The organism is Methylobacterium sp. Leaf456, assembly GCF_001425465.1.
In the GTDB taxonomy this organism is placed as follows: Bacteria; Pseudomonadota; Alphaproteobacteria; order Rhizobiales; family Beijerinckiaceae; genus Methylobacterium.
The window spans coordinates 1-112,611 of sequence record NZ_LMQV01000003.1; the positions used below are offsets into that span (position 1 = coordinate 1).

Here is a 112,611-nt window from a genome sequence, read left to right on the forward strand (position 1 = left end):
TGTGAGAGTTCAAGCTTCGCAACTCGAACCCTACTCGAAGACCGGCGATGGCCACCTCAGCGGTGGGCCGCTCCTACACCACACACTGGGACACGACCTCACGCTCGGGCTTGTCGAAGGGCGTGGAGGGTGGACATCCGCCGCTGCCCCATCCCCCGGCACCCCTGATGCCTTTCAGAAGGGGCGGGGTCGCCGGCTGCAGAGCGAAGGCGTAGGTCTGCAGTCCGTACATTCCGCCGCCGAGCACGCAGGCGGTCGCGATGCCAATCTTCCACCATGCCATTGGATCGCATTCTCCGCTGCGGTGTGGGCCGCCCGGAATCGATCCGCTTCCCGGCCGCGAGCCCGGCATCTTGGCGCATCGGATGCGGACGAGTCACCCGCCGCCTGCCTGTCGGAGCGAGGGACGCCCGCTCCGCGATGGCCTGCCAAGACAAGTTGCTTGATCATCGCCGCTTGAGCCTCTAAGCGGGCGGCGCCTTTGCGTCCGGCATCTCGGCCGGCGTGTCCGCGATAGGAATGCACGATGGGCAAGGAAAAGTTCTCCCGCACGAAGCCGCACTGCAACATCGGCACGATCGGTCACGTCGATCACGGCAAGACGTCGCTGACCGCAGCGATCACCAAGGTGCTGGCGGAGTCGGGCGGGGCGACCTTCACAGCCTACGACCAGATCGACAAGGCCCCCGAGGAGAAGGCGCGCGGCATCACGATCTCGACCGCCCACGTCGAGTACGAGACCACCAACCGCCACTACGCNAGCCTACGACCAGATCGACAAGGCCCCCGAGGAGAAGGCGCGCGGCATCACGATCTCGACCGCCCACGTCGAGTACGAGACCACCAACCGCCACTACGCCCACGTCGATTGCCCCGGCCACGCCGACTACGTGAAGAACATGATCACCGGTGCTGCCCAGATGGACGGCGCGATCCTGGTCGTGTCGGCCGCCGACGGCCCGATGCCGCAGACCCGTGAGCACATCCTGCTCGCCCGTCAGGTCGGCGTGCCGGCGCTCGTCGTGTTCCTCAACAAGGTCGACATGGTCGATGACGAGGAGCTGCTCGAACTCGTCGAGCTGGAAGTGCGCGAGCTCCTGTCGAAGTACGACTTCCCCGGCGATGACATCCCGATCACCAAGGGCTCGGCCCTGATGGCGCTCGAGGACAAGGAACCGAAGATCGGCAAGGAAGCCGTCCTGAAGCTGATGGAGACGGTCGACGCCTACATCCCGCAGCCGGAGCGTCCGATCGACATGCCGTTCCTGATGCCGATCGAGGACGTGTTCTCGATCTCAGGGAGAGGCACGGTGGTGACCGGTCGCGTCGAGCGCGGCATCGTCAAGGTCGGCGAGTCGGTGGAGATCGTCGGCATCCGCGCGACCACCACGACGACGGTGACCGGCGTCGAGATGTTCCGCAAGCTGCTCGACCAGGGCCAGGCGGGCGACAACGTCGGCGTGCTGCTGCGCGGCACCAAGCGCGAGGACGTGGAGCGCGGCCAGGTCGTGTGCAAGCCGGGTTCGGTGAAGCCGCACGCCAAGTTCAAGGCCGAAGCCTACATCCTGACGAAGGAGGAGGGCGGGCGCCACACGCCGTTCTTCACCAACTACCGCCCGCAGTTCTACTTCCGCACCACGGACGTGACCGGCATCTGCACGCTGCCCGAGGGCACCGAGATGGTGGTAGCTCGGCTTCGTCAGGCGCCCGTCCGCACCGAACGCGGCCCCGCCGCCGAGCACCGTCNCGCCACACGCCGTTCTTCACCAACTACCGCCCGCAGTTCTACTTCCGCACCACGGACGTGACCGGCATCTGCACGCTGCCCGAGGGCACCGAGATGGTGATGCCGGGCGACAACGTGACGATGGACGTGGTCCTGATCGTGCCGGTGGCCATGGAAGAGAAGCTGCGCTTCGCCATCCGCGAGGGCGGCCGCACTGTCGGCGCCGGCGTCGTCGCCGCCATCAACGACTAGTTTTTTCCGATTGGGCGCACTGCTTCACGAGTGCGCCTTTCCGTCGAGACTTGGGGAGGGCCGGCGAAAGCCGGCCCTTTTCTTTTGGCGGCGGCTGCCATTCTCTCATGCGCTTGAGTCCGCCCTCCCCGCGGGCTTTTCAGGATCGTGCGGCGTGATCGACAAGCTGGAATTCCTGCTGGCGCTCGCCCGCGAGCAGCATTTCGGGCGCGCGGCCGAGACCTGCGGCGTCACCCAGCAGACGCTGTCGGCGGGGGTGAAGAGCCTGGAGGATCGCTTCGGCGTGCGCCTCGTCCAGCGGGGCTCGCGCTTCCAGGGTTTCACCCCCGAGGGCGACCGGGTGCTGGCCTGGGGCCGGCGCATCGTCGGCGACGCCCGCGCCATGCAGGACGACGTCGCCGCGCTCCGCCGCGGCCTGTCGGGCCATCTGCGCATCGCCGCGGTGCCCACCGCCCTGCCGATGGTGGCGGCGCTGACCACGCCCTACCGGGCCCGCTACCCCAACGTCCGCTTCAGCGTGTTCTCGACCACCTCGGAGGACATCTTCTCGCTGATCGACAACCTCGAGGCCGATGCCGGGCTCACCTACATCGACAACGAGCCGCTCGGCCGCGTCACCACCGTGCCGCTCTACACCGAGCATTATCAGCTGCTCACCGCGGCGGGCGGTCCCTATGCCGAGCGCGCTACCGTCACCTGGGCGGAACTCGCAAAAATTCCGCTCTGCCTGCTGACGCCTAACATGCAGAACCGCCGGATCATCGACGAGCAGCTGCGCAAGGCCGGCGGCGAGCCCGCGCCGACGCTCGAATCGAACTCGATGGTGGTGCTGATGACCCATGTGCGCACCCTGCAATGGGCGAGCGTGATGCCGGCGATCCTCGCCGACGCGCTGGGGCCGACCGAAGGCCTGCGGGCGATCCCCATCGTCGAGCCGGACCTGCGCCACGCCATCGGCCTCGTCGCCCCCCGCCGCGACCCGGCCACCCCGATGGTGACGGCCCTCCTCACCGTCGCCCGCACGGTGGCGCGCACGCTGGACGGGGGGGATCCGGCGCCGGCGGTGCTGCACGGGGGTGGATAGGGGGCGCTACCGCCGCAGCGACACCGGCTCGTTCCAGCAATGGCGGCGGAAGGCGGTGATCGCGTCGAGGCCGGCCTGGAGCGTGAACTCGGTCGCGTAGACCGTGCCGACGGACAGCGCCAGCGCGCCGGTCTTCTCGAAGGCGTCCATCGCGGCCGCGTCCTCTGCCAGCGTGAAGTGGAACTCCCAGCCACCGAGTTCCCCGAACGTGATCCGCTCGATCAGGGCAGAAGACGTGTCGCCGGGAGCGCCGCGAAACTTCACCGCGGGATAGACGTCGTCCGCGATGATCCGGGCGAAGGCCTTCTCCTCCGTGCTGTCGACCGTGACGCCGACTTCGATCTTGCCCTCGCCCTGCTGGCAGCGGAAGGAGAGCGCGCCGGTAAAATCCGTCGCCGCGTCCTCGGCGGCGAAAAGATGCGCCTTCACCCCCTTGACGGAGAGGCGCCAGCGATACGGATCCTCGCCCGGTGGTGCGGCGAGGGCCGCCGTCGGGAGCAGGAGCAGCGCGGCGAGGCCGGCGCGGAGCCTCACGCCACCCGCCCCACCCGCGGTCCGCCCAGCGCCTCCACCGTCTCGACGATGGTGCGGGCGCGGTGCGCGAAGGTGTGGGCGGCGAGCACGATGTCTCGGGCGCGCAGCGCCCGGGCGCGGGCGGCCTGCGGGTCGGCGAGCATGGCTTGCGCCGCGGCGGCCAGGTCCTCGGCGCTCGCCACCGTCGGGATCGTATCGCCGAACACCTCGGCGAGGCCCGCCACCGGATCGGTGAGGATGGGGGCGCCCGCCGCACTCCCGTCGAACAGGCGGTTCGACAGGAAGCCGTTCGCGCGCATCGAGTCCCAGTGGTCGTTCAGCAGCACGCCTGCGCCCGCATAGGCCGCGGCGAGGCGCTCGTTGGGGAGGTGGGGGCCGCGGACCATTTTGGGCGGCACGATGCCCTCCCACATCGCCCCCCAGATCGCCAGCGGCAGCCGCCGCTCGATGCACCAGCGCACCATTGTGCGGTACTCGCGCTGGGAATTGCCGACGAACAGCAGCGGCGTGTCGATCCCCGCCGCCGCGCCGGGCGCGAACAGGACCGGATCGGTCGCCTGATGCAGGGTCGAGCAGGGCACGCCGTATCGGTGGCGGAAGGTCGGCAGGTAGACGTCGGAGGCGATGAAGACGTGGTCGAACGCCGCCGGCTCGTCCGCCTCGATCAGGTTCGGATGGCTGATGAGCCACATCAGGTTGAGCCGGTCGGGCTCGCACCGGTAGCGCCCGAGGCCGCGCAGCACGAGATCGACGTCCACGGCCTCGCCGCCGTACCACGCATCGACCGGATCGATCCGCACGATCCAGCCGAGCGGCTCCAGGGCCGCCTTGAGCCCCTTGGCGAAGTGGGTGTCGCCCCATTGCGGGGCCATGCGCAGGTCGGGTGCGGCGATCTTGATCGCCATGCGCAGGGCCTGCGCGGCGCGGCGGCGGCGCGGCGCGGAGGGCGCCGCTTGCGTGCCGACGCGGACCGGGCCGCCCTCGAACGGGCCGGAGCCGCCCGCCAGCGCCAGATGCACGAAGGCGGGCCGCCCCTCGGTGACGGCGACCGGCAGCAGCAGCACGAAGGACAGGTTTGGCGTTGCCCCGGCCCGGCGGGCGATGGCGTGAGCCACGACCTCGCCCTCGACGAAGGCCAGGACTGTCGCTGCGTCCTCGCCCTCCACCGTGCCGAACACGAAGCGGCCGGCGACCCGCTCGATGCGCCCGCGCCTGTCCGGCGGCTGCAGGGTGACGGGGCTGCCCGCGAGGTCGGCCCCCGCGGCGGGATCGACCGCCCGCAGCACGGCGCCGGGAGCGAAGGCCGGGGCCGGCACGAAATGGCACCGCTCGCGCAAGGCGCCCGTCGGCGCGATCCGGGCGAAGACCGTGCCGTCGAGCAGGAGGTCGGCCCCGCGCGCGCCGGGGAGCCGGACGGTCAGCAGGCCGCCGCGCAGCACCGGCAGGAGCGATCCCCGACCGTTCTCGCCCTCGCCCATCAGCGATCCCCCTCGAAGCAGCGCCGGTACAGGTAGAAGCGCAGCCGCTCCGCGGTCAGCTCGGCGTGGAAGGCGAGCCCGTGGGTGCGCCCGCCGCCCGCCGCGCTCGGGTGGGCGGCGGCGGACGGCTCCGCGCCGAGGCCGGCGACGGCGCCCACCGCGATCAGCGGGTCGGCGAAGGCGGAGGGCGCGAGCGTCACGGGCAGGCCGCGCCGCATCGCCTCGGTGACGAGGCAGAGACCCAGCACGCCGATATCCTCGACCGGTGCGAGGCTCGCCAGCGCATCCGCCTCAGCCAAGGCGCGGGCGAGCGCCGCGGGGCCGCGCTCGGTCCAGGGCTCGGTGCCCGTCGGCCCGATCCGCCGCCAGGGCCCGGATGCGAGGTCGGCGGGGGCGAGGATCGCGTCGCCTTGCGCCGGGAGTGAATCTTCCGCACCGCCGAGCCGGAGCAGGGCCGGGCGGTCCGGCGGCGCCGGCGGCTCGGCCGGGGACGGCAGCGGCAGGGTGCCGAGATGGAACGGCCGGGCAAGGCCGGGGGCGGTGATGCCGAGCCCGTCGGCGTCGAAGACCAGCCCGTCGACCGGGCGCCCGAGGCGGCGGGACAGGTCCGCGATCACGCCATCCGGCAGGCCGAGGGCGAGGACGGCGCCCTCGCGGGGCAGGAACGGTGCGAGGGCCGCCGCCAGCGTCTCGGGCGAGGCGAAGGCGTCCGGCCCCAGCGGCAGGTCGGCGACCGGGTCGGCGGGGTGGAGCGGGCGCGGCGCGGGCGCGCGGCCGGCATGGGCCAGGGTGATCTCGGCGCCGTCGGTACCCAAGTGGATCAGCAGTTCGGCCAGCAGGGCGGCCTCGGGCTCGGGGCCGAGGATCACGGTCAGCCGTGGGTCGGCGGGCCAGTCGATGTCGAGCCGCAGATGGCCGTCGTCGAGCCGCGCCGCGGTCTTGCGGGTGACGACGGCGTTGGTGTCCTCGACCGGGGCCGCCGCCGTCACCTGCCCCCAGGCGATGTTGCGCCGGTAGAACGCCAGCAGTTCGGGCACGTGGAGCGGGCGGAAGATCGAGAAGTAGCGCAGCGCCAGATCCCAGTCCTGCACCCGCGGCAGTGTCTCGTCGAAGCCGCCGAGCCAGTCGTAGAGATGGCGGTGGTGGCAGATGGTGTTGAGGTCGATGAAGTTGGCCTCCGCCAGCCGGACGGAATCGAACGGCGCGACGGCGAGCGCCTGCAGCGCCACCCGCGTGCCGACGATCTCGGTATCGAGATAGCCGGCGTAGGCGCAGGGGCGACTCGGCGCGGCGAGCAGCGCGCGGAGCATCGCGTCGAGGAGCGACGGGTGCCAGAGGTTGTCGGAATCGAGATAGGCGATGTAGTCGCCGCGGGCGAGCGCGAGGCCCCGGTTGCGGGCGACGGCGCCGTTGGCCCGCTCGAAGGCGAGGTAGCGGATGCGCGGATCGGCCATCTGGGCCACGACCTGCGCGGTGCGGTCGGTGCTGCCGTCGTCACAGACCAAGAGTTCCCAGTTCGGATAGCTCTGCTCCAGCACGCTGCCGATCGCCTCGGCGATGGTGTGGGCCCGATTGAAGGTCGGCATGATCACCGAGACCAGGGGCATGGCCGGCAGCGGCGCCGCGAGGCGCGCGCGGATCGCCCGGTCGCTCGCCTCGATCGCCTCCGCGGTCCCGGCTTCCGCCTGCCGCAGGAGCCGGGCGATCCAGTCGCCGTAGAGGCCGGGCGACGGGTCGGGCGGCTCGGGCAGCGACGGTTCGGGGGCGGCCGGTTCCGCCGTCGGCGGGCCGCTGGGGGTTCGGTGCAGAGAGGCGTCGAGCGAGGCGTCCGCCGCCCCGGATCGCACTGCCTCGGCGAGCACCGGCTCGGCCGCGAGGGCGTCGAGGCCCGGCACCGGATCGAAGCCGGCCCCCGCTCCGACGGCGAGGTAATGGGCGAAGCCGCAAGGGATGAGCCCGGCCGCGATCGCCCGGCCGACGCTCGGCCAGCGGCGGCGGTACCACGCCTCGTCGAACAGGGGCGAGGGCGAGCGGCCCTCGCTGTGGCCGCGCCCCCGGTAATCATTGAGCGCCGCCGCGCCCGCATCGCCGTTCGCTGCGTGGAAAACATCGGGATAGGCCGAGCGATACCAAGCGGCGTCGAAGCGCGCCCCGGGGGCTTCGAGGAAGGCCGCGAAGGCGGACCGGATCGCCGCGACGAGGGCGGGGTCGGAAAAGCGCGCCTCGTCCTGCGGCGCGGTCCCGTCGGCCTCCATCGGCCGGGCCTCGTCGCTGCCGACCGAGAAGCTGGCGAACGGCGTCTCCGGCGTGTGCGCGAGGGCGAAGTCGAGCCGGCGCGCGGCGCGGGGCAGGCCGAAGGCGAAGCCTTGGGCCGGGCGGCCGGGGGCGTCGGCGCGCACGCCGTCGGCCACGACCTCGCCGAGGGCCACGCCGTCGGCGAAGACGGCGAGCCGCACCGGGTCGTCGGGCCGGAGGGCGTCCGCGGCCCAGCCCTCGACCAACCGCCCCGACGAGCGGGTCAACCCCAGCCGCACCGGCGGCGTGCGCAACTGAAACTCGAACGGGCTGCCCGACAGCTCGTCGTCGCTGTCGGCGAAGCGCACGGAAGCCGCGTGCCACGCCCCGTCGAGGCAGGCGGGCGGGACCGGGCTGCGGAAGCCGCAGGCGGCCATCGCCGTGGATTCGTTGCCGAAGCCGGGGACGAGCCGGCGCGCCTCGACCCTGACCGGAGGGCCGCCGTCGTAGCGGATCTCCAGGTCCGACCCTTGCGTCGCCCAGCCGGCGATGCAAGCCGCCGGACGGTCGAGATAGGCCACGCCGGAGCGGGGCTGCCGCAGGAGCGCGGGCTCGCCCGGCAGCCGGATGTCCGTGCCGGCGATCCTGACGTGCACCGTGTGCGGCCGGTCGTCGTAGACCCGGGTCGGGAGCCGGCCGGCGAAGCCGTGGAAGCCGTCGCCGTAGCCCGCCGCGGCGACGTCGAGGCGCGAGGCGTCGGCGCGGAAGCGTCCGGCCGGGGCGCCGTCGATGACGAGTTCGAGGTCGAGCCGCGCCAGCGGGGCGTCCGGATCGAAGGCCCAGCCGATGGCGGCGCCGTCGAGCACGCCCTCGAAGCGGCCGAGGATGCGCGTCTCCCCCTCGCCGAGAACCTCGGGCGCCGAGGCGTCGGCGCGGTAGAGACGGGGGCCGCCCGGCAGCGGCGCCTCGCTCGAACCGGCGACCACGCTGACCTCGTGCTCGGCCCCGTTCGCGAAGGCGTCCGGGATGCGCAGCGAGAACCCGCCGTGCCCCCGGCCGAAGCCCGCGGCCTGCACGTCCGGCCGCGGGCGGTCGGCGAGGGCCTGCGCCACGATCCGCCCGTCGATCCGGAGCGACACGGTGACGAGGCGGTCCGGCTCCTGCCGGTCGGTCGTCCAACCCTGCGCTTCGCCGCCGCTGATCTTCTCGAAGTTTCCGGGAAAGCGCTCCGGGGTTCCGGACAAGCGCTCCGGCTCGGGGCTCGGACGCCGACGGGAGCCGAGGAGGCGCCGGAGGAGGGGCATGGAGCGAAAACTTCCGTCTTCGGGACGGCGGGACGCGCCGGGTTTTCTCCCGCCCCCTCCCCGGCGTCAAGGCAGCGCCGAAACCTCACGCTGCGCGCGAACTTGCCTGTCTAAGGCGTTGGCAAACCGCAAAAAAGTCAGGAGCGGTCGGCGCGCTCGATCACGGCGCAGAGGGTGAGCGGGCCCTTGTCGTTCTTCATGGTCGAGCAGGTGACGAGCGCCCCGCCCGCCTCGACGTTGCTGTGGCGCATCCGCCCGGCGGCGTCGCGGGCGCGCTTGGCGGCCTCGCGCAGGGTATCGGCGCCGATGCCGGTGACGGCGCGGCCGGCCTTGGCGAACAGCTCGTAATAGGCCTCCGGCGGGCTCTCGCTCCGGTGCTGCGCCCCGACCGAGGACGGGTGGACGCCGCCGCAGGACAGGGTCAGCGAGGAATTCTCCCCGGCCTCGAACCGGGCGAAGTCGGCGCTGCGCTCGGCCACCGTCGCCCCGGTCGCCGCGGTGATCCGATCGATCAGGTCGGTGCAGGACGGTTCGGCGCGGGCAGCGCTCGCGCAGAGCAGGAGGGCGGGGAGGAGCAGGAGCGGGCGCATGAGGTCCAAGGTAGCGCCTGCCCGATGCCTTGGGGCGGGCCGGCGCTGAGGCCTAACGCCGCTGTGCTTCTTGCTTTGCCGCATCGGCTTTTCCCGACAAGCCGGCGGCCACCTTGTCGGGGCGATGCTCTACGGCTGCCAGGGCGCTGCCGGCTCCGCGGTCTCGGCTTCCGCCGCGGCGCCCGCGTCGAGCTGGGTCTGGATCGCCCGCAGCGCCTCCTGCACGCCCTCCCCCGAGGCCGCCGAGAGCACCATGGCGGTGCGGCCCGCCGCCCGCTTCAGCCGGGCGAGCTGCTGCTTGCGGGTTTCCGGGTCCAGCGCGTCGGCCTTGGAGAGCGCGACGATCTCGGGCTTGTCGTCAAGGCCGCCGCCATAGGCCTCCAGCTCGCGCCGGACCAGCTTGTACGCCTTGCCGGCATGCTCGCTCGTGCCCTCCACGAGATGGAGCAGCACCCGGCAGCGCTCGACATGGGCGAGGAAGCGGTCGCCGAGGCCGACGCCCTCGTGCGCGCCCTCGATCAGGCCGGGGATGTCGGCGAGCACGAACTCGCGCTCGTCCGAGCGCACCACGCCGAGGCCCGGATGGAGCGTGGTGAAGGGATAGTCGGCGATCTTGGGCTTGGCCGCGGTGACGGTGGCCAGGAAGGTCGATTTCCCCGCGTTCGGCAGGCCGACGAGGCCGGCATCGGCGATCAGCTTGAGGCGCAGGATCACCCACATCTCCTGGCCTTCGAGGCCGGGATTGGCGTGGCGCGGGGCGCGGTTGGTCGAGGTGGTGAAGTAGGCGTTGCCGAAACCGCCGTTGCCGCCCTTGGCGAGCCGCATCCGCTGGCCGACCTCCGTCATGTCGGCGATCAGCGTCTCGCCGTCCTCGGAGAGCACCTGCGTGCCGGCCGGCACCTGCAGCACCGCGTCGTCGCCCTTGGCGCCGTGGCAGTTCGAGCCCATGCCGTGCTCGCCCTTGCGGGCCTTGAAGTGCTGGCGGTAGCGGTAGTCGATCAGGGTGTTGAGGCCCTGCACGCACTCGATCCAGACATCGCCGCCGCGCCCGCCGTCGCCGCCGTTCGGCCCGCCGAACTCGATGAACTTTTCCCGCCGGAACGAGACGCAGCCCGGGCCGCCGTCGCCCGAGCGCACGTAGACCTTGGCCTCATCCAGGAACTTCACGGCTAAACGTCTTTCGGTTCTGGAGCATCGTCCCGGATCCGGGATCCGGGACGATGCTCCGCGTTGTTATGCTGCATCGGCTTGTTCCGAAAGCCGGTTTTCACCTTTCGGGCCGATGCTCTGGTCAGGTCGCCGTGCGGCGGCACTGGCCTTCGAGGTTGAGGTACCGGACGCTGCGCAGGCCCGCCTCGAACCAGCCGCCGGAGGCGGCGGAGGCCGGGCGGGTCGCGCCCTTCGCGTCCCCGTACAGGTTGATCGTGATCGCCCCGTCGGGTGAATTCAGGGTCGGCTGTTCGCCGTCCCTGACGTAGGTCCAGGCCGGCCGCGGATCGAAGATGGTCTGCTCCCCGTCCGCCTCCTTCTGGAAGATCTGGGCGTATTCGCCGCCCCCGGTCGGTGCGGTGAAGTAGAACCCGACCTTCGGGGTGCGGCTCGCGAAATTGTAGAACTCGCAGTAGAGCCGCGGGTCCGCCGGCGCTGCCGGCAGCGACGCCTCCGGGACCGGCCGCGGCGGTGGCACCGGGTTGCGGTCGATCGAGGCGAGGAACACCGCGAGCGCCGCCGCCGTGAGCCCGGCGGCGATCCCGGCGACGGTCCTCGTCCTCATGCCGACCTCCCGCGCCGGTCGAGCCAGCCCGCCCGGTCGAGCCGGAACGCGTCGGCCGCCACCGTCTCGCCGCGGGCCACCGAGAAGAACCCGCCCGGCCCGGCCGGCACGAAGCCGCAACGCTCCAGAATGCGCCGCGAGGCCGGGTTGTCCAGCATCACCGCGGAGGCCAGCGCCCGCCCGTTCGCATAGGCGAAATAGGCCTCGATCATCGCCTCGGCGGCCTCCGCCATCAGCCCCTCGCCCCAGGACGGGCGCCCGAGCCAGTAGCCGAGATGCGGCGCGTCCGATTCCGGCTTCGGCTCGATCCCGACGATGCCGACGGCTTGCCCCGGGCTCGACCGGCGGCAGAGCGCCATGATCAGCCAATCCCCCGCGGCGTTGCCGGCACGCGCCCGAAGCACGAACTTTTCCGCCTCGTGCAGCGGCAGCGGCGAGGGGATCGGTGCCGTCATCCGGGCCACCGCCGGATCGCCCGCGAGGCGGGAGACGGCCTCGGCGTCGCGGGCGGTGGGCCAGCGCAGCCACAGCCGCCGCGTCTCGATGCGGAAGACGTCGTCTCGGGTCAGGTCGGGGAACATCCGCGTCCGCTCTTCAAACTGGCGCCGGGCGCCGGTGCGGGACGACGAAGGGGGAGGATGGCGGCCCATCCTCCCCCGTGTTCCGATCCGTAAGCCTCCTGACGAAGCTCGCGAGACCGTCCGCCGGTTCGGTGTGGGACACCGGCGGGACGCTCGCTTCGTCGCGGTGAAGCGTCCGCCGTTACTCTGCGGCCTGGGCGACCGGCACCACCGCGACGAACGCGCGGCCGCGACGGGTCTCGAACTGCACCTTGCCCTCGACGAGCGCGAACAGGGTGTGGTCCTTGCCCATGCCGACGTTGGTGCCGGGATGCCATTTCGTGCCGCGCTGGCGCACGATGATGTTGCCCGGGATGACGGCCTCCGAGCCGAACTTCTTCACGCCGAGGCGCTGGCCGGCGGAGTCGCGGCCGTTGCGGGACGAGCCGCCTGCTTTTTTGTGTGCCATGGGATTGCTCCGGAATTCTTTTGGGTGTCGGCGTTCGGACGATCAGTCGATCACTCGGCGGCGGCCGGGGCGGGCTCGGCCTCGGCCTTGCGGGCCTTGCGTGGCTCGGCCTTCGAGGACTTGCCGCCGGCGCTGATCTCGGTGATGCGCACGACCGTGAAGTCCTGGCGGTGACCGCGGCGGCGGCGCGAGTTCTGGCGGCGGCGCTTCTTGAAGGCGATGACCTTGCGGGTGCGGCCGTGCTGGACGATCTCGCCGGTCACGCCGATGCCCGACAGGAGCGGGGTGCCGACCTGGGTGGCCTCGCCGTCCGTGAAGAGGAGCACGTCGCCGAAGGTGACGGAGGCGCCGGCCTCGCCCTCGAGGGTCGCGATGGTGATGACATCGTTGGCGGCAACGCGATACTGCTTGCCGCCGGTCTTGATGACTGCGAACATCGTTGGTCTTTCGTGTTCTCTGCCGACCTCCGGCGCTGGCGAGCGCCTGGGTCGTCTTCTTGTTCAGGTCATCCGCGCGAAGCTCGGCCATGGCCGTGCGCGCGAACGCGAAACGCGCGGACTTCGTCGAGGAAGCCGCGCGTTGTGAGGCGGATAGTCGAAGACGTGCGCCGCTGTCAATGGAGACCCGTCAGGCGGGTGTCCGTTCTGGCTTGCCGGCATCGATCATCACCGCCTCCACCAGCGCCGGGTCGCGGTCGATGATCGCCAGCAGCACCCGCGTCGCCGGGTCCGGGGCATGGCGGCCCTGATCCCAGTTCTGGACCGTGTCGAGTTCGAAGCCGAAGCGCACGGCGAAATCGGCCTGCGACAGGCCAAGCCGGGCGCGAATCGCCCGCGTATCCACCTTCGGGATCGTCAACGGCGACGCCTCGACACCGAGCGCGCGGAATTGGCTGGGCACGTCGTTCGGCGCCTCGCTCCAGAGCCTGACCGCCACCGCCTCGTCAGCAGTGATGCGATTGAGGGTGGCGTGGGCGCGCTTCAGCGAAAGGCCGTGGCGGGTGAGCAGGCGGGCCAGATCGACCGGTCGGGCGATCTCACCCGCCCGCTTCAGGCGCAGGCGGATGGGGGAACCGGAACGGACGCTGTCGGCGGCCGGGATTGCGTCCCGTCGTGCGAGTGCTTCCTTCAACGACAAGGCCTCGGACATCGGCTTCCACCATCATCTTCCGGGCGATCGCGTTGAGGCCCCGCCGCCCGATGGCGCCCGGATGCAGGCCCTGGATATGCGCCTCCTCAACGATCAGGATGCCCGCCCGGATGCTCACGGCTCCGAGGAGTTCGAAGCGTCCGGCCGGCGTCGAGACGGTGACGAGCATCACGTCACGGTCGACCGAGCCGATCTCGATCGCGATCTCGTCAGGCTCCTACATATACGCGCGGCGCGTAGGGTTCGACAGGGGCGCCGGCTACTTCTTCGTCAGCCCGCCCAGCACATTCCGCAGAATCGCGTTCCCCACCTCGGTCCCGACCTTCCGCGCCATGGAGCGCGCGGCGTTGCCCAACACCTGCTCGACCAGGCTCGGCGGGGGGCGGCGCCCCCGGCCCTTGCCCTTGGGGGCCTCCTCGCCGCTCCCCAGCACGGAGCCGAGCCAGCCGCCCAGCATGCCCCCGAGGCCTCCCTCCGTCTGCGCCGCGGCCTCCGCCGGGGCGCTGTCGAGGTCCTTGCGCTTGGCCAGCATCTCGTAGGCGCTCTCGTTGTCGATCGCCTCGTCGTACTTTCCGCGATAGGGGCTTGCCTGGATGAGGGCTGCGCGCTCCTGCGGCGTCAGCGGGCCCACCCTCCCCTGCGGCGGGGCGATGAGCGCTCGCTCGACGATCGACGGCGTGCCCTTGGCTTCCAGAAAACTCACCAAGGCCTCGCCGACGGCGAGTTCGGTGATGGCCTTGCCGACATCGAAGCCGGGGTTCTGGCGGAACGTCTCGGCCGCGGCGCGCACGGCGCGCTGGTCGCGCGGCGTGAAGGCACGCAGCGCGTGCTGCACCCGGTTGCCGAGCTGGCCCAGCACGGTCTCCGGCACGTCGAGGGGGTTCTGGGTCACGAAATAGACGCCGACGCCCTTGGAGCGGATCAGGCGCACCACTTGCTCGACCGCATCGAGGAGGGCCTTGGGCGCATCGTTGAACAGCAGGTGCGCCTCGTCGAAGAAGAACACCAGCTTGGGCTTGTCGAGATCGCCGACCTCGGGAAGCTGCTCGAACAGCTCGGAGAGCATCCACAACAGGAACGAGGCGTAGAGGCGGGGCCGCTGCATCAGCTTGTCGGCGGCGAGAATATTGACGAAGCCCCGGCCGTCCCGGTCGGTGCGCATGAAGTCCGACAGGTTCAGCGCCGGCTCGCCGAGGAACTGGGCGGCGCCCTGGTTCTCCAGCACCAGCAGCGCCCGCTGGATCGCGCCGATCGAGGCGCTCGCGACGTTGCCGTAGGTCGCCGACAATTCCTTGGCGTTCTCCGACAGGAAGGTGAGGAGCGCGCGCAGGTCCTTCAGGTCGATCAGCGGCCACTGGTTCTCGTCGGCCACGCGAAAGGCGATGTTGAGCACGCCTTCTTGTGTGTCGTTGAGTTCGAGAAGGCGGGCCAGCAGCAGCGGGCCCATCTCGGTGATGGTGCAGCGGATCGGGTGGCCCTGCTCGCCGAACAGGTCCCAGAACACGGTCGGGAAGCGGTCGGGCTCGTAGGCGATGCCGAGTTCCTCGGCCCGCTTGACGAAGTGGGGCTTGGCCTCGCCGGCCGCGGCGAGCCCGGACAGGTCGCCCTTGATGTCGGCGGCGAAGACCGGGACGCCCGCGTTGGAAAACCCTTCCGCGAGCAGCTGCAACGTCACGGTCTTGCCGGTGCCGGTGGCGCCCGCCACGAGGCCGTGGCGGTTGGCGAGCCGCAGGGTCAGCACCTCGGGCTTCGGGGTCGGGCCCGTGCTCCGGCCGACCAGGATGGTGCCCGTATCCGCGCTCATATGTCCCCCCGACCGAACCGCGATGTCCCCGGACGGCCGAGGTTAAGGCTGCAAGGCGTCATGATCCAGGGCCGGGCGCCCCGGCAACCCTTGATTTCGGCGTGCACGCATCCGACAGACGTTCCGCACCGAGGAGGACGAGGTTCATGGAAGAGCTGATTGCCCGCGTCACCAACCGCACCGGGATCGACGCGGCGACCGCCAGCACCGCGATCGGCCACATCCTGGCCTTCCTGCAGAAGGAGGGGCCGGCGACCGAGGTGAGCAAGATGCTCGCCGCACTCCCCGGCTCCGAGACCGCCATCGCCCAGGCGAACGCCCAGGACAGCGGCGGCGGTGGGCTGATGGGCATGCTCGGCGGCATGATGGGCGGGGGCGGCGTGATGGCGCTCGGCCAGAAGCTGATCTCGGCCGGCGTGCCGATGAACCAGATGCAGCCGCTCGGCCAGGAGCTGTTCGCCTATGGCCGCGAGACGGTGGGCGAGGACACGATGGGCCCGATCGTCGCGTCGATCCCCGGCCTGAACCAGTTCGTCTGAGCGTCTCGCCAAGCTCTTGAAATCGTTAGCCGGTTTCGTTCGCCGGCTATCGCCTGACGCTTGCGCGGGCTCACCCCGCGGCACCGCGCAAGCCCCTGTCCGGCCAACGGTTTCTTCGTCATAAAAGCGTGCGGCCTTCGTGGTGTTGTCGCCCCGCGTCGACAAGGGCCGCGCAGGGGCGCGCCTCGACGCGACGGGTCGGATGGACATGCTGCCGAATTTTTCCCCGCGCGAGGCCGGTGCGGCGTGGAAGGCCGGCTGGGAGTCGAAGGTGCAGGCCCCCTTCGCCCGCTTCCGCCAGACGTTCGAGGGCGGCGACATCGCGCTCCCCGGCGGCACGCCGATCCTCCTGAAGCCCCGCCGCAAGGTATGGCTGACCGAGCCGGGGCTCGACCCCTGCCTCGGCCGCATCGGCACGCTGGAAGTGCGGCTCGCCACCACCAAGGCCGAGATCCGCCGGGCGCAGCGCCTGCGCTTTCGCGTGTTCTACGAGGAGATGTCGGCGGTGCCGACGGGACTCGTCGCGCTCAAGCGCCGCGACGTCGATGCCTACGACGCGGTCTGCGACCATCTCCTCGTCATCGACCACGCGGCGACCGAGGCGAAACCCTTCCGCAAGGCGCGGCCGAAGGTGGTCGGCACCTACCGCCTGCTGCGCCAGGACCGGGCGGAGGCGCATTTCGGCTTCTACTCGGCGGGCGAGTACGACCTCGCGCCGCTGATCGAGCGCCACCCCGAAAAGCGCTTCCTCGAACTCGGCCGCTCCTGTGTGCTCAAGCCCTACCGCACCAAGCGGACTGTGGAGCTGCTGTGGCACGGCATCTGGGCCTACGTGCTGCACCACCGCATCGACGCGATGCTCGGCTGCGCCAGCCTGGAGGGCACCGACCCGGATCGCCTCGCCCTGCCCTTGAGCTTCCTCCACCACCACGCCCGTGCCCCCGAGGCGTGGCGGGCGCGCGCCCTGTCCGAGCGCTACGTCGCGATGGACCGGCTCGCCCGCGAGGCGGTCGATCCCAAGGCCGCGCTCGCGGGCCTGCCGCCGCTGATGAAGGGCTATCTGCGGGTCGGCGCCACCTTCGGCGACGGCGCGGTGATCGACCGCCAGTTCGGCACCACCGACGTGCTCGTGGTGCTCCCGGTCGCGGCCATCGCGGCGCGCTACATCGGCCATTTCGGCGCGGGTGCGGATCGGCACGCGGCCTGAAGCCATCGGGTTGCGGGCGGGCGCCCAACCCGCCCATACCGTCTCCCGATTACTCGATCCGGTTCAGCCGCATGTCCCCTCTCCCCGCATGCGGGGAGAGGCCTGTCTGCACCTCGTCGTGCAGACAGGAAGCGCAGGCGAAGCCGGAGCGGCGGTGAGGGGGCGCCTCCGGGTGAGGCTTCATCCTGAGCCGCCCCCTTACCTTCGGCTGCCGCCTCGCTTTGCCGACAACGAGGTCGGCAAAGCCCTCTCCCCGCACGGCGGGGAGAGGGGATGCGTAGGTAGCCGAGACAACAATTCTGAGATCGGATGGCGCCTGCGCCCGTCCGCTGCGTACGAAAAAGATGCTCGCCCCCACCCTCCCTTCCGACCGCCTCGGCGCGATGGCCGCGGCCATCGCCTGCGTCGCGGTGGTCGGCATCGGGCTCGGGCTGTCGATCCCGCTGCTGTCGCTAGAGATGGAGCGGATGGGGGCGTCGAGCGTCGTCATCGGCCTCAACACCGCCGTGGCGGGGCTGGCCGCGATCCTCACCGTGCCGTTCGTGCCGCGGCTCGCCGCCGCCCTCGGCGTGGTGCGCCTGCTGGCCTCGGCGATCGCGCTGGGCGGCCTGTGCCTCGTCGCCTTCAAGCTCCTGCCGCACCTCGCCCTGTGGTTCCCGCTCCGCTTCGTCTTCTCGACGACGCTCGGCGTCCTGTTCGTGCTCTCCGAGTTCTGGATCAACGACGCGGCGCCGCCGGATCGCCGTGGCCTCGTCATGGGCATCTACGCCACGGTCCTGGCGCTCGGCTTCGCCATCGGCCCGGCGCTGCTGACGGGGCTGGGCACGGAAGGGTTCGCCCCCTACCTCGCGGGCGCCGGGCTGTTCTTCCTCGGGCTCCTGCCGCTCGGGCTCGCCCGCAACCTCTCGCCCGCACTCGGCCACGGCGAGGGCGGCGGGCTCGCGCGCTACCTGCGACTCGCCCCCGTGGCGGTGCTCGCCGCCGCGCTCTACGGCGCCGTCGAGGCCGGCGCCTTCGCGATCCTGCCGCTCTACGGCCTGCGCATCGGCCTCGATGCCACCAGCGCCGCTGCCCTCGTGAGCGCGGCGGCGCTCGGCAACGTGCTGTTCCAGATCCCCGTCGGGCTTTTGGCCGACCGGATCGACCGCCGCGCGGTGATGCTCGGCGCCAGCCTTCTCGGGGCGCTCGGCGCCGCGCTGATCCCGTCGGTCTCGGACTCGCTCAAGGGGCTCGCCGCGCTGATCTTCGTCTGGGGCGGCATCGCCGGCACGCTCTACACCGTCGGCCTCGCCCATCTCGGCGCCTCCCTGCGGGGGCCGGATCTGGCGGGCGCCAACGCCGCCTTCGTGATGCTCTACAATGTCGGGCTGATGCTCGGGCCGCCCCTCGTCGGCGGCGGCATGGACCTCGCCCCGCCGCACGGCTTCGCCTTCGCGCTGGGCCTCCTGTTCCTGGCGTTCGTGGTGCCGGTGGCGGCGAGCCTGTGGCGCAGCCCCGCCTGACGGAACGCCCCCGCGGGATGGACCGTTAACGGGCATAAGCTGCACCGTTCCCTCTCGCCCGCGGAGCCCGCTATGAGCCTGATCGGCCGCCTCGTCACCAAGATCCTCGGCACCGAGGACCGCCCGGTCGTCCGCGACGACCGCAACGCCGGATCGAGCTCCCCGATCGGCCGGCTGGTGACCAAAATCCTTCGGAAGTAACCCCGCCTCGCCGCTTGCGATGGCGGTTCGGGAAACCCCGCGCCGTCATTGTGAGGCGGAGCCGAAGCGATCCAGGGCGCGACCTTTTCGGAGGGAGCGAGATCGCGCCGACGAAACGGTCCAGTAAGCGACTTTTCTGGACGATGCGGAGCGCTGGATCGTTTCGGCTCCGCCTCGCGATGACGGGTTTGGATCGGATGGCGAGCGGCCGTCCGTCGGACCGACAGTTCTCCGCCCTGTCCTGATGACGTCCTCACACGGCGGGCTGTTTCCCCCCGCTCGAATCCTCACGCCCCCGCGCTCGGATTCCCGTCGCGGTCCGCATCCCCGACCGCGCCGACCCCTGTGGCGGCGTGCAGTTCCCCGGTTCGCATCATCGTTGACCGAAAGCCGGCATCCACCTTGAGGGATGCTGCGTCAGCGCCCGGCCACCGCCTCCTGCACCACGTCCTTCACCAGCGGGCCGGCCGGCACGTCCCGGTGCCAGAACCGGCCGGTGCGGCCGGTCTCGTAGCCGGACTGGTAGAGGCTGCGCATGTAGCCGGTGTCGAAGCCGCGCGACGTGGAGGTCTGGGGCGCGCGCTCGTCGATATAGGTGAGGTTGAAGCCGATGCCGTTGCGACGGGCGAAGGCGTCGGTGGCCACCAGCGTCGCCCGCGAGCGCGCCCGGCTCGCGGTGGTGAACGACTTCTCGACGATCGACAGGGTGTTGTTGTTCGTCACGTCGAATTCGGGTTCCAGCCGCCCGTTGATGACGACGAAGATGTCGGCCTTGCCCGCGCTCTTGATGCGTCCGTCGCGCACGAGGAAGGACTGCGGCAGGGTGAAGACCGGCGTCACCACCGAGCCGTCGACATGCATCTCCTGGAACGCGCGGCCCTCCGCCTGCACGTCGAGGAGTTGGGGCGGGAAAACCGCCGGGATGCTGGCCGACGCCGTCAGCACGTCGGTGAACAGCGCCACCGCGTTCGGCGCCCCGCTCGCCGCGATGGCGCCCATGTTCCAGATCACCGCGCGCTGGCTGTCGAGGTTGGTCGTCACCACGAGCAGGCGCCTTCCCCTGGCGTGCTCCTCGGCGACCGCCCGCAACAGGTCGGGGGTGACGTAGCGGGCGATCAGGTCGCGCAGGCGCCCGTCGCCGAACAGCCCCGAGCCGAACAGCACGTTGGCGAGACTCGCCCCCTGCACCAGCGAGCCCGCGACGCCGCTGGTGTAGATCTCGGTGAGGTAGGAATCGTAAGCCGGTCCGAGGAAGGCGAAGGGCGCGATCAGCGCGCCGGTCGAGACGCCGGACACTATGGTGAATTCCGGTCGCGTGCCGGACGCCGTCCAGCCGTTGAGCACGCCCGCGCCGTAGGCGCCGTCGCCGCCGCCGCCCGACAGGGCGAGATAGCTGAAGGCCTGCCGCTTGCGCTCGGGCGCCGCCGTCATCGTGACGAACTCTGCCGCGGTGGCGTCGGCATAAGCGCGCACGCCCACCATCCCCGGCACGGTGGCGGCCTCGGCCTCGGCCTTGGTGTAGGCGGTGCGCGGCAGCGAGGAGCAGGCGGCGGCCTGGCCCGCGACGAGGACGACCGCGAGCAGGCGAGACCAGCGGGAGCGAGGAGACATCGGTCGGTAATCCAATGAGCCCGTGCGAACGGCTCAGCTTATACCAGAGAACGAGCTTGGCCGTATCGCGTTCCCGCATGCGGCGCGCGACGGGGCCGGCATGGTGCGGTGCGGCCACAGCGGCCTCGAGCCGAGAACCCGGCGGGTTGCGCGCAAGCGGCCTGTGCACAGGCCGCTTTTCTCAATTCCTCTCATATGTTCGCCGAACGGTAAGGCCCTAAGATCGTTCTGAGAGCGTGACGCGGCGGGTCGCGCCGGTTCCGCGCCGGGTTCGAGCGCCCGGAACGTCTCTGGGGGAGGGCTCGAATGCTCAGCGGCTCGGCGATCCTGCGCGTCCTGCTCGTGCTGGTGGCGGCGGCGGGCATCGCCGGCATCGTCCAGTTCGTCTGGATGCGCGGCACCCCCACGAACACCGAGCCCTCCGCCGCGACCCGGTCGGAGCCGAGTCGGCCCGCCCCGCCGCCGGAACCTGTCCCGCCGGAGCCCGCCCCTCCCCCGGCGGCCGAAGCGCCGCCCTCCGCGCCGCTGTCCCTGCCCCGCCGCGAGCCGACCCCGCCGCCCGCGCCGGCCCCCGCCCCGCCTTCGGCCGCGCCCGATCCGACCGAGGCGGCGGCGGAGAACGCGCCCCCGGCCGCGGTCGCGCTGGTCGATCTCAACACCGCCACGCTCGCCGAGCTGAACGGGCTCAAGGGCGGCGGCGCGATCGGCCGGACGATCATCGGGCATCGGCCCTACACGTCGGTCGATCAGCTCCTGTCGAAGCGCGTGCTCAACCGCGCCACCTACCAGCGGATCAAGGATCAGGTGACGGTGAGGTAGTTTTTTGTCTGGCCTCAAGCGTCGGACGCCCGCTGTCACGCGAATGGGCGCGCCCGTCTGGTGCCCCGCCGCCGCAGGCCTTAAGACGGAGAGGTCGAGACACCCGACGCGAGGCGATCCATGCACACGACATCCGGCGCACCGATCCTCCGCCAGGATCTGGGCGTCGAGGAGACGACCGAATCCGACAACATCGTGCGCTGGGACGGCGAGCGCCTCTACGTCGAGCAGGACATCTACCACAACGGGCAGTTGGTCCACCGCAAGTACCGGCGCACCGTCACCGAGCCGGTGGCCCGCGCCCTGCAGGCGATCATCAACCGCTCGCACCAATGAGGCGGGCGCTCGGGGCGCTCGCTCTCCTGGCCGCGCTGGCCGCCCCGCTGCCGGCGCTGGCGCAAGGGCAGGTCAACGTCCGTTTCGTCGCACCCGAGCGCCATACCGATGCCGAGAGCCGCTTCGGCTCCGGGCCTTCCCTACGGGTGACGCTAGCCGAGATGCGCCGCCTGTTCGAGACCCTGGGCGGCCGGGTGCTGGCGCCGGGCCAGAGCCTCGACATCGACGTGCTCGACATCGATCTGGCCGGCTTCGACCAGCCGGGGGCCGGCGTCCCGTTCGGCCTGCGCGTCGTCAACGACGTCACCCCGCCGCGCTTCCGCCTGCGCTACGTTCTGCGGGAAGGCCGGCGCACCGTGCTGTCGGCGGAGGAGGCGGTCTCCGACCTCAATTTTCTGATGCGCTACGCCCGTTCCTCCTCCGGGCAGACCTTCTATTACGAGCGGGAGCTGCTGCGGGACTGGTTCCAGGCGCGCATCGCCGAGCGGCGCCCGCCGCGGGCTTGAAATACCCTCCGCCGTCGTTCCGGGGCCGCGCAGCGGAACCCGGAATCTACCCGTGATGCGCGGTCTCACGAGGCGTCGCGGCCAGTCGTGGATTCCGGGTTCGCTTCGCGCCCCGGAATGACGGCGCGGGTAGGCCCGCCTCCGCATCCGTGGGTTTCAGCCTGCGTCGAAGCCCGTCATCGGGCCGACAGCCGCCTCTGCCATGCCCGGGCGTCGCACCCGCCCGGACCCCCTCCCCCATGCGCATCGTCCTCGTCGCCAACGCCGCGTCGGGCTCCTTTCGGGACGGCCTCACGCCCGGCGCGATCCGCGAACGGCTCGCCGCCGCCGGGTTCGACCTCGCGCCCGAGCCCGATCCCGACCTGCCGCTGCCCGAGCGCCTGGAGCGCGCCGCTCGTAGCGAGGGCGCCGCCGCGGTCGCGGTGGCGGGCGGCGACGGCACGCTCAACTGCGCCGCCGGCATCCTCGCCGGCACCGGCGTGGCGCTGGCGGTGCTGCCCTTCGGCACCATGAACCTGCTGGCCAAGGACCTCGGCATCCCGCTCGATCTCGACGCGGCCATCGCCGCCTTGCGGACGGGAAAATCCCGCGCCGTCGATCTCGGCGAGGTCAACGGCCACGTCTTCCTCATCAACTCGGTGATCGGCATGCCGGCCCGCGTGGCGCGCCATCGCGAACGCATGCGCGGGCGGCGCCTCGGCCCGTTGGGGCTCGCGCGGTTGGCCCTCGCCACCTTGCGCCATCTCGGCCCCTATCCGCGGCTGCGCGCCACGGTGAGCGTCGGGGGCGCACGCGAGCGGCTGGCCTTGCGCCTGCTCTGCGTCGTCAACAACGACTACGCCGAGGGTTTCGGGAAAATCCTGGAGCGCGACCGGGTCGATGGCGGGGGGCTGGCGCTCTACATCGCCCGCCGGCTGCCGCCGTGGCGGCTCGCGCGGCTGGCGCTCGGCTTCGCCGCGGGGCACTGGCGCGGCGTGAGTGGCCTCGAACGACATGAGGGGACGGGGCTCGCGATCTCGGCGGGCCGCCGCGCGTTGAGGGTGATGAACGATGGGGAAATCCGCTTGATCGCTTCGCCCTTGCGCTACCGCCTCCGACCCCGCGCGCTCACCGTCATCGTACCTTCGGAGGACCGGCCGTGAAGCGGATCGCGCATATCTCCGACCTGCATTTCGGCCGCACCGACCCGGCCGTGGTCGAGGGGCTGGTGGACGAGATCAACCGCGCGCCGCCCGACCTGATCATCGCGTCCGGCGACTTCACCATGCGGGCGCGCCGCCGCGAATATGCCGAGGCGCGCGCCTTCCTGTCCCGGCTCAGTGCGCCCTGGGTCGCGGTGCCGGGCAATCACGACATCGCCCATTTCAAGCTGTTCTCGCGCTTCTTCCATCCGTTCCGCCGTTACCGGAACTACATCCACCCCGAGACCGAGCCGACCTTCCTCGACGACGAGATCGCGGTGATCTGCCTCAACACCGTGCGCACCTGGGCGCCGGAGACCGACTGGTCTCAAGGAAAGATCACCCGCTCGCAGATCGCCCGCACCGAGGCGCGGCTCGCCGCCCTGCCGAAGGGCGTGTTTCGCATCGTGGTCGGCCACCATCCGTTCATGCCGCCGCCCTGGGACGAGGAGGCCCGTCTCGTCGGCCGGGCCGACGAGGCCCTCGACGCCTTCCGCCGCCACGGCGTCGGCCTGACGCTGGCGGGCCATCTCCACCGCCACTACGCCCGCTTCGTCGCGGCGCCCGAGACCGGCGCCGCGCCCGATGCGGAAACGGTCGATCACGGCACGGCCGAGGCGCCGGGCACGCGCCTGCTCGCGGTCCAGGCGGGCTCGGCCACCTCGACGCGCCTGCGCGGCAACGAGCCCAACGCCTACAACCGCATCCGCATCGAGGACGGGCGGGCGAGCGTGACGGTGCGGGTGTGGACCGGGCGCGGATGGGCGGATGCCGAGGGGGTGCCGGAATCGTCCTGAGCGGCGTTCTTTTTTCCCATCCATCCCCCTCATCCTGAGGTGCCCCGCGAAGCGGAGCCTCGAAGGAGGGCTCCAGGGATCGCTGAGACTTCTGGAGCCCTCCTTTGAGGCCGCTTACGCGGCACCTCAGGATGAGGGTGTGGGTGGGATGGACGGGATTTCTACCTAATCCTCGTCGTCGTCCTCGAAGGCGCCGCCCAATCCGAACGGATACGCCGCCTCGACCAGATACGGGCCGCCCCCGCGGGAGGTGCGGGCCGAATACAGCGCCGCGCGCTCCGCCGTGAAAGTCAGGTGCGGAAAAACGCCCGCCTCGCTCAAATACCGCGCCACCGCGCCCGCATCCGCCTCGCGGTTGAGGCGGGCGAGCGTCACGTGCGGGGTGAAGCGGCGGCGCTCCGGCTCGGCGCCGGCCCGGCGGGCGATGCGCTCGTGCTCCTCCTGCAGGTCGGCGAGGTCCGGCGTCAGCGCCACCGAGGCGTAGACCGCCCGCGGTCGGTCGCCGCCGAAGCTCGCCAGCCCGTCGAGCGTCACCGTGAAGGGCGCGCGGGCGCGGGCCTCGGCCAGCCCCGCGTCGAGGTCGGCCGCCAAGGCGCCATCGACCTCGCCGAGGAAGCGGAGCGTCACGTGGTAGTCCGACGGCTCGATCCAGCGCGCGCCGGGCAAGCCGCCGCGGAACAGCGTCAGGCGCTGCGCGATCTCGGACGGGATTTCGAGACCGGTGAACAGCCGCGCCATCGCCTCAACGCCCCCGTTTCAGCGTGTCCAGAAACGTCTCGACGGTGGGCAGGATGCTGGCCGCCACCGTCTCGACGCCCTTGGCGTTCGGATGCAGCCCATCCTCCAGGGTGTGGGCGCGGTTGCCCGTCACCCCTTCGAGGAAGAACGGGTAGAGCACGAGGCCGTGCGCCTTGGCGAGATCGGGATAGATCGCGTCGAACCGGGCGCGGTAATCGGCGCCGAGGTTCGGTGCGGCCAGCATCCCGGCGAGCAGCACCGGGATGCCGCGCTCCTTCAGGCGTACGACGATGGTCTCCAACGCCTTGCGGGCGGCCGCCGGGTCGGTGCCGCGCAGCATGTCGTTGGCGCCGAGTTCGAGGATGACGCCGTCGGTCCCGTCCGGCACCGACCAGTCGAGCCGGTCGAGCCCGCCCGTGGTGGTGTCGCCGGACACGCCCGCATTGGTGATCTCGACGCTGCGCCCCTTGGCCTTCAGCGCCCGTTCGAGCACAGCCGGGAAGGCCGCGTCGGAGGGCAGGCGGTAGCCCGCGGTGAGGCTGTCGCCGAGCGCGACGAGCTTGAGCGGACCCTCGGCGGCGCGGGCCATGGTACCCCCGAGCGCGGCGGCGGCAAGCACGGCCATCAGGAAGACCCTTCGTAAGCCCCGCAGAGCACCCATATCGAGACCGCGCCGCGTGTCGCGCGCCCGGCCTGTCCGTGAGACAAGCCCGATAGCAAAAAAGTCCCGGATGGGCCGGGACGGGGAGCCCCTGTCTGCTGCGTCCGCCATGTCGTTCGCGCTGCGCAAGGCCGCCGTCCTCCGTTCGGTCCCGTCCATCCTGGCTGCAAGATCGGTCCCTCCGCGATGTCGAACAAGGCCGTCTCCCTGTCGCAGATCGAGCTGAGCCTCGGCCGCGGCCCCGCCCGGGTTCACGTGTTGCGCGGCATCTCGCTCGATGTCGAGCGGGGCGAGGCGGTGGGGCTCGTCGGGCCCTCGGGCTCGGGCAAGTCGACGCTGCTGACCGTCATGGCCGGGCTGGAACGGCCGGATTCCGGCCGCGTCACCATCGCGGACACCGACCTCTCCGGCCTCGACGAGGACGGCTTGGCGCGCTTTCGCGGCCGCAACATCGGCATCGTGTTCCAGGCCTTCCACCTCGTGCCGACGATGACGGCGCTCGAGAACGTGGCGCTTCCGCTGGAACTGGCCAACGCCCCCGACCCGCACGGGCGGGCGGCGGCGGAACTGGAGGCGGTGGGCCTCGGTCATCGCCTGCGGCACTATCCGGCGCAGCTCTCGGGCGGCGAGCAGCAGCGCGTCGCCATCGCCCGCGCGCTCGCCCCCGATCCGGCAATTCTCGTCGCCGACGAGCCCACCGGCAACCTCGACGAGGCCACCGGCCGCCAGATCGTGGACCTGCTGTTCGGGCTCAAGCGCGACCGCGGCGCGACGCTGGTCCTCGTCACCCACGACACCGGCCTCGCCCGGCTCTGCGACCGCACCGTGGCGCTCCGCGCCGGCCGCATCGAGCAGCCGGCGGTGGCGTGAAGATCAGTACCGTCAATACTTCCGCGCCCGACATCACCCCATCGGTAGTCTTCGCCGTGCGTTCGGACCGGATCGATCGAGTTCGATCCAGCGTGAAGATTGACGGTTCGCGTGCGATGATCGACGGAGATTGAGCACAGTCGTTTCAAAACCGGGGGTGGTGGCGATGTCGAAGCGTGGGCGCGCCCGCTCTGCCGATCTCGGCCTCGCCTGCGCGCTCGCGCTTCTGCTGGCGGCGGGGCCGGCGCGGGCGCAGATCCGCATCCCCGACGCGCCCGACCCGCTGATGGCAGGACTCGCGATCCCGGCCTCGGCCCCGGAGCGGGGGATGTGGTCGGCGGTCCATGCCTGGCCGCTCATCGCCATGCACGCGGCGCTGACGCCCTCGGGCTCGGTGCTGACCTTCGGCGCCCCGCCCGGCGCGCAGCGGCAGGACGGGCGCGTGTTCGACATCTGGGACCCCGACCGCGGCCTCGGCAGCGCCGCCCACACCCTCCTGCCGAACGCGGAGGCCGTGGACAGCTTCTGCGCCAGCGCCATCACCCTGCCGAGCGGGGCGATGCTGATCTCCGGTGGCGCCGGCTACGATTCCGGCCTGACCTCGAAGGAGAGCGCCGCCTTCGATCCGGGCCGCCGCACGGCGAGCGCGGTCGTCTCGCAGCTCCGCTTCCCCCGCTGGTACGGCACGCTCATCACGCTCACCGACGGGCGCGCCCTGATGGCGGGCGGCGGCAAGCCCTACGCGCCGGGCGTCTACGACGTCGCCGGCAGCCTGAAGCGGGGCGAGGTCTCGATGACCCCCGAAATCTACCTGCCGGGTTCGGGCTGGCGACTCCTGAGCCGCGCGGGCAGCCGCGAGGCGTTCGGTCCCGATCTCAATCGTTGGTGGTATCCGCGGATGTGGGTCGGGCCCCGCGGCGGCGTGTTCGGCATCTCTTCGGACCGGACCTGGGTGCTCGACCCGACCGGCGCGGGCGCGATCGTCACGTTCCCGTTCAAGACCCCGGCCAACGCCGACACCCGCCCGAACATCGGCCCGACCTCGACGGCGGTGATGTACGACACTGGCCGCATCCTGCAGGTCGGCGGCAACGGCTACAGCAACGGCTATCCGATGCCGTCGAGCAACCGGGCGACGGTGTTCGACCTGAACGGCACGCGGCTGACCACCGCCGACGTCGCGCCGATGACCCATCCGCGGCAATGGGCCAACGCGACGGTGCTGCCCGACGGGCGCGTCCTCGTCACCGGCGGCTCGCGCTACGCCGACAACGACGGCGCCGACGCGGTCCATGAGGCCGAGATCTGGAACCCCGCCACCCGCGCCTGGACGCTGGGCGCCAGCGCCGGCACGTATCGCGGCTACCACTCCTCCGCGATCCTCCTGCCCAACGGCACGGTGCTGACGGCGGGCGGCGGCGTGAAGGGGCCGGTCGCCAACCTCAACACCGAGATCTACTATCCGCCCGCCCTGTTCACCCGCGTGAACGGCCGGGCCGTGCTGGCCCCGCGCCCGCGGCTCGCCAGCCTCAGCGCGAGCCAGTTCGATTACGGCGGGCGCGCCACGCTGACCCTCGCCGCCGACGCCTCGGTCGCCCGCGTGGCGCTGATCGGCCTCGCCTCGGCCACCCACAGCTTCGATTCCGGCCAGCGCTACCAGCGCCTGAGCTTCACCCAGGACGGGCGCTCCCTACGCATCGCGATGCCGGCCCATGCCGGCCTCGCGCCGCCGGGCTATTACCAGCTCGTCGTGCTCGACCGGGCCGGCGTGCCGTCGCGCGGCGTCATCGTCGCCATGGCGGCGGCCCCGCCCCAGCCGCGCGGCACCGTGCGCTTCTCGACCCTGCGCCCGGTGGCGATGCCCGATCTGCGGATGCGCCTATCCGGCACGCTCGCGGGCCTCCATCCCGCGGACGCGGCGGCCGACCGGCTCGACGGCGCCTTCCTCGTGCGGGCGGGCCTCGCCGACCCGGCCTGCGTCTCGTTCGAATCGCGTCGCTACGGCGGGCGCTTCCTGCGCCAGTCGAGCCGGCGGCTGCGGCTGAGCCCGTTCGAGCGCAGCACCGCCTACCGCGAGGACGCCACCTTCTGCCCGCAGCCGGGGCTGTCCGGGCGCGGCACCTCCTACGAACTGAAGGCGAGGCCCGGCACGTACCTCCGCGCCCGCGGCACGCAGCTCTGGCTCGATCCGTCGGTCGCGGACGAGGCCTACGCCGCCTCGGCGAGCTTCGAGACGGTGGACGCTCCGCCGTAACGCGCGCGACCCTCGCAGGTGTGCGGGGCCGTTCCCACATCCGTATCCGGCCGCCCGCACGAGGGTGCAGGGCGCGAAGATGGGAGGGGACGATGGGTCTACTCGACGGGCTTCTCGGGCACGGCAGCGATCTCGCCGCCGGCGAGGTCGATCAGCAGCTCGCGGGCGTGCTGGTGCCGGGCGAGAGCGTGCGCGTCGCCTTCAAGGTGATCCGCGACCTGATGGTCTTCACCGACCGCCGCCTGATCCTGGTCGATCGCCAGGGCATGACCGGCCGCAAGGTCGAGTATCTCACCGTCCCCTACCGTGCGATCACGTCGTTCTCGGTCGAGACCGCGGGCAGCTTCGACATGGATTCCGAGCTGAGGATCTGGGTGTCGGGCCGGCCCGACCCGATCCAGCGCACGCTCAAGCGCGGCGCCGACATCTTGGGGATTCAGCAGGCCATCGCCAGCTCGCTGAAATAGGCCTCGATCCCGGTCCGCGGGCTCCGTGCCCCCCCCGCCTTGCATCAGGCGGGATCGTCGGCAGGTGCGGTTTACTGCGGCGCAGGTGTCGCTGGCGCGGGCGCGGGGTTCGTCGGCTGCGGCGCGGCCTGGGCTTCCTGCTCGGCGAGCCGCTTGTCCATCCACGCGACAAAGGCGTCCGTGCTCATCTCGAGGTAGTTGCCGAATTTCGTCCGGAACTTCGCCTCCGTCTCCAGCGTGTCCGGGCAGCTCGGCTTGTCCGCGGCGACGTGCGTCCGGATCTCCTCGGCTGCGGTGGCGGGCTGCGGGTCGAAGGCCGCGACCTTGGCGTCCAGCGCCGACCGCTGCCGGGCGGTGGTCGCGAAATCGCAATCCTTGATCGTGCGCTGGAACATCAGCCCGGCGAAGTAGGCCTTGAGCTGCGCCGGCGACGACGGCGTGGGCGCGGGTATCGAGGCGAAGGGGAGCGAGCCCGTCGCGGTCCGGCCGTCGAGCTTGTCGTGCAGCGTGTAGGCCAGGGTGTAGGCGCCGGGCTCCAGCCCGGTCAGGTTGAGGCCGACATTGAGATACATCGTCGGTACCGGCGGCGCCTGCGCATCCAGGGTGAAGTCCTGATCGAACACCCCCTTCTGGCCGGCGAGTACGCGGTCGCCGGCCAGAACCTCGTAATCGAGGCGCAGGCCGAACTTTCGCTGCCCGGACGCCGCGGGCCGGATCGTCTGGCCCTTGACTTCGAGATAGGTGCGCATCTTCTCGCCCGCCGGGAACGCGTTGGAGCCGCGGGCCGCGATGTCGCCGAACTCGTCCGCCGGCCGCGTGACGAATTGCAGCTTGGCGATCGCCAGCGGCTGCGCGGCGGGGGCCGCGGGGTGGGACTCGGGGCCGGGCTTCGGGCCTTCCGCGACTTGAGGCGCGTTGCTCTGGGCTTGGGGAGCGGTGCTCGGGGGCGGCGCGGCGTTGCAGCGCCGCAGCGACTCGTAGGCCGGCGCGAAGTCGGGGATGTCGAACTCGGCCGCGGCATCCTTGATGCGGACCTCGATCGTCTTGGACGCCATCAGCTGCGGGACGATGGTGGCCGGGAAGCTGCTGTGCATCATCTCGCCCTCGCCGACCCAGGTCGACTTGGCGTTGATCACCTTCTTGCCGATGGCGAACGGCGCCCGGATCTTCTGGTCCTTGTCCCAAGCCCAGTGCTCGTAGCCCAGCACGATGACCGCGTTGGCGCCGTCGAGCGTGAACACGACCGCGTTGGCGGCGTCGTCGTCGTCCTTGTCGACGTAGCTGTAGGTCATCAAGCACGGGTTGGCGCTGGTGTCGCCGACCGTTCGCTCGACCTTCCAGCCCTTGACCGTCTCGAACATCGTTCGCTCGTCCGAGCGGGCGGGGGCGACGGCCAGCGCCGACAGCAGGGTGAGGGCCAGGACCCAGGAGCGTGAGGGCGACATCGGGACTCGCGAGGGACGGGAAGGCGTTCGTCGGGACCAAATCAGTCCCACGGCGACGGTCCGCGGCAAAGCGCGAACTCTTGCACTAGCGTCCCAAATGCAGCGCGTTGGGATGGCAGATCCGGGGATCGCTCGAAGGGCCGGATGGCGGGCTTGGCCCGCGCCCGCTCTTGCCCTCCCCCGAAAAACCCTCTAAGCGCACCGCCTTCGTATCCGCTCCGGCCGGGGGCTGAACGGACGGTGCCGCTCGCGGCATAGGTTCCTTCAAAAGAACCGTCGTCCGGTGTCTCCGCCTTCGATCAACCGCTCGGGCCATCAAACGGCTCGAAGGGCTTGGCGCCGAGAGGATGCGAGTTGAGCCGGCCCGACTCCGCTTGAATCCGCGGTGCGGGCCTCCTTTGTCGTTGGATAAGGCCCGAAAATGCCTCTCTACGAGCACGTCTTCCTGGCGCGCCAGGACGTGACGTCCCAGCAGGTCGAGACCATGGTCGAGACCTACAAGGGTGTCATCGAGGCGGGTGGCGGCACGATCGAGAAGATCGAGTCCTGGGGCGTCAAGTCCCTCGCCTACCGCATCAAGAAGAACCGCAAGGCGCATTTCACGCTCCTCAACATCTCGGCTCCCCCGGCGGCTCTCGCCGAGATGGAGCGCCAGATGCAGATCTCCGAGGACGTGCTGCGCTTCATGACCGTCCGCGTCGAGCAGCTGGAGGCCGAGCCTTCCGCGATGATGCAGAAGCGCGACCGCGACGACCGCAAGGATCGTGACCGCGGCGACCGTCCGCGTCGTCGCGACGACGATTTCGGCGGCGGCTTCGGCGGTGACCGCGACCGCGGTGATCGTGGCGACCGTGGGGACCGCGGCGAGCGGCCCGAGCGCAGCTTCGGCGGGGAGAACTGATCATGGCATTCGGTGCTGGTGGTGGTGGCGGCGGTGGTGGCCGTCGTCCGTTCTTCCGTCGTCGCAAGACCTGCCCGTTCTCCGGCGCGAACGCTCCGAAGATCGACTACAAGGACGTGAAGCTGCTCTCCCGCTACGTGTCGGAGCGCGGCAAGATCGTCCCGTCCCGCATCACCGCGGTCTCGGCCAAGAAGCAGCGCGAGCTCGCCCAGGCGATCAAGCGCTCCCGCTTCCTCGGCCTGCTGCCCTACGTCATCAAGTAAGGCCCGAATGGCGACGCGTTCCTCGCGTCGCCATTCGCCCCCGCGACTGCGGGGCGGCGGTCGTCCGCCGGGCGCCTCGATTCGACCGAAGGTCGGCATCGAGGCAACTCGATAAAGACTATCGTCGGCCCGCTCGGGCCGGCGAATTTCGTGAGGGCGACCCGGCTGGCGGGCCGCCCGATCGTTGGGGCGTCACGCGACGCCTCTAACCCTGCGCACGCAGCGGGACAGCGGATTTTTCGTGAGAATGGGCAAGGACATCGGAATCGGCGTCGGCGCCGGCCTCGTGGCCGCGCTGCTGTTCGGCGTGCTGCTCAAGGCCAGCGCGCTCGCCATCCTGCTCTACCTGCTCGCCCCGCTGCCGATCCTGATCGTCGGCCTGGGCTGGAGCCACAGGGCCGGGCTCGCCGCGGTGGCGAGCGGCACCCTCGCGCTGGCGCTCGTCGTCTCGCCCTATCTCGGGCTGGCCTTTGCCGCCTATCTCGCGCTCCCCGCATGGTGGCTCGCCTATCTGGCGATGCTCGGCCGGCCGGGGCCGGACGGCACCCTCGAATGGTATCCCACCGGCCGCCTGCTGGCTTGGGTCGCGGGCACCGCGGCGCTGGCGTTCGTCGCCATCGCGGTCATCGCCTCGCCCGATTACGACACCTTCCGCACCCAGATCAGCGAGATGAGCCGCCGGGTCGTGCAGATGCAGGTCCAGCGCGGCCGCCTCCCCGCGCCCGCACCGGGCAACGCCGAGACCGATGCGGCGAAGGACGACGCCCCGAAGACGGACGCGCCCGCCGCCTCCGACGACCTCGCCGGCGAAGTCGCCGACGCGCTGGCGACGCTGGCCCCGGCGCTCGCCGCGCAAGGCTTCGCGGTGCTCCTCACCTTCTACCTCTGGGCCGCCGCCCGCATCGTCCAGATCTCCGGGCGCCTGCCCCGCCCCTGGCCGGACATCCCGGCGACCGCGATGCCGCGCAGCGTGCTCCTCGTCCTCGTCGGTGCCTTCGCGCTGTCGCTGGTGCCGGGTTTCGTCGGCGTGCTCGGCATCGCGCTGATGGGCGCGCTCTCGGCCGCCTTCGCCATGCAGGGGCTCGCCGCCTTCCACGATCGCAGCCGCGGCCGGCCCGGCCGGCTCGGCCTGCTGGTCGGCCTCTACGTCGTGCTGTTCCTCACCCAGGGCATCGCCATGCTGGCCCTGGTCCTGTTCGGCATCGCCGACACCGCCCTCGACCGGCGCCGTCCCCAAGCCCGCGGCAACGCATAAAACCACCGCGCGGCAGCGCCTGAGACCCAAGCTTCCGCACACTCAAGGAGAAGTCAGATGGAAGTCATCCTGCTCGAACGCGTCGCCAAGCTCGGCCAGATGGGCGAGACCGTGAACGTGCGTCCCGGCTACGCCCGCAACTTCCTGCTCGCCCGCGGCAAGGCCCTGCGCGCCACCGAGAACAACAAGAAGCACTTCGAGACCCAGCGCGCCCAGCTCGAGGCCCGCAACCTCGAGCGCCGCAACGAGGCCCAGACGGTCGCCGAGAAGCTCGACGGCCAGAGCTTCGTGCTGATCCGCCAGTCCGGCGAGACCGGCGTGCTCTATGGTTCGGTCTCGACCCGTGATCTGGCCGAAGTCGTCACCAAGGACGGCTTCTCGGTCGAGCGCGGCCAGTTCGTGCTCAACCAGCCGATCAAGACGCTGGGCCTGCACACCGTGCCGGTCACGCTCCACCCCGAGGTCGAGGTGAACGTCACCGTCAACATCGCCCGCTCGCCGGAAGAGGCCGAGCGTCAGGCCCGCGGCGAGTCGGTCACCGAGCGCGAGCAGTTCAACCTCGACGACCTCGGCCTCGAAGTCGGTCAGGCGCTGGCCGATGCCGGCGAGGGCGCCGACGACCGCGGCTGATGCGGCCGGCCGCCCCGCAAGCGGGGCGGCTCGGGCTCATACGACGACGCCGGTCCCGGTCACGCACCGGGGCCGGCTTTTTATTTCCAAGACGTTTTATTCCAAAACGTTTTCCCCGAGAGGCGGGGGCCGTTCCTCGAAGGCGGCGGCGGGAAGACGCCTGCAAGGCCGGGCCCGTCCGGCCGCGGGCCGTCCCGTCCGGGGCGAGGGATCGAACGTCTTCGTCACGAAAATAATTCCTCGAAACCCCCGTTCGGCTCGGATGATCAACGCCGCGTGATCCGTTCGCGGATCATGATCGTACGGTCGCGCACCGACTGGCGCGCGCCGACTGGACGATCGTAGAAAAATCTCGAATTGTGCCGATCCCGTCGGCATTGCCTGTTCCGTGACAGCACGCGTTCCTTGGAGGGGCGCCTACCCTTCTTCAACAACAGTCAATGCCCCGATCGGCGTCGAGACTGAATGACTTGGCGGCGCGTCTCCGACAAAAATCGCAGGACCGGAAGTTGTGACCCGGCAAGGATGCAGTATAGAATGAGCGCCGTTGCGGATGGTGATCCGAGTGTCAGGCTGATCGACCGGGCCAGCGCCGAGACACTGCAGTCCGTCGAGATCGCGGCCGGACTGAACCACGTCCTGCTGGCGGCAGCGCGCGCCGACTGGGCGGCTTGGTCGAACAACCTGTCGGTTCGGCTCCGGTTCGACTGGTCGGAGGCCCTCGCCGGCACCCGGGCGCGGGTCGTGCTGACCTACAAGACGCAGCACATGGCGGCCTACCCGCTCAACAGCTACGGGCCGACCCTCTTCGCGTTCGACGTGCGCGAGCCCGAGTCGCATTACGACCTGAAGATCCAGGTCGAGATCGAGGAATTCGCAACCTCGGCCGGGATCGGCGGGCTCCCGCGGGCCCTGCCCCTGGGGCGGTTGACCGTCGCCGCCACCGAGATCGGGCCGGCCTACGGCGTCGGCTACGCGGAGATCGTCAAATACGCCATCTCCTCGGCCCACGCACTCGGGCTCTGCGAGGTCTACATGACGGGCGGCAGGCTCAAGCGCTTCGAGGACTGCATCCTCGACAGCCTGAGCCGGGGCATTCCCTACAGCGTCGTCCGCCTCGGCGACGGCGAGGGCCGCGTGCTGGGCTACCCGGCCTATTTCGACCAGAACCGCCTCCTGTCCGAGGTGCTGTACTACCAGTTCGGTCCGCAATCGATCCGCAACGAGGTCGATGGCAGCGGTCGCTGGCTTCACGACCTGATCACCGAACTGGGCGACCTCCTCCGCCTCGGCATCGACACGGCCGACCGCATCGGCCTGCCGGTCGCCGAGTTCTTCGAGGGGCATGAGCAGAGCGTGACGCCCGGCATGGCGGCCTACGGTTGCGCGACGCACTTCGCGTTCGGGCGTTTTCCCCGGATGGGGCGGCAGGAGGCCGTCGGCACCAACGTCTTCCAGCAATTGGCGCAGGTGCCCTGGTTCTTCCCCGGCATCGCCAAGGCGGCGCGATCGGTCACGACCATCGCGCCGTGGGACCTGTCGCATGAACTGCGGGCCGCACTCGGCATCGAGCGGCTCGCGCACATCGCCGTGCCCGGCCACTACACCTGGGGATCGGACAAGGGGCTGGGGCAGTTCCCGGTGCTGTACAAGCAGGTCCGCGCCGCCATCCTGGCGCGGGGCGACCTGCGCGGGCAGCTTTTTCTGGTCGGCGCCGGCCTGCTCGGGAAATATTACTGCGCCCTGATCAAGCGGCAGGGCGGCGTCGCGCTCGATATCGGTTCGGTCTTCGACTCCTGGGCGCGCAAGGGCCTGCCCTACGCCGTCGAGAACGGCGAGAGCATCAAGCTGTCGCGCCTCGACGCGGCGGCGGTGCGGCCCGTGGCGCGCGGCTAGACAGCCATCCGCAGCGGTGGACAACGGGGAGAGGTTGGGCCCCGGCGTTGACTTGTTCTCAATTCGTTCCAGCATGGCGCCCGTGATTCCCAAGGCTGAGCGCCGCGGGCGTCGTGCGTTTCCGGAACCGTGGCGCGCAGGCCCATGAGCGGCGGCTTCGAGCATCGGTCTGACAAGGTGGCCGCCGGCTTTCGAAAAAAAGCCGATGCGGCACAAGAACCTGGAGAGGCGTCTTGGATCAGGGATCTAGGACGCCTCTCCAGAAAAAATTCACCATCCCGGCGCAAGGTCCGGCGGGCATGGAAACGGGCGGCCGGGATCGGCCGCGGCAACGGAGCGTGAGACGCCATGGCCCTGCCCAACGCCCTCGCGGCCAAGCTCGAAGCGGTCCAGGCCGAGTACCGGGTGCCGCCGCACAACATCGACGCGGAGCAGGCGCTGCTCGGCGCGATCATGGTCAACAACGACGCCTATTACCGCGTCTCGGATTTCCTGCTGCCCGAGCACTTCATGGAGGCGGTCCACCGCCAGATCTTCGAGGTCGCGGTCTCGCTGATCAAGGCCGGCAAGCTCGCGACCCCGATCACGCTCAAGACCTATCTCGGGGACATCGATCTCGGCGGCATCACGCCGATGCAGTACCTCGCGCGGCTGGCGGCCGAGGCCACCACCGTCATCAACGCGGGCGAGTACGGCCGCACCATCTACGACCTCGCCATCCGCCGCCGCCTCATCACCATCGGCGAGGACATGGTCAACGGCGCCTACGAGGCGCCGGTCGAGTCCAGGCCCCGCGACCAGATCGAGGCGACCGAGCGCCGGCTCTACGAACTCGCCGAATCCGGCAAGTACGACGGCGGCTTCCAGAAATTCTCCGACGCGCTGACCGCGGCCATCGATATGGCGGCCAAGGCCTACCAGCGCGACGGCAAGCTCTCGGGCATCTCCACGGGCCTCACCGACCTCGACGCCAAGATGGGCGGGTTGCAACCCTCCGATCTGATCATCCTCGCGGGGCGCCCGGCCATGGGCAAGACCTCGCTCGTGACCAACATCGCCTTCAACATCGCCAAGGCCTATCGCGGCGAGAAGCAGCCCGACGGCACCATGCAGACCGTCAACGGCGGCATCGTCGGCTTCTTCTCGCTGGAAATGTCGGCCGAACAGCTCGCCACCCGCATCATCGCCGAGCAATCCGGCGTGGCCTCCTACAAGATCCGCCGCGGCGACATCCGGCCGGAGGACTTCTACAAGATCACCGACGCGGCCCGCGACATGCAGACGATCCCGTTCTACATCGACCAGACCGGCGGCATCTCCATCGCCCAGTTGGCCGCCCGGGCGCGACGCCTCAAGCGCCAGAAGGGCCTCGACCTCCTCATCATCGACTATCTCCAGCTGCTCTCGGGCTCCGGCAAGAAGAGCGACAACCGCGTGCAGGAGATGACCGAGATCACCACCGGCATGAAGGCGCTGGCCAAGGAGCTGGCGGTGCCGATCATCGGCCTGTCGCAGCTCTCGCGTCAGGTCGAGAATCGCGACGACAAGCGCCCGCAGCTCTCGGACCTGCGCGAATCCGGCTCGATCGAGCAGGACGCCGACGTGGTGATGTTCGTGTTCCGCGAGGAATACTACGTCGGCAACAAGAAGCCGCGCGAGGGCACGGAAGAGTTCTTCGCCTGGGAACAGGAGATGCAGCGCGTCCACGGCAAGGCCGAGGTCATCCTCGGCAAGCAGCGCCACGGCCCGACCGGCACGGTGGAGCTGCAATTCGACGCCAACATCACCCGGTTCTCGAACCTCGCGCAGAGCGATCGGATGCCCGAGCAGATGTGATAGGATCGCGCGGTCCTGATCGATCGGAGCAGCCCGTGGCTCTCGCAACGCAGGCGCGCCCGCCCGCGCCGCCGACGCTCAACGAGGTGTTCGAGGCCGAGCAGGGTCTCGTCGGCCTCATCCTGGCCGAGCCGGCCGTCTACGGCCGGATCGCCGCGCTCCTGCGCGACGCGGATTGGACCCAGAACCTGCATCGCGGCGTGTTCGAGGTCGTGGGACGCTTCCTCGCGGAGGGGCGGCCGGTGTCGCTCGATACGGTGCTGCCGCGAGTCAGCGACGTGGCGCCCGATGGCGCACCCGCGGACCTCTATCTCGCCGCGCTCGCGGCGCGGGCGCCGGCATCCGCGCGGGCCGAGTCCCTCGCCCGCCTCCTCGCCGAGGCGGCCGACGCGCGCACCGGCCCCGATCATCTCGACCGGGACCTCTATGCCTGGGCCTACGAGCAGGCTCTCGCTCTCCGGCGCGGGCAGTTCCCCGCCCTCGACGCGCTCAATCTGGCCGAGGAGATCGAGGATTTGGGCGGCGTGATCTACAACCGGATGGAGAGCGCGCTGCGGATCACGCTGATGCATCTCCTCAAGTGGGATCATCAGCCGGAGAAACGGACGCGGAGTTGGCATCTGTCGATCCGCAACGGCCGCCTCGACGTCGAAGACGTGTTGGAGCGCCATCCGAGCCTCAACCGCCGGGTGCCCGGTGCCGTGGCCAAGGCCTATCGCCGGGCCCGCATCGACGCGTCCGGCGAGACCGGCCTCGACGAAAGTGTGTTTCCCGCCGAGTGTCCCTACGACCGCGAAAGCATCATGACCCGGCCGGTGCCCTGGCCGCCCGCGAGCGGGGAGTCCTGATCATCGCCGCCGATGCTTGTCCCGGCCACGGCGCCCGCCTGACGGTCGATCTCGCGGCGCTGGTGGCGAACTGGCGCGCGCTCGGGGCCCACGCACCGCAGGCCGAATGCGGCGCCGTGGTGAAGGCCGACGCCTATGGCTGTGGCCTCTCGGCGGTGGCGCCGGCGCTCGCGCGGGTCGGCTGCCGCACCTTCTTCGTCGCCCACCTGTCGGAAGGTGTCAGTGCGCGAAAGCTGCTGCCGGAGGCGGCGGTCTACGTGCTCAACGGGCTGCCGCCCGGCGCGAGCGCGGCCTTCGCCGAACATGGGCTGCGCCCCGTCCTAGGGGATCGGGACGAAGTCGCCGAATGGGCCGCCCTCTCGGAGGGGCGCTGGCCGGCGGCGCTCCACGTCGATACCGGCATGAACCGGCTCGGCCTGTCCGTGGCGCAAGCGCTGGCGCTCGCGGGCGATCCGGTGATCGCGCGGGCCGGGATCGACCTCGTGATGAGCCATCTCGTCAGCGCCGAACGTCCCGCCGACCCGCTCAACGCCCGTCAGGCCGCCGATTTTTTCGGGCTTCGCGCGGCATTCCCGCGGGCGCGCGCCTCCCTCGCCAACTCGTCGGGTACTTGTCTAGCAGACGACACGCGCCACGACCTGTTGCGGCCGGGCTATTCCCTGTTCGGCGGCAACCCCGAGCCGGACCGACCGAACCCGATGCGGCCGGTGGTGCGGCTGGAGGCGACGATCCTTCAAGTTCGCGATGTCGAGGCCGGCGCGACCTGCGGCTACAACGCCCGCTGGACCGCCCCCTCCCCCCGCCGCCTCGCCACCCTGTCGCTCGGCTACGCCGACGGCTATCCCCGTGCGGCGAGCGGACGGGGCCATGCCCTCGTCGGCGGCGTCCCCTGCCCGATCCTCGGGCTGATCTCGATGGACCTCATCATCCTCGACGTCACCGAGGCATCTGACGCCCGCCGCGGCGCCACCGCGACGCTGATCGGCGACGGCCTCGACATCGACACCGTGGGCGCGGCCGCGGGCACGATCGGCTACGAGATCCTGACCGGCTTGGGTTCTCGTTATGTTCGAAATTATGTAGAGTGACGCCTCACCCACCCACCCCCTCATCCTGAGGTGCCGCAGCGAAGCGAAGCCCTCCTTCGAGGCCGCTGACGCGGCACCTCAGGATGAGGGGCGCGGGTGGGGTGTTCGAAGAGTCCGCTCCCACATGGCCAAGATCCAACAGACCTTCGTCTGCCAGTCCTGCGGGGCGGTCTACAATCGCTGGCGCGGGCGCTGCGAGGCCTGCAACGGCTGGAACACGATCCAGGAGGAGGCCGCCGCCGCCGGCCCGCAATCGGGCCCCGCCGCGACGCGTCCCTCGCGGGCGCGGGGCCGGGTGTTTCCCCTCGAAGGGCTGACCGGCGAGGCCAAGGAGGCGCCGCGCACGCCCGCGGGCATCAACGAGTTGGATCGCGTCACCGGCGGCGGCTTCGTGCGCGGCTCGGTGATCCTGCTCGGGGGCGATCCCGGCATCGGCAAGTCGACCCTGCTGATGCAGGCCTCCGCCGCCATGGCGAAAAGCGGCGAACGTGTCGCCTACATCTCCGGCGAGGAGGCGGTGGGGCAGGTGCGGCTGCGCGCCGAGCGACTGGGCCTCGCCCAATACCCGGTGGAGCTCGCAGCGCAGACCAACGTCGAGGACATCGTCGAGACGCTGTCGCAGGGGCACCCGCCCGCGCTCGTCATCATCGACTCGATCCAGACCATGTGGACCGAGACGGTGGAATCGGCCCCCGGCACGGTCACGCAGGTGCGAAGCTCGGCCCAGGCCCTGATCCGCTTCGCCAAGACCACCGGCACGGCGGTGATTCTCGTCGGCCACGTCACCAAGGACGGGCAGATCGCGGGGCCCCGCGTGGTCGAGCACATGGTCGATGCGGTGGCCTCGTTCGAAGGCGACCAGGGCCACCATTTTCGGATTCTGCGCGCCGTAAAAAACCGCTTCGGGCCGACCGACGAGATCGGCGTGTTCGAGATGACGGATGCGGGGCTCGCCGAAGTGCCCAACCCCTCCGCCCTGTTCCTGGCCGGCCGCGATCACGCCGCGCCGGGCACCGCCGTCTTCGCCGGGATGGAGGGCACGCGCCCGCTCCTCGTGGAAATCCAGGCGCTGGTCGCCCCCTCCTCGCTCGGCATGCCGCGCCGTGCCGTGGTCGGCTGGGACCCCAACCGCCTGTCGATGGTGCTCGCCGTGCTGGAGGCCCATGGCGGCATCCGGCTCGGCGGCCACGACGTCTATCTCAACGTCGCCGGGGGCCTGCGCATCTCCGAGCCCGCGGCCGATCTGGCGGTCGCCGCCGCCCTCGTCTCCTCGCTGTCGGGGTCGGCGCTGCCGTCCGACTCGGTGTTCTTCGGCGAACTCGGCCTTTCGGGAGCCGTGCGCCCGGTCTCGCAGGCGCCGGCCCGGCTGAAGGAGGCGCTGAAACTGGGGTTCGGCAAGGCGGTGACGCCGCAGGGCCGCGGCGAGGTCGGAGATCGGGCGCTGCCGACGGATGCGCTCCGCCACATCGCCGACCTCGTGGCCGGCATCGCCTCGGGGGCGCCGCGCCGCGGCGGCGGCCGTCCGAAGGCCGTGCGCTACGAGGAGGAGATGTAAGCGTCGGACGCCGCCGTCAGAGCGGATGCGTGCGGCACCACTCGACGATGCAGGCCAGCAATTCGGGGACCGGAAGCTGCTCGATGTCGCGGTCCGAGAAGCCACGTTCCTTCAGGCTTGCGTAGTTGTCGGACATGAAGTCGAAGAAGCGGCTCCAGATCCGGGCCGGCCCCGGCGACCGCAGCCCGGCCTCCGCCGCAAGCCAGTTCCTGACCTGGGTCAAAACCTCCGTCGGCTGGTTGCCGTGGACGGCGATGTCGGAGTTCGAGAGGTCGGATAGCGCCGCCTGATAACGGTACCGCTCCGCTTCGAGAATCAGGCAGCGCTTTCCCTCGAAGGCCGCGCCGCCGAAGGTCTGACAGCCGACATCGAGACCGAGTTCGAACGGCATGTTGAGGCGGTAGAACTCGCCTTCCCGCTCTGCCTTCAGGCGCGAGAGATCGTGGATGCCGTATTTCGAGTCGCGGATGAGCCCGATGATCTTCTCGATCCGGGGACGGCCCGAGTTCAACCGCTCCAGGGCGATCCGCGGCGCGAATCCGAGGTCCGTCACGCAGAACAGCAACGGCCGGAGCAGTGGCAGGTAGTCCTCGTCGAACGGGCAGTTCACGAAGATGGAGGTCTCGAAGGACACCGTCGGCCGTCCGAAGGCGCGTCAGCGGGCGGGGCCGTCGCCGTAGCTGTTGCGTCCCTGGATCGTCCCATCGGCCCGATGGATGTAGAGGTCGGCCTGCTCCGCGCGCGCCTTGCCGCGGGCATAGTCGATCGCGGCGTCCTGGGTCGGGAAGGTCTTCGAGGCACGCACGGCGCCGGTCCGCCGGACGGCCCATCCGCCCCCGAGCGCGGGCATGACATGCTGACCCTTCTTGGCCATCGCCGTCCTTCCGAACCAATCTTGGAGATCGTAACACGCCGATCGGTCGTCAGCTACGCTCCAGTTGCATCACCGCGGCGGTGCGATGGGTCCGGTCGGTGCCTCACCCCCTCAGGCTGAACGGGTTGAAGTCCGTCCCGCGGTCGTCGGCATCCACGCCTTCCGCGCGCTTCAGCCACGCGATCAGCGGCAGGCTGAGGGGCAGCGCCAGCACCTCCCAGGCGACCTTCAGCAGCCAGACCGAGAGGCCGAGCCGCACCAGTTCGGACGCAGGCAGCGTGCCGGCGAAGGCGAGCGTCAGGAACAGGGCGGAATCGACCGCCTGCCCCACCACCGTCGAGGCGATGAGGCGAAAACCCACGAACCGCCCGCCGAGCGCCAGCTTAAGCCGGGCCAGCACGTAGGCGTTCAGGAACTCGCCGACGAGGTAGGCGCTCATGCCCGCCACCGCGATGCGCGGCGTCGCGCCGAGCACCGTCTCAAAGGCCTGCTGGTGCGCCCAGAACGGGGCCGGCGGCAGCGCAGCGGCGACCCAGTAGCTGACGATCCACACCACCTGCACGGCGAAGCCCGCCCAGACCACCTTGCGGGCGCTGGCATAGCCGTAGACCTCGGTCAGCACGTCGCCGAACAGGTAGGAGAGCGGGAAGACGATCACGGCGGCCGTGAAGGTGACGCCGCCGACCTCGGCGATCTTGCCCGACAGGATCAGCGAGACGATCAGCACCCCGCTGAACAGTCCGGCGATCGGTACGAGATAGCGGGGGGCGGGAGCGGGTGCGACCACGCCTCAGAGGCTCCGCCAGCCCGAAGGTGACGGCCGAGTTCGGCCGGGGTATATCGGTGGAAACGACTGAGGGCGCGCGGTCCGGGGGAGCCGCCGCGGCCGCACTTGCGTCTCCCGCCCCGGACCAGCGTAACCAGCGATGCCGTTTTCCGTCCTCGACCTCGTGGTGCTCGGCATCGTGCTCGTGTCCGCGTTGCTGGCCGCCGTGCGCGGCGTGACCCGCGAGGTGCTTGCCATCATCGCCTGGGTGGCGGCGGCCGCGCTCGCGTGGTCATTGCATCCGATGCTGCTGCCCACCGTCAAGCAGCACGTCTCCAGCGATACCGTGGCGCTGGTCGCCTCGATCGGAGCGATCTTCCTCGCCACCCTGATCGTCGTCTCGCTCATCACCGTGAAGGTGTCCGACCTCGTGCTCGACTCGCGCATCGGCGCGGTCGACCGCTCGCTGGGCTTCGTGTTCGGGGCCGGCCGCGGCTTCCTGATCTGTGTGATCGGCTGGGTGTTCCTGGCGTGGCTCGTCCAGGGCAAGGTGCCGGATTGGGCCGCTCAGGCGAAGAGCAAGCCGCTGCTCGAAAGCTCCGGCGAGGCGCTGGTGGCGCAACTGCCCGACAACCCGGAAGGCTTCCTGAAGCAGTTGCGCAAGCCCAAGGACGGGCCGGCCGAGGAGCCCCCGCCGGAGACCGACCTGCCGGCCCAGCGCCGCAGCGATGCCGCTCCGACGGCGCCTGCGCCGAAACGCTGATATGCTGGAATCGCTCTTGGTTGCGGTGCGATCCCCGCCTAGGTAACGGTTTCACGACGGTCCCGGACCCGAACGGTTCCGACCGTTTACGCCGTGCCGGACGCGGGAGCGCGGTTCCGCCCGCGCCGCCAGGATTCGAGAGCGACATGTCAGCTGCCAGCGCGAGCGTCGAGTCCCATGACTGGGACATCGACGGCGATACGCTTCGCGAGGAATGCGGCGTCTTCGGCATCTACGGGCACGACGACGCCTCGGCAATTACGGCGCTCGGGCTCCACGCCCTGCAGCACCGCGGCCAGGAGGCCGCCGGCATCGTCTCCTACGACGACGGCGTCTTCCATTCCGAGCGCCGCCAGGGCCTCGTCGGCGACAATTTTTCCGACCGCGGCACCATCGAGCGCTTGGCCGGCCGCTCGGCCATCGGCCACGTGCGCTACTCGACCACCGGCGGCACGATCCTGCGCAACGTCCAGCCGCTGTTTGCCGAACTCGCCGGCGGCGGGCTGGCGGTGGCGCATAACGGCAACCTGACCAACGCGCTGTCGATCCGTCGGGAGCTGGTGCAGGACGGCGCGATCACGCAATCGACCTCGGACACCGAGGTGATTCTTCACTTGGCCGCCCGGTCGCGAAAGCCCCGCATCGTCGAGCGCTTCATCGACGCGCTTCAGCGGATCGAGGGCGCCTACGCCATCGTCGCGCTGACCAACAAGAAGCTGATCGGCGCCCGTGACCCGATGGGCATCCGCCCGCTGGTGCTCGGCGAACTCGACGGGCGCTACATCCTCACCTCAGAGACCTGCGCGCTGGACATCATCGGCGCCCGCTTCATCCGCGATGTCGAGAACGGCGAGATCGTCGTGATCTCGGAAGAGGGCGTCGAATCGATCCGCTTCGCCGAGAAGCGGCCGATGCGCCCGTGCATCTTCGAATACATCTACTTCGCCCGCCCCGACTCGGTGGTGAACGGCAAGAGCGTCTACGCCGTGCGAAAAAGCATCGGCCGCGAACTCGCCCGCGAGGCGGCGGCGGACGCCGACATCGTCGTGCCGGTGCCGGATTCCGGCGTGCCGGCCGCGCTGGGCTTTGCCCAGGAGGCGGGCCTGCCGTTCGAGATGGGCATCATCCGCAACCACTATGTCGGGCGCACCTTCATCCAGCCGACCCAGACCGTGCGCGAACTCGGCGTGCGGATGAAGCACTCGGCCAACCGCGCGGCGATCGAGGGCAAGCGCATCGTGCTGGTGGACGACAGCCTCGTGCGTGGCACCACCTCGGTGAAGATCGTGAAGATGATGCGCGATGCCGGCGCCCGCGAGGTGCATTTCCGCATCGCCTCGCCGCCGATCACCTATCCGGATTTCTACGGGATCGACACGCCGGAGCGCGAGAAGCTCTTGGCCGCCACCCACGATCTGGAGGGGATGCGGAAGTACATCGGCGCGGATTCGCTCGCCTTCCTGTCGATCCCCGGCCTGTACCGGGCGATGGGCGAGGAGGCCCGCGACGAGGCCTGCCCGCAATACACCGACCACTGTTTCACCGGGCAGTACCCGACCGCACTGACCGACCTCGCCATCGCCGGGCCGAAGCGGCTGGCGATGCTGGCCGAGGCGGATTGATCCATGGCGGATAAGACCCTCGACGGCCGCATCGCCGTCGTCACCGGCGCCTCGCGCGGCATCGGCCGGGCGGCGGCCCTGGCTCTGGCGGAGGCCGGCGCGCATGTCGTGGCGGTCGCCCGCACGCAGGGGGCGCTGGAGGACCTCGACGACGCGATCCGGGCGGTCGGCTCCTCCGCGACGCTGGTGCCGCTGAACCTCACCGATTGGGACGCGATCGACCGACTCGGCGCGGCGCTCAACGAACGCTTCGGTCGGCTCGATATCCTGATCGGCAATGCGGGCGTGCTCGGCGCGCTGATGCCGCTCGCCCACATCACCCCGAAGGTGTGGCAGCAGACGCTCGACGTGAACGTGACGGCCAACTGGCGCCTGCTCCGTTCGCTCGACCCGCTGCTGCGCCGCTCGGATGCCGGCCGGGCCGTGTTCGTGAGTTCTGGCGCGGCGCACAAGGCGCGGGCCTACTGGGGACCCTACGCGGTCACCAAGGCGGCCCTGGAGGCGATGGTGCGCACCTACGCCTCCGAGACCGAGACGAGCCCGATCCGGGCGATGCTGCTCAATCCCGGCCCGCTGCGCACGGCGATGCGCCGCTCGGCCATGCCGGGCGAGGACCCGGAGACCCTGCGCACGCCGGAGGAACTGGCGCCGCACTTCGTGCGCCTCTCGTCGCCTTCATGGAACGAGACCGGCCGCCTCTACGATTTCCCAAGCGACCGGACCTTAAGTTTCCGCGCCCCCGAGTAACGGGGTCCGGGGCCAAGGCCCCGGCTGGATTCGGGCAGAGCCCGTTCTTTCTTCTAGGGTTCATCGATGATCGACGTCCGCTGCATCTGCGCCATCGGCCAGCGGGGCCAGCTCGGCCTCGACGGGCAATTGCCCTGGGAGGGCAACACCGATCCGCTGTTCGTGGAGGACGTGACGCGGTTCTTCGCGCTGACCATGGGCCACGTGCTGATCGCCGGCCCCAAGACGGTGGCGTCCGTACCCGCGTTCGCGTTCAAGGACCGCACCATCGACGTGATCCGCTCGCACGAGGACCCGGAAGAGGTGCTGAAGCGCTATCCGGGCCGCCGCATCTTCGTCGGCGGCGGGATCGCGGTGTGGAACGTCTACGCCCCATACATCCAGCACTGGGACGTGACGCGGCTGCCCTATGACGGCGAGGCGGACCGCTGGTTCGATCCGGCTTGGCTGGTGGGTGGAGCGTTGCGGCAGGGGTAATCCAGTCGCTCAGAACATCCCGTTCGGGTTGGCGGAATCTTCCGGCAGGATCTGCAGCACGTCCCAGTGCTCGACGATGCGGCCGTCCGCGTCGAGGCGGAAGATGTCGATGGCCGCGTAGTCCTGGTCGCCAGGCCAGTGCTGGCGGCAATGCAGCACGACGAGGTCGCCCTCGGCCACCGCCCGCTTCACCTCGACCCGCTTGCCCGGCCATTCGCGCGCCATGCGCTCGAAATAGGCGACGAACCCGTCCTTGCCGGTGGCGACGTGCGGGTTGTGCTGGATGTAGTCGGCACCGGCATAACGCTCGATCGCCTCGCGCGGGCGGCAGGCGTTGAACATCAACTCGTAGAAGGCGATCACATTCGCCTTGTTGCGCGCGAGGTCGGCCATGCGGTGTCCTGTGTGAGCGGTCTCGGGCGAGCCCAGGGAACGCTCGCGCGCTCTGAGCCATATAAAGGCACCCGCGCGGTCCGCGGCCATGGTTCGGAGACGGCGGATGAGTGTCCACGCGTACCGGTTCGGGATCGAGGAGGAGTATTTCCTCGCCGATGCGGAGACGCGCGGCACGCCGCGGCGGTCGGTCAAGCCGTTCCATGTCGAGGCGGGGGAGCGGCTGCCGGAGATCGGGCGCGAACTGCTGCAATGCCAGGTCGAGGTCTGCACCCCGCCCTCGACCGCGTTTTCCGCGGCCCATGCCGCGCTGCTGGGGCAGCGGCGGCAACTCGCCGAGATCGGGGCCGAGCACGGGCTTCTGGTCTTTGCCGCCGGCACCCATCCGATCGCCGACTGGGCGCGCCAGCTGCCGACCAAGGGCGACCGCTACCGCGGCATCCTGCGCGACGTGGGCCTCGCCGGGCGGCGCAGCCTGATCTGCGGCATGCATGTCCATGTCGAGGTGAAGGACGCGGACGCCCGCGTCGGGCTGATGGACCGGCTGCTGCCGTTCCAGCCGCTGCTGTTCGCGCTCTCGGTCTCCTCGCCGTTCTGGCAGGGCAAGCCGACGGGGCTCTCGGCCTATCGCCTAAGCGCCTTCGGCGAACTCCCCCGCACCGGCCTGCCGGAGCTGATGGGCGATGCGGGATCTTACGAGCGCTACGTCCGCATCATGACCAAGGCCGGCTCGATCCAGGATGCCAGCTTCCTGTGGTGGTCGCTGCGCCCCTCGATCAAGTTCCCGACGCTGGAACTGCGCATCGCCGATTCCTGCACGCGGCTGTCCGACGCCATCGTCGTGGCGGCGCTGTTCCGCTGCCTCGTGCGCCTCGTCGAGCGGCGCCCGGACATCAATGCGGGGCTCACCGGCGTGTCGCGGGCGATTGCCGCCGAGAACCTGTGGCGGGCGCAGCGCAGCGGCACCGAGGCCGAGCTGATCGACGAGGCCTCGGAGGAGGCGTTTCCGTTCGCGCAAGCGCTCGACACGCTGCTATCGCTGATCGCCGAGGATGCCGCGGCGCTCGGCTGCGCGGCGGAGGTGGCCGACGCCCGCCGCATCGTCCGCGAGGGCACCAGCGCCGAGCGCCAGATTGCTGCCTTCGAGGCGGCGCGTGGCGGCGACACCAGCAACCGTCAAGCGCTGGACGCGGTGGTGGATTGGCTGGCCGAGACGACGCGGGCAGGTTAGCCCCCGCGCCTCAGCCCTTCTCGAACGGGTTCTTCGTCGTCCGCAGCGACAGCCGGATCGGCGTGCCGGGCAGCTCGAAGGCTTCGCGGATGCCGTTGACGAGGTAGCGGGTGTAGGATTTCGGCAGGGCGTCGAGCTGGTTGCCGAACAGGGCGAAGTGCGGCGGGCGGCTCTTCACCTGGGTGCCGTAGCGGATCTTGATGCGCCGGCCCGAGACCGCGGGCGGCGGGTTGCGCTGGAGCGCGTCGGTGAGCCATGCGTTGATCCGCGCGGTCGAGACGCGGCGGCTCCACACCTCGGAGGCGTCCACCACCGCCTGCATCAACTTGTCGATCCCCTCGCCGCCGAGCCCCGAGAGCGACACCACCGAGACGCCGCGCACCTGCGGCAGCAGGCGGGTGCAGTCCTCGCGCAGCGTCTTGAGCAGACCGGGCTGGTCGGCCACGAGGTCCCACTTGTTGAGGCCGATCACCAGGGAGCGCCCCTCGCTCTCGACGAGATCGACGATGGTGAGATCCTGCTTCTCGAACGGGATGGTGGCGTCCAAGAGCACCACCACCACCTCGGCGAAGCGCACGGCGCGCAACCCGTCCGAGACCGCGAGCTTTTCGAGCTTGTCATCGATGCGGGCCCGGCGGCGCATGCCGGCGGTGTCGTGCAGCTTGATCTTGCGGCCGCGCCACTCCCAGTCGAGGGAGATCGAATCGCGGGTGATGCCGGCCTCGGGGCCGACGAGCAGGCGGTCCTCGCCGATCATGCGGTTGATCAGCGTCGACTTGCCGGCGTTGGGGCGGCCGACGATGGCGACGCGTAGGCCCTTGCCGCCTTCGCCGTCGTCCTCGTCGTCCTCGTCCGGCTCAGGGAGCACGTCGCGAAGCGCATCCTGCAGCGAGCCGAGGCCCTCACCGTGCTCGGCGGAGAAGGGAATCGGGTCGCCGAGCCCCAGCGAGAATGCCTCGTAGGCGCCGGCCATGCCGGCCCCGCCCTCGGCCTTGTTGGCGATGAGGATGACCGGGATGCCGGCCCGGCGCACCAGTTCGGCGAAGGGCCGGTCGGCGGGGAGCACGCCGGCGCGGGCGTCGATGACGAACAGCACCGCGTCGGATTCGAGGATCGCGGCCTCGGTCTGGGCGCGCATGCGGCCCAAGAGCGAGTCGGCGTCAGCCTGTTCGAGGCCGGCGGTGTCGATGATGCGGAAGGCGACGTCGCCGATCGAGCCGTCGCCCTCGCGCCGGTCGCGGGTCACGCCGGGGCGGTCGTCCACCAGCGCGAGCTTGCGCCCGACCAGCCGGTTGAACAGGGTCGATTTGCCGACGTTCGGGCGTCCGACGATCGCGACGGTCGGCAGGTCCATGGGAGTCTGTCTTTCGGCGCGGCCGAGGGGACGCGCTGGTCTTCGTGAGGATAAGGCATTCCGGGACGAGCGAACATCGCCCGGAGGGTATGCCGTCATTGCGCGCGGGGGCGGAGTGATCCAGGGCGCGCCCTATCCGGAGAGGTCACGCTCCGGACTGCTTACGCCTCGCCTCGCAAGGACGGACGGGTCAGCGGGTGATCGGCGGCGGGGGCGCGGCGTTCTCGGGCTTGGCCTCGGTGACCGTGACCGGCCCGCCCGCAACCAGCGCGGCGTAGATCTCGACGCGCTGGCGCAGGCCCTGCGGGGTGTCGTTGTCGCCCGCGATCTGGTCGAACCAGCGACCGGCGCCCTCGATGTCGCCCTTGCGGAGCGCCGTCAGGCCCAGCATCTCGCGGGCGGTGTGGCGGAAGGTGCCGGTGGGCGTGGCGAGGCCCTGAAGCTGGGTGAGCGCGGCGGCCTGATCGGTGCCGTCGAGGCGCAGCAGGGCGGCGCGGAGCCGAGCGAGGTCGCGCAAGGCGTCACCCGCACCCTTGTCGGCGGCGAGCGCGTCGTAGGCGGTGGCGCCTGCCGCAGAATCGCGCTTGCCCGCCTCGGCGGCGTTGCGGAAGCGGGCGAGGAGCGCATAGCCCGCCGGGCCGTCCGCCTGGATCGCGGCGAAATCGCGCTCGGCGTCCGCGGTGTTGCCGTCCTTGGCGAGGCGGTTGGCCCGGTCGAACCGCTCCGAGGTCGCCTCGGCGCGGACCAGTTCGGCGTGGCGCCAGTAGTTCCAGCCGCCGACGCCGGCCACCAGCAGGATCGCGCCGGTGATGATCAGCGCATTGTAGCGCTTCCAGATCTGGATGAACCGGTCGCGGCGATAATCCTCGTCGACCTCGCGGATGAACTCGTTGTTCTCGGCCATCTGTATCCGTGCGTCCCTCGCGGGCCGCGCTCGCCTCGCCTGTCGTCGTCGGGCCCGCGCCTAGCACAGAGCCTCCGGTTTGGCGAAATTTTTTGGATTTTTCGCTGGGTCGTCTTACGCCTGCCCCGGCCAAGCCGCGACGCCGATCAGCAGCGGGTGCAGGTATTTCGCGAACACGAACCACGCCACGAGGCCGACCACCACGGCGATGGCGTCGTTGCGCCAGCCCGCGGGCGCGGCCTGTCCGCCGTGCTGCGCGGCCACCTGCCCTGCGGTCAGCGCGCGGCGCTTGGCGCTGATGCGGGCGGCGACCGCCCAGGCCAGGAAGGCGCCGAACAGCAGCATCGAGCCGAGATCGCCGTTGGCCAGCAGATGCGCGGTCGCCCAGATCTTCACGGCGAGCAGCATCGGGTGCTTCAGCCGGGTGCGGATGTGCCCAGGCAGGTAGGTGGCGGCCAGACTGATGAAGGCGAACAGCGTCAGCAGCACCGCGAGGTGGCGGGTGAAGGTCGGCGGCGACCAGACCGGGATCATCCCCTCCTGCCGATACAGCCCGTAGCCGTAGGCGGTGAGCGCGAGGCCGAGCACCGAGAGCAGGGTGTAGCCGAGCTTGTAGCGCTGCTCGCCGACGCGCCCGATCACCTCGGCGCGCTTGGCCCGTGCCATCGAGAAAGCGTGGGTGCCGAGGAACAGCACGAGGCCGAGGATCAGAACGAGCATGGGGCGGCCTGTGGACGGCGCCTGCGCCGGCCGATCCGGACAAGCTTCCTGTAACGGTTCAAAACGCAATCCTGATGGGATGTCCAGGCTGCTCCGCCCCCTCTCCGTGCTGCTGGCCGTCTCGTGCGGCCTCGTGCCGCTCGGGGGCCGCGCCGTCGAGCCGCCGCTCTCGGCGCTGACCGTGACCGGGCCGGAACGGCTGATGTTCTCGGCGACCCGCGATGCCTGCGACGGGGCCGACGTGCCGGACGCCCCCTCCCGCGCCTTCCGCGATGCGTCCGGCGGGATCGCGATGTTCGGCCTGCACTACCGCAACCGCGCGCTGCGGGGCCCCGACTTCGACAGTCTCAAGATCGATTGCCGCGTCGTGCTCGATTCAGGCGGCAAAAGCGATCCGGCGCTCTACGACGACCGCTCGTGGATCACCGCCACCTGGACCGAGGACGGCGCCAACGTCGCGGCGCTGATCCACCACGAGTTCCAGGCCAACGAGCACGAGGGCCGCTGCCGCTCCAAGGTGTACATGGAGTGCTGGTACAACACGATCACCGCCGCCGCCTCGCGCGACGGCGGCGCGACCTTCGCGCAGACGAAACCGCCCGTGGTCGTCGCCGGGGCGCCGTTCCGGCAGGAGGAGGAGCAGGGCCGGCATCGGGGCTTCTTCAACCCCTCCAACATCGTCGGCGACGGGCGCTGGCGCACCTTCCTGGCCTCGACCACCGGCTGGGACCGGCCCGGCAGCGACCAGCCGGCGGGCGTCTGCCTGTTTCGCTCGGACGACCCCGCCGACCCCACCCGCTGGCGCGCCTGGACCGGCACCGGCTTCACCGCGGCCTTTCCCGATCCGTACCGCAAGGCGGTGAAGCTCGCCGACACCTGCCGCCCGGTCGGGCCGTTTCCCGGCCCGGTCGGGGCGGTGGTGCGCCAGCGCGGCACGGGGGCGTGGATCGCGGTGTTCATGGCGGCCAAGGGCGGCGCCTTCGCGGAATCCGGCTTCTACTGGACGACCTCGCGCGATCTCCTGACCTGGGACGTGCCGCGCTTGGCTGTGGCCGGCGCCACGCTCTACGACGACCCGTGCAAGGCGGGGCCGCGCCTCATCGCCTACCCGTCGCTCATCGATCCGGAGGCCGAGGGCCGCAACTTCGACGATGTCGGCGAGCGGGCGCTCCTCACCTACGCGACGCTGCGGGTCGAGGGCTGCACGATCACCTCGGATCGCGACCTCGTGCGCCGGTCGGTCGCCATCAAGGTCTGGCCTTGAGGGGCGCGCCGCCTACCTCGCGGGCGAAACCCGGAGCCCGCGCATGACCCGCCACTGCCTGCCCTGGACCGATCTGCCGGCGACCCGCGCGCCCTCGGGCGTGGCGAAGCGAAGTCTGGAGGGCAAGGGCGCGAGTCTCGTGCGGGTGTCGATTCCCGCGGGGACGGAGGCGCCGCGCCACAGCCACGACCACGAGCAGTTCGTACAGGTGATCGAGGGCTCGGGCACGTTGGAGACCGAGCAGGGCCGGGTGGCCTTCGCCGCGGGCAGCCTGTTCCACTTCCCCGCGGGCACGTGGCACGCGGCGTCGTTCGACACCGCAACGGTGCTGGTCGAGACGAATTTTTCGGGCTGAGACGGTTTTGGGGCCGTCCCATCCACCCCCCTCATCCTGAGGTGCCGCGTCAGCGGCCTCGAAGGAGGGCTCCAGCCAGCCGCGCGATTTCTGGAGCCCTCCTTCGAGGCTTCGCTTCGCTCCGCACCTCAGGATGAGGGGGGTGGGTGGGAAGCGCCGTCAGGCGATCCCCAGCGCCGCCTTTTCCTCCAAATAAGCCGCCCGCACGCTGTCCTTGCCGTAAGCCCGCTCCAACCGGCGCACCGTGAAGTGGGCCCGCGCCATGCCCTGGAAATGGTCCATGAAGGCGGTGTTGACGGCCGCGCCCCCCAGCGCCCCGATCACCGGCACGGCCTGGGCCGCGACCTTCTGCGAGACGACGATCCCGAAGCGCGAGGCGATCTGCGCCGTGAGCCGCACCAGCGGCGGGGCGCCCGCGTCGAGGAGCGAGCGGTGGGCGGCGTAGCGGGTCGCCTCGGCCATGGTCTTGGCCAGCGCCGCGCGCACGGCGAAGTAGCCGCTCTCTGTAAGCGCCGTCTCGGGGCCGTTGCGCCCGCCGAGCGCGAAGACCTGCACGCAGGCGAGCGCGCCTTCCGGGTCGCTCAGATCCTCGCCCTCCTCGCGGGCGATCTCGGCGATGGAGCGCAGCATCAGCGTGGTCGAGAGCGGCAATTCGATTGCCACGGTGGCGAGCCCGAAGGCGCCGCCGAGCGCGCCGGAGAATGCGGCGAGCGCCTTGTGGCGGGTCTCGCTGGAGCCGACGAGGCGGCCGAGCCGCGCGCCCGCCCCCTCCTCGATCCGCTCCACCGCCGAGCCCGAAGGCTTCACCGCCTTGTCCGGCAGGGTGGCCAGGGCAACGCGGAGTGCCGTGCGCATCGCGGCTTCCGTCGAGCGGCCGACCGCCTCGGTGAGGGGCGCCGGCAGCGCCCGGCCGATCATGTCGAGCGGCGCCCCGGCGGCGGCCGAGAGCCGCGCGGCGAGTCCCGGCCGCTCCAGCACGTCCACCGCCCGGCGGAGCGCCGCGCGGTCGGCCGCCGACAGCGGCGGCAGGGCGGCGGGCGCGACCGGAACCGGCAGGGTCTCGCCGCTCAGCGCGATCTCGTTCACGTCAAGAATCTCCCGAAACGCGTAGGCAGGAGCAAAACGGAGGCCGGGGGGATGGTTCCAGGGCGGCTGCCCTGGTTTCCCGGTATGCCTCAGGCGCCGGCGGTCGCGTCCGCGACCTTAGGCTTTTCGCTCCGCTCGACGCCTCGGCTGAAAGCCGAGGCTCGCTGCGCGGGGCGCTCTTCGCGCCCGGAATGCGGAATGAACGCCGTTCACGCCTTGGCGGCCACCGCCTCCTCTTCCGGCGCGGGGCCGGCCTCCGCCTCCTCCCGGCCTTCACCCAAGGCGGCCAGCGCGATGCAGAGCAGCGCCACCGGAATGCCGATCAGCGCCGAGGCGACGAAGAAGGACGGGTAGCCGAGCCCGTCCACCATGTAGCCGGAGAAGCCGCCGATGAATTTTCCGGGGAGTGCGTAGAGCGAGGACAGCAGCGCGTACTGCGTCGCCACGAAGGCCGGCGAGGTCAGGCCCGACATGTAGGCGATCAGCGCCGTGCCGGCGAAAGCGCCGGAGAAGTTGTCGATCGAGATGCTGGCGATGAAGATCTCGGTGTCGTGGCCGCTGACCGCGAGCCACGCGAACATCAGGTTCGAGCCCGCCGCGACGATGCCGCCGAACAGGAGCGAGGCCTGGATGCCGAAGCGCATCACCGCCCAGCCGCCGGCGAGCGCCCCGACGAGGCCGACGATCACGCCATAGACCTTGGTGACGTTGGCGATCTCGACGAGCGAAAAGCCCTGCTCGATGTAAAACGGCTGCGCCATCACCCCGGAGATGATGTCGGGCAGGCGGTAGAGCATGATCAGCGACAGGATCAGGATCAGCCGCGGACCCTTCCGCCGGATCAGGTCGCCGAACGGCTCGACCACGGCGACCCGCAGGGTGTCGGCGACCCCGCGCGGCTCCGCGTCGGCGTCCGCCGGATCCTGACGGGGGGCGAACAGACAGCCGGCGATGCCGACGAGCATCAACAGCGCCATGGCCTCGTAGGCCATCGCCCAGCTGTAGCCTTGCGCGATGTAGAGGGCGCCGGCCCCGGCGAAGGCGCGGGCGATGGCGTAGCCGAGCTGGTAGCTGCCGAGCATCAGCCCCTGGCGTTCGGTCGGCGCCGCGTCGATGCGCCAGCCGTCGACCACGATGTCCTGCGTCGCCGAGGCGAAGGCGGTCACCAGCGCGCAGACGACGATGTAGAACAGGTCGTCCGAGGGGGCGCCGAAGCTCATGGCGACGAGGCCGCCGGCCACCGCGATCTGCGACAGCAGCATCCACGAGCGCCGCCGCCCGAGCCACCGCGACAGCAGCGGCAGGTCGAGCCGGTCGATCACCGGCGCCCAGACGAACTTCAGCGAGTAGGCGAAGGAGACGTAGGACAGGAGCCCGATGCTGGTGCGCTGGATGCCCGCGGTGGCGAGCCACGCCGACAGCGTCGAGAACACCAGGAGGATCGGCAGGCCGCAGCCGAAGCCGAGGGCCAGCATCAGGAGCAGGCGCGGGTCCTCCAGCACGTCGCGGGGCCGCAAGCCCCTCCGGCCCTTCGCTGCCGCCATCGCCGATCCCCTCTTTCGCTCCGTCCGGCCTATGCGCAAAAATCGCGGCAGCCTCGGGGCTGCTAGCCACAACGCCTTGCGGCGGGCACGCGACTTCGGGATTCCGGCGCCTGCAACGCTTTCCCAACGCTTGCCCGTCTATGGATAAGGCAAGCTTGACGGAAGCGTGAAGTCGGTTCCGGAACGGGAGCGACCGTCTCTCGTTGGGGGGAACCGATCGCTCGCTTGCGGCATCGGTTTCATGGGTTCGCGTGCGGCTCTCCCCGAGCGGCACGCCTCGCGTCGGCGTCAGGATGACGGGTTTTCCCACAGAGGCGACGGCCTTCCCGCCCGGTTTCACCGTCGAGGTGTTCGCGGCCGCCTTCGAGGCGAGCCCGACCCCGATGGTCGTCACCGATCCGCGCCGGGACGACAACCCGATCGTCTGGGCCAACGGCGCCTTCCTTGGGCTGACCGGCTACGGCCGCGACGAACTCTACGGCCACAATTGCCGCCGGCTTCAGGGCCCGGCGACCGACCGGACGACGCTGAACCGCCTTCGCGAGGCGATCGGACAGGGCCGCGCGTTCGAGTGCGAATTGCTCAACTATCGCAAGGACGGCACGCCGTTCTGGAACGGGATGACGGTCAACCCGGTGCGGGACGCCGCAGGCGAGATCCTCTACTTCTTCTCGGCCCAGGCCGACATGACCGACAAGCACCGCCTGGAGGCCGCCATGCGCGACGCCAACGGCGCGCTGGAGCGGGAGGTGGGCGAGCGCACCGCCGACCTGCGCTTCGCCCTGGAGCAGAAGACGGCTTTGCTCCACGAGGTCGATCACCGGGTCAAGAACAACCTTCAGGTCATCTCCTCCCTGATGCTGCTGAAGGCGCGCCGCACGCCGCAGGGCGAGGCCCGCGACGCGCTCCAGGCGATGGCCGACCGCATCGGCGCCCTCTCGACCGCCCACCGGATGCTCTACCAGGAGGGCGACGCCGCCCGCTTCGAGTTCCGCGAATTCGCCGACGACCTGATCGCCGACCTCGCCGCCGCGCACGGGCCGGGCTCCGCGCATGGGCCGTGCGCGGCGCGGGTCGAGAGCGAGATGGAGCCGCTGGCGTTGCCCGCCGCCATGGCGGCGCCGCTCGCGCTGCTGCTGCACGAACTCGCCGGTAACGCGCTGCGCCACGCCTTCCCCCGCGAGCGGGCGGGCCGGGTACGGGTGAGCGCGCGGCGTTCGGGCGAGTCTTTGGAACTCGCCATCGAGGACGACGGGATCGGCCTCACGGCGGGCCCCCCCAACCCGACGGGGTTCGGGCGCATGCTGGTCGAGATGGTGGTGCGGCAATTGCGCGGCACCATCGCGTGGTCGGAGGCCGAGCCCGGCACCCGCGTCGCGATCCGCGTACCGCTGCCCGCGGACGGCCTCAGGTGACGGGCCTTTCCCAGCGCCGCCGCTTCGTGCCATCTCCTCCCGATGGCGGGATCGTCCCGCCGCGACGCGGGGAAGGAGAGGCGGGATGCCCGAGGTGAGCCCCGCAGCGGGCGACAGCCCGGCCGCGGGCGAGAGCCCGCCAGCGGGCGAGGGCCTGCGCATCCTCGTGGTCGAGGACGAGGTGCTTATCGCCCTCGAACTCGAATGTCTCTTGGAAGACCTCGGCCATGTCAGCGTCGGCGTGGCCAGCGCCTCGGCGGAGGCCATCGCGCTCGGGCAGCGCACCGCGCCCGACGTGGCGCTCGTGGACATCCACCTGATCGACGGCCCGACCGGCATCGAGGTCGCCCGCGCACTCAGCGCCGACCCGCGCACCACGGTGGTGTTCATGACGGCCAACGCCAAGCGCATCCCGCCGGACTTCGCGGGCGCCGTCGGGGTGATCGCCAAGCCCTATTCCGAGCGCACCGTGGCGAGCGCGCTCGACTACGTCGCCCGCTGCCGTTCCGGGCAATCGGGCGATGTGCCGTCAGGGGAGACGCTCGACGGCTTCTGCCTCGCGCCGCGCGCCGGGTAGGGTGGAGGACGGGCTGCGCTCGACGGGCTTTTTGGCCGGGCGGATCGCCTGCGCGAAGGTGAACAGCATCCCCGGATCGACCGCCCGCTTCACCGCGGCGAGCTTGGCGTAGTTTTCGCCGTAATAGGCGTCCTGCCAGTCGGCCAGGGACGGGTCGGAAAAGTTCTGGAAGGCGCCGACCGCGCCGGTGCGTCGGTTGACGTCGTCGTAGAAGTGCTGCTGCCAATCGAGGGTCCGGGCGATTTGGCTCGCCGAGTCGGTCGGGCTCCACCAATTGGCCTCGACGGTGAACAGCCAGTCGGACCCGCGGTGGACGTAGGCCGTGTCGGTCCGACCGAGGCGGTCGATGGCGCCGCCGACTTGGAAGAACTTGAAGCTCACCGGCATGGAGGTGGCCGGCATTTTTGCCGCCCCGTCGAACATCGCCGCGACCGCCTCGTCGTCGATCGAAGCGGCCCGCATGTAGCTCGACTTCTCCTGATAGGAGTACGGGAACGTCGTCTCGGTCAGGAAGTCCTGGCCCTGCCAGTACGGCACGTCCGCCTTGATCTGCGACCGGCCCGTGTCGATCATCTCCCAGGTGGACTTGAAGATGTCCTTCAGTGCGTAGGCCGAGCCGTGGAGCTGGCCGAGGATCGAGAGTGTGAGCGGGGCGTGGTCGCATCCCTCCTGCCGACTCGGGATGGTGACGGCGATCTTGGAGCCGAAATCGTCGGGGGCGCTCGCGAGTTCGCTCAGCAGGAGCTTCAGGACCTTGGGGAGGTCCTTGCTCCAGGTGAGGTTGAACACCGTCACCGAATCCGCCGGGCGGGTCTCGAGGGTGAAGCCGGTGCTGATGCCGAAATTCCCGCCGCCGCCGCCGCGGCAGGCCCAGAACAGGTCGCGGTCGGTGTCGGCGTCGGCCCGCACGAACTGGCCGTCGGCGGTGACGAGTTCGGTCGCGCGCATGAGATCGGAACCCACGCCGAACTTGCGCATGTTGAAACCGATGCCGCCGCCGAGCAGGAAGCCCGCGGCGCCCACCGTGTCGCAGCGGCCGTGGGTGATGGTGCGGCCCATCCGCTCCATCTGCTTGTAGGCGAGCAGGTTCAGCGTCCCGCCCTTGACCGTGACGAGGCTGCCGCTGCCGGCCACCGGCGTCACGCCCGCCATGAGGGACATGTCGATCAGCAGACCGGGCGTGGTCGAGAAGCCGGCATAATTGTGCCCGCCGGAGCGGACCGCGAAGGGCATGGCCTGCCGCTGCACCCAAGCGATGCAGGCCTGCACGTCCGCGGCATTGGTGCAGCGGGCGATGCCGGCGGGCAGGGTCGCGCCGTAGCGCAGGTTGTTCGGCCGGCAGATGTCGGCGAAGAACGGGTCCTCCGGCCGCAGCACGCCGCCCTTCACCGCGCGCGCCAGATCGGTCCAGGCCGAGGGCGGCGGACACGCGCCCGCCTCGAACGCGAGCGCCGAGCCCGGCATGAGCCGGGCCGCCGCGGCGAACCCGCCGAGCCCGACGAGAAACTTCCGGCGCGACGACCGCAATTCGAGTGTCATGGCCCCGTGCATCCTGTGCTTGTCGGGATCGATTTGGCCGATGATTCTTTCACGGGACGTTAAAATTGGGGCGGCGGGTCTTTTTGGAATTGGATGTCGGCGCCCGTGTCGTCGGCCTATCCAATCAAACCCCCTCATCCTGCGGTGCCGCGTAGCGGCCTCGAAGGAGGGCTCCAGTCCACGCGCGATCCCTGGAGCTCTCCTTCGAGGCTTCGCTGTGCTTCGCACCTCAGGATGAGGATGAGGGTTGGATTTTTTTTGGACATTATTGCGCGGACATAATGGATCTACGGGTAATTCCGGTTCCAATCAGTCTTTCTGGGTTCCGGAGCATCCCCGTCATTGCCGGCGAAGGCGAAGTAATCCAGCGGTGCGACCTTTCCGGATGGCGCGGAGCCTTGGATTGCTTCGGCTCCGCCTCGCAACGACGGAGTGCTCGATCTGAGAACGAGAGGCGCGGCCCGAGACCCCTGCGCGCCGCCCTGTGCCGAATCGGCTGTTACCGCGCCCGCTCCGCTTTCAGCCGGTACAGCGCGTCGAGCGCCTCCCGCGGCGTCAGGCTGTCGGGGTCGATCGTGTCCAGTAAGTCCCCCAGCGTGTCCTCGGGCGGAAGGGCGACGGCCTCCGGTGGGGGCGGGGCGATCTCGGTAAGGCTCGCAAACAGCGGCAGGTCGTCGATGCGGGCACGCGACGGGCGCTCGCGTTCGGACGATTCGAGCCCCTTGAGGATCGTGCCGGCCCGCGCCACCACGCTGGCCGGCAAGCCGGCGAGGCGGGCGACCTGCAGGCCGTAGGAGCGCTCGGCCACGCCCGGCACCACCTCGTGCAGAAACACCACGTCGCCGCGGTGCTCGGCAACCTTCAGGGTTGCGTTGTCGAGGCGCGGCAAGCGCTTGGAGAGCGCGGTCAGTTCGTGGAAATGCGTGGCGAACAGCGCCCGGCAGCCGTTCTTCTCGTGGAGGTGCTCCAGGCAGGCCCAGGCGATGGAGAGCCCGTCGAAGGTCGCGGTGCCGCGCCCGATCTCGTCGAGGACGACGAGGGAACGGCGCGTCGCCTGGTTCAGGATCGCGGCGGTCTCGACCATCTCGACCATGAAGGTCGAATGCCCCCGCGCGAGGTCGTCCGCCGCGCCGACGCGGGAAAAGAGCCGATCGACCACGCCGAGATGGGCAGAGCGGGCCGGCACGAAGGCGCCCATCTGCGCGAGCACCGCGACCAGCGCGTTCTGGCGCAGGAAGGTCGACTTGCCGCCCATGTTCGGGCCGGTGACGAGGCGGATGCGCCCGGCCTCCTCCCCCGACAGGTCGCAGGCGTTGGCGATGAAGGCTTCGCCCGCCTTGCGCAAAGCCGCCTCCACCACCGGATGGCGTCCGCCCTCAACGGCAAAGGCGAGGCTGTCGTCGAGGCGGGGCCGTGCCCAATCGAGTTCGACCGCGAGTTCGGCGTGGCTTCCCGCCACATCCAGCGCCGAGAGCGCATCGGCGATGTCGGCGATTGTTTCGGATTGGGCCATCACGCGGGTGGCGAGCGTGTCGAACACTTGCGCTTCCAGCGCCAGCACCCGGTCGGAGGCGCCCGCGATCTTCGATTCCAGCTCGCCGAGTTCGACGCTGGTGAAGCGCATGGCATCGACCATGGTCTGGCGATGCACGAAGTCCTTCATCAGGCCCTTGAGGCAGGCCTCGCCCACCGCCTGCGGCACCTCGATGTAGTAGCCGAGCACGTTGTTGTGCTTGATCCTGAGCGTGCGGCAGCCGCTGGCCTCGGCGTAGCGCGCCTGCAAAGCCGCGATCACCTTTCGCGAGTCCTGGCCGAGCAGGCGGCCTTCGTCGATCTCGGGGTGATAGCCGGCACGCACGAAATTGCCGTCGCGGCGGTTGAGCGGCAGGTCGTCGGCGAGCGCGGCTGCGAGTTCCGCGGCCAAATCCCGGTCGGCGTCGTCGAGGCGGCGCACGAGGCGGGCGATGCCCTCGGGCAGCTCAGTGCCGCCGAGGCCCTCGGCGATGGCGAGCGCGGCGTCCAACCCGCCGTGCAAAGCGGCGAGGTCGCGCGGGCCGGCGCGGCCGAGGCCGAGCCGCGACAGCGCGCGGGCGAGGTCGGGGGCGGCCTTGAGCGCGTCGCGCAGGTGCGCCCGCAGCGACCCGTCCGCGACGAGGAAGGCCACGGCATCGTGCCGCCGCGCGATGTTTTGCAGGTCGGTCAGCGGGCCGGCGAGGTGTTCGGCGAGCAGTCGCGCGCCGCCCGCCGAGACGGTGCGGTCGATGGCCTCCAGCAGGCTGCCCTTGCGCTCGCCCGACAGCGTACGGGTGAGTTCGAGATTGGCCCGGGTCGCCGCGTCGATGGCGAGCGTCGCCCCGGACGCCTCGCGAGAGGGGGCCGAGAGCGGCACCTTCGCCCCGAACTGCGTGCGCTCGATGTAGAGGAGCGCGGCACCGGCGGCTGCGATCTCGGCACGGGAGAAGGAGCCGAAGCCGTCGAGCGTCTTGATGCCGAACTGCTCGCGGATGCGCCGCTCGGCCGAGGCCGGCTCCAGCTCGGCGGCGGCCAGCGGCACCACCGCGGCCTTCGTGTCGCGCCACAGTCGCGTCAGCGCCGGGTCGGCGTGGATCGCTTCCGACAGCACGATCTCCCGTGGTTCGTGCCGGGCGATGGCGGCGGGCAGTTCCGTACCGTCGACTTCGCTCAGCGAAAATCGCCCGGTCGAGATGTCGATGGCGGCCAAGCCATAGGCCTCGCGGGCGTCCGACACCTTGCGGCGGCCGATGGCGAGCAACAGGTTGGCGCGGGCCGGATCGAGCAGGCGATCCTCGGTGAGCGTGCCCGGCGTGACGAGGCGGGTCACCTCGCGCCGCACCACGGATTTCGGCCCGCGCTTCTTGGCCTCCGCCGGGTCCTCGGTCTGCTGGCAGACGGCGACGCGGTGGCCCAGCGCGATCAGGCGGTGGAGGTAGTCGTCGGAGCGCTCCACCGGCACGCCGCACATCGGGATGTCGGCGCCGCCGTGCTTGCCGCGCTTGGTCAGCACGATGCCGAGCGCGCGCGAGGCGATCTCGGCGTCCTCGAAGAACAGCTCGTAGAAGTCGCCCATCCGGTAGAACAGCAGGCAGTCCGGATTGGCCGCCTTGATCTCGATATACTGCGCCATCATCGGCGTGGCGCCGGGGATGTCCAACGGGGATGTGACGGGCGAGGAGGTCACCGAATCCGCCGGGTTCGCACGACGCTCGAGGGCCAGGGAACGAGAGGCCTGGGGGCGAGGGGAACTGGAACGCATGGGGAGGAGGCTAGCAGCTCCGCCCCCATGCGGCACCGGAGACGGAGCGCGAACATCGTGGACAAGTGTGCGCTCTCCCCAGGCGGTGCAAGCGGGCACGAAAAAGCCCGCCGGGCTTTACGCCGGGCGGGCCGTCTCGTTCTGAACTCGTAGGGATCGTCGCCGAGGCCGGCGACGATCCTCGAAGATCGATCAGTAGCGCGGGCCGTTGGTGGTGTTGCCGAGCTGCTGCTGGTAGCCGGGACGCTCCGGGTTGCGGGCGTTCGGGTTGCCGTGGCGCATCGTGTTGTAGCGGCGGGCGCGGCGGTAGGCCTTGGTGGTGCCGTGGCGGTGGTGCCAGCCGTGGCGGTGATGGTGGCGACCGCCATGCACCACGGTCTCGACCGCATCGCCGGCGACGATGCCGGGGGCGGGCATCGCCGGGGCGGCCGAGGCCGAGCCGGCGCCGAGGCCGCAGAGCAGCACGCCGGCTGCGAGGGTGAGGGCAATCCGCATGGGTCTCTCGTCCGTCCGTAGTTCGGTCCGTGCTCGCTCGGCACGTCGAGCCCTCAAGTCGCTGAACGGCCTCGCGTTCCATGGGTAGGGGCTTTGTTCCCTGACAAATATTTGGTGGAGTCAACGGAATATTTCTGGATGGCCGAAACGTGCGGTCCCGACCGTTGCGTGGGGGCGCGAACCGGGCCAACTCCCCGTGCCATGCCGCTCGCCGCTCCGCCCCGCCCGTCCGATTCCGTCTCCCTGCCGATCGAAGCCGCCCTCCCCGCCCTGCGCGCGGCGCTCGACCGGCGCAACGCCGCTGTGCTCGTCGCCCCGCCGGGCGCGGGCAAGACCACGCGGGTCCCGCTCGCCCTGCTCGACCAGCCCTGGCTCGACGGCCGGAAGATCATCCTCTTGGAGCCGCGCCGGCTCGCCGCCCGCGGCGCGGCCGAGCGGATGGCCAAGACGCTCGGCGAGCGCGTCGGCGACACGGTGGGCCTGCGGGTGCGGCTCGGCTCCAAGATTTCCGCCCGCACCCGCATCGAGGTCGTCACCGAGGGCGTGTTCACCCGCATGATCCTCGACGACCCGGAGCTGACCGGGATCGGCGCCGTGCTGTTCGACGAGTTCCACGAGCGCTCGCTGGACGCCGACCTCGGCCTCGGCTTCGCCCTCGACGCGCAAGCGGGCTTACGCGAGGACCTGCGCATTCTGGTGATGTCGGCGACCCTCGACGGCGCCCGCGTGGCCGGGCTTCTCGGGGATGCGCCGGTCGTCGAATCCGAGGGCCGGGCCTATCCGGTCGAGACGCGCCATCTCGACCGTAGTACGGGCGAGCGCATCGAGGACGCGATGGCCGGCGCGATCCTGCGGGCCCTGCGGGCCGATCCGGGCTCGTTGCTCGCCTTCCTGCCGGGGCAGGCCGAGATCCGCCGCACCGCCGAGCGGCTGGAGGGCCGCCTGCCGGAGGGCATCGACCTCGCCCCCCTCTACGGCGCGCTGACACAGGGGGAGCAGGACCGGGCGGTCGCCCCGGCCCCGTCCGGCCGGCGCAAGGTGGTTCTGGCCACTTCCATCGCCGAGACCTCGCTGACGATCGAGGGCGTGCGCATCGTCGTCGATTCCGGGCTCGCCCGCGTGCCGCTCTACGAGCCCGGCAACGGCATGACCCGCCTCGTCACGGCCCGCGCTTCCCGCGCCTCGGTGGATCAGCGCCGGGGCCGCGCCGGGCGCACCGAGCCAGGTGTCTGCTGGCGGCTCTGGCCCGAGGCCGCGACCGCCGCGCTCGAACCCTTCGCCCGGCCGGAAATCCTGTCCGCCGACCTCGCCGGCCTCGTGCTCGATTGCGCCGCCTGGGGGGTGTCCGACCCGACCGCCCTGCCCTTCCTCGATCCGCCCCCCGCTCCGGCGCTCACGGAAGCCCGCGCGATGCTGGCCGATCTCGGCGCGCTCGACGGCGACGGGCGCCTCACCGCCACCGGCCGGACCCTGCGGGCCCTGCCGCTGCCGCCGCGCCTCGCCCGGATGGTCGCCCGCGCCGCCGAGATCGGCCACGCCCGCCGGGCCGCGGAACTGGCCGCCCTGCTGGTGGAGCGGGGGCTCGGCGGCGATTCCGTCGATCTCGCCGACCGCCTCGACCGCTTTTGCCGCGACCGCGGCGGGCGCGCCGCCGACATGCGCCGCCTCGCCGAGGGCTGGGCCCGCCAGGCCGAGCGCGCCGCCGGCGCCCGTCTCCCCGAGCCCGATCCGACCCTCTCCGAACCCGGCGCGCTGCTGGCGCTGGCCTATCCCGACCGGGTCGCGCGCGCGCGGGGCCGCGAGGGCGCGGTGCTGATGGCCAACGGCCGGGCCGGATTGTTCGACCCGGCGAGCGCGCTCGCCCGCGAGTCCTTCGTCGTGGTGGCCGACCTCACCGGAACGGCGGCCAACGCCCGCATCCTCGCCGCCGCCGCCATCTCCTCGCAGACCATCGACGCGCTGTTTTCCGACCGGATCGAGACGGTGCGGAGCGTCTCCTTTGACGGTCAGGCGCGGGCCCTGCGGGCGCGTGAAATCCGCCGCCTCGGCGCGGTGAGCCTCGACGAGCGCACCCTGCCCGTCCCGGCCGACGCGGAGGCCGCGCGGGTGCTGGCCCGCGGGATCAGTGGGCTCGGCATCGAGCGTCTGCCCTGGACGCCGGCGCTGACGCAGTGGCGCGCCCGCGTGCGCTTCATGCATGAGGCGGAAGGTGGCGAGTGGCCCGACCTTTCCGACGAAGCGCTGGCCGCGTCGGTGGAGGACTGGCTCGCGCCGGGCATCGTCGGGCGCCATTCGCTGGCCGCGATCACCGCCGACGACCTCGGTCAAGCGCTGCAATCGCTGCTGCCCTGGCAGCTGCGCGCCCGGCTGGAGGCGGAGGCGCCGAGCCATGTCGAGGTGCCGACCGGCTCTCGCATCCCGGTCGATTACGAATCCGGCCCCGAGCCGGTGCTGGCGGTGCGGGTGCAGGAGCTGTTCGGCCTCGACCGGCACCCGACGCTCGGCGGCGGGCGGGTGCCGCTGGTGCTGCACCTGCTCTCGCCGGCCCAGCGCCCGATCCAGATCACCCGCGACCTGCCCGGCTTCTGGCGCGGCTCCTGGGCCTCCGTCCGCTCGGAGATGCGCGGGCGCTATCCCCGCCACCCCTGGCCGGAAGACCCGCTCGCCGAGGCGCCGACCCGGCGGGCCAAGCCGAGGGGTACGTGACGCGACGGCCCGCGCAAGGCTACGAGGGCGCGACGAGGGAGGAATCGTGATGAGGATGCGCGCGGCGTTGTGTCTGGCCCCGTTGCTGTGGCCCGCGGCGGCCGCGGCGCAGGACAAGCCCCAGGACCTGCCGCAGGGCAGGCCCCTGGTGATCCCCCAGGCCGAGGGCGAGAAGCACGGCAAGATCTTTGGACGCGCGCTCGCCTGCGGCGTCCCCCGCGAGCGGGTCGATGCCGCCATCGCCGCCGGCCGGACCCGGATGCAGGCGGCGGTCGGCCGCGCGCTCACCGACGAGCGCTACCTGCTCTCCCTCGACGACGCCATGCGCCTGGAAACCAGCCTGCCGGCCCCCTCGCCCGCTTCGTGCGAGAAGGGCCTCGCGGCCTTCGAGCGCTTGGAGAAGACGGCGCCGTAAGGCTCTCGGTCAGCTCTCTTTTTCATCCCACCCTCACCCTCATCCTGAGGTGCCGCGAAGCGGCCTCGAAGGAGGGCTCCAGGGACCACCGAGCGAACTGGAGCCCTCCTTCGAGGGCGACGCTTCGCGCCGCCGCCTCAGGATGAGGGGGATTGGGTTGAACGAGGGGCTTCGCTCAGGCGAAGCGGCCGCCCTTCTGGATCACCTCGATCTTGTAGCCGTCCGGGTCGGTGGCGAAGAAGAAGGTCGCGAGTGGGGTGTCGCCGTGCTTGAGGGTCTTGAGGTCGGTGGCCGGAAAACCCTCCCGCGTGAACCGGGCGTGCTCGGCCTCGACATCGTCCACCACGAAGGCGATGTGGCCGTAGCCGTCGCCGAGGTCGTAGGGCTCGGAGCGGTCCTTGTTGACCGTCAGCTCCAACTCGAACGGCGAGGCGGGGTCGCGTAGGTAGAGCAGGGTGAAGTCCGGGAAGTCGAACCGGTCGGCGGGCTCCAGGCCGAAGGCGCGGGAATAATAGTCGCGCGAGCGCGCCTCGTCGCGGACGCGGATCATGCTGTGGACGGGCTTGGCCATCGGGGCTCTCTGTTGGACGTCGATGGGCGGCCAGATGGCGCAGCCGGGGCCCGCGAAAAGGGGATTAACCGTTCATCAACCTTAAGCGGCGCTTGCTTCCCCCCATGTCATGGAGCGCCCGACAGGCCGACGCCGACCTCCTCCTCCCCGGCGACGCGGCGCTCCGCGCCGCCGCCGAGGGATGGCGCCGGGCGCTGGCGCAGGAGCGGCGCATGGCCGCCAACACGGTCGAGGCCTACGAGCGCGATCTGCGCCAGTTCCTGACCCATCTCGACGCCCGCTCCGGCCCGCCGACGATTCACAAGCTCATCGCCCTCAAGCCCCGCGACCTGCGCGCCTTCATGGCGGCGCGGCGTTCTGAGGACATCTCCGGACGCTCGCTGATGCGGATGCTCGCGGGCTTGCGTTCCTTCGCCCGCCATCTCGAACGCGAGGGCCACGGCAGCGTCGCGGCGCTCGGCGCGGTGCGCCAGCCCAAGGTCGAGCGGCGCCTGCCGCGCCCCCTGCCCGTCTCCGCCGCGGTGGCGATGACCCGGCCGGAGACCCGCGCCGACGACGCGCGCGAGCCCTGGGTGCTCGCCCGCGACGCGGCGGTGATCGCGCTGCTCTACGGCTCGGGGCTTCGCATCTCCGAGGCGCTGGGGCTCACGGCCCGCGACGCCCCGGTGCCGGGCATCGATGCGGTGCGGGTGACCGGCAAGGGCGGCAAGGTCCGCGACGTGCCGGTGCTGCCCGCGGTGGCTTCGGCGGTGGCCGACTACCTCGCCCTCTGCCCGCACCCGCTCGATCCGCAAGGGCCGCTCTTCGTCGGGGTGAAGGGCGGGCCGCTCTCGCCGCGGATCGTGCAATACGCGGTGGCGTCGCTCCGCGGTGCGCTGGGGCTCCCCGACAGCGCGACGCCGCACGCCCTGCGACATTCCTTCGCGACCCATCTCCTGGCCCGCCAGGGCGAGCTGCGGGCGATCCAGGAACTCCTGGGTCACGCCTCGCTCTCGACGACGCAGCTCTACACCAAGGTCGACGCCGCCCGGCTGATGAGCGCTTTCGACGCCGCCCATCCGCGGGCTGGCAAGCAAGAGCATCGGCCCGAAAGGTGGCTGCCGGCTTTCGGAAAAAAGCCGATGCGGCACAAGGAGCTCGATCATCCGCCTGGATCCGAGATCCAGGCGGATGATCGAGCCGGCGCAACAAACCCGTGAGGTTGTCGCCGTCACGGCTTCGATTCACCATGGTCTCGCCGCGATTGCGTGGCGGACTGTGCCCCAGCCGGCGGTCGAGGCCGCCCGAGTCGCTCGAAGGAAACAACCGATGCGCGTCAGCGGAATCTGCGTGGCGATCCTGCCGGTCCTCGCCGTCCTCGCCGTCACCGCCCTGGTGAAGACCGTGCTCCTGCCCGTCACCGCGCTGAAGGGCGCGCTGGCACGGACCCGCACCGCGCGGGCCTGAGCCTGATTTTCCGTCGCGCCCGGGTTTCTCGGCGCGGCTGTTCGTCCAGGGCTTGCGGTTTTGATCGCCGCCATCGCCGCTGGTTCCCCCCTCTCCCCGCACGCGGGGCGAGGCCTGTAGGGACCTTGTCGTCCCTACAGGAAGCGCAGGCGAAAGCCGGAGCGGCGGTGAGGGGGCGCTGCCGTCAGAGGAGGCTCGTCCTGAGCCGCCCCCTCACCCCCGGCTGCCGCCTCGCTTCGGCGACGACAGGGTCGCCGAAGCCCTCTCCCCGCAAGCGGGGCGAGGGGATGCAGCGGCGGAAGCCGTGATCAGGCGGAAGCCGTGCCGGACTTCGCCCCCCGTCCTCCAAAAACACTCACCGCGAACGCCACCGCCAAGTTCAACGCCAGCGCCACCACGCCCGCGTTCAAATCCTGGATCGGCCCCGGCAGTCCCGGAAACAGCTTCGCCAGGGTATAGCCGCCCACCACCGTCACCGAGACCGCGGCGACGCCCGCCAGAATCCCGGCCATGGCGCCGGCCTTGGTCAACGGATTGTCGCGCCACAGGCTGAAGAAGAAGGCCGGGAAGAGCTGCGTCACCACGGCGTAGCCGATCAGCAGCAGCTGCACGATGGTCTCGCCGCCGTAGAGGGTGAAGCCGACGCAGGCCAGCGCGAGCACGGGCGCCATGATCTTGGCGAGCCGCCCCGTCGAGGCGTCGGTCGCGTTCGGTGCCAGCGGGCGGTAGAGATTCTGTGCGATGAGGGTGGCGCCCGCGATCAGGATCATCGAGCCCGGCACCAGCGCGGTCAGCACGCCGGTGGCGCCGACGACGCCGACGAACCACGGCGGAAAAGTCTCCAGCGCGATCTTGAACAGGGAGAGATCGACGTCGGGCCCGGTCAGCCCCGGCACCTGCAGCACCGCCGCGAATCCGGCGAAGAACACGAACAGCAGCATGAGCTGGTAGAGCGGCAGGAACACCGCGTTGCGCCGGAAGGTGCGGGCGTCGCTGGCGGTGTAGATCGAGGCGAAGATGTGCGGGAACATCCAGCCGCCGAGCGCCGTGAGGATCGTGGTCGAGGCGAACCATGTCGCGCTCTGGCCCCGATCGGGCAGCGCCAGGAAGCCGGGTTTCGCCTGATCGATCGCCGTGAACATCGGCCCGATGCCGCCGTAATAGTGGTAGGGCAGATAGAGGCCCAAAAACACCACCACGGCGAGGATGAGGATGTCCTTGACCACCGCGGTCCAGGCCGAGCCGCGAATCCCCGACACCATCACGTAGACGCTGACGCCCGCCGCCCCGATCCAGATCGCGAGCGTGGGCGGGATCACGCCGTAGGAGGCGGTCGAGACGATGATGCCGAGCCCTTTGAGCTGGAGCACCATGTACGGCACCAGCGCCACGAGCCCGACGAGGGCCACGAGGATGCCGAGCGGCCGGCTCTCGTAGCGGGCAGCGAAATAGTCGGGCTGCGAAAACAGGTTGTGCTGTTTGGCGAATTTCCACGCGGGCGGCAGCAGCCAGTAGGAGATCACGTAGATCAGCGTGAGGTAGCAGAGGATGTAGTAGGTCGGCCCGCCCTTGCCGTAGGCCCAGCCCGAGCCGCCGAGGAAGGTGAAGGTGGTGTAGATCTCGCCCGCCATCAGCAGGAAGACCAGCACGGTGCCGAAGCCGCGCTTGCCGACGCTCCACTGCTCCATGTCCATGTCGTGGCCGGCCCGCGCCCACAGGCCGAGGCCCAGCGCCCCCACGAAGGCCAGCGCGATGATCGGAAGCGCCGCGTTCATGGCTCTTCTCCCGCGTCGCGGTTGGCCGGATCGGTGAGGTAGATCACCGCCATCACGGCCGCGGTCGCCACGGTGCAGCCGACGAGCCACGCCAGCAGCAGCGGCATGCCGAAGACCAGCGGCTCGACCCGGTTGAGGAGGTAGGGGCCGAGCAGCATGCCGGCGGGCGGCAGCACGGCGAGCCAGCGCAGATGCTTCACGCGCCCGCCCTCCCCGGCCGAGTCAGCGCGCGTTCCATGGCTCGTTGCGTCATGCGGTCCCCAACCCTTCGCTGCCGCGAAGATGAGGCAGAAACCGCGCCAGGGCGAGGGGAAGGATTTTGTTTCCTCAGGCCGCTTCCCGGCGCCCCTCCAGCAGCCCCGGCAGCGCCCGCAGGTTCAACGGTTTCGCCAAAAAGCCGTCGAAGCCCGCCGCGTGGGCTGCGTCCATGTCCTCGCGGCCGGTGTTGGCGGTGAGCGCGACGAGGTGGAGCGGGCTCGCGTGCGTCTCGGCCTCGCGGGCGCGCAGGCGCCGGGCGGTCTCCAGGCCGTCGAGGCCGGGCATGCGGATGTCGATGAGCGCGAGATCGAACGGGCCCTGCGCCTCGGCGATGGCGAGCGCCTCCAGCCCGTCACGGGCGAGCGTCACCTGGGCGCCGAGCCGCTCCAGGGCCTTGGTGGCGAGCAGCGCGTTGATCGGGTTGTCCTCGGCGAGCAGCACCCGGCGGCCGGACGCAGCCTTGGGCGCCACGGCGCGGGCGGGCGGCTTGATCTCGGCGGCCGGGGGCGCCTCCGGCGGGGCGGCGTTCGGCTCCAGCAGGCGGTCGAACAGGGAGCGGGCGCGCACCGGCTTGATCAGGTAGCTGTCGAAGCCCGAAGCGTTGACCGCGCCGAACTCGCGCCGGTCGAACGGCGAGAGCAGGATCAGGCAACAGCGCACGCCGCAGCGCCCGGCCTCCGCGGCGAGCGTGCGGACGGGGGCGTCGCCGAGCCCGCGGTCGGCGATCACGGCATCGAAAGCGGCGCTCGCCAGGGCGTCGAGCCCGGCCTCGATGGTGCCGACGACCACGGCCGCCGCGCCGGAGCGGGTCAGGCGGCGGGCGAGATAGGGCGCCTGGAACGGGGAATCGGCCACGATCAGCACCCGGCGGGCTCTGAGCGCCGGCGGGGCGACCGGCAGGCGCGCGTCTTCAAGGGCTTCTTCGGGCGCCGGCAGCGGCAGCACCACCCGGAAGGTCGAGCCGCGCCCGAGCGTCGAGCGCGCCTCGATCGTCCCGCCCATCCGCTCGACCAGGCGGCGGGTGATGGCGAGCCCGAGCCCGGTGCCCTCGTGCCGGCGGCTCGCGCTGCCGTCGCCCTGCTCGAATTCCTCGAACAGGATCGGGATGCGGTCTTCCGGCATGCCGGGGCCGGTATCCTCGATGGTGAGCGCGATCCCCTCCCCTTCGCGGGTCAGGCTCACGCCGACGCCACCGTGTTGCGTGAACTTCACGGCGTTGCCCGCGAGGTTGAGCAGGATCTGGCGCACCCGGTCGGCGTCGCCGACGCGCAACGCCACGAGGTCGTCGGCGATGTCGAGCGCGATCTCCAGGCCCTTGTCCTGCGCGCGCGGCGCCAGCAGCTCCACCACGCCCTCGACCAGAAGGGCGGCGTCGAACGGCTCGGCGGCGAGATCCAGGCGCCCGGCCTCGATCCGCGAGAAGTCGAGGATGCCGTCGACCAGCGTCAGCAGCGCCTTGCCGCTGGTGCGCAGCGCCTCGACATAGGTGCGCTGCTCCGGGTCGAGGCGGGTGTCGAGCAACAGGTCGGCCATGCCGAGGATGCCGTTCAACGGCGTGCGGAACTCGTGACTGACGGTGGCGAGGAAGCGGGACTTGGCGACGTTGGCGGCCTCCGCACGGCTCTTGGCCTCGTCCAGCGAGCGCACCGCCTCGACATGATCGGTGACGTCGCTGCCGGCCCGCAGCCAGTTCGGACCGCCCTCCAGGCCGGCGGCGGGCAGTTCGACGAAGGAGAACCAGCGCGGGGTGCCGTCGACCGGCACCAGCCGCTCCTCCACTTGGCGCACGCCGTCGGGGCGCACCTGCACGGGGCCGCGCTCCAGCACCTGGGGCGTCAGCGTCGAGCCGATCAGGTCGAGCGGCTTGGCGCCCAGCAGCGCGGCGAAGCCTTCGCTGGCGAAGGTGATCCGCCCCTGTCCGTCGCGCTGGACCACGGCCTGCGTGGTCGCCTCGACCAGCACCCGGTAGCGCTCCTCGCTCTCGGCGACCTGCCAGAGCCGATCCTGCAGCGATTCCGACGGCAGGTCCGCCGCGGCGTGCCGCCGCAGCCCCACGACCACCAGGGCCGCGAGCCCGGCGACGACGCTCACTCCTAAGATGGTCAGCGCGAGGGTCATTGCGCGGCACGCCACTCCCGGCTGCCGGGGGTGGCAGCGTTCGGAGGCGACCGTGACAGGGGCGCGTGAAGCCGTGCTTGAGAAAGGCGGTTAGGGAAGCGTATGCGAAATCACGCGAATTGTCGGCAAACCCGCTGCCCGCCTCCCTCTTCCGCCTCGTCTCCGCACCCGAGAATGCTTCACCTCCGCAAGCGGATGGTGTAGGCGCGCCCCCTGGCCGGGACATCGCGGAGCCGCACGGGCCCCGCCTGTCGGAAGAAAACCCGGCTCAAAGCCGCCGGGAGTGCCACGGATGACCGCCCGCATCGACGCCGCCTTCGCCCGCTGCCGCGCGGAGAAGCGGGCCGCCCTCGTCACCTACGTGATGGCGGGCGATCCCGATCCCGAGACCTCGCTGAAGGTTCTCGAGGCGCTTCCCCGCTCCGGCGCCGACATCGTCGAGTTCGGCCTGCCCTTCACCGATCCGATGGCGGACGGTCCGGCGATCCAGGCCGCGGGCCTGCGCGCGCTCAAGGCGGGGCAGGACCTCAAGGGCACGCTGGCGCTGGTGCGCCGCTTCCGCGAGCGCGACGCCGACACCCCCGTGGTGCTGATGGGCTACTACAACCCGATCCACACCTACGGCGTCGATCGCTTCCTGCCCGACGCTCACGAGGCCGGCATCGACGGCCTCATCGTCGTCGATCTGCCGCCCGAGGAGGACGACGAGCTGTGCCTGCCCGCGCGCGAGCACGGGCTGGCCTTCATCCGGCTCGCCACCCCGACCACCGACGACAAGCGCCTGCCCGCGGTGCTCGCGAACACGGCGGGCTTCGTCTACTACGTGTCGATCACCGGCGTGACCGGGACGGCGACGCCCGATTTCGGCAAGGTGGCGCAGGCGGTCACGCGCATCACCGCCAAGACCGACCTGCCCGTCGTGGTCGGCTTCGGCGTCCGCACCGGCGCGCATGCAGCTTCGGTGGCCGAGGGCGCCGACGGCGTGGTGGTGGGCTCGGCGCTGGTCGATGCCCTCGCCCGCAGCCTCGACGGCGAGGGACGCGCGAGCGAGGGCACGGTCGAGGCCGTCGCCGGGCTGGTGCGCGAACTGGCAGGCGGCGTGCGCGGCGTGACGAAGGCCTGAAAGCCCGCCGCCTCAGCCATCGTCCCCTTGGCAGCGGGGCGGGGGCGGCCCGATATCAGCGTGTCACGGTTCGAGGAGCGAGAGACCCCATGGTCGAGGCGATGAACTGGATCTCGGAGGTCGTGCGCCCCAAGATCAAGACGCTGTTCAAGCGCGAGACGCCGGAGAACCTCTGGATCAAGTGCCCGGATACCGGGCAGATGGTGTTTCACAAGGAGGTCGAGCAGAACCACTGGGTCATCCCCGGTTCGGAGCACCATCTCAAGATGGGCGCCCAGGCGCGCCTCAAGATGATGTTCGACGAGGGCACGTGGATCGACGTGCCGCTGCCCGAGGTCGCCGCCGACCCGCTCAAGTTCCGCGACGAGAAGCGCTACGTCGATCGCCTCAAGGAGGCCCGCGCCAAGACCGGCATGGCCGACGCCTTCAAGATCGGCTTCGGCCGCGTCGCGGGCCTGCCGATGACGCTCGCGGTGCAGGAATTCGGCTTCATGGCCGGCTCGCTCGGCATGGCCGGCGGCGAGGCCTTCATCCGCGGCGCCGAGACGGCCCTGGAGAAGCGCACCCCCTACGTGCTGTTCGCGGCCTCCGGCGGCGCCCGGATGCAGGAGGGCATCCTCTCGCTCATGCAGATGCCGCGCACCACGGTGGCGGTGCGCCGGCTCAACGCGGCCAAGCTCCCCTACGTCGTCGTGCTGACGAACCCGACGACGGGCGGCGTCACCGCCTCCTACGCCATGCTCGGCGACGTGCACTTCGCCGAACCCGGCGCGCTGATCTGCTTCGCCGGCCCCCGCGTGATCGAACAGACGATTCGCGAAAAACTGCCCGACGGCTTCCAGCGGGCGGAGTACCTGCGCGAGCACGGCATGGTCGATCAGGTGGTACACCGCCATCAGCTGAAGGACACCATCGGTCGGCTCTGCGGCCTGCTGATGGACGTGCGCCGCGACGCCCCCGTCCCGACCGTCCTGCCCGACGCGGCCTGACCACTTTTTGTGTGACTGACGAAGGTTCGAGCGCGAGATGGACTCCTCCGACGCGCTGATGGCGCGCTTCCTCGCCCTGCATCCGCGCACGATCGACCTGTCGCTCGGGCGGATCGAACGGCTGCTCGCCGCCCTCAACCATCCCGAGCGGCGCCTGCCGCCGGTGATCCACGTCGCCGGCACCAACGGCAAGGGCTCGACCATCGCCTTCATGCGGGCGATCCTGGAGGCGGGGGGCTTGGCCGCCCACGTCTACACCTCGCCCCATCTCGTGCGCTTCCACGAGCGCATCCGCTTAGGGGGCATCGGCGGCGGCCAGTTCGTGGCCGAGGATCGCCTCGCCGACGCCTTCGCCCGCTGCGAGGCCGCCAACCGCGGCGAGCCGATCACGGTGTTCGAGATCACCACCGCGGCCGCCCTGCTGCTGTATTCCGAGGCCCCCGCCGACGTGCTGCTGCTCGAAGTGGGCCTCGGCGGTCGGGTCGATGCCACCAACGTCATCGACCGGCCCGCCTGCGCCGTCGTCACGCCGATCGGGCGCGATCATGCCGAGTATCTCGGCGACACCGTCGAGGCGGTGGCGACCGAGAAGGCCGGCATCTTCAAGCGCGGCTGCCCGGCGGTGATCGCGCCGCAGGACTACGCCCAGGCTGATTCCGTGCTCTGCCGCGCCGCCGAGCGGGTCGGCGCGACCCCCGTCCGCGTCGGCGGCCAGGACTTCTCCGTCCACGAGGAGAGCGGCCGGCTCGTCTATCAGGACGAGACAGAGCTGTTCGACCTACCCCGCCCTCGGCTCGCCGGGCGCCACCAGCTCACCAATGCCGGCACCGCCATCACGGCGTTGCGCGCGGCGGGCTTCGGCGACATCGGCACGGCCGCCCTTGAGGCGGGCCTGCGCAACGTCGACTGGCCGGGCCGGCTCCAGCGGCTCCGGCACGGGGCGCTGGCCGAGCGCATGCCGCGGGACGCCGAGCTGTGGCTCGACGGCGGCCACAACGCCGACGGCGGACGGATTCTGGCCGCCGCCATGGCCGATCTCGGCGAGCGCAGCGACGTGCCGCTCGTGCTGATCGTCGGGCTGCTGGGCACCAAGGACGCCGAGGGCTTCCTGAAGAACTTCGTCGGGCTCGCCCGCTCCCTCGTGGCGGTGCCGATCTCCGGCCAGATGGCGGCCCGCCCCGCCGAGGAGGTCGCCGGGATCGCCCGCTCGGTCGGGTTGCAGGCGAGCACCGCCCACAGCGTCGAGGCCGCCGTGGCGGGCCTTGCCGATACAGTCTTCGAGCGCGCGCCCCGCGTGCTGATCTGCGGTTCGCTCTACCTCGCGGGCGCCGTACTGGAAGCCAACGGGACGATCCCCGCCTGATGCCCCGCCGCGCCGCCGATCCGCTCCTTTTGAGCGGTAGAGCGGCATGTCCGGCGGCGCATCGCCGTCGGCAAAGCCCCTCGGCGCCCGAAATCCCCGCTTCGGGCCTCCGGACGACTTGAAACGCCAGCAAGGGGTGTGGCCTTCCCGCTACATCGCGACCGGGGGAAATGGTCTAGCTTCATGGCGATCGGGCAACTTGCTGGGGATCAAAAAATGAAAAAGCTTCTGACATCGCTCGCCGCCTTCACGGCGCTCACCACCGTCGCTTCCGCTGCCGACCTGCCGCGTCGCGCCGCTCCGCCGATCTTCACCCCGGTTCCGGTGTTCACCTGGACGGGCTTCTACGCCGGTTTCAACGCCGGTTACGGCTTCGGTCTGCAGGATTCCATTGCTGCCACGCAGGTCAACACGATCGACCAGCGCGTCATCAACGGCCCGCCCGGCACCGTCGGCGCCTTCCTGTTCAATAACGCCGGCCGCAACGACGGCTTCGTCGGCGGTGGTCAGATCGGCTACAACTACCAGTTCACCCCGGGTTCCGGCATCGTCGTCGGTATCGAGGCGGACGCTCAGTACGCCGATCTCGGCGGTCGCAACGGCCGTGACGGCACCTGCGGCAGCCGCGGCATCTCCTGCGCCTTCACCCCGGGCGGCGTGCTGCAGCCGGGCGTGACGCTGATCAACCCGACCGGTCTCGCCGGCCTCGACTTCTTCGGCACCGTCCGCGGCCGTATCGGTTACGCCTTCGACCGCGTCCTGTTCTACGGCACCGGCGGCTTCGCCTACGGCAGCTTCGGTGGCGGCCGCGCTGTCGACACCGACGACTTCAAGACCGGCTACGCCGTCGGTGGTGGTGTCGAGTACGCGCTCCCGACCGACTCGTTCCTGAACTTCTTCCGCTCCTCGGCGGTGACGCTCAAGATCGAAGGTCTGTACGTGAACTTCGACGGCAACCAGAGCCGTGGTGGCTTTGCCAATGCCAACGGCACCATCATCACCGCCATCCCGCTGACCGCCGCCGTCGCGGGCAGCAACGCGACCTCGATCCAGGTCAACAACTTCGCCCGCCGCGACAACGACTTCGCCGTCATCCGCGCCGGCCTGAACTACAAGTTCGGCAGCTACTAAGCCGAACCCATAAGGGTCTCGAAACCGAGGGAGCCCGGCCGCAAGGCCGGGCTCCCTTGTTTTGTGCACCGCGCTGGTGCCCGACTGGCACGAAAAAAAGCCCGGCCTCGCGGCCGGGCTTTCCTATGAAAGCTGTTCGAGCGAGATCAGGCGCTGGCCTGGATCCAGCGCGAGAGGTCGCCCTTGGGAGCGGCGCCGACCTTCTGGCTGGCGAGCTGACCATTCTTGAAGATCATCAACGTCGGGATCGAGCGGATGCCGTAGGTCGAGGCGATCCCGGGGTTCTCATCGACGTTGACCTTGACGATCTTCACCTTGCCCTGGAGGTCCGCGGAGATCTCTTCCAGCGCCGGGCCGATCTGACGGCACGGGCCGCACCACTCCGCCCAGAAATCCACCACGACCGGCTCGGCGGACTTCAGCACGTCCTGCTCGAAGCTCGCGTCGGTCACTTTCACCGTCGCCATCGTACACGTCCTTTCGACTCGTATCGTTCGGGGCACCGGGGAGCGGGGTCGGCGCCTCCTGGGCTCGATCGGGAACTTGGCGACGCCCCCGGCAGCGGTCAAGGCGCCCGGCCCCGCCCGCGAAGCCGGCACGGGTCTGAGGCGCGGGGCGAGCATGGGTGTGCACAGCTGTCCACAAGCGCCCCGTCATTGCGCCGCTTGGCCGCCCCTGGGCCGTTTCCCCTCGCCATCTCGGCCTCGCGCCCCATGTGCGAGTCGGACTCCCACCTGCGAGTCGGACTTCGGTCAGCCAGACTTCGGGACAGGCGGACAAGGAATCGAGACGTGATGCGCACCCTTCCCTTCCTGCTCGCCACCGTCGCGGCCCTCGGCCTCGACGCGTCGGCTTTCGTTCGGTCATCGGCCGCACAAGAGGCGACTCAGGAGGCGCGCCCCTCTCGCGTTGAGGGCGAGGCGTTCCAGGCGCCGGCTGCGCCCGGCGCCGGCACGACCACCGCGGAGCAGGGCCCGCCCAACACCGAGTACAAGCCGCTCCTGCCCAACCAGACCCGCGCCCCCGAGCCGACGCAGAAGGCGCAGATCGAGACCGCCGTCTTCGCCAAGGGCCTCGACAGCCCATGGGCGATGGAGTTCCTGCCGGACGGGCGCGTGATCGTGACCGAGAAGGCCGGCAAGATCCGCATCGTCGCCAAGGACGGCACGCCGGGCCAGCCGGTGGCGAACGTGCCGAAGGTCGATGCCAAGGGGCAGGGCGGCCTGCTCGACATCGCGCTGAGCCCAGGCTTCGCCTCCGACCGCACGGTCTACTTCAGCTACAGTGAGCCGCGCGACAAGGGCAACGGCACCACGGTGGCGAAGGCCAAGCTCGTCGAGAGCGACGGCAAGGCCCGGCTCGACGACGTCAAGGTGATCTTCCGCCAGACGCCGACCTATGACGGCGACAAGCATTTCGGCTCGCGCCTCGTCTTCGCGGGCGATGGCAAGCTGTTCGTCACGGTCGGCGAGCGTTCCGACAAGCAGACCCGCGGCCAGGCGCAGGACCTGTCGAGCGGACTCGGCAAGGTCTTCCGCATCGACACCGACGGCAATGCGCCGAAGGACAACCCTTTCGTCGGCGGCGACAAGGCCAAGCCCGAGATCTGGTCCTACGGCCACCGCAACGTCCAGGCCGCCGCGCTCGACGGCCAGGGCCGGCTTTGGACCGTGGAACACGGCCCCCGCGGCGGCGACGAGTTGAACCGCCCACGCCCCGGCCTCAATTACGGCTGGCCGGTGGTGACCTACGGCATCGAGTATTCGGGCGAGAAGATCGGCGACGGCGCCACCCAGGCCGGCGGCACGGTGCAGCCGGTCTATTACTGGGATCCGGTCATCGGCCCCTCGGGCATGGCCTTTTACGACAAGGACCTGTTTCCGGACTGGAAGGGCGAGTTCCTGATCGGCGGCCTCGTCAGCACCGGTCTCGTGGCGCTCAAGGTCGATGGCGACAAGGTCGTCACCGAGGAGCGCATTCCCCTCGACCACCGCGTCCGCGACGTGAAGGTCGGCCCCGACGGCGCCGTCTATGCGCTCACCGAGGACGACGGCCAGATCCTGAAGCTCACGCCGAAGAAGAGCAGCTGAGGGCGCTCGTGCGTCCCACCCAAATTCCCTCATCCTGAGGTGCCCCTTGCCTCGGCAAGGGGCCTCGAAGGAGGGCTCCAGCGTATCGTGCGATCCCTGGAGCCCTCCTTCGAAGCCGCTTCGCGGCACCTCAGGATGAGGGGATGGGTGGGATCAGCTTAAAGTTGCCATCTCCCCCTCATCCAGCCGCCGCACCACCGGCCCCGAGGTCCACACCAGCAGCGCGGTGACGCGCTTGCCGAGCCAGACCGAGGCGGCCAGACGCGCGTAGAGCGCGACCTGGGCGGCCTCGCGCTCGGGGATCGGGGCGTCGTCCTCCGGCGGGCGGCCGGTCTTGAAGTCGCAGAGCGTCACGCTGTCCTCGCCGACCACAAGGCGGTCGATGCGGCCGGTCACGTCGCGCTCGATCCCGTCCACCGTCAGGCGGCCCGACAGCGCGACCTCGGCGCGGGCTTCGCACGAGAACAACGGCGCCAGCTCCGGCATCGCGATCAGCCGCAGCACCGCGCGCACGAGTTCGTTGCGCTTGGCCCCGTCCAGGGTCGGAGCACGGGCGCCGGCGAAACGGGCGGCGGCTTCTTCTCGGCGGGCCGGGTCGATCCGGGGCAGGTGCTCCAACAGGGAGTGGATCAGCGCGCCGCGGCGGCGGGCCTCTGCGTCGCCCTGGCGGCGGCGCGGCGCGCGGTGGCCGTCCGCTGCACCCAGTGCACCCGACGGGCTCAACGGCGGCGCCGCCTCGGCCTCGGGGGCGGCCGGGGCGAACAGCCAATCCGGCACCGTCTCGGGTTCGGGGAGCGCCGTGTGCGCGGCGTGGCCGGGCGCGGCGGCCCCGCCCTCGCGCCAGAGGGTGACGGGCCCGTGCGCAGTCTCGATCCCCTCGCCGGGGCCGAGGTGCCGCTCCAGGCCGATGCGCACCATCTCGCACCACGAGGCCGGCGTCTCGCGGGTCGCGCCGCGATAGGGGGCAATGACGAGATGGTCGGCCGCGCGCGTCATCGCGACGTAGAGCAGGCGGTTGTGCTCCTCCCGCGCGCGGGCCTGAAGGGCCTGGCGGGCAACCGACGTCGCCGCGCAATCCTGCGTGCGCCCCCCGGTCCAGACCGGCGGGAGCGGGCCCTCAGGGGGGGCGTCGAGCGCCAGCAGCGGCGGGTCGTTGCGTCCGAGCGGCTCGCAGCCGTCGATGACGACGACGACCGGGGCCTCAAGGCCCTTGGCGCCGTGGACCGTCATCACCCGCACCTCGTCGCGGCCGGATTCGAGGTCGCGCTTGACCGAGAGGCCGGTGCGACCGCGGCCGGGGCGGGTCACGTAGTCGGCGAGGAAGGCATCGAGGCAGGGGGCGGCATCGGCCCCGGCCTCGGCATCCGCGGCTTGCGCCAGGAACACGTCGATCGCGTCGCCGGCCTCGCCGCCGAGCCGCGCAACGAGTTTGCTTCGCCCGCCATGGGCCCCGAGGAGTGCCGCATAGAAGCCGAACGGGCCGTTCTCGGCCGCGAGCCGAATCCACAGCGCCAACGCCGTGCGCCCGCGGATCGCGGCTTCGTCGCCCGCGTCCGCGTGGCGGGTGAGCGCGTCTTCCAGGGTCTCCGCGAGGGGGCGGCGGGCAGCGATCCGGGTGAGGTCGTCGTCGTCGAGGCCGACGAGCGGGGTCTTGAGGGCGGTGGCGAGCGTCAGGTCGTCGGCGGGCAGCAGCCCGGCGCGGCCGACCGCGACGAGATCGAGCACGGCGATGTGGCCCGCGACCTCCAGCCGGTCCTGGCCGGCCACCGGCACGCCGAGGCCCTTGAGCGCCCGGATCACCTCCTCGAAGGCCGCCGAGCGCTTGCGTACGAGGATCAGCATGTCGCCCGGCCGCCAGACCCGGCCGCAGGCATCCCCCGTGGTGGTCCAGGCCCGGACCGCGCGGGCGATGCGGCGCGCCACCGTGATCGCGGGGGCGTTGGCCTCCGGCGCATCGACCGGGGCGGCCCAGGCGTCGGGTTCTTCCGTTTCCGCCGGCTCCTCGATGCCCCATAGCTCGACCGCGCCGGGCACGTCGCCGCGGGCGGAGGCGTGGACGGTGCCGATCGCCCGATCCTCGAAGGACAGGCCGGCGAAGTGCTCCGGCACCTTGAACACGGCGTCCACCGCCTTGAGCACGGGGTTGGCGGTGCGGAACGACAGGGTCAGCCCGACATCGGCGAAGCCGATCGACGCCTCCGCCGCCGCCCGCTCCCAAGCGCGGCGCGTCAATTCGAACTCGCGCGGGTCGGCGCCCTGGAAGCTGTAGATCGACTGCTTGGGGTCGCCCACGGCAAAGCGCGTGCGCAGCAGGCCGCGGGCCCCCTCGCCCGCCGCGAACTCAGCGGTGAGCGTGCGCAGAATCTCCCATTGCTGCGGGTTGGTGTCCTGCGCCTCGTCGACCAGCACGTGATCGACGCCGCGGTCGAGCTTGTACAAGACCCAGGAGGCGCCGACGCGGGAGAGCAGATCGAGGGTCTTGTGGATCAGGTCGTCGAAGTCGAGCGCGCCCTGGCGCGTCTTCTGCGCCTCGATCCGGCGGTGGATTTCGGCGGCCAGCCGATAGAGGCCTTCGGTGCGGGCCAGCGCGCGGGCGGCGCGCAAGGAATCGAACAGCGGGATCAGCCGGGCCTGCTCGTCGATCAGCGCCTGTTTCACCTCCGGGGGCACCGCCTTCGTGCCGAGCGAGCGCTCCGCCTTCGGCTCGTCCTTGTCGGTGAAGAAGACCGAGCGGTAGGGGGCGAGCGCCTTGCCGGCGTCGAGCAGAGTGTGGGCCTCGGTCAGCGCGTCGGCGAGGCGCTCGTCGGTCGCCTTGCCGGTGCGCAGCATCTTTGCCAGCGCCGTCCAGTCGCCGAGGTCGCCATCCTCCAGAATCTCATTCTCGATGGTCTCGACGCTGGCACCGTCCTTGAGCGACAGCGCCCGCGGCAGCCGGGCGAGCGCGGGCGCCAGCGCCCGGTGGTCGGAAAAGAGGGCGCGAGTGCGCATGGCGGCGCGGATCGCGTCACGCAGCGTGTCGCCGGAGGCTTCTGCGCCGACCACGGCGAGCGCCCGCGACAGGCCCGCGTCGCCGCCGAGGATGGCGTCGGCCAGCACGTTGTCGGTCTCGATCTCGAACATGTCCCGGGCCTGGGTCTCGTCGAGGACGACGAAGCGGGCCGGCACGTTGGCCTCGAACGGGAACATGTGCAGCAGCCGCTCGCAGAGCGCGTGCAGCGTCTCGATCTTGAGGCCGCCCGGCGTCTCGACCGCGCGGGCGAACAGACGGCGGGCAAGGCGCAGGGTGGCGCGGGCCGGGCGCGCGCCGGTGAGTTCGGTGAGTTCCGTGGTGAGCGCGGCGTCGTCCAGCGTCACCCAGCGGCCGAGGCGCTGAAAGACGCGGATCGACATGTTGGCGGCGGCCGCCTTGGTGAAGGTGAGGCAGAGGATGCGGCCCGGGGGCGCCCCGTCGAGCAGGAGCCGCAGCACCCGGTCGGTCAGCACCTTGGTCTTGCCGGCCCCCGCATTGGCCGAGACCCAGGCCGAGAGGCGCGGGTCGGCAGCCTGCCGCTGGGCCGACTTCGTCCGTTCATCGACGATGAAGCCGCTCACGGCGCTTGCCTCCGGCTCATGATCCTGTCGGCTGATCCACTGGGTTGCAGCTTGCTCCTCCCCTCTCCCCGCGCGCGGGGAGAGGCCGGCCTGCACCTCGTCGTGCAGGCCGGAAGCGCAGGCGAAGCCGGAGCGGAGGTGAGGGGGCGCTTCAAGGCGAAGCTCAACCGGAACCGCCCCCTCACCTTCGCCTGCCGGCTCGCTTCGGCGACGACAGGGCCGCCGAAGCCCTCTCCCCGCGTGCGGGGAGAGGGGATGCGCGGACGACCGAAGCAGTCAGCCGGAAGCGGCATCAAGCGCCCTCCCCCTCGCCCGCCAGCGACCATTCGAGGACGCGGGCCAAATGATCGTAGTCGCTGTAGGCGCGCACATACTTTGGATATGGGCGCGAGACGTAGGGTGCCTCTCCGGTCATGTAACGAGCGAGAAGGCCGCGCAGGCGCGCGACATGCTCTTCGATAATTGCGCTAACCGCTTTTGCTTCACCCGTTGGTGGCTTGATCGGGATCGGCCGGAACGGTTCGCGTCCGCCAGAGGCATGGACGTAGAGGAGATCAGGAGGCGCGCCGGCCTTCAGTCCCTCGAAAGCGCCGTGCATCAGCATCGCGGCTTCCAGGGTCAGCTGTGGTGAGAAGCCGGCAAAAACTTCGCGGTTGCTCGGCGGATTTCCGGTCTTGAAGTCGATGATGCAGAAGCCTCCATCAGCCCGCCGCTCGATCCTGTCAGCCCGGCCTGTAAGGGTGAAGGTCTCCGAGCCGAGCGGGATGTCCCACTTGCCGGACATCTCGGGATGGATGCCGGCGAGGTCCGGGCGGCGCGTCAGCTCCCACTCCAGAAACTCGATCGCCATGCGCTCGTAGCGGGGGAACCACTCCGCATAGAGTTCGGGATACTCGCTCTCGATGCGGGCGAAGACGTTGACGGCGAGATCGGCCAGGCGCTGCTGGGCGAGGACGGGATCGTCGATCGGGCCGGGATAGGCCTGCGCGAACTGCGCCACGACATCGTGCACGAGGCTGCCGCGCTCGGAGGCGCCCGGCACCACGGCGACCGGTTCCAGCGCCTCCAGTCCGAGCACATGCTTGGCGAAGATCGAATAGGGATCGCGCACCAGCGTCTCGATCTCGGTGACGCTGAGGCGGCGCGGAAAGAGGGACGGGTCGGGCTTCGGTGCCGGGCGCGCGAGGCGGGGCGGGGCGGGCTCCCGGCCGCGGTCGAGCACGGCGGCGAGCCCCCGCAGGCGGCGTCCGCGGGCGAGCACGGCCTCCCACGGGCCCTCGCCGCCGAAGGCGCGCAGGCGCTGGAGGAAGCGCGAGGGTACGGTCGGCGAGCCCTCGCGCTTGGCCGCGCGGGTCAGCACCGCGTCGTGGGTGCCGAGCAACTGCACGAAGTCGTGCGCCGCCTGCCCGATCCGCCGCTCGGGCGGAGAGAGGCCGACCTGACCCCGCATCGGCCGGTTGAGGAAGGCGTCGGTGGTCTGGCGCACCGGCCAGACCGCCTCGTCGAGGCCGCCGAGCACGATCCGGTCGACGGTGAGCAGCCGCGCCTCCAGCGGCCCGAGCAGGCGCAGGCGCGGATGCGCGCCGTCGCGGGCGCAAGCCACGGTGCGGTCGCGGGCGAGCGCGGTGAAGACAGCGGCGTAATCGCCGAAGCGGCCGGGTAGTTCTTCGTCGGCCGCCGCTTCGAGGTCGTCGAACAGTTGGTCCAGCGTGTCGAGGGACGGGTCGTCGATCTCGTTTTCCGGGCCTTCGAGCATCCGATCGCAGGCCTCGCGATGGAGGGCGGCCAGCGCCACGAGGTTGCCGACAGCGGGCTGCTCATCGCCGCGGAACGGGCCGAGCGCTTTCTCGAGCCGCTCGAGAACCTTTGCCGCCAGCTCCCAGTCGATCGCCTTGAGCCGCTTCTTCGCCCGCGGCACCCGCGCTGTGGTGGTGCGCTGGATTTCGAGCGCGGTCCGCATGCCCGCAAAGCTGTTCTTCGGCACCGGGGCGGGGCCGCGCAGGCCCCCGATCTCGAGCGCCGCGCCCGCGCGCACCACCTCGCTGCGGGTGAGCCCGAGCCGCACGAAGGGATGGGCCAGCAGAGAGATCACGCGGGACGGGGCCGGCTCGGCGGCCAGTTCCGCCACCAGCCGGGCGAAGCGCCCGCCCTGCGAGCGGGCGAGCCCGAGGCCGGCCGAATCCTCCGCCACGATGCCCCAGCGGGCGAGTTCGGCCGAGACGCGCAGCGCCAGCCCGCGGTCGGGCGTCACCAGGGCGGCGGTGGCGCCGGGCGTCTCAAGCGTCTCGCGCAGCGCGAGCGCGGCGATCAGCGCCTCCTCGCGCTCGTCCGCGGCCTCGACCACCGCGAGGCCGGCGAACCCGTCGCGGGCGAGCGCCAGTCGCTCTGCGGCGTCGAGCCCGGCCCAGGCATCGGTGGTCTCGGCCGGGCGCAGGGCCTGCGACAGCAGTTTTTCTCGCGCCACCGCCTCGGGGGGCGGGTCGCCCAGGGGGGCGACGGCCTCGCGCCCGACGCTGAGCGCGCTGCGACCCATGAGCTGGCGCAGGATCGCCTGCGGATGGCCGTGGGCGGCGTCCTCGGGGTTGCCGCCGCCGTCGATGGCCTCCCAGCCTTCGGGATCGAGATGGAGGTCGAGGCCGGGTAGCACCACGGCACCGCGCGGCAGCCGGGCCACCGCGGCGATCAGCCGGGCGGTGGCCGGGACCGAGCCGGTCGAGCCCGCCACCACCACCGGATCGCCCGGCCGCTCGCGGGAGAGCCGGTCGGCCTCGGCCAGCACGAGGCGGCGGGCGCGCACCGCCGGGTCGGCCAGCGAGCGGGACGCGAGGATGCCGGGCCAGTTCTCGGCGGCGATGCGCAGGAAATCGAGGGTGAGGCTGAAATAGCGCGAATGCTCGGCCTCGACCGCGGCGCCGATCTCGTTCCAGGGCAGGCCCTCGACGGTGAGCGCGTCCATCAGTCCTTCGAGGTCGGCGGCGAGCGCCACCGCGTCGGCGGGCGAGGACGGCACGAGGAACGGCACCTCGTCGTCGATGGGTAGCAACTCGCGGTCCACGGTCTCGGCCCATTTCTGGACGAGGCGGGCGAGGATCAGCCGCCGCTCCAGGGCAGCGACCGCCGGATGCAGCAGCTCTTCGGGCGTCTCCAAGAGCGCGTTGGCCGAGAGGTCGAGTTCCGCCTCGTCGGCCTCGCCCAGCGGGATCATCCGCGGCAGCAGGGCCGCGCCGCCGAGGCGCTGCGCCAGCACGGTCGAGAGCGCCCGCACGGCGCGCTGCGTCGGCAGGTAGAGCGTGACGGAAGCCAGCGCGAACGGATCCTCGCCGAGCGCGCCGACGAGGCGGCCCGAGACGAGCGCGTCGGCGAGCGTCGGCAGGAACGGGGCGCCGGGAGGGATGGTGAGGACGCGGGGGGCGGACATGGCGGCCGTCTGTGATGTCACCCGAGGCGGCGGGCGCGCTCGTGCGTGAAGTTGATCGCGTCGAACCCGGCGGTGACGCTGGAAACATAAAGGTCGAGATCGTCCGTGACGAGGCCAACATCGTCGCGCAGCGCGGCGAGGATGCCGGCATCGGTCAGGCCGAGGCGTGGGAATTCCGGCTGTGCGAGCGCTGCCGCGCAAGGGACGTGAATTTCCGGTATTATGCAGCATCTCCACCAAGCCCCACCCGTGAGCGCGACCGCTCCCGCTGCGGGCGGCCGATGGCGAGTAAATTCGTTAACTCATGCTAATCCTCGGTTGTCCGAAGGACGGCGACTTGGTACGAAGCACACAATTAGCTCTGTGACTATGGACTAGCACAATGCCTAAGATGGTACCCCATAGAATAATCTCCGAAAAATTCCGAGACCACCCGGTTGTGAAATTGCTTTTTGAAAAAGATGGCTTTGATGCAATCGATGGCTTACATAATTGGGCGGATATATCTTGCGAACAATTTTTCATAATCCCGCGGGCCTTTGCAAATTTTCCCGTTTTGAAGCTACTTAAAAAACACGGCGAATTCGATATCGATGATGAAAGAAACGCAGTTTATTTGCCAATTGTGCCGATACAGGCGGCAATGTTAAATAAGTCGTGTTATGCGGATCCTCCCATTCCTTCGTATTGTGATGTTGCCCAGCGCCTACTCGCTTATTTTGAAAAATTGAACGATTTTGCCCGCGCTCAGAGCGGCAACAAAGAGTCCTTTAAGCGCATCGCGGCAGACATTCGAATGATCCAAAGTCAAATGCGGCAGGGCTTGGAAAATGGAATGTTGCATGCTGCCTATCCTGTCGAAATTCCTCCGGAAATGCAAAAATACGCGCATCCGAAAAGCACTGAGTTTCCCGGATCGGGCGGAGCGTCTAAAAACTAAATAAATTAAGTGGAGCTGCTTGCATGTGCGTTACTGCAATACCTCGACAGCGGCTTGGATAGCCGAGCTGCTGTCGCTGACGCATGAAGCCGGGAGCCCCTACCGGAACCTCGTGGCGGTAACTCAGGTGAGCTTGTTACCTAATTCCGTGAATTTCCTCTGCCCTGACGGCAAAATCCCGGAAGGCTTCGACGTCCGGCCGCGTCCCGGTTCCTGAAACTGCCGGATCAGGTTCGAGGTCTCGCCCAGCACGTGCGGCGTCGTGACGATTCGGTCAGCTTTCGCCAGCAGCGTTTCGAGCAGAGGCATATCCTCGCTCCGGTCGCTGCGGGTCCGCTTATGCACCTCGACGAAGGCCGGCGAGGCGCGGCCGACCGTGAGCAGGACCAGCAGGTTGGTGTCGAGGAGGCACGCCCGCATCACCCCTCGGCCATCAACGGCACCCGGTCGTCCACCGGGAGCAGCCTTCCGTCGGGATCGGCGATCCGCACGGTCTTGTAGGTGCGGTTGAGGTCGAGGTCGCGCCCGAGCCGGTTGGTGACGATCTTCGGAGCGTCCCAGGGGCGAGAGAAGCCGAGGGTGATCGACCAAACCTCGGCCATGTCGTCGAAGCGGACTTCTTCGAGGCCGAGATTCGTCAGGCTTTCTCCGGCGAAGGCCTCCGCGACGTCGGTCTTCGCCTTGGCTACCGCTTCCTTCACGTCCATGGCAACCTCCGAGCGTATCGCCCGAATGTAAGCGTTCGCGCCGGCCAGGGGGAGGCCCGATCACCCCCTACCCGAACCGCGCCAACAACCCCGATCCATCGACCCCCAAGGCCTCGGCGATCTCGGCCAAGGCCGCCTTCTCCTTCTCCCCGATGCCCTCGTGGTCGGCGACATCGGCGGCGATCAGGAAGACGTTGCGGCGCTGCTCCTCCGGGCGGTCGGCGATGACCGCGACGCGCACGAGGTTCTCGGAGCGGCCGGCGCGGGTGCGGGCGCGGCCCAGGCCCTCGTAGAGGGCGTGTTCCAGCATCAGGCTGTCGTAGCCCTTCTCAAGGATCGGATTGGCGTGAAGCCCGGCGAGCGCCGTGTCGAACTCTTCCGACATCACCTCGCCGTCGGCGACCGCGACGTTGGCGCAGGCCGAGACCGCCGCCTGCATCAGGCTCTCGTCGCCGGCATAGGCCGTCAGCGTGCGGCGGAAGCGCTCCACCGTTTCCGAGATCAGACCCATTCCCGCCCTGCCGTCATGCCCGAACCGGCTTCAACACGCCGCGCGGCCCCAGGTTCAAGGCACCAACGGCACCTGTGCGCTCTGGCGCACGCGGGCTTCCGCCGCCTCGATGGCACCGGGCGTGCCGACATGGAGCCATTGCCCGTCCAGGCGTAGCCCGTGCAGGCTGCCGCTCTTGGCCGCCCGGTCGAACAGCAGGGTGAGCGAGAACGAGCCCTCCGGCGTGTCGGCGAACAGCTCGGGCTTCAGAATGGCGACGCCCGCGTAGATGAAGGGCGCGACCTCGCGCTCGCCGCGCCAGGCGAGACGCCCGTCGGCATCCATGTCGAAATCGCCCGCGCCCTCGTAGCCGAGGCTGGTCGCCGTCGGCGCCACCAGCAGCAGGATGTCCATGGTCTGCGGGTTCCAGGCCTCGATCAGCCGGGGCAGGTTCGGGCGCGGGCCCTCCAGCCAGAACGAATCGGAGTTGAACACCACGAACGGCTCGGAGCCGAGATGGTGCAGCGCCTTGCGGATGCCGCCGCCGGTCTCCAGCAGCGCCGCGCGCTCGTCGGAGATCACGATCGCCGGGCCGCCGACGCGGTGGGAGAGATGGCCCTCCATCAGGTCGGCGAGCCAGTGGACGTTGACGATGGCGGTCTCGATCCCGCCTTCGGCCGCCCGGTCGAGGGCGTGGTCGATCAGCGCCTTGCCGGCGACCTCCACGAGTGGCTTCGGCACGGTGGCCGTGATCGGCCGCATCCGCTTGCCGAGGCCCGCGGCGAGCACGAAGGCGCGCGTTATTTTTTTGGGGTTGGTCGCGTCGTTCATGGCGGCCATCGGAAGCGTTGGAGGCAGGATCAGGCGGTGGGCGCGACGAGACTCGGCAACTGCGTCTCGTGCCAGGCCCGCAGGGGGCCGAGCGCCGGATGGGCGAGGTTGCGGGCGAGGTAGCCCTCGATCCGCGGCAGGTGGGCGAGGTAGCCCGGCTTGCCGTCGCGCTTGTCGAGCCGGGCGAAGATGCCGAGGATTTTCGTGGCGCGTTGCGCCGCCAGCACCGCGTAGGAGCGGGCGAAGCCCTGGAGGTCGAAGCCGGGATCGCGGGCGCGGCGCTCACGGATGTAGAGGCCGAGCAGCCGCAGCTCGAAATCCGCGCTGCAATCGACGCGGGCGTCCTGCAGCAGCGAGGCGACGTCGTAGGCCGGGTGGCCCATCACCGCGTCCTGAAAGTCGATCACGCCGACCCGCTCCAGCCCCTCGCGCTCGGGCAGCCAGATCAGGTTGGGGGAGTGGTAGTCGCGCAAAGTCCAGGTCGTGCGCTCGGTCAGCAGGTCCTTGAGGGCGTCGCCCCAGAGCGCCTGGAACTCGCGCCGCGCGTCCGGCGGCAGGTGGGTGTTGCGGATGGCGGGCGCGTACCATTCGGGCATCAACTCGACCTCGAACAGCAGCGCCTCCGCATCGTAGCGCGGCAGCCCGTGCTCGATACCGTCCGCCACCGGCACCCGGTCGGGCAGATCGGTGGCGTGGAGCTTGGCGAGCAGGCGCACGGCTTCCGCATAGCGCTCGGGGCGCGGCGCGCCGTTCTCGACCACCGGCTCGGAGCCCAGATCCTCCAGGATCAGCAGCCCGGCCGAAAGATCCTCGCCGAGAATCTTCGGGGCCGAGACGCCGAGGCCGACCAGCGCCCGGTCCATGCCGACGAAGGCGTGGATGCTTTCGGCGAGCTTGACGACGGCGCTGTAGGGCTTGCCGTCCTTCACCGGCGGGCCGTCGGGGCGCGGCGGCGCGATCATCAGCACCGCAGTCTCGCCGCCGGGCCTCACCAGCCGCTCGTAGGCGCGCGACGAGGCGTCGCCCTGCATCGGCACCCGGTCGGCCTCGTCCCAGCCGGTGCGGGCGATCAGCGCGCGCACCGCGCGGGCGCGGTCGATGCGCTCGCGCATCCCCGGCGTGCCGTCGATCCGCACGAAGCGGGCGCCCTCGCCGTATTCGGGCCGGAGCGAGAGATCGACCGAGAGGGTCTCGGCGTCGCGCGGACCCAACCGCTCCGGCCACTCGACCAGGGTGATGGCGGTCTCGGCGAGTTCATCGAAGCCGAGTTCGACCAGTTCGTCGGGCCCGCGCAGGCGGTAGAGGTCGGCGTGGATCACCGGGCGGCCGCTCCGGGTCTCGTAGGGCTGCATCAGCGTGAAGGTCGGGCTCGGCACTTCGAGCCGCGGGTCGCCCGCGAGTTCGCGGATCATCGCGCGGGCGAGCGTGGTCTTGCCCGCGCCCAGCCCCCCGGAGAGGGCCACGAGGTCGCCGGGCAGGAGGAAGCCCGCCAGGAACGCGGCCATGTCCTCGGTGGCGCCCTCTTCCGGCAGCAGCACCTCCCAGGCCGGGCGCCGCTTGGGCGTCTCGGATGAGGAAGCCCCGGCCGTGCCGTCCGTGTCCTCGCTCAACGCCTCACCCTCCGCACGCACCGCCGGACGCCCCCCCGGACACATGGGTCCGACGGTTTCGCGCGATCCTAGCAGGGGATGCTTAACCGGTTTTCTTACCGCAGGCGAAACCTTGAAAGTTCGGCCCAAGCTCCGGTCGGGATGCGGTTTTCCCTACTCCGCCGCCTCCAGGCTGGCGGCGGCGCGGCCGTTCGGCGTCGGGCCGTTGCGCGGCGTGCGGGCGGCCTCGGCTTCCGGGCTCGGGCCGGGGAGCTGCCCGTTGCCGGGCGAAGGCTCGGCGGGAAACAGGCAGGAGACGCGGGTGCCGCGGCCCGGCGCGGAGGCGATCTCGACCCGGCCGCCATGCAGCTCGACGAAGGAGCGCACGATCGACAGCCCGAGACCCACGCCGCGGTGCTTGGTGCCGAGCGTGTTGCTCTCGAACCGGTCGAACACCCGGTCGATCACCTCCGCCGGGATGCCGCGGCCCTGGTCGATCACCGACAGCGTCAGCGCGCCGCCCTGGCGCCGCGCCTCGACGCGCACGTGCTGGCCGGGCTCGGAGAAGCCGACCGCGTTCGACAAGAGGTTGAACAGGATCTGGCGGACCCGCTTGCCGTCGGCGAACACGCTGCCGACGCCGTCCGGCACGTCGAGGTCGAGGCCGATATGGGACTCGGCCAGCCGATCCTCGATGCCGCGGGCGGCAGCCTCGACGGTGGCGCGCACGTCGATGGTCTCGCGCTGGAGTTCGAGCGAGCCGGCATCGATCGAGGCGAGGTCGAGGATGTCGTTGATGATGACGAGCAGCGCGGCGGACGAGCGCATGATGTGCTCGGAATACTCGCGCTGGCGCTCGTTGAGGGCGCCGACGGTCTCGTCGCCGAGGAGCTGGGTGAAGCCGATGATGTTGGTGAGCGGCGAGCGCAGCTCGTAGGAGACGTGGTGGACGAAGGTGTCGCGCAGCTGCGAGGCACGCTCCAGGGCGTCGTTCTTGTCGGTCAGCGCCCGCTCGACGTTGGCGCTCGCGGTCACGTCGATGAAGGTCAGCAGCGTCGCGCCGAGCGGCAGCGGCTGGGCCGAGCAGTCGAGCACGGTGCCGTCGCTCATGTCGAGGCGGCAGGAATGGACGCTGCGGGAGTCGCTGAGGCCGGTGATGGCCTGCCGGATGCCGGCCCATGTGCCCTGGTCCGGCGTCAGCGTCCGGCAGGCGGCGATGACGGCGTCGACGTAGGGCTTGCCCGCGAGCGTCGCCGGATCGATCCGCCACGTCGTGGCGAAGGCGCGGTTGGCCACCGTGAGGCGTCCGTCGGCGGCGAACACCGCCACGGGCTCCTTGAGGGCCTCCAGCGTCTCGGCCTGCTCCTTCATCAGCGCGTCGTAGCGCGAGGCGAGCTTCATGCTCTCCGAGACGTCCTGGAACAGGTAGGTCAGGCCGCCCTGCGGGTTGGGGTCGGCGAGTACGCGAAGCGTGCGCCCATCGGGCAGGTACCAGGGCGTGTCGGTGGCCTCCACCGCGCGGTAGGCGGCGAGCACCTCGGCCTTCCACGAGCGGAAATCGGCCTGCTCCGGCAGCTTCCGGGCCGCGCGCAGCCGGTCGAGAATCTCGCCGTCGAGGGGTTTCGAGTCGAGGAAGGCCGGGTCGAGGTCCCACAGGCGCTGGTAGGCGGCGTTGTGGAAGATCAGGCGCTGGCGCGCGTCGAACATCGCCACCGCGGTCGGCAATTGGTCGAGGGTGCGGACGTTGGCGTCCATCTGCCGTTGCAGGTCGGCGCGCACGCTCTCCAATTCCGAGACGTCGACGGCGATGCCGACGCGGCCCGTCTCGGTCGCGCTCTCGCAGACGTCGAGGGTGCGGCGCGCGCCCGCGACCACCGCGGAGAGGCGAAGGGGCTGGGGGTGAGGCTGGGGCTGGCTCTTGGCGGCGGGGCGCCGGGCGATCTGCTCGCGGGCGGCGCGGTCGAGCAGTTCGAGCCCGCCCTCCACCACCGCCTCGCGGTTCGGCGCCTCGACGGCGGCGGCGTAGGCCGCGTTGGCGAAGGCGAGGCGCCCGTCCGGCGCCCGGTGCCAGACCGGCTGGGGAATCGCGTCGAGGAGGCCGGCGAGCGCCGCGAAGCCGCGCTTGGCCTCCTCCAGGGTGCCGCGCAGCTCGATCAGCTCGCGCCGCTCCTCCGTCGTCTCGCGCAGGCGCAGCAGCGCCCGCCCGCCGACCGCCCCGCCCTGCGCCTCGATGTAGCGCCCGGCGAGGCTGCGCAGGTTCATCCGGAAGCCGGTGCCGCGCTCGCGCAGGGCCGACACGGCGGCGTCGAGGAGTTGCGCGTCCTGCGCGGCGAGCCACGTGCCGAAGGCGAGCAGCCGCTTGGCCCCGTTCTGCGCGCCGCGGGGATCGGCCGCGCCGCCCCGGAGATCCTGAGCGAAGCCGGCATCGCCCTCGACCGCGGGCTCGCCGCGCCCGGCCCAGGTGACGAGCACCTGCCGCTCGGAATGGAGCAGCATCTCGGCCCGGTCGTGGGCGCCGCTGAGCGCCGAGAGCGCATCCTGCAGGGCGCGCTCGCGGCGCATCCAGCGGCCGCGCTCGCGCATGTGCAGCAGCGACAGGATCGTCGCGAACACGGTCAGGCCGATCAGCACGGCCAAGCCGGCGGCGTTGTGCGTGTGCATCGGTCCCAGCATCGACCCCGCGTCGCCGGACGGAGCGCCCTCGGCCGCCGCCGCCAGCGGCGCCGCGACCCAGAGGACGCCGGCACGCGCGAGGCCGCGCACCGTCCGTTCCAGACCCATTCTCAAGCCCCCGACACCCGCGCCGGACGGCGACGGCCGAACGCCGCCGTCCGGGCAAAGGCATCCCGTCACCCCCGACCATCGGCCGAGGCGTGGGCGCCCGCTCCGTTCGTTCGCCCCATCCTAACGCGGGGGGGATTCCGGCTGGAAGCGCCTTTATGGCCCGAAGCGGGACCGCGCTGCATTCGGACGCGGCGGGGCGCACAAAAGCCACAGTAGCTTTTGGTTGGCCTCAGGCGCCGGCAGCCGCGTCCGCGGCTTTGGCTGCTCGCTTTGCTGGACGCCTCGGCTTTGCCGAGGCCGCTGTGCGGGGCGCTTTTCGCGCCCGGTTATACGGATTTCCTTGCCTGCACCGTTCAGGCCGGTTTCGGTTGATTCGGTCGGCTTCCACCTCACTCCGCGGGTGGGGACCAAACGAAAAAAGAGCCCGGCCTTGCGGCCGGGCTCCCTGGTTCGTCCGTCGGTGCGCCGATCGCGTCGGCGTCAGCCGTTCAGTAGCGGTAGTGCTCGGGCTTGAACGGGCCGGTCTCGGCGACGCCGATATAGGCGGCCTGGTCGGGGCGGAGCTTGGAGAGCTTCACGCCGATCTTCTCGAGGTGCAGGGCCGCGACCTTTTCGTCGAGGGTCTTCGGCAGGGTGTAGACCTGCTTCTCGTACTTGCCCGGGTTGGTCCAGAGCTCGATCTGGGCCAGCGTCTGGTTGGTGAACGAGGCCGACATCACGAAGGACGGGTGGCCGGTGGCGTTGCCGAGGTTCACCAGACGACCCTCCGACAGGAGGATGATGCGGTGGCCGTCGGCGAAGGTGATCTCGTCCACCTGCGGCTTGATGTTCGACCACTTGAGGTTCTTCAGGCCGGCGACCTGGATCTCGTTGTCGAAGTGGCCGATGTTGCACACGATCGCACGGTCCTTCATGGCGCGCATGTGCTCGATCGTGATGATGTCCTTGTTGCCGGTCGCGGTCACGAAGATGTCGGCGCGCGGCGCGGCGTCTTCCATGGTGACGACCTCGTAGCCCTCCATCGCGGCCTGGAGCGCGCAGATCGGGTCGATCTCCGACACCATCACGCGGCAGCCTGCGTTGCGCAAGCTAGCGGCCGAGCCCTTGCCGACGTCGCCGAAGCCCGCGACCATGGCGACCTTGCCGGCCATCATCACGTCGGTGCCGCGGCGGATGCCGTCGACCAGCGACTCCTTGCAGCCGTAGAGGTTGTCGAACTTCGACTTGGTGACCGAGTCGTTCACGTTGATCGCCGGGAAGAGCAGCTTGCCTTCCTTGGCGAGGTTGTAGAGGCGGTGGACGCCCGTGGTGGTCTCCTCGGAGACGCCCTTGATCGAGTCGGCCAGACCCGCGAACCAGCCCTTCGGCTTCTCGGCGAGCTTCTTCTTGAGGAGCGCGAAGAAGATCTCCTCTTCCTCGGATTCCGGCTTGTCGAGGAAGGCGGTGTCGCCGTTCTCGGCGCGGAGACCCAGATGGACGAACATGGTGGCGTCGCCGCCGTCGTCGAGGATCATGTTCGGCATCGAGCCGTCATGCCAGTCGAACAGCTTCGAGGTGTAGTCCCAGTACTCGGTCAGGGTCTCGCCCTTGACGGCGAAGACCGGGATGCCGGCGGCGGCGATGGCTGCGGCGGCATGGTCCTGGGTCGAGTAGATGTTGCAGGACACCCAGCGGATGTCGGCGCCGAGAGCCTTGAGCGTCTCGATCAGCACCGCGGTCTGGATCGTCATGTGCAGCGAGCCGGCGATCTTCGCGCCCTTGAGCGGCTGGCTCGCGCCGTACTCCTCGCGGGTCGCCATCAGGCCCGGCATCTCGGTCTCGGCGATCGAGATCTCCTTGCGGCCGTAATCGGCCAGCCCGATGTCGCGGACGATGTAATCGTTGGCTGCAGCCATGTGATGTCCCTCTGGAAGCGGGGCCCTTGCGGCCCTCGTGCGCCGGCGGACCGGCGCGTCGGCCGTCCCTGTAGCAGGGCGCGGCTTACGGAGCAATCAAGACATAAAGATGTCTTTATGCGTTTTGCCGAGGTCGGGGTTCACGGCGGCGCACGGCCCGACGGTGACCGACCCTCCTCTCCGACCGACTGGTGCCGATCGCGGTCAGGCCGTAGAGGGCTGCCCAACGAACCGGCCTCGACGTCGTTCGAACGTTTATGAGGACGTCGCCCATGAGGTCGCCCATGAGGTCGCCCATGAGACTGCTCATGAGACTGCCGCGCCTGTTCCGGAAGCGCCGCCCGGTGCCGCGCCGCATGCCGGGCTTCGACGAGGCCTATTACCTTCGGGCCTACCGCGACGTGGAGCGGTTCCCCGGAACGCCGCTGCAGCACTATCTCCTGTTCGGCTGGCGGGAGGGTCGCGATCCGAGCGCGGGCTTCAGCGGTGACGGCTATCTCGCCGCCAATCCCGACGTCGAAGCCCGCGACGTCGATCCCCTGACGCACTTCCTCGATCTCGGACTGGCCGAAGGGCGGACCGGCTGGCAGAAGGAAGTCGGCGCGCCGGCTCCGGCCGCGCATGTCCCCCGGTCTCGGTTCGAGGGGCCGCTGCGGGACTTCGTCGAAGAGACGATGGTCTTCATGTACTGGGTCGATCGGGGTCTCGCGGAGCCACCCTCCGCCCCGGACTGGAGAGCGATCTACCCGAGATTCGAGGTCTTCGGCGACCGGGACGTGATCCCGCTGCTGCCGAAGGCGTTCGTTCCCGTCTTCGAGGCGATCCGACTGCCTTCGGCGAAATCGGACATCGCGCGCCTCTTCCTCCTCCGCGAGCACGGCGGATTGTATGTCGATGCCCATGTCGGCCCGACCTCGCCTCAGAATCTCATGGAGACGCTGAAGGATCTCGAGACGGTCCATGTCGTCCTGTTCGGCAGGGAATGGGCCATGTCGAAGGCGACGGATCTCGACCTCATGAACGGCGTCCTCGCGGCGCGGCGGGGCGCATCGGAGCTCGACCGCGTCATCGACCGCGTGGTTGGCAACGTTCTCGCGCAGAAGCGAAAGGAGGAGGCCACGTTAGAATACGTCCCTTACGACCTCTTCGGCCTGACGGGCACCTTCATCATCGTGCAGGAATTCTTCGATCAGGCGTTTCCGAAGCCTCGGATCAAGGCCGAGTTGCGGGAGCGGGTCTCTGTCCACTTCATGAAGAACAACATCGATTCCGGTTTCGGCGTCTTTACGCACTACTCGTATCGGAAACCGAACGAGCACTGGAGCGAGCGCCAGAGTCGCGAGCGGTTCTTCCTGGACTGAGAACGACGCATGGAGGTCCGCGATGGGGGAATAGCCTCACGCGGCGCTACGCCGGTCGAGCGCCGGGCTGGGGCCAGCCGTCTCGACCCGGTCGCGACCGGCGTGCTTGGCGGCGTAGAGGGCCGCGTCGGCGCGCACGAGCAGGCCATCGACGCTCTCGCCCGCGGCGCGCGCGGCCACGCCGAAGGAGCAGGTCCGGCGGCCGACCCCCGCGATCTCCGTCTCGGAGACCCGCAGGCGCATCGATTCGGCGAGCGCCTGCGCCGCGGCGAGGTCGGTCGAAGGGCACAGGATCACGAATTCCTCGCCGCCCCAGCGGCCGAGCCGGTCGCCCGGCCGCGCCGCGTCGCCGAGCGCTCCGGCGAGCGCCACCAGCACGGCGTCGCCCACCGCGTGGCCGTGGCGGTCGTTGATCGCCTTGAAGTGGTCGATGTCGGCCAGGATCAGGCTGAGTCCGGCGCCCTCCTCCCGCACGGCGTCGGCCAGCGCCTCGTCGAGGGCGCGGCGGTTGCTCAAGCCCGTCAGCGGGTCGGTGACGGCGAGGCGTTCGAGGTCGCGGGTGCGCTCCTCGACGCGGGCCTGGAGCGTGGCGTTCGCCTCCTGCAGGTCGTGCAGCAGGGCGGCGTTGTCGTCGAAGGCGCGGCGCAGCTTGGCCGCCATGGCGTTGAATACGCCCGCCAGCAGATGGAGTTCGTGGTGGCCCCGCGCCCGCAGCCGCAGCGGCCGCGCCCCGAGGGAGCGGGCGTCGAGCCCGGTCACGAAGGCGCCGATCTCGGCCAGAGGGCGGCCGACCATGCGGTAGACCACCACGGAGAAGATCGCCAGCAGCGCCAGGGTCTTGAGCAGCGAGTTGATCAGGATGACGATCAGCGTCTCCTTGACCTGATCGAGGGCGATGCCGTCGTTGGAGCGCACGATCCAGTGGCCGACCCGGTGCGGGCGGCGGTTCTCGTCGGTGTAGACGAGGTCGAACCGGCGCTCGAACGGCCGGTCGAACAGGGCGGGCCAGCGTTTCGCGCCCTCCTCGCCGCCGACTTGGCCGCCGACGCGCTCGACCATTCCGCCATGCTCGTCGCGCAGCTCGGCGCCGGTCACCACCGGCATCTCGGCGACCCCGCGCAGGATGCCGCGCAGCACGCCCGCGTTGAAGTTCCACAGGGCGTCGGCGAGCCCCTCGCCGAAGGTGCGCTCCATCGCCCGGATATCGGCCTCCAGGCGCTGATGCGCGCTGCGGTATTCGGTGAAGACCTGCACGCCCGTCACCGCGACCGCGACCACGAGATAGCAGCCGAGGATCACTCGCAGCAGGCGGACGGCGAGCGACGAGCCGAACAGGTGCCGCGCGGGGCCGGACCAGGGGGTGTTCGAAGGGTCGGTCGGAGCCGGATCGGGAGGCGGGGCCGAGGCTGTCACGCGGTCTCCTCGGTCTCCCATGGTGAGGGCGGCTCGCCGCCGGGGCGCGGCGCGCCCAAAAACTTGCCGAGGATATCGTATCCGAATCGGAAGCTTAGCGGTTTGTTGACGCACCGTCACGTTCCGGTGGACGGGCTTTCCTTGCCGGGGCATCGTGCTGGATGGTCGTATCCGGCACGATGCTCCAAGTGTTGTGCCGCATCGGCCCGAAAGCGGGTTCCCACCTTTCGGGGCGATGCTCTACTCGGTCGTCAGGAACGTCCGGTCGTAGGCCTCGCGGATCGTGGCGAGGTCGCCCGGCTCGGCCCAGGCCTCGACGATGGCCCGGTAGGCCGGGCTCGACCGCTCGGCCCGCAGGATCGCGTCGATGCGGGCGATGCGCGCCCGGCCCCATTCGGTGTTGGGGCACATGACGCGGCTGAGCAACGGCGCGGGCGCCTCGGCGAAGGGGAGTGCGGCCACGCCCTCCGGCTGGCCGAGGATGTTCGCTTGGTAGGCCGCGATGGCCGAGTATTCCACGAGGTAGTCGAGCCGGTCGGCGAGCAGCATGCGGAACGCCTCGCGAAACTCCGAATGGACCGTGGGCGGTCCGCTTGCCCGCACCAGGGCGTCGATCTCCGGCCCCTGGGTGCGGTCGCGCAGGAAACTCGTGCGCAGGCTCCTGTCCGCCAGCAGGGCCGGCAGCGACAGCGGCCCGCGCGCTTCGAACCGCGCCCGCTCCGGCGCATGGACGACGATCCGCAGCGGATAGAACATCGCGACCGGCAGCGAGAACACCGCGAAGGCCTCCCGCTCCGGCGTTCGGATGCCGCCGACGAAGCAGATCTCGGTGCCGTCCTTGAGCGCGCTGACGACGCGGGGGAAGGGGCCGCGCAGGGTGCGGGCGGGTCCGCCGGATAGGCGCGCATCGAGCAGGTGGCGGATGCGGTCGAAGATGCCGGCCTCCCGGTCCTCGCCCTCCGCGATCATGAAGGGCGGGGCGTCGTAGACCGCCCAGGCCGGCGCCTCCTCGGCACGCGCGCCGCCCGCCGCGACGAGGAAGGCCGCGAGGAAGAGGGAAAGGCAGGGGCGCGCCAGCATGTCCGGTCGAGTCGCACCGAACCCGTCAACAAGCCGTTGCCGGCCGAGCTTGCCGCCGTATCGTTCAGGCCGTCCCGTCGCGCAACGCCCGGCGGATGATCTTGCCCGTCGTCGTCGTCGGCAAGCTGTCGCGGAAGTCGAGCGCCCGGGGCACCTCGTGCGCCGAGAGATTCCTTTTGGCGAAGGCGAGGATGTCGGCGGCGAGATCGTCGGAGGGGGTATACCCTTCGCGCGGCACGATAAAGGCCTTCACGATCTCGGTACGCAAGGAATCCGGCACGCCGACCGCGGCGGCGAGCGCCACCGCCGGATGGCGCAACAGGCAATCCTCGATCTCGGTTGGGCCGATGCGGTAGGCCGCGGAGGTGATGAGGTCGTCCTCGCGTCCGACGAAGTGGACGTAGCCGTCGGCGTCGCGCCGCGCGGTGTCGCCGGTGAGCCACCAGCCGTCCCTGAATTTTTTCGCGGTCGCCTCGGGCTGCTGCCAATAACCCAGGAACAGCACCGGGTCGGGGGCCTTCACCGCGATCTCGCCGGGTTCGTCCACGCCGGCCTCGCTCCCGTCCGCCCGCAAGACCGCCACGCGATGGCCCGGCACCGGCCGCCCGGTCGAGCCGGGTCGCGCGACCCCGGCCCGGCGGCAGGCGGCGAGCACGAGGTTGCACTCGGTCTGGCCGTAGGCCTCGCCGATGGTCAGCCCGAGCGCGTCGCGGGCCCAGGCGAAGGTCTCGGGGCCGAGCGCCTCGCCCGCCGAGGCGATGTTGCGCAGGCCCGAGAGGTCGAACCGCTCCCGCGGCGCGGGGACCGCGCGCAGCATCCGCAAAGCCGTCGGCGGCAGGAAGGCGTGGCTGACCCGCAGGTCGGCGATCAGCCGAAAGGCGGCCTCCGGCTCGAACCGGGCGAAGGGCCGGGCCACCACCGGCATCCCGAGCCGCAGGCTCGGCATCACCACGTTGAGCAGGCCCCCGGCCCAGGCCCAGTCGGACGGCGTCCAGATCGGCCCGTCTCTGGGCCCGGGAAAGTCGTGCATCATCGAGAAGCCCGGCATGTGGCCGAGCAGGACGCGATGCCCGTGCAGCGCCCCCTTGGCGAGCCCGGTCGTGCCGGAGGTGTAGATCATCAGCGCCGGATCGTCCGGCCCGGTCGCCCGCGTTTCAAGCTTTTTGGCCCCTCCCGCCGCTTCGATCGCGGAGAGCGCTTCGGCGCCGTCGGCGGGGCCGTCGACGCTGACGACGAGGGTCAACTCGGGTAGCGCGTCGCGCAGGGGCGCGAGCTTGGCGAGCCCGGCCGCGTCGGTGACGACGGCGCGGGCCCCGGCATCGCCCAGCCGGTAGCGCAGAGCCTCCGCGCCGAACAGGCCGGCGAGGGGCAAGGCGATGGCACCGAGCCGGTAGGCGGCCAGATGCGTTACGACCACGTGCGCCGATTGCGGCAGCAGCACCGCGATCCGATCCCCCACGCCGACGCCGCGGGCCGAGAGCCCGGCGGCGAGCGCCAGGGAGCGAGCCCGCAACGCGCCGTGGGTGATCGTCGCCACCGTGCCGTCGGGGGCGACCTCGAGGATCGCCGGGCGCTCCGGCTCGGACAGCGCCCAGCGGTCGCAGACGTCGGCCGCGATGTTGTAGCGCTCCGGGATCTCCCAGCGGAAACCTTCGGTCAGTTCTTCGTAGGTGGCGGCCGGCTCCAGCACGGCATCGTTCCTCGACCCTCGCGGGGCTTCCGTGTCGGCGGACCCCGCGTCTCCTCGTTCACCGTGGGCCGGCTTCTCGCCGCGCCTTCCGGCCCGCCGCAACCCCGACCTTCGGCTCAATCCTGCTTGGGGAAGCCGCCGGCATGGATGAAGTCGGTGATCGGGCGGCGCGCGTTGGGGCGCTCCTTCTCCCGCTGCTCCTCGCTCAACTCCGACCAGGGCGTCGCGCGCCCGACCGCGTAGGCGGCCTCGATCCGGTGATGCTCGGGCACGTTCAGGACAGTGGGCGCCCGGTCGCGGTCGAACCCGCCCATCCCGTGGACGTGCCAGCCCAGCCGGTTGGCCTGGAGCGCGAAGGCGAGCGAGGCCGCGCCCGCGTCGAGCGAGTGGCTGGGGGCGGGCTTGAATTCGTCGCCGACCTTCATCCGGCTGTTGGAGACGAGGAAGACCAGCGCTCCCGTATCCACGGCCCACTTGCGGTTGCCCGGCGTCAGCAGGTCGAGGAAGACCGGCCAGTCGGACGTGTCGCGGAGCGCATAGAGGAAGCGCCAGGGCTGCGAGTTGTACGAGGAGGGCGACCAGCGCGCCGCCTCGAACATCCGCATTAGTTCGGCCTCCGGCAAAGCCTCCCCGGTGAAGGCGCGGGGCGACCAGCGCTCAGTAAAGAGCGGCTCGATCGCGTGGTCGGGCGTGCGGGTGGTCGGGCGCTCGGAATCGGTCGTCACGTGGTCGCACTCTCCTGCATCGTCGGGCGCACTGAGGGCGCCGTCGCATAGACGAGGTATGGCACTGCCCGCTGCGCTGCAAAAGGGCGGTCTAGCGGTCCTTCAGGAGGCCCGAGGCGAGACAGCGAAACGCCTCGATCGCCTTGGGCAGGACGGCGCGGGGCTCCTCCGCAGCGGCGACCCAGAGGGCGGCGTCGAGGGCCGCGCCGTTGATCAGCCGGGCCGCGGCTTCGGCATCGACCGGCCGCAGGGTGCCCGCGTCGATCAGGGTCTGGATCGTCTCGGTCGTGGCCCGCAGGCAGGCGGTCTGGCCCGGCCAGCGCGAGGGATCGCCGAGCACCGCCGGCCCGTCGAGCAGCATGATCCGCTGAATCTCGGGCTCCAGCGCGAGTTCGATGGTGGCGACGCATTCCTCCAGGAAGCCCGCCCACGGCGTCGCCGCTCCCTCGCGCGCGGCCCGCGCCTTCGCCACCATCTCGGCGTCGAGCTGTTCGATCACCGCGCGCAGCAGGCCCTTCTTGTCGCCGAAGTTGTGGTAGAGCGCCCCGCGCGTCAGCCCCGCCGCGGCGGTCAGCTCGTCCATTGAGGCCGCCGCGAAACCCTTGTCGGCAAAGGCCTTTCGCGCCGCGCACAGCAGCTTGGCCCGCGTCTCCTCCATCATCCGCGCGCGCTGCCCGGCCGCCATCATGGTCTCCGCTTCTTCACATGCAGCGCGTATGCGGATTGACATACGCATCGTATGCGAGCATCTCTCTCATATACGGTGTGTATATGAAGCATGCCGCCGCGCCGGGGAAGGGCTCCGGCCTTCGAGAGGATCAAACTATGACGAAGCGCGACGCGATCATCCCGCCCGGCCGGCAGGCGCTCTACGAGCGGCACCGCTACTCCGCCGCGATTCGCTCCGGCGACCTGCTGTTCGTCTCCGGCCAGGTCGGCAGCCGCGAGGACGGCTCGCCGGAACCGGACTACGCGACCCAGGTGCGCCGCGCCTTCGAACGACTCGACGCGGTGCTGCGGGAGGCGGGCTGCAGCTTCGACGATGTGGTGGACGTGACCACCTTCCACACCGACCCGGAAGCGCAGTTCGAGACCCTGATGGCGGTGCGCGACACGGTGATCGGCGCCCCGCCCTATCCGAACTGGACCGCGGTCGGGGTGACGTGGCTCGCCGGGTTCGACTTCGAGATCAAGGTCATCGCCCGCATCCCGCCGATGGCCTGAGCCGCTGCGCGGGGTTTCGTGCTAGCCTTCACTCCAAAACCCGGAGGAAAGGCATGCCGACCTACGCCGTCACCACTGCCCGCGCGATCACGCCCGAGCAGCGCGCCCGGATCGCTCAGAGCGTCACGGCGATCCACGCGGCGGAGGCCGACGCGCCGCGCTACTTCGTTCAGGTGATCTTTTACCACGTCGAGCCGGGCTCGATCTTCATCGCGGGCGAGCCGGCCTCGCCCGACCACGTCTGGGTGCGGGCCGACATCCGCGCCGGGCGGAGCGCGGAGCAGAAGGCCGCGATCCTGACTCGGATCATGCGCGAGACCAGCGCGATCCTCGGCATCTCGGAACAGGACGTGTGGGTCTACGTCTCCGACATCCCGGCGCAGGGCGTCCTCGAATTCGGCAACGTCCTGCCGCAACCCGGCGGCGAGGCGGAGTGGCTCGCTGCGTTGCCGGAGGACTTGCGGGAGAAGTTGAGCCGGGCGGCTTAAGCGTCTGCGAGGCCTCGCCATTCCCCTCCAGGAGACCCCCATGGCCGAACCCGCCCTGCTGCTGCGCGAGAACCGCGACGGCGTCGCCACGCTCACCCTCAACCGGCCGTCGGCCCGCAACGCCCTCTCCTTCGCCCTGCTGGAGGCCCTCCGCGACGCCTTCGCGGCGCTGGCGGAGGACGAATCGGTCCGCGCCGTGGTGCTGGCGGCGTCCGGGCCGGCCTTCTGTGCCGGGCACGACCTGAAGGAGATGACCGGCTACCGCGCCGAGCCCGACCGGGGCGCGCAAAAGTTCGAAGACTTGTTCGGGCTGTGCTCGGCGGTGATGATGGCGGTGCCCGCCCTGCCCCAGCCGGTGATCGCGGCGGTGGAGGGCGTGGCGACCGCCGCGGGCTGCCAGCTCGTGGCCTCCTGCGATCTCGCGGTGGCGGGCGCGCAGGCGCGGTTCGCCACGCCCGGCGTGCAGATCGGCCTGTTTTGCTCGACCCCGATGGTGGCGCTCTCGCGCAACCTGTCGCGCAAGGCGGCGATGCGGATGCTGCTCACCGCCGACATGGTCGGGGCCGAGGAGGCCCGCGCGCTCGGCCTCGTCAGCGACGTGACGGAGGCCGGCGGCGCGCTGGCCCAGGCGCAGGATCTCGCGAAAACCATCGCGGCGCGCAGCGCCGACACGGTGCGGGTGGGCAAGCGCGCCTTCTACGAGCAGATCGAGATGCCGCTGGCCGACGCCTACGCCCATGCCGGCCGGGTGATGGCGCAGAACATGCTGGCGCGCTCGGCTGAAGCAGGCATCGGCGCCTTCCTGAACCGGAAGAGGCGCTGAAGCGCGAACCCTTTGGCTGTCTGCGCATTGGCTTCGGCGGCGCCGCTCGGTCTTGCTTGGCCGCGCCTTCTTTCGACGAACGGGCTCCGTTTCGTCGGAATTCGCTCTGAGCCGACACGAGGCCTCGCGAACGGACCCCATGCTGCTGCAACGCCCTCCCCTCCCCGAGCCCGGCCCAGCCTCCAAAAAAATCGTGAGCTGGAACCTGCTGCGCCGCACCGGCGCGGCGGTGGACTGCCTCGCGGAGCTGATCGAGCGGGAGCGGCCCGACCTGTTGCTGATGCAGGAGGCGACCCGCGAGATCGGCGCGCTGCCCGAGCGCGTCGGCGGGGTCTATGCCTGGGCGCAGTTGCCGGGGCGCATCCATGGCCTCGCGATGTGGAGCCCGGTGCCGTGGGGCAAGCCCCCCGAGATCGTCCCGCTGCCGCCGGGCGTGCTGATCGACCGGGTGTGTCAGGTGCTCGATTGGGACGGCTTCGGCGTCGGCAACGTCCATCTCTCGCACGGGCAGGTGCTCAACCGGCGCCAGCTCCGGCGGATCGAGAGCCATCTGCCGGCCCGCGCGGCGGTGCTCGGCGACTACAACATCGTCGGCCCGGCCCTGCTCCCCGGTTTTCGCGATGTCGGGCCCCGGCGCCCGACCCACGCCATGGTCGACGTTCTGCCGCTGCGGCTCGACCGCTGCCTCGTACGCGGCCTCGTCTGTCACGAGCACGCGGTGCTGCCCCGTGGGTTGTCCGACCACCATCCGATCACGGTGCGGCTCTCTCCCGCGCCGGAGGGGCCGGGCGCGCCGGGGCGGCTCAGAGGTATGGCAGCAGCAGTCGCACGGCTGCGTCGCGCAGGCGCACGAGGTGCGGGCGCGCGTCGAGATCGGCCTGTGTCAGCCGGGTCTCGCATTTCCCCGAAATGAAGTCGTCGAGCCGGCGGGCCAGCGCGGCGTCGTAGACCTCGACGTTCAGCTCGAAGTTGAGGCGGAAGCTGCGCGAATCCCAGTTCGCGCTGCCGACGAAGCACCATTCGCGATCGACCGACAGCGCCTTCGAGTGGTCGAACGGCGGCTCGTCGAGCCAGATCCGCACGCCGCTCTCGAGCAGCGGCTCGATATGCGCCCGCGTCGCCCAATCGACGATGCGGTGGTCGCTACGCCGCGGAATCACGACATCGACCTCGATGCCGCGGGTGGCCGCGAGGCACAGCGCGCTGACGATGAGGTCGTTGGGCAGGAAGTAGGGCGTCGTCAGCCGGATCGAGGAGCGGGCGCAAGCGATCGCCTGCAGGACCACGGTGGCGATCTTCTCGATATCCGCATCCGGCCCCGAGGTGACGACGCGGGCGGTCAGGTCGCCCGCGGGCGACAGCCGCGGCATCCACGCCTCGCCTTCCAGCTCCTCGCCGGAGACGAAGGCCCAATCGACGATGAAGGCCTGGGCGAGCTGCTCGACCACCGGCCCCTCTATCCGGAAATGCGTGTCGCGGATCGGGAATTTCGGCTTATCCGACACGCGGTTGCCGTCGGAGATGTTGACGCCGCCGGTGAAGGCGATCCGCCCGTCGAGGATCAGCAGCTTCTTGTGGGTGCGCAGGTTCAGGAACGGCATCCGCCAGGGCAGCACCGAATGCATGAACAACCCCGACGGCACCCCGAGCCGCTGCAGCCGCCGCCACGCCGCGGGGAAGAAGTAGCCGCTGCCGATGCCGTCGAGGATGACGCGCACCTCGCAGCCCCGGTCCACGGCCTTCTTTAAGGCCGCGATGAAGGTCTGCCCGATTTCGTCGTCGAGGAAGATGTAGCTCGAGAGCGCGACGCTGCGGCGCGCGTCGGCGATTGCCGCCAGCATCGCCGGATAGGCCTCGTCGCCGTTGCGGAACACGGTGATGCCGGTGCCGGCCACCGTCGGCAGCCCGGTGATCGCCCGCACCGCCCGGTCGAGCGGCGCGTAGGCCTCCGGCACGGCGGCCGGGGCTTGGGGTGTCTCGTCGTATTGGACGGAAGGGCGCCGCTTGAGCTTCCTCGCGCGCCGCTCGACCCGGTTGAGGCCGAAGGTGAGGTAGAGCGCGGTACCGAAGACCGGCGAGAGCCACACGAGCCCGGTCCAGCCGATGGCCGAGCCGACCACGCGCTTGCGCATGAGGATGTGGAGGCTGACGCCGAGCGAGACCGCCACGCCGAGGGCCGCGAGGAGGTCCGCGCGGATCACGGCGGTTTGCGCGAGCCAGCGGGTCAGGATGTCTTCCACCGGTCCGCCCGCCGCTCCGTGCCGCGCCCCGCGAAGCTGCGCCCCGCGAGGCGCACATAGGCCAAGCCGGGCCGGTCGAACAGCCGGACCCGAGAAACGGGAAGGGGCCCCGCCTCGCGGCGGAGCCCCCTCTTCGCTTTCGTTGATGGCACCGGCGAGGATCAGTCGTCGGCGAAGATGTCCCGGTCCTTGGTCTCGGGCAGGAACAGCAGGCCGATGACGGCGGTCATCAGCGCGATGACGATCGGGTACCAGAGGCCGTAATAGATGTCGCCAGTCTGGGCCACCATGGCGAAGGCGGTGGCGGGCAGGAGGCCGCCGAACCAGCCGTTGCCGATGTGGTAGGGCAGCGACATCGAGGTGTAGCGGATGCGGGTGGGAAACAGCTCCACCAGGGCCGCCGCGATCGGCCCGTAGACCATCGTCACGTAGAGGACGAGGATCGTCAGGATGGCGATGATCGTCAGCTTCTGCGCCGAGAAGATGTCGACCACCTTGGCGAAGTTCGACAGGCCGTCCTTCGGGTCGATCGCGATCTTCACGATCTCCGGGTTCTTGGCGTCCGGATAGCCCGCCGCGGTGAGCGCCGCGCCGATGTCCTTGGCGAAGGTCGGGTCGGCGGCGGCGAACTCACGCCCGGCGACGCTGACGGTGGCCTTGGTGCCGGCCGGCTGGTTCTCGGTGGAGTAGTTCACCGCGCTCCGGGCGAGCAGCGCCTTGGCGATGTCGCAGGAATTGGTGAACTTGGCCGTGCCGACCGGATTGAACTGGAACGAGCAATCCGCCGGGTCGGCCTTGACGATCACCTGCGTGTTCTGCTGCGCCGCGTGGAGCGCCGGGTTGGCGGCGGCGGTCAGCGCCTTGAACAGCGGGAAGAAGGTCAGCGCCGCCAGCACGCAGCCGCCCAGGATGATCGGCTTGCGGCCGATCCTGTCCGAGAGCGAACCGAAGAACAGGAACCCGCCGGTGGCCAGGATCAGCGACCACGCGATGAGGACGTTGGCCGTGAACTGATCGACCTTCAGGATCGATTGCAGGAAGAACAGGGCGTAGAACTGGCCCGTGTACCAGACCACGGCCTGGCCGGCGGTGAGGCCCAGCAGCGCCAGCAGCGCCCAGCGAGCGTTCTTCCACTGGCCGAAGGCCTCGGACAGCGGCGCCTTGGAGCCGGTGCCCTCCTCCTTCATCTTCTTGAAGGCCGGGCTCTCCTGCATCTGCATGCGGATCCAGACCGAGATGCCGAGCAGCACGATCGAGACCAGGAACGGGATGCGCCAGCCCCAGGCGGCGAACGGCGTGATGGTCGAGGCGGTGCCGTCGGCGGCGGTGACCGGGACGGGGGCGTAGTTGGCGTTGACGTAGATCTGCGTGAACAGGATCACCATCAGCGACAGGAGCAGGCCGAGCGTCGCGGTGGTCTGGATGAAGGCGGTGTAGAAGCCGCGGCGGCCCTTGGGCGCGTGCTCGGCCACGTAGACCGCCGCTCCGCCGTACTCGCCGCCGAGCGCGAGGCCCTGAAGCATGCGCAGGGCCAGCAGCGTGACGGGCGCGACCCAGCCGATGCCGTACTCGTTGAGCGTGGTGTAAGATGGCAAGAGGCCGACGAAGAAGGTCGAGATGCCCATGATCAGGATGGTGATCAGGAAGGTGTACTTGCGCCCGACCAAGTCGCCGAGCCGGCCGAACACCAGCGCGCCGAACGGGCGCACGAGGAAGCCCGCCGCGAAGGCGAGCAGCGCGAACACGTTACGGGTCGCTTCCGGGTAGGCCGAGAAGAACTGCGCGCCGATGATCGCCGCCAGCGAGCCGTAGAGATAGAAATCGTACCATTCGAAGACGGTGCCCAACGAGGAGGCCAGGATGACCTTCTTCTCGTTGCCGGTCATCGGTCGGACGTCCGCTTCCGTCCGCGGTATTGCGGCTCCTGTCGCCATCAGGCGCTCCTCCAGATCTTGAACTTGTTTTTTGACACCGCGCTTGGTGCGCGCGAACGCTATGTCAAGACGCCCTGCGACAGAAGAGGGCGGGGGGCGCCGAAATCGGATTTTTCATCAAGAATTTATGCGTAGAGGCGGCGGCGTTTCAAAAACGACTGAGGGTGTGCTGTCGAGGGCACCCGAGTGGCTGCTCTGCACGTTCAGATGGCGCGCTTATTCCTGAGTTTTTCAAGTTTTTATAAAAATCGATAGTGAGGTCGGAAGTGCAGTCCGCCGGCTTCCTTCCTTCGACCCAACCCCCTCATCCTGAGGTGCTGCGAAGCAGCCTCGAAGGAGGACTCCACATGTCGCCCGATCCCTGGAGCCGTCCTTCGAGGTTCCGCTTCGCTGCGCACCGCAGGATGAGGCGAATGGGCGGGAGGCGCATCCGAAACGACCGCTCAGAGGCGGCCTTCCACCCAATCGCGCATCAGCAGGTGGGCGATGGCGGTCTCCGGTGGGATGGTGAAATCCTCGGGATGCGTGCCCGCCAGCATCCGCGCCGCGTCCCCGCGCGAGAACCAGCGCGCGTCCTCCAGCTCGGCCGAGTCGATCGCGATGGCGTCCGACAGGGCCTCGCCGACGCAGCCGAGCATCAGCGAGGAGGGGAACGGCCAGGGCTGCGAGGCGTGGTAGGCGACCGCGCCCACCCGCACGCCGGTCTCCTCGAAGGTCTCGCGGCGCACCGCGTCCTCCAGCGTCTCGCCGGGCTCGATGAAGCCGGCGAGACACGAATACATCCCCGGCTTGAAGTGGGGGCTGCGCCCGAGCAGGCAGGATTCGCCCCGCCGCACCAGCATGATCGCCACCGGATCGGTGCGCGGGAAATGGTGGAGGCCGCAAGTCCCGCATTCGCGCCGGAAGCCGCCGGCGCCGACGGCCGTCGGGCTGCCGCAGCGGCCGCAGAAGCCGTGCCGGGCGTGCCACGCCAGCAGCGACTTGGCGGTGGCGGCCAGCCCCAGTTCGGCCCGCGCGACGCGGCCCTCGCTGGCGAGCGCCCGCAGATCGACCGCCCGGAAATCGGGCTCGGGAAACAGTTCGGCGGCCTCCGCGGCGGCGGCGGCGGCGAAGACCGGCCGCTCCCCGAACCGGCCGAGGAAGACCTCGTGGCTGAGATCGCCGGCCCGCGTCCCCTCGCGGGGGTCGAGCAGCACGCTCGCCTCACCGACCGCATTGCGAAAAACAACCCGCTCGCCTGCCATCAGGACGAGCCCGGCCCCCTCCCCCGCCTCGGCCAGCGCCGGGGCGGCACCGGCCTCCGCCGAATGGCGGACGAGGCCGCTCTCGACATAGGCCAGGGCGTCTCGCCCGCCTCCCTCCGGCGCGCCCATCAGGCGGCCGCGAAGAGTTGGGCGGCGCGCTCAAGGATCTGGGCGCGGGCGTGCGGTGGGTAGGGCTTGCGCTCGCCGTGGCCCCAGACCGGGCTCGGCCAAGCGGGATCCGAGCGGAACCGGGCGATCACGTGGACGTGGAGCTGCTCCACCACGTTGCCGAGTGCCGCGACGTTCACCTTGTCGGGCTTGGCGAGCGATTGTATCACCCTGGCCGTCAAGCGAATCTCCCCGGTCAAGGCCGCCGCGTCCGCCTCGTTCAGGTCGGTCAACTCGCTCACGGACGGCCGGCGCGGCACGAGGATCAGCCACGGGAAACGCGCGTCGTCCATCAGCAGGACCGAGCACAGGGCAAGGTCGCCGACGGGGTGGGTGTCGGCGCGGAGTCGCGGGTCGAGGGAGAAATCGTCGCTCATGCGGGGGGCATCTAGAGCATCGGCCCGAAAGGTGGCCATGGGCGGCTGCAAAAGACCGATCCGCCCCGCATGTCGCCGCGGGGCGTCCCGGTGATCCCGGCCCCGGTCCAGCGCGTCCTGTCCCGCCTGAGCGCGGCGCTCGAAGCCCGGCGCGTCGATCCCGTGCCGCCCGCCCCGCAGCCGCCCCTCCCCGCCCCGGAGGTCAGGCCGGGCTGGCGGCCCGAGCCGACCGAGGAGACTGCCCGCGTCGCGGTCGTGGCGGCGCGCACCCCCGCCCCGCTGATCCTGGCGCTGCACGGCCTACCTTGCGCGACCGGCATCGTCGCCGTCGGCGTCCGGGTGATCGAGGATCTCGCCGCGCAGGCGCCTGACGTGATCGTGGTCGAGGCCGAACCCGAGCGCTTCGACGCCCCGGCGCTGATCCGGGCGTTGCGCGAGCGCGAGGAACTGTCCCGCACCCCCGTGCTGCTCGTGGCCGAGGGCGAGCCGCGGGCGCTGCGGCGGCTCGCCCGCGAGGTCGGGGCCAGCGACGTGCTGGCCAAGCCCTTCGACGCGCTGGAGCTTCAGGACCGGGTCGGCGTGCTGATCGAACTCGCCAGCGCGCGCGCCGACAGCGCCCGCCGGGCGCTTGCCATGCGCCGCGACGCCGCCCAGGCGCTCGCCGACGCCGCCGCCCGCGAGCGCGAGATCATCCGCCGCCTGATGCTGGCCGCCGAGTTCCGCGACGATCAGGCCGGCGACCACCTCACCCGCGTGGCCGGCTGCGTGATCGCCGTGGCCGAGGGCCTCGGCCTCAGCCAGGCGGAGGCCGACGACGTGGCGCTCGCCTCCACCATGCACGACATCGGCAAGATCGGCGTGCCCGACCACATCCTGCGCAAGGCCGGCCCGCTCACGGACGAGGAGTGGGTCGAGATGCGCCAGCATGCGCTCCGCGGCTACCGCATGCTGCACGACAGCCCCTCGCGCCTGCTCCAGATCGCCGCCGAGGTGGCGCTGACCCATCACGAGCGCTGGGACGGCACCGGCTATCCCCGCGGCCTCAAGGGCGAGGAGATTCCGCGTTCCGGCCGGATCGTGGCGGTCGCCGACGTGTTCGACGCGCTGATCTCGGCCCGGACCTACAAGCCGGCCTGGCCGCTGGAGAAGGCGCGCGCGCATATCGAGGCGGAATCCGGCCGCCACTTCGACCCGGCCTGCGTCGCCGCCTTCCTCTCGCGCTGGGACGACATCGTCGCGCTGGTACAGGAGCGCAGCACGTAAGACCAAGTTGCCTGGAACAGGACCGATGGTCCTGTTCCAGGCGCCCGGCGGACGACCGCCGCCCCGCAGTCGCGGGGGCAACCGACGATGGATCATCGTCGGTTGTCATCACCCAAGGAACAAGCCGCCCCGGCTCGCCGTCTTCGACCGGAGAGCGAGGAGGCCCCCATGATCCCGACCTATCGGCGCGCCCTGATCGTCGGCGCCGGCTCCGGCCTCAGCGCGTCCCTGGCCCGACTCTTCGCCGCCGAGGGGCTTTCCGTCGGCCTCGCCGCCCGCAACGTCGAAAAGCTCCAAGACCTCGCCGCCGAGACCGGGGCCGCGCTGCATGCCTGCGACGCCGCCGATCCGAGCGCGGTCGAGGCCCTCTTCGCCCGGCTGGAGCCTGCGCTCGGCGGCGCGCCCGACGTGGTGGTCTACAACGCCAGCGCCCGGTTGCGCGGCGGCATCGCCGACCTCGATCCCGTAGCGGTCGCCCGCGCGATCGCGGTGACGGCCACCGGCGGCTTTTTCGTCGCCCAGGCCGCGGCCCGGCGGATGCTTCCGCACCGCCACGGTGCGATCCTGTTCACCGGCGCCTCCGCCAGCGTGAAGGGTTTTTCGGGCTCTGCCCCCTTCGCCATGGGCAAGTTTGCGCTCCGCGGCCTTGCGCAAAGCCTGTCGCGCGAGTTGCAGCCGCAGGGCATCCATGTGGCGCATGTCATCGTCGACGGCGCGATCCGCTCCGCCGCCCACCCCGATTCCGAGGACCACCCCGACGCCACCCTCGATCCGGAGGCGATCGCACGGACCTACCTCGCCCTGCTGCGCCAGGACCGCAGCGCGTGGAGCGACGAGGTCGCGGTGCGGCCGTGGGTGGAGCGGTTTTGAGAGGAGCGGAAGCGGCCCCATCCGGCCCGCGATCACCTCGGGCGAGACCCGCGCCGTCATTGCGAGGCGGAGCCGAAGCAATCCATGTGTGGACGCCCCCCTTCTCGCAAGATGGTCGGATGAGTTTTTCGGGGCTGCGTTCTCTTGCCTCCATCTGTCCGGCCTGTGAGCGCAGCCTCGGGCTGTTGGCCGAGATGGGGGCCGCGACGGGGGACCCACACAGAGCGACGACCTGAGATCGGCCACTGGATTGCACGGTTGATCCCCTGTCCCGGATCGAACGATCCCGGTTCCTCATCGCCCTCTTGCCGGCGCGTCAGGCGGTCTGCCCCCGGATCGGGCCGCCCTCAGGTGGTCGCCGGCTGCGGTCCCGCCGCGGGCAGGGCCGGCATCCGGTAAAGACCTGTAGGGACCTTGTCGTCCCTACAGGAAGCGAAGCGGCGCTGAGGGGGCGATTCAGGATGTGCCTCCTCCGGGCAAGTCCCCTCACCGTCGGCTGCCGCCCCGCTTCGGCGACGACGAGGTCGCCGAAGCCCTCTCCCCGCACGGCGGGGCGAGAGGATGCGCGGATCACCGCTGCGCCGAATGCGTCGGCTTCTCGGGTTGGGGCGCGATGCGGCCGCCTTCCTTGAGGTCGGCGGGGGGGCTGAGGATCAGGCGCTCGCCGCCCGAAAGCCCCTGGTCGATCTCGACGGTGCTGCCCTTGTCGCGGGCGATATGAACATTCGCCCAGGTCGCGGTGTCGTCCTCGCGGGCGAGCGCGACGCGGGTGCCGCCCTGGTTGAACACCAGCGCTTCGGCCGGCACCGCCACCGTCGGGACGCCGGTACGGGGGATCGCCAGCGTCAGGTAGACGTAAAGGCCGGGGCGCAGCACCCGGTCGGGGTTCGGCACGTCGACCTGGGCCGTGAGCGTGCGCGAGGAGGCGAGCAGCGCCACCGAGGAGCGCTCGACCTTGCCGGTGAAGGTGCGGCCCGGCATCTGCGGCACCTTGATCTCGGCGAGCACGCCGGGGGCCACGCCGATGGCGGCGTTCTGCGGCACGTTGACGGAGATGCGCAGCACGTCGTCCCGGTCCATCGACAGGAGCGGCGTGCCGGCGCCCGCATCGGCCTGGACGAGGTCGCCGACATCGACGCTGCGGGCCGTCACCACCCCGTCGAACGGTGCGGTGACGGTCTCGAAGCCGGTCAGCGCCTTGAGGCGCCCGACGGTCGCCTCCTGGGCCTTGATGTTGGCCTCGGCCACCTTCACGTCGGCCTCGGCCGAGGCGAGGTTGGCGGCCTGCGACAGCACCCCGGCCTGGGTGTTGTCGGCGTTCTGCTTGGAGGCCCAGCCCTGCCCGGCGAGCGTGGAGGTGCGCGAGTTCGTCGCCTGGGCGAGGTTCACGTTGGCCTTGGCCTGATCGACCATCGCCTTGGCGCGTAGCAACTGCGCCTGGAGCTGGCCGAGCTGCGCCTCGGCTTGTGCGAGCTGCTGGTCGAGATCGGGGGCGGCGATGCGCAGGAGCACGTCGCCCTTCTTCACGCGGGAGCCGAGATCGACCCGGCGCTCGGCGATGTAGCCGGTGGCGCGGGCGAAGATGCGGGCGGTGGCGAAGGGTTCGGTCTGGCCCGGCAGGGTGAGCGAGACGGGGCCTTCGAGGCGCTTGGCCTCCACCGTGCGGAGTTTCGGGACGAACGCCTTCTGGCGCCGCTGCGTCTCCTCGGCGCGGGC

100 protein-coding genes and 3 pseudogenes (1 of these 103 only partly in view) are annotated in these 112,611 nt (G+C 70.6%); 52 read left to right on the plus strand and 51 right to left on the minus strand.

The genetic code is table 11. The features are described 5' to 3' along the window. Positions 1-526 precede the first annotated feature (526 nt). The 4 genes and pseudogenes from ASG52_RS28190 to ASG52_RS04325 all read left to right on the plus strand — a co-directional run. A partial coding sequence (locus ASG52_RS28190; RefSeq protein WP_286134294.1) for a GTP-binding protein occupies positions 527-759 on the plus strand: 233 nt, incomplete at its 3' end. A gap of 1 nt (position 760) precedes the next feature. Next, positions 761-1,746 (plus strand): annotated as a pseudogene (gene tuf / locus ASG52_RS04320) (elongation factor Tu); the annotation flags it as partial. Between the two features lies 1 nt (position 1,747). After that, positions 1,748-1,978, plus strand: a pseudogene (locus ASG52_RS25920) (EF-Tu C-terminal domain-related protein); the annotation flags it as partial. Between the two features lie 154 nt (positions 1,979-2,132). Beyond that, positions 2,133-3,062, plus strand: coding sequence for a LysR family transcriptional regulator (locus ASG52_RS04325; RefSeq protein WP_056239558.1), 930 nt, complete (start codon positions 2,133-2,135; stop codon positions 3,060-3,062). 6 nt (positions 3,063-3,068) lie between these two features. Here ASG52_RS04325 and ASG52_RS04330 read toward each other — a convergent pair whose 3' ends face one another. The 11 genes and pseudogenes from ASG52_RS04330 to ASG52_RS04380 all read right to left on the minus strand — a co-directional run bounded on the left by ASG52_RS04330 (position 3,069) and on the right by ASG52_RS04380 (position 14,959). Continuing rightward, a complete protein-coding gene (locus ASG52_RS04330; RefSeq protein WP_056239561.1) occupies positions 3,069-3,596 on the minus strand; it encodes a hypothetical protein in 528 nt (175 codons plus the stop codon). Further along, the gene (locus tag ASG52_RS04335) at positions 3,593-5,074 is read right to left on the minus strand and encodes a glycosyltransferase family protein (RefSeq protein WP_056239564.1); all 1,482 of its coding nucleotides are present in this window, start codon (positions 5,072-5,074) and stop codon (positions 3,593-3,595) included. The genes ASG52_RS04330 and ASG52_RS04335 overlap by 4 nt, the downstream gene beginning before the upstream one ends. Further along, on the minus strand, positions 5,074-8,553 hold the full coding sequence (locus ASG52_RS04340; protein WP_156383779.1) for a glycosyltransferase family 2 protein: 3,480 nt from the start codon (positions 8,551-8,553) through the stop codon (positions 5,074-5,076). The genes ASG52_RS04335 and ASG52_RS04340 overlap by 1 nt, the downstream gene beginning before the upstream one ends. Positions 8,554-8,750: 197 nt before the next feature. Further along, complete coding sequence (locus tag ASG52_RS04345) at positions 8,751-9,203, minus strand: hypothetical protein (protein ID WP_056239569.1); 453 nt, start codon at positions 9,201-9,203, stop codon at positions 8,751-8,753. Between the two features lie 129 nt (positions 9,204-9,332). Beyond that, positions 9,333-10,370, minus strand: coding sequence for a GTPase ObgE (obgE, locus tag ASG52_RS04350; RefSeq protein WP_056239571.1), 1,038 nt, complete (start codon positions 10,368-10,370; stop codon positions 9,333-9,335). Between the two features lie 124 nt (positions 10,371-10,494). Then, on the minus strand, positions 10,495-10,977 hold the full coding sequence (locus ASG52_RS04355; protein ID WP_056239574.1) for a hypothetical protein: 483 nt from the start codon (positions 10,975-10,977) through the stop codon (positions 10,495-10,497). After that, a complete protein-coding gene (locus tag ASG52_RS04360; protein WP_056239577.1) occupies positions 10,974-11,558 on the minus strand; it encodes a GNAT family N-acetyltransferase in 585 nt (194 codons plus the stop codon). Before ASG52_RS04360 ends, ASG52_RS04355 begins: the two co-directional genes overlap by 4 nt. 181 nt (positions 11,559-11,739) lie before the next feature. Beyond that, on the minus strand, positions 11,740-12,006 hold the full coding sequence (rpmA, locus tag ASG52_RS04365; protein ID WP_056239580.1) for a 50S ribosomal protein L27: 267 nt from the start codon (positions 12,004-12,006) through the stop codon (positions 11,740-11,742). A 128-nt stretch (positions 12,007-12,134) separates the two neighbouring features. Continuing rightward, positions 12,135-12,443, minus strand: a pseudogene (rplU, locus tag ASG52_RS04370) (50S ribosomal protein L21); the annotation flags it as partial. Between the two features lie 190 nt (positions 12,444-12,633). Next, complete coding sequence (locus tag ASG52_RS04375; protein ID WP_162249969.1) at positions 12,634-13,137, minus strand: helix-turn-helix domain-containing protein; 504 nt, start codon at positions 13,135-13,137, stop codon at positions 12,634-12,636. 277 nt (positions 13,138-13,414) lie between these two features. After that, the gene (locus ASG52_RS04380; protein WP_056239593.1) at positions 13,415-14,959 is read right to left on the minus strand and encodes a helicase HerA-like domain-containing protein; all 1,545 of its coding nucleotides are present in this window, start codon (positions 14,957-14,959) and stop codon (positions 13,415-13,417) included. Positions 14,960-15,105: 146 nt separating this feature from the next. On the opposite strand from ASG52_RS04380, the gene ASG52_RS04385 reads away from it, so the two are divergent. The 4 genes from ASG52_RS04385 (at position 15,106) to ASG52_RS04400 (ending at position 18,408) form a co-directional block, all read left to right on the plus strand. Further along, a complete protein-coding gene (locus ASG52_RS04385; RefSeq protein WP_056239596.1) occupies positions 15,106-15,498 on the plus strand; it encodes a DUF2267 domain-containing protein in 393 nt (130 codons plus the stop codon). A 208-nt stretch (positions 15,499-15,706) separates the two neighbouring features. Continuing rightward, positions 15,707-16,705, plus strand: a complete 999-nt coding sequence (gene olsB / locus ASG52_RS04390; RefSeq protein WP_056239988.1) for a l-ornithine N(alpha)-acyltransferase — start codon at positions 15,707-15,709, stop codon at positions 16,703-16,705. Positions 16,706-17,049: 344 nt separating this feature from the next. Next, entirely contained in the window at positions 17,050-18,207 is a 1,158-nt protein-coding gene (locus ASG52_RS04395; protein WP_056239599.1) for an MFS transporter, read from the plus strand. A 72-nt stretch (positions 18,208-18,279) separates the two neighbouring features. Next, positions 18,280-18,408 (plus strand): hypothetical protein, encoded by a 129-nt coding sequence (locus tag ASG52_RS04400; protein ID WP_056239602.1) that lies wholly within the window; start codon positions 18,280-18,282, stop codon positions 18,406-18,408. Positions 18,409-18,825: 417 nt separating this feature from the next. On the opposite strand, the gene ASG52_RS04405 is transcribed toward ASG52_RS04400, so the two are convergent. Continuing rightward, positions 18,826-20,019 (minus strand): patatin-like phospholipase family protein, encoded by a 1,194-nt coding sequence (locus ASG52_RS04405; protein ID WP_056239605.1) that lies wholly within the window; start codon positions 20,017-20,019, stop codon positions 18,826-18,828. Between the two features lie 306 nt (positions 20,020-20,325). Between ASG52_RS04405 and ASG52_RS04410 the strand changes: the two genes are divergently transcribed. The 5 genes from ASG52_RS04410 to ASG52_RS04430 all read left to right on the plus strand — a co-directional run bounded on the left by ASG52_RS04410 (position 20,326) and on the right by ASG52_RS04430 (position 23,658). Further along, positions 20,326-20,838, plus strand: a complete 513-nt coding sequence (locus ASG52_RS04410) for a ComEA family DNA-binding protein (RefSeq protein WP_056239607.1) — start codon at positions 20,326-20,328, stop codon at positions 20,836-20,838. A 120-nt stretch (positions 20,839-20,958) separates the two neighbouring features. Further along, positions 20,959-21,174 carry a hypothetical protein gene (locus tag ASG52_RS04415; RefSeq protein WP_056239609.1) on the plus strand — a complete coding sequence of 72 codons (216 nt, stop codon included), beginning with the start codon at positions 20,959-20,961 and terminating at the stop codon, positions 21,172-21,174. Beyond that, entirely contained in the window at positions 21,171-21,680 is a 510-nt protein-coding gene (locus tag ASG52_RS04420) for a DUF3016 domain-containing protein (protein ID WP_056239612.1), read from the plus strand. The genes ASG52_RS04415 and ASG52_RS04420 overlap by 4 nt, the downstream gene beginning before the upstream one ends. 239 nt (positions 21,681-21,919) lie before the next feature. Then, the gene (locus ASG52_RS04425; RefSeq protein ID WP_056239615.1) at positions 21,920-22,822 is read left to right on the plus strand and encodes a diacylglycerol/lipid kinase family protein; all 903 of its coding nucleotides are present in this window, start codon (positions 21,920-21,922) and stop codon (positions 22,820-22,822) included. After that, a complete protein-coding gene (locus tag ASG52_RS04430; protein ID WP_056239618.1) occupies positions 22,819-23,658 on the plus strand; it encodes a metallophosphoesterase family protein in 840 nt (279 codons plus the stop codon). The genes ASG52_RS04425 and ASG52_RS04430 overlap by 4 nt, the downstream gene beginning before the upstream one ends. Positions 23,659-23,823: 165 nt before the next feature. Here the strand turns inward: ASG52_RS04430 and thpR are convergent, their stop codons facing one another. Next, positions 23,824-24,396 carry an RNA 2',3'-cyclic phosphodiesterase gene (gene thpR, locus ASG52_RS04435; protein WP_056239621.1) on the minus strand — a complete coding sequence of 191 codons (573 nt, stop codon included), beginning with the start codon at positions 24,394-24,396 and terminating at the stop codon, positions 23,824-23,826. Between the two features lie 4 nt (positions 24,397-24,400). Then, positions 24,401-25,021 carry an arylesterase gene (locus tag ASG52_RS04440; RefSeq protein WP_056239622.1) on the minus strand — a complete coding sequence of 207 codons (621 nt, stop codon included), beginning with the start codon at positions 25,019-25,021 and terminating at the stop codon, positions 24,401-24,403. Positions 25,022-25,243: 222 nt separating this feature from the next. On the opposite strand from ASG52_RS04440, the gene ASG52_RS04445 reads away from it, so the two are divergent. The 3 genes from ASG52_RS04445 to ASG52_RS04455 all read left to right on the plus strand — a co-directional run bounded on the left by ASG52_RS04445 (position 25,244) and on the right by ASG52_RS04455 (position 28,648). Further along, positions 25,244-25,927 (plus strand): ABC transporter ATP-binding protein, encoded by a 684-nt coding sequence (locus ASG52_RS04445; protein WP_056239625.1) that lies wholly within the window; start codon positions 25,244-25,246, stop codon positions 25,925-25,927. 166 nt (positions 25,928-26,093) lie between these two features. Beyond that, complete coding sequence (locus tag ASG52_RS04450; RefSeq protein WP_156383780.1) at positions 26,094-28,181, plus strand: AbfB domain-containing protein; 2,088 nt, start codon at positions 26,094-26,096, stop codon at positions 28,179-28,181. A 92-nt stretch (positions 28,182-28,273) separates the two neighbouring features. Beyond that, positions 28,274-28,648, plus strand: a complete 375-nt coding sequence (locus ASG52_RS04455) for a PH domain-containing protein (protein ID WP_056239630.1) — start codon at positions 28,274-28,276, stop codon at positions 28,646-28,648. A 71-nt stretch (positions 28,649-28,719) separates the two neighbouring features. Here ASG52_RS04455 and ASG52_RS04460 read toward each other — a convergent pair whose 3' ends face one another. Next, positions 28,720-30,093 (minus strand): hypothetical protein, encoded by a 1,374-nt coding sequence (locus ASG52_RS04460; RefSeq protein ID WP_056239632.1) that lies wholly within the window; start codon positions 30,091-30,093, stop codon positions 28,720-28,722. 421 nt (positions 30,094-30,514) lie between these two features. Here ASG52_RS04460 and rpsF point away from each other — a divergent pair, with 421 nt between their 5' ends. From rpsF to radA, 9 genes are all read left to right on the plus strand, one after another. Further along, positions 30,515-30,994: a 30S ribosomal protein S6 gene (gene rpsF, locus ASG52_RS04465; RefSeq protein ID WP_056239638.1), complete on the plus strand. Its 480-nt coding sequence runs from the start codon at positions 30,515-30,517 to the stop codon at positions 30,992-30,994. Between the two features lie 2 nt (positions 30,995-30,996). Continuing rightward, positions 30,997-31,257, plus strand: coding sequence for a 30S ribosomal protein S18 (gene rpsR, locus ASG52_RS04470; protein ID WP_056239641.1), 261 nt, complete (start codon positions 30,997-30,999; stop codon positions 31,255-31,257). Between the two features lie 247 nt (positions 31,258-31,504). Continuing rightward, entirely contained in the window at positions 31,505-32,512 is a 1,008-nt protein-coding gene (locus tag ASG52_RS04475; protein ID WP_056239644.1) for a DUF2232 domain-containing protein, read from the plus strand. 57 nt (positions 32,513-32,569) lie between these two features. Continuing rightward, complete coding sequence (rplI, locus tag ASG52_RS04480; protein ID WP_056239646.1) at positions 32,570-33,142, plus strand: 50S ribosomal protein L9; 573 nt, start codon at positions 32,570-32,572, stop codon at positions 33,140-33,142. Positions 33,143-33,679: 537 nt separating this feature from the next. Further along, a complete protein-coding gene (locus ASG52_RS04485; protein ID WP_056239649.1) occupies positions 33,680-35,038 on the plus strand; it encodes a hypothetical protein in 1,359 nt (452 codons plus the stop codon). Between the two features lie 348 nt (positions 35,039-35,386). Continuing rightward, a complete protein-coding gene (locus ASG52_RS04490; protein WP_056239652.1) occupies positions 35,387-36,874 on the plus strand; it encodes a replicative DNA helicase in 1,488 nt (495 codons plus the stop codon). Positions 36,875-36,909: 35 nt separating this feature from the next. Next, positions 36,910-37,722, plus strand: coding sequence for a DUF29 family protein (locus tag ASG52_RS26865; protein WP_162249970.1), 813 nt, complete (start codon positions 36,910-36,912; stop codon positions 37,720-37,722). Beyond that, complete coding sequence (alr, locus tag ASG52_RS04500) at positions 37,719-38,810, plus strand: alanine racemase (RefSeq protein ID WP_502691029.1); 1,092 nt, start codon at positions 37,719-37,721, stop codon at positions 38,808-38,810. The genes ASG52_RS26865 and alr overlap by 4 nt, the downstream gene beginning before the upstream one ends. Before the next feature lie 124 nt (positions 38,811-38,934). Then, positions 38,935-40,365 (plus strand): DNA repair protein RadA, encoded by a 1,431-nt coding sequence (radA, locus tag ASG52_RS04505; protein WP_056239655.1) that lies wholly within the window; start codon positions 38,935-38,937, stop codon positions 40,363-40,365. Between the two features lie 16 nt (positions 40,366-40,381). On the opposite strand, the gene ASG52_RS04510 is transcribed toward radA, so the two are convergent. The 3 genes from ASG52_RS04510 to ASG52_RS04520 all read right to left on the minus strand — a co-directional run bounded on the left by ASG52_RS04510 (position 40,382) and on the right by ASG52_RS04520 (position 42,026). Continuing rightward, positions 40,382-40,999, minus strand: a complete 618-nt coding sequence (locus ASG52_RS04510; RefSeq protein ID WP_056239658.1) for a hypothetical protein — start codon at positions 40,997-40,999, stop codon at positions 40,382-40,384. Between the two features lie 21 nt (positions 41,000-41,020). Then, on the minus strand, positions 41,021-41,239 hold the full coding sequence (locus ASG52_RS04515; RefSeq protein WP_056239661.1) for a DUF2188 domain-containing protein: 219 nt from the start codon (positions 41,237-41,239) through the stop codon (positions 41,021-41,023). 103 nt (positions 41,240-41,342) lie between these two features. Continuing rightward, entirely contained in the window at positions 41,343-42,026 is a 684-nt protein-coding gene (locus ASG52_RS04520; protein WP_056239663.1) for a queuosine precursor transporter, read from the minus strand. 139 nt (positions 42,027-42,165) lie between these two features. On the opposite strand from ASG52_RS04520, the gene ASG52_RS04525 reads away from it, so the two are divergent. The 4 genes from ASG52_RS04525 to ASG52_RS04540 all read left to right on the plus strand — a co-directional run bounded on the left by ASG52_RS04525 (position 42,166) and on the right by ASG52_RS04540 (position 45,614). Beyond that, positions 42,166-42,768, plus strand: coding sequence for a CvpA family protein (locus ASG52_RS04525; RefSeq protein ID WP_056239667.1), 603 nt, complete (start codon positions 42,166-42,168; stop codon positions 42,766-42,768). 146 nt (positions 42,769-42,914) lie between these two features. After that, positions 42,915-44,390 carry an amidophosphoribosyltransferase gene (purF, locus tag ASG52_RS04530; protein ID WP_056239669.1) on the plus strand — a complete coding sequence of 492 codons (1,476 nt, stop codon included), beginning with the start codon at positions 42,915-42,917 and terminating at the stop codon, positions 44,388-44,390. A gap of 3 nt (positions 44,391-44,393) precedes the next feature. Continuing rightward, positions 44,394-45,137 (plus strand): SDR family NAD(P)-dependent oxidoreductase, encoded by a 744-nt coding sequence (locus ASG52_RS04535; RefSeq protein WP_056239672.1) that lies wholly within the window; start codon positions 44,394-44,396, stop codon positions 45,135-45,137. Between the two features lie 66 nt (positions 45,138-45,203). Continuing rightward, positions 45,204-45,614 carry a dihydrofolate reductase gene (locus ASG52_RS04540; protein WP_056239679.1) on the plus strand — a complete coding sequence of 137 codons (411 nt, stop codon included), beginning with the start codon at positions 45,204-45,206 and terminating at the stop codon, positions 45,612-45,614. 9 nt (positions 45,615-45,623) lie between these two features. Here ASG52_RS04540 and ASG52_RS04545 read toward each other — a convergent pair whose 3' ends face one another. Then, complete coding sequence (locus ASG52_RS04545) at positions 45,624-46,007, minus strand: nuclear transport factor 2 family protein (RefSeq protein ID WP_056239680.1); 384 nt, start codon at positions 46,005-46,007, stop codon at positions 45,624-45,626. Between the two features lie 106 nt (positions 46,008-46,113). Here ASG52_RS04545 and ASG52_RS04550 point away from each other — a divergent pair, with 106 nt between their 5' ends. Continuing rightward, the gene (locus ASG52_RS04550; RefSeq protein WP_056239683.1) at positions 46,114-47,238 is read left to right on the plus strand and encodes a carboxylate-amine ligase; all 1,125 of its coding nucleotides are present in this window, start codon (positions 46,114-46,116) and stop codon (positions 47,236-47,238) included. A gap of 10 nt (positions 47,239-47,248) precedes the next feature. Here the strand turns inward: ASG52_RS04550 and der are convergent, their stop codons facing one another. From der to ASG52_RS04565, 3 genes are all read right to left on the minus strand, one after another. Further along, positions 47,249-48,592 carry a ribosome biogenesis GTPase Der gene (gene der, locus ASG52_RS04555; protein ID WP_056239686.1) on the minus strand — a complete coding sequence of 448 codons (1,344 nt, stop codon included), beginning with the start codon at positions 48,590-48,592 and terminating at the stop codon, positions 47,249-47,251. Between the two features lie 190 nt (positions 48,593-48,782). Then, positions 48,783-49,496: a tetratricopeptide repeat protein gene (locus ASG52_RS04560; RefSeq protein WP_056239696.1), complete on the minus strand. Its 714-nt coding sequence runs from the start codon at positions 49,494-49,496 to the stop codon at positions 48,783-48,785. A 114-nt stretch (positions 49,497-49,610) separates the two neighbouring features. Next, positions 49,611-50,216 carry an NnrU family protein gene (locus ASG52_RS04565; RefSeq protein ID WP_056239701.1) on the minus strand — a complete coding sequence of 202 codons (606 nt, stop codon included), beginning with the start codon at positions 50,214-50,216 and terminating at the stop codon, positions 49,611-49,613. Positions 50,217-50,295: 79 nt separating this feature from the next. On the opposite strand from ASG52_RS04565, the gene ASG52_RS04570 reads away from it, so the two are divergent. Continuing rightward, positions 50,296-51,480 carry a hypothetical protein gene (locus ASG52_RS04570; RefSeq protein ID WP_056239706.1) on the plus strand — a complete coding sequence of 395 codons (1,185 nt, stop codon included), beginning with the start codon at positions 50,296-50,298 and terminating at the stop codon, positions 51,478-51,480. Positions 51,481-51,523: 43 nt separating this feature from the next. Then, positions 51,524-51,835 (plus strand): cupin domain-containing protein, encoded by a 312-nt coding sequence (locus ASG52_RS04575; RefSeq protein WP_056239709.1) that lies wholly within the window; start codon positions 51,524-51,526, stop codon positions 51,833-51,835. 159 nt (positions 51,836-51,994) lie between these two features. Here the strand turns inward: ASG52_RS04575 and ASG52_RS04580 are convergent, their stop codons facing one another. Both ASG52_RS04580 and ASG52_RS04585 read right to left on the minus strand, forming a co-directional pair. Further along, complete coding sequence (locus ASG52_RS04580) at positions 51,995-52,921, minus strand: EcsC family protein (RefSeq protein ID WP_056239712.1); 927 nt, start codon at positions 52,919-52,921, stop codon at positions 51,995-51,997. Between the two features lie 209 nt (positions 52,922-53,130). Beyond that, positions 53,131-54,465 carry an AmpG family muropeptide MFS transporter gene (locus tag ASG52_RS04585; RefSeq protein WP_056239716.1) on the minus strand — a complete coding sequence of 445 codons (1,335 nt, stop codon included), beginning with the start codon at positions 54,463-54,465 and terminating at the stop codon, positions 53,131-53,133. A gap of 293 nt (positions 54,466-54,758) precedes the next feature. Here ASG52_RS04585 and ASG52_RS04590 point away from each other — a divergent pair, with 293 nt between their 5' ends. After that, complete coding sequence (locus tag ASG52_RS04590; protein WP_056239719.1) at positions 54,759-55,880, plus strand: histidine kinase dimerization/phosphoacceptor domain -containing protein; 1,122 nt, start codon at positions 54,759-54,761, stop codon at positions 55,878-55,880. Positions 55,881-55,965: 85 nt separating this feature from the next. Next, complete coding sequence (locus tag ASG52_RS04595; RefSeq protein WP_082552341.1) at positions 55,966-56,457, plus strand: response regulator; 492 nt, start codon at positions 55,966-55,968, stop codon at positions 56,455-56,457. Here the strand turns inward: ASG52_RS04595 and ASG52_RS04600 are convergent. The 3 genes from ASG52_RS04600 to ASG52_RS04610 all read right to left on the minus strand — a co-directional run bounded on the left by ASG52_RS04600 (position 56,410) and on the right by ASG52_RS04610 (position 61,765). Beyond that, entirely contained in the window at positions 56,410-57,996 is a 1,587-nt protein-coding gene (locus ASG52_RS04600) for an FAD-binding oxidoreductase (RefSeq protein WP_200945568.1), read from the minus strand. The two genes, ASG52_RS04595 and ASG52_RS04600, sit on opposite strands and share 48 nt — an antisense overlap. 499 nt (positions 57,997-58,495) lie before the next feature. Beyond that, a complete protein-coding gene (gene mutS / locus ASG52_RS04605) occupies positions 58,496-61,270 on the minus strand; it encodes a DNA mismatch repair protein MutS (protein WP_056239720.1) in 2,775 nt (924 codons plus the stop codon). Positions 61,271-61,462: 192 nt separating this feature from the next. Further along, positions 61,463-61,765 carry a hypothetical protein gene (locus tag ASG52_RS04610; protein WP_056239723.1) on the minus strand — a complete coding sequence of 101 codons (303 nt, stop codon included), beginning with the start codon at positions 61,763-61,765 and terminating at the stop codon, positions 61,463-61,465. 201 nt (positions 61,766-61,966) lie between these two features. Between ASG52_RS04610 and hrpB the strand changes: the two genes are divergently transcribed. Next, positions 61,967-64,471: an ATP-dependent helicase HrpB gene (gene hrpB, locus ASG52_RS04615; protein ID WP_056239725.1), complete on the plus strand. Its 2,505-nt coding sequence runs from the start codon at positions 61,967-61,969 to the stop codon at positions 64,469-64,471. 49 nt (positions 64,472-64,520) lie between these two features. Next, positions 64,521-64,886 carry a hypothetical protein gene (locus ASG52_RS04620; protein ID WP_156383782.1) on the plus strand — a complete coding sequence of 122 codons (366 nt, stop codon included), beginning with the start codon at positions 64,521-64,523 and terminating at the stop codon, positions 64,884-64,886. Between the two features lie 175 nt (positions 64,887-65,061). Here ASG52_RS04620 and ASG52_RS04625 read toward each other — a convergent pair whose 3' ends face one another. Continuing rightward, the gene (locus tag ASG52_RS04625) at positions 65,062-65,457 is read right to left on the minus strand and encodes a VOC family protein (RefSeq protein WP_056239731.1); all 396 of its coding nucleotides are present in this window, start codon (positions 65,455-65,457) and stop codon (positions 65,062-65,064) included. Positions 65,458-65,561: 104 nt separating this feature from the next. Between ASG52_RS04625 and ASG52_RS04630 the strand changes: the two genes are divergently transcribed. Together ASG52_RS04630 and ASG52_RS27785 are read left to right on the plus strand one after the other, a co-directional pair. Continuing rightward, positions 65,562-66,656, plus strand: a complete 1,095-nt coding sequence (locus ASG52_RS04630; protein ID WP_156383783.1) for a tyrosine recombinase XerC — start codon at positions 65,562-65,564, stop codon at positions 66,654-66,656. A gap of 109 nt (positions 66,657-66,765) precedes the next feature. Next, positions 66,766-66,903, plus strand: a complete 138-nt coding sequence (locus tag ASG52_RS27785; RefSeq protein ID WP_200945569.1) for a hypothetical protein — start codon at positions 66,766-66,768, stop codon at positions 66,901-66,903. Between the two features lie 308 nt (positions 66,904-67,211). On the opposite strand, the gene ASG52_RS04635 is transcribed toward ASG52_RS27785, so the two are convergent. From ASG52_RS04635 to ASG52_RS04645, 3 genes are all read right to left on the minus strand, one after another. Beyond that, positions 67,212-68,678 carry a sodium:solute symporter family protein gene (locus ASG52_RS04635; RefSeq protein ID WP_056239732.1) on the minus strand — a complete coding sequence of 489 codons (1,467 nt, stop codon included), beginning with the start codon at positions 68,676-68,678 and terminating at the stop codon, positions 67,212-67,214. After that, positions 68,675-68,878, minus strand: coding sequence for a DUF3311 domain-containing protein (locus tag ASG52_RS04640; protein WP_056239735.1), 204 nt, complete (start codon positions 68,876-68,878; stop codon positions 68,675-68,677). The genes ASG52_RS04635 and ASG52_RS04640 overlap by 4 nt, the downstream gene beginning before the upstream one ends. A gap of 127 nt (positions 68,879-69,005) precedes the next feature. Continuing rightward, the gene (locus ASG52_RS04645; RefSeq protein WP_056239738.1) at positions 69,006-71,054 is read right to left on the minus strand and encodes an ATP-binding protein; all 2,049 of its coding nucleotides are present in this window, start codon (positions 71,052-71,054) and stop codon (positions 69,006-69,008) included. 292 nt (positions 71,055-71,346) lie between these two features. On the opposite strand from ASG52_RS04645, the gene trpA reads away from it, so the two are divergent. The 4 genes from trpA to ASG52_RS04665 all read left to right on the plus strand — a co-directional run bounded on the left by trpA (position 71,347) and on the right by ASG52_RS04665 (position 75,660). Continuing rightward, entirely contained in the window at positions 71,347-72,177 is an 831-nt protein-coding gene (trpA, locus tag ASG52_RS04650; RefSeq protein WP_056239741.1) for a tryptophan synthase subunit alpha, read from the plus strand. Positions 72,178-72,266: 89 nt separating this feature from the next. Continuing rightward, complete coding sequence (accD, locus tag ASG52_RS04655) at positions 72,267-73,166, plus strand: acetyl-CoA carboxylase, carboxyltransferase subunit beta (RefSeq protein WP_056239743.1); 900 nt, start codon at positions 72,267-72,269, stop codon at positions 73,164-73,166. A 37-nt stretch (positions 73,167-73,203) separates the two neighbouring features. Further along, positions 73,204-74,529, plus strand: coding sequence for a bifunctional folylpolyglutamate synthase/dihydrofolate synthase (locus tag ASG52_RS04660; RefSeq protein ID WP_056239746.1), 1,326 nt, complete (start codon positions 73,204-73,206; stop codon positions 74,527-74,529). A gap of 216 nt (positions 74,530-74,745) precedes the next feature. Then, the gene (locus ASG52_RS04665) at positions 74,746-75,660 is read left to right on the plus strand and encodes an outer membrane protein (protein ID WP_056239749.1); all 915 of its coding nucleotides are present in this window, start codon (positions 74,746-74,748) and stop codon (positions 75,658-75,660) included. 146 nt (positions 75,661-75,806) lie between these two features. Here ASG52_RS04665 and trxA read toward each other — a convergent pair whose 3' ends face one another. Further along, positions 75,807-76,127 (minus strand): thioredoxin, encoded by a 321-nt coding sequence (trxA, locus tag ASG52_RS04670; RefSeq protein WP_056239752.1) that lies wholly within the window; start codon positions 76,125-76,127, stop codon positions 75,807-75,809. 324 nt (positions 76,128-76,451) lie between these two features. Here trxA and ASG52_RS04675 point away from each other — a divergent pair, with 324 nt between their 5' ends. Beyond that, complete coding sequence (locus tag ASG52_RS04675; RefSeq protein ID WP_056239755.1) at positions 76,452-77,750, plus strand: PQQ-dependent sugar dehydrogenase; 1,299 nt, start codon at positions 76,452-76,454, stop codon at positions 77,748-77,750. Positions 77,751-77,903: 153 nt separating this feature from the next. Here ASG52_RS04675 and addA read toward each other — a convergent pair whose 3' ends face one another. Then, positions 77,904-81,341, minus strand: a complete 3,438-nt coding sequence (gene addA / locus ASG52_RS04680) for a double-strand break repair helicase AddA (protein WP_156383784.1) — start codon at positions 81,339-81,341, stop codon at positions 77,904-77,906. A 292-nt stretch (positions 81,342-81,633) separates the two neighbouring features. Continuing rightward, positions 81,634-84,759, minus strand: a complete 3,126-nt coding sequence (gene addB, locus ASG52_RS04685) for a double-strand break repair protein AddB (protein ID WP_056239757.1) — start codon at positions 84,757-84,759, stop codon at positions 81,634-81,636. 11 nt (positions 84,760-84,770) lie between these two features. On the opposite strand from addB, the gene ASG52_RS26870 reads away from it, so the two are divergent. Beyond that, positions 84,771-85,070: a hypothetical protein gene (locus tag ASG52_RS26870; protein WP_162249971.1), complete on the plus strand. Its 300-nt coding sequence runs from the start codon at positions 84,771-84,773 to the stop codon at positions 85,068-85,070. A 128-nt stretch (positions 85,071-85,198) separates the two neighbouring features. Beyond that, positions 85,199-85,699 carry a hypothetical protein gene (locus tag ASG52_RS26875; RefSeq protein ID WP_210170403.1) on the plus strand — a complete coding sequence of 167 codons (501 nt, stop codon included), beginning with the start codon at positions 85,199-85,201 and terminating at the stop codon, positions 85,697-85,699. A gap of 123 nt (positions 85,700-85,822) precedes the next feature. Here ASG52_RS26875 and ASG52_RS04690 read toward each other — a convergent pair whose 3' ends face one another. The 7 genes from ASG52_RS04690 to ahcY all read right to left on the minus strand — a co-directional run bounded on the left by ASG52_RS04690 (position 85,823) and on the right by ahcY (position 93,995). Then, positions 85,823-86,119 (minus strand): PIN domain-containing protein, encoded by a 297-nt coding sequence (locus ASG52_RS04690; protein WP_056239759.1) that lies wholly within the window; start codon positions 86,117-86,119, stop codon positions 85,823-85,825. Next, positions 86,119-86,406: a hypothetical protein gene (locus ASG52_RS04695; protein ID WP_056239762.1), complete on the minus strand. Its 288-nt coding sequence runs from the start codon at positions 86,404-86,406 to the stop codon at positions 86,119-86,121. The genes ASG52_RS04690 and ASG52_RS04695 overlap by 1 nt, the downstream gene beginning before the upstream one ends. A 67-nt stretch (positions 86,407-86,473) precedes the next feature. Beyond that, entirely contained in the window at positions 86,474-86,917 is a 444-nt protein-coding gene (locus ASG52_RS04700; RefSeq protein WP_056239764.1) for a tellurite resistance TerB family protein, read from the minus strand. A 54-nt stretch (positions 86,918-86,971) separates the two neighbouring features. Beyond that, entirely contained in the window at positions 86,972-87,727 is a 756-nt protein-coding gene (locus ASG52_RS04705) for a nucleotidyltransferase family protein (protein WP_056239766.1), read from the minus strand. A 29-nt stretch (positions 87,728-87,756) separates the two neighbouring features. Continuing rightward, positions 87,757-89,337 (minus strand): tRNA (adenosine(37)-N6)-threonylcarbamoyltransferase complex ATPase subunit type 1 TsaE, encoded by a 1,581-nt coding sequence (gene tsaE / locus ASG52_RS04710; protein WP_502691028.1) that lies wholly within the window; start codon positions 89,335-89,337, stop codon positions 87,757-87,759. Positions 89,338-89,490: 153 nt separating this feature from the next. Further along, complete coding sequence (locus ASG52_RS04715; protein WP_082552344.1) at positions 89,491-92,097, minus strand: sensor histidine kinase; 2,607 nt, start codon at positions 92,095-92,097, stop codon at positions 89,491-89,493. 491 nt (positions 92,098-92,588) lie between these two features. Next, a complete protein-coding gene (ahcY, locus tag ASG52_RS04720; protein WP_056239769.1) occupies positions 92,589-93,995 on the minus strand; it encodes an adenosylhomocysteinase in 1,407 nt (468 codons plus the stop codon). A 308-nt stretch (positions 93,996-94,303) separates the two neighbouring features. Here ahcY and ASG52_RS25935 point away from each other — a divergent pair, with 308 nt between their 5' ends. Continuing rightward, positions 94,304-95,356, plus strand: a complete 1,053-nt coding sequence (locus tag ASG52_RS25935; protein WP_082552345.1) for a glycosyltransferase — start codon at positions 94,304-94,306, stop codon at positions 95,354-95,356. Positions 95,357-95,392: 36 nt separating this feature from the next. On the opposite strand, the gene ASG52_RS04730 is transcribed toward ASG52_RS25935, so the two are convergent. The 5 genes from ASG52_RS04730 to ASG52_RS04750 all read right to left on the minus strand — a co-directional run bounded on the left by ASG52_RS04730 (position 95,393) and on the right by ASG52_RS04750 (position 100,949). Beyond that, complete coding sequence (locus ASG52_RS04730) at positions 95,393-96,769, minus strand: GGDEF domain-containing protein (RefSeq protein ID WP_056239771.1); 1,377 nt, start codon at positions 96,767-96,769, stop codon at positions 95,393-95,395. 240 nt (positions 96,770-97,009) lie between these two features. Then, positions 97,010-97,849: a hypothetical protein gene (locus ASG52_RS04735; protein WP_056239773.1), complete on the minus strand. Its 840-nt coding sequence runs from the start codon at positions 97,847-97,849 to the stop codon at positions 97,010-97,012. 64 nt (positions 97,850-97,913) lie between these two features. Beyond that, positions 97,914-99,539 carry an acetate--CoA ligase gene (locus tag ASG52_RS04740; RefSeq protein ID WP_056239774.1) on the minus strand — a complete coding sequence of 542 codons (1,626 nt, stop codon included), beginning with the start codon at positions 99,537-99,539 and terminating at the stop codon, positions 97,914-97,916. A gap of 116 nt (positions 99,540-99,655) precedes the next feature. Continuing rightward, positions 99,656-100,264, minus strand: coding sequence for a nitroreductase family protein (locus ASG52_RS04745; protein ID WP_056239780.1), 609 nt, complete (start codon positions 100,262-100,264; stop codon positions 99,656-99,658). 91 nt (positions 100,265-100,355) lie between these two features. Next, positions 100,356-100,949: a TetR/AcrR family transcriptional regulator gene (locus ASG52_RS04750; protein WP_056239783.1), complete on the minus strand. Its 594-nt coding sequence runs from the start codon at positions 100,947-100,949 to the stop codon at positions 100,356-100,358. Between the two features lie 140 nt (positions 100,950-101,089). On the opposite strand from ASG52_RS04750, the gene ASG52_RS04755 reads away from it, so the two are divergent. From ASG52_RS04755 to ASG52_RS04770, 4 genes are all read left to right on the plus strand, one after another. After that, positions 101,090-101,488 (plus strand): RidA family protein, encoded by a 399-nt coding sequence (locus ASG52_RS04755; RefSeq protein ID WP_056239785.1) that lies wholly within the window; start codon positions 101,090-101,092, stop codon positions 101,486-101,488. Positions 101,489-101,541: 53 nt separating this feature from the next. Next, a complete protein-coding gene (locus ASG52_RS04760) occupies positions 101,542-101,976 on the plus strand; it encodes a tautomerase family protein (RefSeq protein ID WP_056239788.1) in 435 nt (144 codons plus the stop codon). 40 nt (positions 101,977-102,016) lie between these two features. Beyond that, a complete protein-coding gene (locus tag ASG52_RS04765) occupies positions 102,017-102,799 on the plus strand; it encodes an enoyl-CoA hydratase (RefSeq protein WP_056239790.1) in 783 nt (260 codons plus the stop codon). A 139-nt stretch (positions 102,800-102,938) separates the two neighbouring features. Next, positions 102,939-103,712: an endonuclease/exonuclease/phosphatase family protein gene (locus ASG52_RS04770; RefSeq protein ID WP_056239793.1), complete on the plus strand. Its 774-nt coding sequence runs from the start codon at positions 102,939-102,941 to the stop codon at positions 103,710-103,712. On the opposite strand, the gene cls is transcribed toward ASG52_RS04770, so the two are convergent. The 4 genes from cls to ASG52_RS04790 form a co-directional block, all read right to left on the minus strand. Beyond that, positions 103,603-105,039, minus strand: a complete 1,437-nt coding sequence (cls, locus tag ASG52_RS04775) for a cardiolipin synthase (RefSeq protein WP_056239796.1) — start codon at positions 105,037-105,039, stop codon at positions 103,603-103,605. The two genes, ASG52_RS04770 and cls, sit on opposite strands and share 110 nt — an antisense overlap. A gap of 161 nt (positions 105,040-105,200) precedes the next feature. Then, positions 105,201-106,925, minus strand: coding sequence for an MFS transporter (locus ASG52_RS04780; protein WP_082552346.1), 1,725 nt, complete (start codon positions 106,923-106,925; stop codon positions 105,201-105,203). A gap of 491 nt (positions 106,926-107,416) precedes the next feature. Then, complete coding sequence (nudC, locus tag ASG52_RS04785; protein ID WP_056239802.1) at positions 107,417-108,346, minus strand: NAD(+) diphosphatase; 930 nt, start codon at positions 108,344-108,346, stop codon at positions 107,417-107,419. Further along, complete coding sequence (locus ASG52_RS04790) at positions 108,346-108,762, minus strand: HIT domain-containing protein (RefSeq protein ID WP_056239805.1); 417 nt, start codon at positions 108,760-108,762, stop codon at positions 108,346-108,348. The genes nudC and ASG52_RS04790 overlap by 1 nt, the downstream gene beginning before the upstream one ends. 69 nt (positions 108,763-108,831) lie before the next feature. Between ASG52_RS04790 and ASG52_RS04795 the strand changes: the two genes are divergently transcribed. Beyond that, positions 108,832-110,025 (plus strand): HD-GYP domain-containing protein, encoded by a 1,194-nt coding sequence (locus ASG52_RS04795; RefSeq protein WP_082552348.1) that lies wholly within the window; start codon positions 108,832-108,834, stop codon positions 110,023-110,025. 168 nt (positions 110,026-110,193) lie between these two features. Beyond that, on the plus strand, positions 110,194-110,895 hold the full coding sequence (locus tag ASG52_RS04800) for an SDR family NAD(P)-dependent oxidoreductase (RefSeq protein ID WP_056239808.1): 702 nt from the start codon (positions 110,194-110,196) through the stop codon (positions 110,893-110,895). 570 nt (positions 110,896-111,465) lie between these two features. Here ASG52_RS04800 and ASG52_RS04805 read toward each other — a convergent pair. Next, a protein-coding gene (locus ASG52_RS04805) for an efflux RND transporter periplasmic adaptor subunit (RefSeq protein WP_056239811.1) crosses the window boundary here: on the minus strand, positions 111,466-112,611 show its 3' portion. 129 nt of this gene lie beyond the right edge of the window; only the last 1,146 of its 1,275 coding nucleotides appear in the window; its start codon lies beyond the right edge, outside the window; it ends in the stop codon at positions 111,466-111,468.

Bases quoted from the DNA above. Each gene is read 5' to 3' on its own strand.
- ASG52_RS04335 (WP_056239564.1), bottom strand. From the start codon at position 5,074: ATGGGCGAGGGCGAGAACGGTCGGGGATCGCTCCTGCCGGTGCTGCGC.
- ASG52_RS04345 (WP_056239569.1), bottom strand. From the start codon at position 9,203: ATGCGCCCGCTCCTGCTCCTCCCCGCCCTCCTGCTCTGCGCGAGCGCT.
- ASG52_RS04355 (WP_056239574.1), bottom strand. From the start codon at position 10,977: ATGAGGACGAGGACCGTCGCCGGGATCGCCGCCGGGCTCACGGCGGCG.
- ASG52_RS04360 (WP_056239577.1), bottom strand. From the start codon at position 11,558: ATGTTCCCCGACCTGACCCGAGACGACGTCTTCCGCATCGAGACGCGG.
- rpmA (WP_056239580.1), bottom strand. From the start codon at position 12,006: ATGGCACACAAAAAAGCAGGCGGCTCGTCCCGCAACGGCCGCGACTCC.
- ASG52_RS04380 (WP_056239593.1), bottom strand. From the start codon at position 14,959: ATGAGCGCGGATACGGGCACCATCCTGGTCGGCCGGAGCACGGGCCCG.
- ASG52_RS04385 (WP_056239596.1), top strand. From the start codon at position 15,106: ATGGAAGAGCTGATTGCCCGCGTCACCAACCGCACCGGGATCGACGCG.
- olsB (WP_056239988.1), top strand. From the start codon at position 15,707: ATGCTGCCGAATTTTTCCCCGCGCGAGGCCGGTGCGGCGTGGAAGGCC.
- ASG52_RS04395 (WP_056239599.1), top strand. From the start codon at position 17,050: ATGCTCGCCCCCACCCTCCCTTCCGACCGCCTCGGCGCGATGGCCGCG.
- ASG52_RS04400 (WP_056239602.1), top strand. From the start codon at position 18,280: ATGAGCCTGATCGGCCGCCTCGTCACCAAGATCCTCGGCACCGAGGAC.
- ASG52_RS04405 (WP_056239605.1), bottom strand. From the start codon at position 20,019: ATGTCTCCTCGCTCCCGCTGGTCTCGCCTGCTCGCGGTCGTCCTCGTC.
- ASG52_RS04410 (WP_056239607.1), top strand. From the start codon at position 20,326: ATGCTCAGCGGCTCGGCGATCCTGCGCGTCCTGCTCGTGCTGGTGGCG.
- ASG52_RS04415 (WP_056239609.1), top strand. From the start codon at position 20,959: ATGCACACGACATCCGGCGCACCGATCCTCCGCCAGGATCTGGGCGTC.
- ASG52_RS04420 (WP_056239612.1), top strand. From the start codon at position 21,171: ATGAGGCGGGCGCTCGGGGCGCTCGCTCTCCTGGCCGCGCTGGCCGCC.
- ASG52_RS04425 (WP_056239615.1), top strand. From the start codon at position 21,920: ATGCGCATCGTCCTCGTCGCCAACGCCGCGTCGGGCTCCTTTCGGGAC.
- thpR (WP_056239621.1), bottom strand. From the start codon at position 24,396: ATGGCGCGGCTGTTCACCGGTCTCGAAATCCCGTCCGAGATCGCGCAG.
- ASG52_RS04440 (WP_056239622.1), bottom strand. From the start codon at position 25,021: ATGGCCGTGCTTGCCGCCGCCGCGCTCGGGGGTACCATGGCCCGCGCC.
- ASG52_RS04445 (WP_056239625.1), top strand. From the start codon at position 25,244: ATGTCGAACAAGGCCGTCTCCCTGTCGCAGATCGAGCTGAGCCTCGGC.
- ASG52_RS04450 (WP_156383780.1), top strand. From the start codon at position 26,094: ATGTCGAAGCGTGGGCGCGCCCGCTCTGCCGATCTCGGCCTCGCCTGC.
- ASG52_RS04455 (WP_056239630.1), top strand. From the start codon at position 28,274: ATGGGTCTACTCGACGGGCTTCTCGGGCACGGCAGCGATCTCGCCGCC.
- ASG52_RS04460 (WP_056239632.1), bottom strand. From the start codon at position 30,093: ATGTCGCCCTCACGCTCCTGGGTCCTGGCCCTCACCCTGCTGTCGGCG.
- rpsF (WP_056239638.1), top strand. From the start codon at position 30,515: ATGCCTCTCTACGAGCACGTCTTCCTGGCGCGCCAGGACGTGACGTCC.
- rpsR (WP_056239641.1), top strand. From the start codon at position 30,997: ATGGCATTCGGTGCTGGTGGTGGTGGCGGCGGTGGTGGCCGTCGTCCG.
- ASG52_RS04475 (WP_056239644.1), top strand. From the start codon at position 31,505: ATGGGCAAGGACATCGGAATCGGCGTCGGCGCCGGCCTCGTGGCCGCG.
- rplI (WP_056239646.1), top strand. From the start codon at position 32,570: ATGGAAGTCATCCTGCTCGAACGCGTCGCCAAGCTCGGCCAGATGGGC.
- ASG52_RS04485 (WP_056239649.1), top strand. From the start codon at position 33,680: ATGAGCGCCGTTGCGGATGGTGATCCGAGTGTCAGGCTGATCGACCGG.
- ASG52_RS04490 (WP_056239652.1), top strand. From the start codon at position 35,387: ATGGCCCTGCCCAACGCCCTCGCGGCCAAGCTCGAAGCGGTCCAGGCC.
- radA (WP_056239655.1), top strand. From the start codon at position 38,935: ATGGCCAAGATCCAACAGACCTTCGTCTGCCAGTCCTGCGGGGCGGTC.
- ASG52_RS04515 (WP_056239661.1), bottom strand. From the start codon at position 41,239: ATGGCCAAGAAGGGTCAGCATGTCATGCCCGCGCTCGGGGGCGGATGG.
- ASG52_RS04525 (WP_056239667.1), top strand. From the start codon at position 42,166: ATGCCGTTTTCCGTCCTCGACCTCGTGGTGCTCGGCATCGTGCTCGTG.
- purF (WP_056239669.1), top strand. From the start codon at position 42,915: ATGTCAGCTGCCAGCGCGAGCGTCGAGTCCCATGACTGGGACATCGAC.
- ASG52_RS04535 (WP_056239672.1), top strand. From the start codon at position 44,394: ATGGCGGATAAGACCCTCGACGGCCGCATCGCCGTCGTCACCGGCGCC.
- ASG52_RS04540 (WP_056239679.1), top strand. From the start codon at position 45,204: ATGATCGACGTCCGCTGCATCTGCGCCATCGGCCAGCGGGGCCAGCTC.
- ASG52_RS04545 (WP_056239680.1), bottom strand. From the start codon at position 46,007: ATGGCCGACCTCGCGCGCAACAAGGCGAATGTGATCGCCTTCTACGAG.
- ASG52_RS04550 (WP_056239683.1), top strand. From the start codon at position 46,114: ATGAGTGTCCACGCGTACCGGTTCGGGATCGAGGAGGAGTATTTCCTC.
- der (WP_056239686.1), bottom strand. From the start codon at position 48,592: ATGGACCTGCCGACCGTCGCGATCGTCGGACGCCCGAACGTCGGCAAA.
- ASG52_RS04560 (WP_056239696.1), bottom strand. From the start codon at position 49,496: ATGGCCGAGAACAACGAGTTCATCCGCGAGGTCGACGAGGATTATCGC.
- ASG52_RS04565 (WP_056239701.1), bottom strand. From the start codon at position 50,216: ATGCTCGTTCTGATCCTCGGCCTCGTGCTGTTCCTCGGCACCCACGCT.
- ASG52_RS04570 (WP_056239706.1), top strand. From the start codon at position 50,296: ATGTCCAGGCTGCTCCGCCCCCTCTCCGTGCTGCTGGCCGTCTCGTGC.
- ASG52_RS04575 (WP_056239709.1), top strand. From the start codon at position 51,524: ATGACCCGCCACTGCCTGCCCTGGACCGATCTGCCGGCGACCCGCGCG.
- ASG52_RS04585 (WP_056239716.1), bottom strand. From the start codon at position 54,465: ATGGCGGCAGCGAAGGGCCGGAGGGGCTTGCGGCCCCGCGACGTGCTG.
- ASG52_RS04590 (WP_056239719.1), top strand. From the start codon at position 54,759: ATGACGGGTTTTCCCACAGAGGCGACGGCCTTCCCGCCCGGTTTCACC.
- ASG52_RS04595 (WP_082552341.1), top strand. From the start codon at position 55,966: ATGCCCGAGGTGAGCCCCGCAGCGGGCGACAGCCCGGCCGCGGGCGAG.
- ASG52_RS04600 (WP_200945568.1), bottom strand. From the start codon at position 57,996: ATGACACTCGAATTGCGGTCGTCGCGCCGGAAGTTTCTCGTCGGGCTC.
- mutS (WP_056239720.1), bottom strand. From the start codon at position 61,270: ATGCGTTCCAGTTCCCCTCGCCCCCAGGCCTCTCGTTCCCTGGCCCTC.
- ASG52_RS04610 (WP_056239723.1), bottom strand. From the start codon at position 61,765: ATGCGGATTGCCCTCACCCTCGCAGCCGGCGTGCTGCTCTGCGGCCTC.
- hrpB (WP_056239725.1), top strand. From the start codon at position 61,967: ATGCCGCTCGCCGCTCCGCCCCGCCCGTCCGATTCCGTCTCCCTGCCG.
- ASG52_RS04620 (WP_156383782.1), top strand. From the start codon at position 64,521: ATGAGGATGCGCGCGGCGTTGTGTCTGGCCCCGTTGCTGTGGCCCGCG.
- ASG52_RS04625 (WP_056239731.1), bottom strand. From the start codon at position 65,457: ATGGCCAAGCCCGTCCACAGCATGATCCGCGTCCGCGACGAGGCGCGC.
- ASG52_RS04630 (WP_156383783.1), top strand. From the start codon at position 65,562: ATGTCATGGAGCGCCCGACAGGCCGACGCCGACCTCCTCCTCCCCGGC.
- ASG52_RS27785 (WP_200945569.1), top strand. From the start codon at position 66,766: ATGCGCGTCAGCGGAATCTGCGTGGCGATCCTGCCGGTCCTCGCCGTC.
- ASG52_RS04635 (WP_056239732.1), bottom strand. From the start codon at position 68,678: ATGAACGCGGCGCTTCCGATCATCGCGCTGGCCTTCGTGGGGGCGCTG.
- ASG52_RS04645 (WP_056239738.1), bottom strand. From the start codon at position 71,054: ATGACCCTCGCGCTGACCATCTTAGGAGTGAGCGTCGTCGCCGGGCTC.
- trpA (WP_056239741.1), top strand. From the start codon at position 71,347: ATGACCGCCCGCATCGACGCCGCCTTCGCCCGCTGCCGCGCGGAGAAG.
- accD (WP_056239743.1), top strand. From the start codon at position 72,267: ATGGTCGAGGCGATGAACTGGATCTCGGAGGTCGTGCGCCCCAAGATC.
- ASG52_RS04660 (WP_056239746.1), top strand. From the start codon at position 73,204: ATGGACTCCTCCGACGCGCTGATGGCGCGCTTCCTCGCCCTGCATCCG.
- ASG52_RS04665 (WP_056239749.1), top strand. From the start codon at position 74,746: ATGAAAAAGCTTCTGACATCGCTCGCCGCCTTCACGGCGCTCACCACC.
- trxA (WP_056239752.1), bottom strand. From the start codon at position 76,127: ATGGCGACGGTGAAAGTGACCGACGCGAGCTTCGAGCAGGACGTGCTG.
- addB (WP_056239757.1), bottom strand. From the start codon at position 84,759: ATGTCCGCCCCCCGCGTCCTCACCATCCCTCCCGGCGCCCCGTTCCTG.
- ASG52_RS04690 (WP_056239759.1), bottom strand. From the start codon at position 86,119: ATGCGGGCGTGCCTCCTCGACACCAACCTGCTGGTCCTGCTCACGGTC.
- ASG52_RS04695 (WP_056239762.1), bottom strand. From the start codon at position 86,406: ATGGACGTGAAGGAAGCGGTAGCCAAGGCGAAGACCGACGTCGCGGAG.
- ASG52_RS04700 (WP_056239764.1), bottom strand. From the start codon at position 86,917: ATGGGTCTGATCTCGGAAACGGTGGAGCGCTTCCGCCGCACGCTGACG.
- ASG52_RS04705 (WP_056239766.1), bottom strand. From the start codon at position 87,727: ATGAACGACGCGACCAACCCCAAAAAAATAACGCGCGCCTTCGTGCTC.
- ASG52_RS04715 (WP_082552344.1), bottom strand. From the start codon at position 92,097: ATGGGTCTGGAACGGACGGTGCGCGGCCTCGCGCGTGCCGGCGTCCTC.
- ahcY (WP_056239769.1), bottom strand. From the start codon at position 93,995: ATGGCTGCAGCCAACGATTACATCGTCCGCGACATCGGGCTGGCCGAT.
- ASG52_RS25935 (WP_082552345.1), top strand. From the start codon at position 94,304: ATGAGACTGCCGCGCCTGTTCCGGAAGCGCCGCCCGGTGCCGCGCCGC.
- ASG52_RS04735 (WP_056239773.1), bottom strand. From the start codon at position 97,849: ATGCTGGCGCGCCCCTGCCTTTCCCTCTTCCTCGCGGCCTTCCTCGTC.
- ASG52_RS04750 (WP_056239783.1), bottom strand. From the start codon at position 100,949: ATGGCGGCCGGGCAGCGCGCGCGGATGATGGAGGAGACGCGGGCCAAG.
- ASG52_RS04755 (WP_056239785.1), top strand. From the start codon at position 101,090: ATGACGAAGCGCGACGCGATCATCCCGCCCGGCCGGCAGGCGCTCTAC.
- ASG52_RS04760 (WP_056239788.1), top strand. From the start codon at position 101,542: ATGCCGACCTACGCCGTCACCACTGCCCGCGCGATCACGCCCGAGCAG.
- ASG52_RS04765 (WP_056239790.1), top strand. From the start codon at position 102,017: ATGGCCGAACCCGCCCTGCTGCTGCGCGAGAACCGCGACGGCGTCGCC.
- ASG52_RS04770 (WP_056239793.1), top strand. From the start codon at position 102,939: ATGCTGCTGCAACGCCCTCCCCTCCCCGAGCCCGGCCCAGCCTCCAAA.
- ASG52_RS04780 (WP_082552346.1), bottom strand. From the start codon at position 106,925: ATGACCGGCAACGAGAAGAAGGTCATCCTGGCCTCCTCGTTGGGCACC.
- nudC (WP_056239802.1), bottom strand. From the start codon at position 108,346: ATGGGCGCGCCGGAGGGAGGCGGGCGAGACGCCCTGGCCTATGTCGAG.
- ASG52_RS04790 (WP_056239805.1), bottom strand. From the start codon at position 108,762: ATGAGCGACGATTTCTCCCTCGACCCGCGACTCCGCGCCGACACCCAC.
- ASG52_RS04795 (WP_082552348.1), top strand. From the start codon at position 108,832: ATGTCGCCGCGGGGCGTCCCGGTGATCCCGGCCCCGGTCCAGCGCGTC.
- ASG52_RS04800 (WP_056239808.1), top strand. From the start codon at position 110,194: ATGATCCCGACCTATCGGCGCGCCCTGATCGTCGGCGCCGGCTCCGGC.